At 57.9% G+C, this 103,309-nt stretch carries 93 protein-coding genes, 2 tRNA genes and 1 other RNA gene (1 of these 96 cut by a window edge); 27 read left to right on the plus strand and 69 right to left on the minus strand.

What is annotated here, in order from left to right:
• The 19 genes from acpS to H9646_RS09430 form a co-directional block, all read right to left on the minus strand.
• Positions 1-271, minus strand: partial view of a holo-ACP synthase gene (gene acpS, locus H9646_RS09340; protein WP_191723093.1) — the 5' portion only. 128 nt of this gene lie to the left of the window's left edge; only the first 271 of its 399 coding nucleotides appear in the window; it begins with the start codon at positions 269-271; its stop codon lies off the left edge, out of view.
• A 63-nt stretch (positions 272-334) separates the two neighbouring features.
• Positions 335-1,117, minus strand: coding sequence for a pyridoxine 5'-phosphate synthase (locus tag H9646_RS09345; protein ID WP_191723094.1), 783 nt, complete (start codon positions 1,115-1,117; stop codon positions 335-337).
• A complete protein-coding gene (gene recO / locus H9646_RS09350; protein ID WP_191723095.1) occupies positions 1,114-1,878 on the minus strand; it encodes a DNA repair protein RecO in 765 nt (254 codons plus the stop codon). Before recO ends, H9646_RS09345 begins: the two co-directional genes overlap by 4 nt.
• 169 nt (positions 1,879-2,047) lie before the next feature.
• The gene (gene era / locus H9646_RS09355; RefSeq protein WP_225214080.1) at positions 2,048-3,178 is read right to left on the minus strand and encodes a GTPase Era; all 1,131 of its coding nucleotides are present in this window, start codon (positions 3,176-3,178) and stop codon (positions 2,048-2,050) included.
• Positions 3,175-3,858, minus strand: a complete 684-nt coding sequence (rnc, locus tag H9646_RS09360; protein ID WP_191723096.1) for a ribonuclease III — start codon at positions 3,856-3,858, stop codon at positions 3,175-3,177. Before rnc ends, era begins: the two co-directional genes overlap by 4 nt.
• The gene (locus H9646_RS09365) at positions 3,859-4,215 is read right to left on the minus strand and encodes a DUF4845 domain-containing protein (RefSeq protein WP_191723097.1); all 357 of its coding nucleotides are present in this window, start codon (positions 4,213-4,215) and stop codon (positions 3,859-3,861) included. It lies immediately after the preceding gene.
• 64 nt (positions 4,216-4,279) lie between these two features.
• Positions 4,280-5,254: a signal peptidase I gene (gene lepB, locus H9646_RS09370; protein WP_191723098.1), complete on the minus strand. Its 975-nt coding sequence runs from the start codon at positions 5,252-5,254 to the stop codon at positions 4,280-4,282.
• Positions 5,255-5,267: 13 nt separating this feature from the next.
• Positions 5,268-7,076 (minus strand): translation elongation factor 4, encoded by a 1,809-nt coding sequence (gene lepA, locus H9646_RS09375; protein WP_191723099.1) that lies wholly within the window; start codon positions 7,074-7,076, stop codon positions 5,268-5,270.
• 413 nt (positions 7,077-7,489) lie between these two features.
• Complete coding sequence (locus tag H9646_RS09380) at positions 7,490-9,001, minus strand: DegQ family serine endoprotease (RefSeq protein WP_191723100.1); 1,512 nt, start codon at positions 8,999-9,001, stop codon at positions 7,490-7,492.
• Between the two features lie 256 nt (positions 9,002-9,257).
• Entirely contained in the window at positions 9,258-9,884 is a 627-nt protein-coding gene (locus H9646_RS09385) for a sigma-E factor negative regulatory protein (RefSeq protein ID WP_191723101.1), read from the minus strand.
• Positions 9,885-9,926: 42 nt separating this feature from the next.
• Positions 9,927-10,556, minus strand: coding sequence for an RNA polymerase sigma factor RpoE (gene rpoE / locus H9646_RS09390; protein WP_191723102.1), 630 nt, complete (start codon positions 10,554-10,556; stop codon positions 9,927-9,929).
• A 616-nt stretch (positions 10,557-11,172) separates the two neighbouring features.
• Positions 11,173-12,417: a beta-ketoacyl-ACP synthase II gene (fabF, locus tag H9646_RS09395; RefSeq protein ID WP_191723103.1), complete on the minus strand. Its 1,245-nt coding sequence runs from the start codon at positions 12,415-12,417 to the stop codon at positions 11,173-11,175.
• Between the two features lie 42 nt (positions 12,418-12,459).
• The gene (acpP, locus tag H9646_RS09400; RefSeq protein WP_019575021.1) at positions 12,460-12,699 is read right to left on the minus strand and encodes an acyl carrier protein; all 240 of its coding nucleotides are present in this window, start codon (positions 12,697-12,699) and stop codon (positions 12,460-12,462) included.
• A gap of 105 nt (positions 12,700-12,804) precedes the next feature.
• Positions 12,805-13,542: a 3-oxoacyl-ACP reductase FabG gene (gene fabG / locus H9646_RS09405; RefSeq protein ID WP_191723104.1), complete on the minus strand. Its 738-nt coding sequence runs from the start codon at positions 13,540-13,542 to the stop codon at positions 12,805-12,807.
• On the minus strand, positions 13,539-14,483 hold the full coding sequence (gene fabD / locus H9646_RS09410; RefSeq protein WP_191723105.1) for an ACP S-malonyltransferase: 945 nt from the start codon (positions 14,481-14,483) through the stop codon (positions 13,539-13,541). The genes fabG and fabD overlap by 4 nt, the downstream gene beginning before the upstream one ends.
• 59 nt (positions 14,484-14,542) lie before the next feature.
• Complete coding sequence (locus H9646_RS09415) at positions 14,543-15,520, minus strand: beta-ketoacyl-ACP synthase III (protein WP_191723106.1); 978 nt, start codon at positions 15,518-15,520, stop codon at positions 14,543-14,545.
• A 6-nt stretch (positions 15,521-15,526) separates the two neighbouring features.
• Entirely contained in the window at positions 15,527-16,579 is a 1,053-nt protein-coding gene (gene plsX, locus H9646_RS09420; RefSeq protein WP_191723107.1) for a phosphate acyltransferase PlsX, read from the minus strand.
• 112 nt (positions 16,580-16,691) lie between these two features.
• Complete coding sequence (gene rpmF / locus H9646_RS09425) at positions 16,692-16,874, minus strand: 50S ribosomal protein L32 (RefSeq protein WP_191723108.1); 183 nt, start codon at positions 16,872-16,874, stop codon at positions 16,692-16,694.
• A gap of 253 nt (positions 16,875-17,127) precedes the next feature.
• Positions 17,128-17,679: a YceD family protein gene (locus H9646_RS09430; protein WP_191723109.1), complete on the minus strand. Its 552-nt coding sequence runs from the start codon at positions 17,677-17,679 to the stop codon at positions 17,128-17,130.
• Between the two features lie 25 nt (positions 17,680-17,704).
• Between H9646_RS09430 and H9646_RS09435 the strand changes: the two genes are divergently transcribed.
• A complete protein-coding gene (locus H9646_RS09435; protein WP_191723110.1) occupies positions 17,705-18,304 on the plus strand; it encodes a Maf family nucleotide pyrophosphatase in 600 nt (199 codons plus the stop codon).
• A complete protein-coding gene (locus H9646_RS09440) occupies positions 18,301-19,074 on the plus strand; it encodes an SAM-dependent methyltransferase (RefSeq protein WP_191723111.1) in 774 nt (257 codons plus the stop codon). Before H9646_RS09435 ends, H9646_RS09440 begins: the two co-directional genes overlap by 4 nt.
• A gap of 126 nt (positions 19,075-19,200) precedes the next feature.
• On the opposite strand, the gene H9646_RS09445 is transcribed toward H9646_RS09440, so the two are convergent.
• The 3 genes from H9646_RS09445 to H9646_RS09455 form a co-directional block, all read right to left on the minus strand.
• Positions 19,201-20,241, minus strand: coding sequence for a S49 family peptidase (locus H9646_RS09445; protein ID WP_191723112.1), 1,041 nt, complete (start codon positions 20,239-20,241; stop codon positions 19,201-19,203).
• Between the two features lie 76 nt (positions 20,242-20,317).
• Positions 20,318-20,977: an HAD family hydrolase gene (locus H9646_RS09450; protein ID WP_191723113.1), complete on the minus strand. Its 660-nt coding sequence runs from the start codon at positions 20,975-20,977 to the stop codon at positions 20,318-20,320.
• Between the two features lie 35 nt (positions 20,978-21,012).
• Entirely contained in the window at positions 21,013-22,017 is a 1,005-nt protein-coding gene (locus H9646_RS09455; RefSeq protein WP_404813094.1) for an RluA family pseudouridine synthase, read from the minus strand.
• Between the two features lie 601 nt (positions 22,018-22,618).
• Here H9646_RS09455 and H9646_RS09460 point away from each other — a divergent pair.
• The 4 genes from H9646_RS09460 to queF all read left to right on the plus strand — a co-directional run bounded on the left by H9646_RS09460 (position 22,619) and on the right by queF (position 28,279).
• A complete protein-coding gene (locus H9646_RS09460; protein WP_191723115.1) occupies positions 22,619-25,597 on the plus strand; it encodes an Rne/Rng family ribonuclease in 2,979 nt (992 codons plus the stop codon).
• A 76-nt stretch (positions 25,598-25,673) separates the two neighbouring features.
• Positions 25,674-26,450, plus strand: a complete 777-nt coding sequence (gene yaaA, locus H9646_RS09465) for a peroxide stress protein YaaA (RefSeq protein ID WP_191723116.1) — start codon at positions 25,674-25,676, stop codon at positions 26,448-26,450.
• Between the two features lie 46 nt (positions 26,451-26,496).
• On the plus strand, positions 26,497-27,354 hold the full coding sequence (locus tag H9646_RS09470; protein ID WP_370551181.1) for a 2OG-Fe(II) oxygenase: 858 nt from the start codon (positions 26,497-26,499) through the stop codon (positions 27,352-27,354).
• Between the two features lie 76 nt (positions 27,355-27,430).
• Positions 27,431-28,279, plus strand: coding sequence for an NADPH-dependent 7-cyano-7-deazaguanine reductase QueF (queF, locus tag H9646_RS09475; protein WP_191723117.1), 849 nt, complete (start codon positions 27,431-27,433; stop codon positions 28,277-28,279).
• A gap of 40 nt (positions 28,280-28,319) precedes the next feature.
• On the opposite strand, the gene H9646_RS09480 is transcribed toward queF, so the two are convergent.
• From H9646_RS09480 to H9646_RS09510, 7 genes are all read right to left on the minus strand, one after another.
• Complete coding sequence (locus H9646_RS09480) at positions 28,320-29,228, minus strand: carbohydrate kinase family protein (RefSeq protein ID WP_191723118.1); 909 nt, start codon at positions 29,226-29,228, stop codon at positions 28,320-28,322.
• A 28-nt stretch (positions 29,229-29,256) separates the two neighbouring features.
• Complete coding sequence (locus H9646_RS09485; protein WP_191723271.1) at positions 29,257-30,435, minus strand: zinc-ribbon and DUF3426 domain-containing protein; 1,179 nt, start codon at positions 30,433-30,435, stop codon at positions 29,257-29,259.
• Between the two features lie 61 nt (positions 30,436-30,496).
• The gene (prmA, locus tag H9646_RS09490; RefSeq protein WP_191723119.1) at positions 30,497-31,384 is read right to left on the minus strand and encodes a 50S ribosomal protein L11 methyltransferase; all 888 of its coding nucleotides are present in this window, start codon (positions 31,382-31,384) and stop codon (positions 30,497-30,499) included.
• A gap of 85 nt (positions 31,385-31,469) precedes the next feature.
• Positions 31,470-32,828 carry an acetyl-CoA carboxylase biotin carboxylase subunit gene (accC, locus tag H9646_RS09495; protein WP_191723120.1) on the minus strand — a complete coding sequence of 453 codons (1,359 nt, stop codon included), beginning with the start codon at positions 32,826-32,828 and terminating at the stop codon, positions 31,470-31,472.
• Between the two features lie 85 nt (positions 32,829-32,913).
• Positions 32,914-33,369, minus strand: coding sequence for an acetyl-CoA carboxylase biotin carboxyl carrier protein (gene accB, locus H9646_RS09500; RefSeq protein ID WP_191723121.1), 456 nt, complete (start codon positions 33,367-33,369; stop codon positions 32,914-32,916).
• A 136-nt stretch (positions 33,370-33,505) separates the two neighbouring features.
• The gene (locus H9646_RS09505) at positions 33,506-34,060 is read right to left on the minus strand and encodes a TlpA family protein disulfide reductase (protein WP_191723122.1); all 555 of its coding nucleotides are present in this window, start codon (positions 34,058-34,060) and stop codon (positions 33,506-33,508) included.
• Positions 34,057-34,659: a hypothetical protein gene (locus H9646_RS09510; protein ID WP_191723123.1), complete on the minus strand. Its 603-nt coding sequence runs from the start codon at positions 34,657-34,659 to the stop codon at positions 34,057-34,059. Before H9646_RS09510 ends, H9646_RS09505 begins: the two co-directional genes overlap by 4 nt.
• Before the next feature lie 263 nt (positions 34,660-34,922).
• On the opposite strand from H9646_RS09510, the gene mpl reads away from it, so the two are divergent.
• Positions 34,923-36,326, plus strand: coding sequence for a UDP-N-acetylmuramate:L-alanyl-gamma-D-glutamyl-meso-diaminopimelate ligase (mpl, locus tag H9646_RS09515; protein WP_191723124.1), 1,404 nt, complete (start codon positions 34,923-34,925; stop codon positions 36,324-36,326).
• Between the two features lie 78 nt (positions 36,327-36,404).
• Here mpl and H9646_RS09520 read toward each other — a convergent pair whose 3' ends face one another.
• The 5 genes from H9646_RS09520 to rodA all read right to left on the minus strand — a co-directional run bounded on the left by H9646_RS09520 (position 36,405) and on the right by rodA (position 41,555).
• Positions 36,405-36,716, minus strand: coding sequence for a hypothetical protein (locus H9646_RS09520; protein ID WP_191723125.1), 312 nt, complete (start codon positions 36,714-36,716; stop codon positions 36,405-36,407).
• A gap of 219 nt (positions 36,717-36,935) precedes the next feature.
• Positions 36,936-38,087, minus strand: a complete 1,152-nt coding sequence (locus H9646_RS09525; RefSeq protein WP_191723126.1) for a 3-deoxy-7-phosphoheptulonate synthase — start codon at positions 38,085-38,087, stop codon at positions 36,936-36,938.
• 317 nt (positions 38,088-38,404) lie between these two features.
• Positions 38,405-39,865, minus strand: coding sequence for a metalloprotease TldD (gene tldD / locus H9646_RS09530; protein ID WP_191723127.1), 1,461 nt, complete (start codon positions 39,863-39,865; stop codon positions 38,405-38,407).
• A 61-nt stretch (positions 39,866-39,926) separates the two neighbouring features.
• Complete coding sequence (locus tag H9646_RS09535; protein ID WP_191723128.1) at positions 39,927-40,271, minus strand: YegP family protein; 345 nt, start codon at positions 40,269-40,271, stop codon at positions 39,927-39,929.
• 111 nt (positions 40,272-40,382) lie between these two features.
• Positions 40,383-41,555 (minus strand): rod shape-determining protein RodA, encoded by a 1,173-nt coding sequence (gene rodA, locus H9646_RS09540; protein WP_191723129.1) that lies wholly within the window; start codon positions 41,553-41,555, stop codon positions 40,383-40,385.
• Between the two features lie 83 nt (positions 41,556-41,638).
• Between rodA and H9646_RS09545 the strand changes: the two genes are divergently transcribed.
• The 6 genes from H9646_RS09545 (at position 41,639) to ruvC (ending at position 47,627) form a co-directional block, all read left to right on the plus strand.
• Positions 41,639-42,223: a YqiA/YcfP family alpha/beta fold hydrolase gene (locus tag H9646_RS09545; protein WP_191723130.1), complete on the plus strand. Its 585-nt coding sequence runs from the start codon at positions 41,639-41,641 to the stop codon at positions 42,221-42,223.
• 187 nt (positions 42,224-42,410) lie between these two features.
• Positions 42,411-44,486: an RNB domain-containing ribonuclease gene (locus tag H9646_RS09550; protein WP_191723131.1), complete on the plus strand. Its 2,076-nt coding sequence runs from the start codon at positions 42,411-42,413 to the stop codon at positions 44,484-44,486.
• Entirely contained in the window at positions 44,483-45,343 is an 861-nt protein-coding gene (locus H9646_RS09555) for an energy transducer TonB (protein WP_191723132.1), read from the plus strand. The genes H9646_RS09550 and H9646_RS09555 overlap by 4 nt, the downstream gene beginning before the upstream one ends.
• Positions 45,344-45,391: 48 nt before the next feature.
• A complete protein-coding gene (gene aroE, locus H9646_RS09560) occupies positions 45,392-46,258 on the plus strand; it encodes a shikimate dehydrogenase (RefSeq protein WP_191723133.1) in 867 nt (288 codons plus the stop codon).
• A complete protein-coding gene (gene mtgA / locus H9646_RS09565) occupies positions 46,255-46,974 on the plus strand; it encodes a monofunctional biosynthetic peptidoglycan transglycosylase (protein WP_191723134.1) in 720 nt (239 codons plus the stop codon). Before aroE ends, mtgA begins: the two co-directional genes overlap by 4 nt.
• A 95-nt stretch (positions 46,975-47,069) precedes the next feature.
• The gene (gene ruvC / locus H9646_RS09570) at positions 47,070-47,627 is read left to right on the plus strand and encodes a crossover junction endodeoxyribonuclease RuvC (RefSeq protein ID WP_191723135.1); all 558 of its coding nucleotides are present in this window, start codon (positions 47,070-47,072) and stop codon (positions 47,625-47,627) included.
• A 153-nt stretch (positions 47,628-47,780) separates the two neighbouring features.
• Here the strand turns inward: ruvC and H9646_RS18420 are convergent, their stop codons facing one another.
• From H9646_RS18420 to H9646_RS09710, 28 genes are all read right to left on the minus strand, one after another.
• On the minus strand, positions 47,781-48,221 hold the full coding sequence (locus tag H9646_RS18420) for an RcnB family protein (RefSeq protein ID WP_225214081.1): 441 nt from the start codon (positions 48,219-48,221) through the stop codon (positions 47,781-47,783).
• A 187-nt stretch (positions 48,222-48,408) separates the two neighbouring features.
• Complete coding sequence (locus H9646_RS09580) at positions 48,409-48,591, minus strand: hypothetical protein (RefSeq protein ID WP_191723136.1); 183 nt, start codon at positions 48,589-48,591, stop codon at positions 48,409-48,411.
• 34 nt (positions 48,592-48,625) lie between these two features.
• Complete coding sequence (gene lpxC, locus H9646_RS09585; RefSeq protein WP_191723137.1) at positions 48,626-49,549, minus strand: UDP-3-O-acyl-N-acetylglucosamine deacetylase; 924 nt, start codon at positions 49,547-49,549, stop codon at positions 48,626-48,628.
• Between the two features lie 166 nt (positions 49,550-49,715).
• Entirely contained in the window at positions 49,716-50,978 is a 1,263-nt protein-coding gene (gene ftsZ, locus H9646_RS09590; RefSeq protein ID WP_191723138.1) for a cell division protein FtsZ, read from the minus strand.
• Positions 50,979-51,093: 115 nt separating this feature from the next.
• Positions 51,094-52,323 carry a cell division protein FtsA gene (gene ftsA, locus H9646_RS09595; RefSeq protein ID WP_191723139.1) on the minus strand — a complete coding sequence of 410 codons (1,230 nt, stop codon included), beginning with the start codon at positions 52,321-52,323 and terminating at the stop codon, positions 51,094-51,096.
• Position 52,324: 1 nt separating this feature from the next.
• Positions 52,325-53,179: a cell division protein FtsQ/DivIB gene (locus H9646_RS09600; RefSeq protein ID WP_191723140.1), complete on the minus strand. Its 855-nt coding sequence runs from the start codon at positions 53,177-53,179 to the stop codon at positions 52,325-52,327.
• Complete coding sequence (locus tag H9646_RS09605) at positions 53,179-54,159, minus strand: D-alanine--D-alanine ligase (RefSeq protein ID WP_191723141.1); 981 nt, start codon at positions 54,157-54,159, stop codon at positions 53,179-53,181. The genes H9646_RS09600 and H9646_RS09605 overlap by 1 nt, the downstream gene beginning before the upstream one ends.
• Positions 54,159-55,589, minus strand: a complete 1,431-nt coding sequence (gene murC, locus H9646_RS09610) for a UDP-N-acetylmuramate--L-alanine ligase (protein WP_191723142.1) — start codon at positions 55,587-55,589, stop codon at positions 54,159-54,161. The genes H9646_RS09605 and murC overlap by 1 nt, the downstream gene beginning before the upstream one ends.
• Positions 55,586-56,650: an undecaprenyldiphospho-muramoylpentapeptide beta-N-acetylglucosaminyltransferase gene (murG, locus tag H9646_RS09615; RefSeq protein WP_191723143.1), complete on the minus strand. Its 1,065-nt coding sequence runs from the start codon at positions 56,648-56,650 to the stop codon at positions 55,586-55,588. The genes murC and murG overlap by 4 nt, the downstream gene beginning before the upstream one ends.
• Positions 56,647-57,915: a putative lipid II flippase FtsW gene (gene ftsW / locus H9646_RS09620; protein ID WP_191723144.1), complete on the minus strand. Its 1,269-nt coding sequence runs from the start codon at positions 57,913-57,915 to the stop codon at positions 56,647-56,649. Before ftsW ends, murG begins: the two co-directional genes overlap by 4 nt.
• Entirely contained in the window at positions 57,912-59,822 is a 1,911-nt protein-coding gene (murD, locus tag H9646_RS09625; RefSeq protein WP_225214082.1) for a UDP-N-acetylmuramoyl-L-alanine--D-glutamate ligase, read from the minus strand. The genes ftsW and murD overlap by 4 nt, the downstream gene beginning before the upstream one ends.
• Before the next feature lie 5 nt (positions 59,823-59,827).
• A complete protein-coding gene (gene mraY / locus H9646_RS09630) occupies positions 59,828-61,006 on the minus strand; it encodes a phospho-N-acetylmuramoyl-pentapeptide-transferase (RefSeq protein WP_191723145.1) in 1,179 nt (392 codons plus the stop codon).
• A complete protein-coding gene (locus H9646_RS09635) occupies positions 60,997-62,394 on the minus strand; it encodes a UDP-N-acetylmuramoyl-tripeptide--D-alanyl-D-alanine ligase (RefSeq protein ID WP_191723146.1) in 1,398 nt (465 codons plus the stop codon). Before H9646_RS09635 ends, mraY begins: the two co-directional genes overlap by 10 nt.
• Positions 62,394-63,893 carry a UDP-N-acetylmuramoyl-L-alanyl-D-glutamate--2,6-diaminopimelate ligase gene (locus H9646_RS09640; protein ID WP_191723147.1) on the minus strand — a complete coding sequence of 500 codons (1,500 nt, stop codon included), beginning with the start codon at positions 63,891-63,893 and terminating at the stop codon, positions 62,394-62,396. The genes H9646_RS09635 and H9646_RS09640 overlap by 1 nt, the downstream gene beginning before the upstream one ends.
• On the minus strand, positions 63,890-65,632 hold the full coding sequence (locus H9646_RS09645; RefSeq protein WP_191723148.1) for a peptidoglycan D,D-transpeptidase FtsI family protein: 1,743 nt from the start codon (positions 65,630-65,632) through the stop codon (positions 63,890-63,892). The genes H9646_RS09640 and H9646_RS09645 overlap by 4 nt, the downstream gene beginning before the upstream one ends.
• Positions 65,629-65,910 (minus strand): cell division protein FtsL, encoded by a 282-nt coding sequence (ftsL, locus tag H9646_RS09650; protein WP_191723149.1) that lies wholly within the window; start codon positions 65,908-65,910, stop codon positions 65,629-65,631. The genes H9646_RS09645 and ftsL overlap by 4 nt, the downstream gene beginning before the upstream one ends.
• Positions 65,911-65,947: 37 nt before the next feature.
• On the minus strand, positions 65,948-66,874 hold the full coding sequence (gene rsmH, locus H9646_RS09655) for a 16S rRNA (cytosine(1402)-N(4))-methyltransferase RsmH (protein ID WP_191723150.1): 927 nt from the start codon (positions 66,872-66,874) through the stop codon (positions 65,948-65,950).
• A 12-nt stretch (positions 66,875-66,886) separates the two neighbouring features.
• On the minus strand, positions 66,887-67,315 hold the full coding sequence (gene mraZ, locus H9646_RS09660) for a division/cell wall cluster transcriptional repressor MraZ (protein ID WP_191723274.1): 429 nt from the start codon (positions 67,313-67,315) through the stop codon (positions 66,887-66,889).
• A 320-nt stretch (positions 67,316-67,635) separates the two neighbouring features.
• Positions 67,636-68,955 carry an ATP-dependent protease ATPase subunit HslU gene (gene hslU, locus H9646_RS09665; protein WP_191723151.1) on the minus strand — a complete coding sequence of 440 codons (1,320 nt, stop codon included), beginning with the start codon at positions 68,953-68,955 and terminating at the stop codon, positions 67,636-67,638.
• 77 nt (positions 68,956-69,032) lie between these two features.
• The gene (gene hslV, locus H9646_RS09670) at positions 69,033-69,578 is read right to left on the minus strand and encodes an ATP-dependent protease subunit HslV (RefSeq protein ID WP_191723152.1); all 546 of its coding nucleotides are present in this window, start codon (positions 69,576-69,578) and stop codon (positions 69,033-69,035) included.
• A gap of 62 nt (positions 69,579-69,640) precedes the next feature.
• Positions 69,641-71,290: an STAS domain-containing protein gene (locus tag H9646_RS09675; RefSeq protein ID WP_191723153.1), complete on the minus strand. Its 1,650-nt coding sequence runs from the start codon at positions 71,288-71,290 to the stop codon at positions 69,641-69,643.
• A 39-nt stretch (positions 71,291-71,329) separates the two neighbouring features.
• Positions 71,330-72,043, minus strand: coding sequence for an RNA polymerase-binding protein DksA (gene dksA / locus H9646_RS09680; RefSeq protein WP_287918370.1), 714 nt, complete (start codon positions 72,041-72,043; stop codon positions 71,330-71,332).
• Between the two features lie 186 nt (positions 72,044-72,229).
• Positions 72,230-73,339, minus strand: coding sequence for a CobW family GTP-binding protein (locus H9646_RS09685; RefSeq protein ID WP_191723154.1), 1,110 nt, complete (start codon positions 73,337-73,339; stop codon positions 72,230-72,232).
• Between the two features lie 227 nt (positions 73,340-73,566).
• On the minus strand, positions 73,567-75,972 hold the full coding sequence (locus tag H9646_RS09690; protein ID WP_191723155.1) for an EAL domain-containing protein: 2,406 nt from the start codon (positions 75,970-75,972) through the stop codon (positions 73,567-73,569).
• Between the two features lie 172 nt (positions 75,973-76,144).
• Positions 76,145-77,086 carry a tyrosine recombinase XerC gene (locus H9646_RS09695; protein WP_191723156.1) on the minus strand — a complete coding sequence of 314 codons (942 nt, stop codon included), beginning with the start codon at positions 77,084-77,086 and terminating at the stop codon, positions 76,145-76,147.
• A 9-nt stretch (positions 77,087-77,095) separates the two neighbouring features.
• Positions 77,096-77,800: a DUF484 family protein gene (locus H9646_RS09700; protein WP_191723157.1), complete on the minus strand. Its 705-nt coding sequence runs from the start codon at positions 77,798-77,800 to the stop codon at positions 77,096-77,098.
• Entirely contained in the window at positions 77,797-78,675 is an 879-nt protein-coding gene (gene dapF / locus H9646_RS09705) for a diaminopimelate epimerase (RefSeq protein ID WP_191723158.1), read from the minus strand. Before dapF ends, H9646_RS09700 begins: the two co-directional genes overlap by 4 nt.
• A gap of 69 nt (positions 78,676-78,744) precedes the next feature.
• Positions 78,745-79,377: a 2-hydroxychromene-2-carboxylate isomerase gene (locus tag H9646_RS09710; protein WP_191723159.1), complete on the minus strand. Its 633-nt coding sequence runs from the start codon at positions 79,375-79,377 to the stop codon at positions 78,745-78,747.
• 21 nt (positions 79,378-79,398) lie between these two features.
• Between H9646_RS09710 and H9646_RS09715 the strand changes: the two genes are divergently transcribed.
• Positions 79,399-80,940: an NAD(P)-binding domain-containing protein gene (locus H9646_RS09715; protein ID WP_191723160.1), complete on the plus strand. Its 1,542-nt coding sequence runs from the start codon at positions 79,399-79,401 to the stop codon at positions 80,938-80,940.
• A 104-nt stretch (positions 80,941-81,044) separates the two neighbouring features.
• Here H9646_RS09715 and H9646_RS09720 read toward each other — a convergent pair whose 3' ends face one another.
• Complete coding sequence (locus H9646_RS09720) at positions 81,045-81,632, minus strand: BPSL1445 family SYLF domain-containing lipoprotein (RefSeq protein ID WP_191723161.1); 588 nt, start codon at positions 81,630-81,632, stop codon at positions 81,045-81,047.
• A gap of 264 nt (positions 81,633-81,896) precedes the next feature.
• Between H9646_RS09720 and H9646_RS09725 the strand changes: the two genes are divergently transcribed.
• Positions 81,897-82,286, plus strand: coding sequence for a DoxX family protein (locus H9646_RS09725; protein WP_191723162.1), 390 nt, complete (start codon positions 81,897-81,899; stop codon positions 82,284-82,286).
• Between the two features lie 66 nt (positions 82,287-82,352).
• Here the strand turns inward: H9646_RS09725 and H9646_RS09730 are convergent, their stop codons facing one another.
• Both H9646_RS09730 and H9646_RS09735 read right to left on the minus strand, forming a co-directional pair.
• Positions 82,353-83,117 (minus strand): S4 domain-containing protein, encoded by a 765-nt coding sequence (locus H9646_RS09730; protein WP_191723163.1) that lies wholly within the window; start codon positions 83,115-83,117, stop codon positions 82,353-82,355.
• Positions 83,104-84,783, minus strand: a complete 1,680-nt coding sequence (locus H9646_RS09735) for an MBL fold metallo-hydrolase (RefSeq protein WP_191723164.1) — start codon at positions 84,781-84,783, stop codon at positions 83,104-83,106. The genes H9646_RS09730 and H9646_RS09735 overlap by 14 nt, the downstream gene beginning before the upstream one ends.
• 156 nt (positions 84,784-84,939) lie before the next feature.
• Between H9646_RS09735 and H9646_RS09740 the strand changes: the two genes are divergently transcribed.
• Positions 84,940-85,935 carry a Bug family tripartite tricarboxylate transporter substrate binding protein gene (locus H9646_RS09740; protein ID WP_191723165.1) on the plus strand — a complete coding sequence of 332 codons (996 nt, stop codon included), beginning with the start codon at positions 84,940-84,942 and terminating at the stop codon, positions 85,933-85,935.
• A 96-nt stretch (positions 85,936-86,031) separates the two neighbouring features.
• Here H9646_RS09740 and rnpB read toward each other — a convergent pair.
• Both rnpB and H9646_RS09750 read right to left on the minus strand, forming a co-directional pair.
• Positions 86,032-86,368: RNase P RNA component class A (gene rnpB, locus H9646_RS09745), an RNA gene on the minus strand.
• A 34-nt stretch (positions 86,369-86,402) separates the two neighbouring features.
• Entirely contained in the window at positions 86,403-86,573 is a 171-nt protein-coding gene (locus H9646_RS09750; protein WP_191723166.1) for a hypothetical protein, read from the minus strand.
• 180 nt (positions 86,574-86,753) lie between these two features.
• On the opposite strand from H9646_RS09750, the gene cysK reads away from it, so the two are divergent.
• The 4 genes from cysK (at position 86,754) to H9646_RS09770 (ending at position 92,130) form a co-directional block, all read left to right on the plus strand.
• Positions 86,754-87,674, plus strand: coding sequence for a cysteine synthase A (gene cysK, locus H9646_RS09755; RefSeq protein WP_191723167.1), 921 nt, complete (start codon positions 86,754-86,756; stop codon positions 87,672-87,674).
• A 212-nt stretch (positions 87,675-87,886) separates the two neighbouring features.
• Positions 87,887-89,731, plus strand: coding sequence for an ABC transporter ATP-binding protein (locus tag H9646_RS09760; RefSeq protein WP_191723168.1), 1,845 nt, complete (start codon positions 87,887-87,889; stop codon positions 89,729-89,731).
• 159 nt (positions 89,732-89,890) lie between these two features.
• Complete coding sequence (locus H9646_RS09765) at positions 89,891-91,570, plus strand: methyl-accepting chemotaxis protein (protein WP_225214085.1); 1,680 nt, start codon at positions 89,891-89,893, stop codon at positions 91,568-91,570.
• 305 nt (positions 91,571-91,875) lie between these two features.
• Complete coding sequence (locus H9646_RS09770) at positions 91,876-92,130, plus strand: hypothetical protein (RefSeq protein ID WP_191723169.1); 255 nt, start codon at positions 91,876-91,878, stop codon at positions 92,128-92,130.
• A gap of 20 nt (positions 92,131-92,150) precedes the next feature.
• On the opposite strand, the gene H9646_RS09775 is transcribed toward H9646_RS09770, so the two are convergent.
• Entirely contained in the window at positions 92,151-93,113 is a 963-nt protein-coding gene (locus H9646_RS09775) for a tripartite tricarboxylate transporter substrate binding protein (RefSeq protein WP_191723170.1), read from the minus strand.
• Positions 93,114-93,484: 371 nt separating this feature from the next.
• On the opposite strand from H9646_RS09775, the gene sbcD reads away from it, so the two are divergent.
• Both sbcD and H9646_RS09785 read left to right on the plus strand, forming a co-directional pair.
• The gene (gene sbcD, locus H9646_RS09780) at positions 93,485-94,720 is read left to right on the plus strand and encodes an exonuclease subunit SbcD (protein ID WP_191723171.1); all 1,236 of its coding nucleotides are present in this window, start codon (positions 93,485-93,487) and stop codon (positions 94,718-94,720) included.
• Positions 94,717-98,166: an AAA family ATPase gene (locus H9646_RS09785; RefSeq protein WP_191723172.1), complete on the plus strand. Its 3,450-nt coding sequence runs from the start codon at positions 94,717-94,719 to the stop codon at positions 98,164-98,166. The genes sbcD and H9646_RS09785 overlap by 4 nt, the downstream gene beginning before the upstream one ends.
• Before the next feature lie 98 nt (positions 98,167-98,264).
• Here H9646_RS09785 and H9646_RS09790 read toward each other — a convergent pair whose 3' ends face one another.
• Complete coding sequence (locus H9646_RS09790; RefSeq protein WP_191723173.1) at positions 98,265-99,365, minus strand: J domain-containing protein; 1,101 nt, start codon at positions 99,363-99,365, stop codon at positions 98,265-98,267.
• A gap of 236 nt (positions 99,366-99,601) precedes the next feature.
• Between H9646_RS09790 and H9646_RS09795 the strand changes: the two genes are divergently transcribed.
• The 5 genes from H9646_RS09795 (at position 99,602) to H9646_RS09815 (ending at position 103,308) form a co-directional block, all read left to right on the plus strand.
• Complete coding sequence (locus H9646_RS09795; RefSeq protein WP_191723174.1) at positions 99,602-101,389, plus strand: NAD(P)/FAD-dependent oxidoreductase; 1,788 nt, start codon at positions 99,602-99,604, stop codon at positions 101,387-101,389.
• A 20-nt stretch (positions 101,390-101,409) separates the two neighbouring features.
• Positions 101,410-101,958, plus strand: coding sequence for a VUT family protein (locus H9646_RS09800; protein ID WP_191723175.1), 549 nt, complete (start codon positions 101,410-101,412; stop codon positions 101,956-101,958).
• 147 nt (positions 101,959-102,105) lie between these two features.
• Entirely contained in the window at positions 102,106-103,011 is a 906-nt protein-coding gene (locus tag H9646_RS09805; protein ID WP_191723176.1) for an NAD(P)-dependent oxidoreductase, read from the plus strand.
• A 99-nt stretch (positions 103,012-103,110) separates the two neighbouring features.
• A tRNA-Lys gene (locus tag H9646_RS09810) sits at positions 103,111-103,186 on the plus strand.
• Positions 103,187-103,232: 46 nt separating this feature from the next.
• Positions 103,233-103,308 (plus strand) — tRNA-Lys (locus tag H9646_RS09815).
• Position 103,309 lies beyond the last annotated feature (1 nt).

Genomic DNA, 103,309 nt, shown 5'->3' on the forward strand with positions numbered 1-103,309 from the left:
GCTGCCCACTGGGCAGATTGGCAATTTCGCAACTGCGCCACGTCATGGGCATTGTCATGCCCAAGCCAATCGCCTTGCTGAAGGCCTCTTTGGCAGAAAAACGGGTCGCCAAATACTTAACGCCCCGCTCAGGCCAGCGAGCACTGCGCAAGCGCCATATGGCCAGTTCGTTGGTGGTGAGCACTTTTTCAGCAAAGCGATCACCATGGCGCTCCAAGCTGGCGCGTATGCGGCGAACATCACAGATGTCGGTGCCAATACCGTAAATCATAATTACAAGCCGAATCAGGCTCTACCGCTCACACAGTAAGCGTTAGTAGCTCACCTTTTAAAATCAACCGCGTTGCGCCATGCCTTGATCAATGCACGCTTGGTAGGCTTTGACCGTAGCGGCATATCCGAGTTCCAAAGCGTCAGCAATCAACGCGTGACCAATAGAGACTTCAGCCACACCGGGCACCTGCGCAACAAAAGCAGCAAGGTTTTCGCGGTTCAAGTCATGCCCGGCATTCACCTGCAGCCCGGCATCCAAAGCCGCTTGCGCTGCCTGCGCATAGATGGACAGCTGGTGGGCTTGGTCTGCAGTGCCCCATGCGGCGGCAAAGGGTTCGGTGTACAGCTCAACACGGTCAGCGCCAATGTCTTTGGCTGCAGCCATTTGCGCAGGTATGGGGTCCATAAAAAGGCTGACACGCACGCCCAGTGCCTTGCATTCGGCAATCAGTGGCTGCAGACGCTGAGCATCTTGCGGAAAGCTCCAGCCATGGTCACTGGTGAACTGGTCTTCGCTGTCGGGCACAAACGTGGCCTGGTGAGGCTTCACATTGCGAATGAAGTCCATCAGGTTCTGCGTGGGATTGCCTTCAATATTGAACTCAGCCTGCGGCCACGCTTTCATCAGTTCGGCCAGCTCATACACGTCGGCACCACGAATGTGGCGCTCATCGGGACGGGGGTGAATGGTGATGCCCTGCGCACCCGCCTGCAGGCACAGCAGCGACGCACGCGTAACTGATGGGATCCCCAAGTGACGCGTATTGCGCACCAGGGCGACCTTATTGACATTCACGGACAGTGCCGTGCGCTGGTAGGCGTGGGAAGAAGTAGAAGCGGTCATAGCGTTTGCAAATCCATCATCAACTGTCGGGTTCGAAGCAGCGGGCTGCCGCAATGGTATTGCAGCAAATGGCGCAGCTGCGGCTTCAATGCCGATGCCACTGCAGCACAGGCACGCACAGCGGCTGGGTAAGCACCATCACTCTGATCCAGCGCATGCATCAGTTGCGTCCACTGAAGACCAGTAAGCGCAGCACGATCGACCTCCAGCGCTGGGCGAAGCCCCATCTCGGGCACCAGCACATAGCTGGCGTCAGGCTGCAAGGGCTGCAGAGTTAATGTTTCCTCATGAAGTGACGGCAGCAGGCCTAGCTCACGCAGCAAAATCAACTCAAACGCACGCAGCACAGGCTCAATCACTTCACCTTGCTGTGTGGCCAGCAGTTTGACTACGGCACCGTACACATCAAACAGGTAGGTATACGGATCATCTCTCGCCAGCAGGCGCATGAGCAATTCGTTGAGATACATGCCTGTGAGCAAGTTGTTGCCCATGGGCATGATGTGCCCGCCAGCCCACTCAGCGCCCTTGAGCACATGAATGTCTGCATTGCCATCGCCCGATAAGGTGTAAGTCACATTCAGGGGCTGCAGCGCCAGCAGCACCGGCCGAAAGTTGGACGTGTGCTTTTTTGCACCCTTGGCCACCAGCGCAACCCGCCCTCGGTGGCGTGTGAAGACTTCCAGAATCAGACTGGATTCGCTCCAGTTATATCGATGCAGGATGAAAGAGGGCTCTTCGCCCACACGCTTGGCGGCCATAGGTGCTTAAAAACGGGAAAAGGCCTCAGAGAGACCTTTTGAAAAATCACGAGGCTTGAAGTGTCGCATAGCAACTGCCAAGACGCAGCGCAAGATCACAGTCAGTGCCAGCGCCACGGCAAGACCTTGCAGCCGAGTACCGGTAATTCCAGCCGGCACGACTTCGCACTTACTCGTAGCCGAATGACTTGACGCGCGTTTCATCGTCGGCCCAACCCGACTTGACCTTGACCCACACCTCCAAGAACACCTTGGCATCAAATAACTTTTCCATCTCTTGCCGGGCTTCAGTGGAAATGCGCTTGAGGCGCTCGCCACCTTGGCCAATCACCATGGCCTTGTGACCATCGCGCTCCACAATGATGGTCGAGGACACACGCATGAAGCGCTTGTGCTGCTTGCTGGCTTCTTCCTCAAACTTATCGATCACCACTGTCGAGGTGTAGGGCAGTTCATCACCTGTAAAGCGGAACAGCTTTTCACGCACAATCTCTGCAGCCATAAAGTTTTCGCTGCGGTCAGTCAGTTCATCTTCTTTATAGAACCACGGCTGCTCAGGTAGGTACTTGGCGCAGATACCAAACAGACGCTGAATGTCGTCCCGTTTTTTGGCCGACATGGGCACAAATTCAGCAAACGGATGACGCTCTTGCATGCTTTTGAGCCACGGAGCAATCTCATGGCGGCGGCCCACCATGTCCAGCTTGTTGGCCACCAGCAGTGTCGGAATACCGGGCTTGAACAGGCTCAGCACCTTGGCATCGGCCAGCGTAAAGCTCCCAGCTTCCACCACAAACAAAATCAAATCCACATCGGTGATGGCACCCATCACCGTCTTGTTGAGCGACTTGTTCAGCGCCGTGGAGTGCTTGGTCTGGAAACCGGGCGTATCCACAAAAATGAACTGAGTCTCTTCCTTGGTACGAATGCCTGTAATGCGGTGGCGCGTGGTTTGCGACTTACGCGATGTAATGGAGATTTTTTGCCCCACCAGCGCATTCATCAGCGTGGACTTGCCCACGTTGGGCTTGCCGACAATGGCAATCAGGCCACAGCGCTGCTCCTCGGGTGCATAAATACGTACAGGAATGGCTGCTTCAGCGGCTTTTTCCGCTTCAATTTCCGCAGCACGAGCCACCAAAGAAGGGGTCGCACCCGGCTTGGCCGCTGCCAGCATGGCATCCAGCTCAGCCATGGATTGGCCTGCAGGCGTCACCTCTGGCAAAGTATTGGAATTCTTTAGGCCTTTAGCGCCCTTGGCGCCTGCGGTGCTAGCTACTTTTTTCGCAGCATCGTTCATGGGTGTTTCGCTTTCAAAATTTCGAGCATGGCCGCTGCTGCAGCCTGCTCACCTATGCGACGCGAGCCGCCTTGGCCTCGCGCGCCCAGGCGCAGTTCGGGTATTACGCACTCCACATCAAAGGTCTGTTTGTGTGCAGCACCAGTAATGTTGGCCACACTGTATTGCGGCACGTTCATGCGTCGGCCTTGCAGCCATTCTTGCAACGCAGTCTTGGGGTCTTTCTCTGCGGCGCGCATATGGGGATTGATGTCTACGCCTTCAAACAGGCGATGCACCAGCTTCTCTCCGGCAGCAAAGCCCGCGTCGAGGTACACAGCCCCCAAAATGGCTTCTACCGCATCCGCCAAAATAGAAGGGCGGTTCTTACCGCCTGATTTGGCCTCACCCTCCCCTAACCGCAGCAAATCTGACAATTGCAGCTTCACGGCGATTTGATGGAGTGTGCCTTCCTTGACCAAGTTGGAGCGCACGCGTGACAAATCACCTTCTGGTAACTCACGCAAGCGCTGGTACAACAAACTGGAAATGGCAAGGCTCAGCACTGAGTCACCCAGAAATTCCAGGCGCTCATTGTTATCTGCCGAAAAGCTGCGGTGCGTCAGCGCACGCTGCAACAAGGCAGGGTTTTGAAAATCATGCTGCAGCTGTTGCTGCAGATCTTGCAGGGTGATTGGCACCTATTTGGTCTGGTATGTAAAACGATAAACAAGGTAGGCAGGGCCTACCAACGGCAAAGAGCGCTCGTACTCAAACTCAACAACCACACGTTCATTGATTTTGGAAATTTCCAGATCTGCACCAGTGATGGTCTTGATGTCGTCAATTTGTGCGGCACGATCAAATATGGCGCGCACTTCTGGCATCGTATTGCCTTCATTGGCAGCTTTTTGTGCGGCTTTCTTTGCGGCCTGATATTCCAAAGCTATCGGCAGTGATTGTCCGCCAATCGCAAAGACCGCGATGGCCAGCAGAGCAATCAGTACAAATCCAATGAAGGACACGCCCTTTTGACGATGACGAGACGCAGAACGCATGATTTCCCTCTCTTCTTATAAAAAATGGCCGCTCAAAGCGGCCATCAGTTAAGGCGCAAAGCCCTTAGTTAAAACCGCCGATACGCTTGAGGTTACCGAAATTCATCCAAACGAAGAAGGCTTTTCCGACAATGTTTGCTTCGGGAACAAAGCCCCAGTAACGGGAATCCAGCGAGTTATCACGGTTATCGCCCATGGCGAAGTAATGCCCCTGTGGCACCTTGCACGTCACCCCTTCAACAGAGTATGTGCAGTTGTCACGGAAGGGAAACTCTGATGCACCCTGAACAAAAGCAGGCATTCCCTTGGTATTGAGCAGCTTGTGCGGCTTCTCGCCCAGCGTTTCTTCGAACTGCTCAAAGTAGCGCATCGCATCCGTATCAAAAAAGTCAGGCAACTGCTTAATTGGTACTTCTTGCCCATTGATAGTCAGGCGCTTGTTCAAATAGGCCACAGTATCACCGGGCACACCGACTACGCGCTTGATGTAATCCAACGTGGGCTGTGGCGGGTAGCGAAAGACCATCACATCACCACGCTGAGGGGCGTTGCCTTCAGTGACTTTCGTGTTGAGCACAGGCAAACGCACTCCATAAGTGAACTTGTTCACCAAGATCAGGTCACCCACCATCAGCGTCGGAATCATTGAACCCGATGGAATCTTGAACGGCTCAAACAGGAAAGAGCGCAGTACAAACACCACAAACAGCACCGGAAACAGGCCCGCCGTCCAGTCTAGCCACCATGGCTGACGCAGGATGCGGGTTTCGCCTTCCTTTGTATCTGCCATGTCATGTCGCAACCCCTGACGCTCCAGCTCAGCACGGCGTGTTGCAGCTTCGCTGTTTAAACGCTCCGCTTCCTTCTTGCGCTGCGGCCAGAAGTAAAAACGTTCCGCCAGCCAGTAGATGCCGGTGACAAAGGTGGCCAAAAACATCAGCAAGGCAAAGTTGCCTTCGATGACCCCGGTGTACCAAGCACCGATGTAACCCACAAATGCGGCCAAGATGGCCGCGGTGATCCATTGCATGGCTTGCATGGGCTCCCTCGTTTTAGTCTTCAACTTGCAAAATGGCCAGGAAGGCTTCTTGCGGCACCTCCACAGAACCAATTTGCTTCATGCGCTTCTTACCGGCCTTCTGCTTTTCCAACAGCTTGCGCTTGCGGCTCACGTCACCGCCGTAGCACTTGGCCAGCACGTTCTTGCGCATGGCTTTCACGGTCTCACGCGCAATGATGTTGCCACCAATGGCGGCCTGAATGGCTACATCAAACATCTGGCGACTGATGATTTCGCGCATCTTGGCCACCACCGCGCGACCACGGTATTGGGACTGACTGCGGTGGACGATGATGGACAGTGCATCCACCTTCTCACCATTGAGCAAAATATCTACCTTCACTACGTCTGAAGCGCGGTATTCCAGAAACTCATAATCCATCGAGGCATAACCGCGCGAGACCGATTTGAGCTTATCGAAGAAGTCGAGCACGATTTCACCCAGCGGCATCTCGTAGGTCAGCATCACCTGGCGACCGTGGTACTGCATGTTCATCTGCACGCCGCGCTTTTGGTTGGCCAGCGTCATCACAGGACCCACATATTCTTGCGGCATGTACAAGTGCACGGTCACGATGGGCTCGCGAATTTCCTCAATACGCCCGATGTCGGGCATTTTGGAAGGATTTTCCACATCAATGACTTCACCGTCACCCTGCACTACCTGGTAGACCACGCTGGGCGCGGTAGTGATCAGGTCTTGATCAAATTCACGCTCCAGGCGCTCTTGCACGATCTCCATGTGCAGCAGGCCCAAGAAGCCACAGCGAAAGCCAAAGCCCAGCGCCTGAGACACTTCGGGCTCATAACGCAAAGCAGCATCATTGAGCTGCAGCTTCTCCAGCGCATCGCGCAGCTGGTCGTATTCAGAAGCTTCCGTGGGGTACAAACCTGCAAAAACTTGGGGCTGTACTTCCTTAAAGCCAGGCAATGCCGTTTCGGCAGGGCCTAAATTGTTTGGAAGCTTTTTTTCCAAAGTGATGGTGTCACCCACCTTGGCAGCCTTGAGCTCCTTGATCCCCGCAATGATGTAGCCCACTTCACCCGCTTTAAGGCCCTCCCGCGGCGAGTTGGCAGGAGTGAACACACCGAGGTTGTTGGCTTCATAAGCCGCACCCGTTGCCATCATCTTGAAACGCTCGCCTTTTTTGAGCTGGCCGTCCACCACCCGCACCAGCATCACGACGCCGACATAAGGGTCAAACCAGCTGTCCACGATCATGGCCCGCAAGGGAGCATCGGGGTCCCCTTTCGGGGCAGGCACTTTGGCCACAATGGCTTCCAAAATGTCATCAATGCCCATGCCTGTTTTGGCCGAGCAAGGAATGGCATCGGTAGCATCGATTCCGATAACGTCTTCGATTTCTGCCTTTGCGTTGTCAGGATCTGCATTGGGCAGATCCATCTTGTTGAGCACCGCTGTGACCTCCACGCCCAAATCGAGTGCGGTGTAGCAATTGGCTACAGTCTGAGCTTCAACCCCCTGGGATGCATCAACCACCAGCAATGCGCCTTCACAGGCCGAAAGCGAGCGAGAAACCTCGTAAGAGAAGTCTACGTGGCCAGGGGTATCGATCAGATTCAGGTTGTAGACCTGCCCATCTTTTGCCCTGTAATGCAACGCGGCTGTTTGCGCCTTGATGGTGATGCCACGCTCTTTCTCGATGTCCATCGAGTCCAGCACTTGCGCCTCCATCTGGCGATCGGCCAAACCGCCACAGCGTTGGATCAGGCGATCGGCCAGCGTCGACTTGCCATGGTCAATATGCGCAATGATGGAAAAATTTCGAATGTGCTTCATCAACGATAAGCGTTTGTAATTGAAGGAAAAAGTGTGCTCAAGGCAAGAAAAAAGGGCGCGTCTACTGCGACGCGCCCCGAACCAACAATCTCTGGCAACTGCGATTGGTTGGATGCTCGATTGTAGGCAAAATCGCCCAAAAACCAAGCATCCATTTACTATGGCTCAGGCACTCGCCTAGACCGCCAAGCAACTTATCCACAAGTTAACCACAATCCGATTGAGGATTCACAGACACTACCTTCAGCACCCAGCAGCGCCGTATCTACAGCAAGTACTTGCTTGTACAAACCCGTGACCGCGCTCATCAAGCGGGCATTCTACCCAAGCCCCCAGACAAAGCCCTGCAATGCTGCAGTAGGTCATTCCTACACAAGGATTAGAGCCTTGCGCAGGAATTGTGTGCTGGCACTTTACTTGCCGTTAGGGCGAATAAGAATGTACTGCGTCCAGTCACCACGGCGTACCAGCAAGTTGACTGGCTTGCTCTTGTCAGCCTTGGCCAGAGCGGCTTCAAAGCCCTTGACATTGGTCACCTCGCTATTGGCCACCGCCAACACGACATCCCCTTCTCGCAACCCTGCACGTGCAGCAGCTTCCGTGGCCGACAAAACGCGTACACCACCTTTGATTGCCAGTGATTTCTTTTGTGCCTCAGTCAACTCGCCGACTACCAGGCCAAGCTGCTTGGCGGTTGCCGTCGCACCAGAGGCTGGTTTGCCATCTGCACGCGCCGTGGCAACCTCGTCCGGCTCCACTTCTGCGACCATGATGGACAGATCGCGTGTTTGACCACGACGGAACACCGTGATCGTGCTCTTGGTGCCAGGCTTGGTATTACCCACCTGACGAGGCAGGTCAGCCACCTTGTCGATGTCTTTTCCATCGTATTTCACGATGATGTCGCCCGGCTCGATCCCGGCCTTAGCAGCAGGTGAATCTGGCTCTACTGCAGAAACCAGGGCACCACGCACCTTGCCCAGACCAATCGACTCAGCTACTTCCTTGGTCACCTGGCCAATTTGCACGCCAATACGGCCACGTGTCACCTTACCAGTCTTGCGCAGTTGATCACTTACACGCACAGCCTCATCGATCGGGATGGCAAAAGAGATCCCCATAAATCCGCCGGAACGCGAGTAGATCTGGCTATTGATACCCACGACCTCCCCGCGCATATTCAGCAGCGGGCCCCCTGAATTTCCAGGGTTGATCGCCACGTCGGTCTGAATAAAAGGCAAATAGTCGCCTGTATCACGCTGCTTGGCTGAAACGATGCCGGCCGTCACTGAGTTCTCCAATCCAAAGGGAGAGCCGATAGCCATCACCCACTCACCCACCTTCAAGCGGCCTACATCTCCAATCTTGACTGCAGGCAGGCCCTTGGCATCAATCTTCACGACAGCCACGTCAGTGCGCTTGTCTGCGCCAATGATCTTGGCTTTGAATTCACGCTTGTCCGCCAGTGTGACGATCACGTCACTAGCCCCTTCAACCACGTGAGCGTTGGTCATGACATATCCGTCAGAGCTCAGGATAAAACCGGAACCAACACCGCTTGGACGCTCTTCACCCTCACCTTCTGGCTGGGGGCTTCCTTGGCGTGGAATATTAGGAACGGGCACACCAAAACGCCGGAAAAACTCCAGCATGTCCTCATCCATTCCACTCATCGATGGCTGGTTAGAAATTTTCTCTGTGGTACGGATATTGACCACTGCTGGACCCACCGCATCAACCAACTGGGTGAAGTCGGGCAAGCCCGTCACCAAGGGAGCACTAGGCACAGTGACAGATTGAGTTTGTGCATGCGCTGCAGGCAACACGTGCCGTGCAGCATCACTCCATCCTACGGCCGTTGCGCCTGCGGCAATGCCGAGCGCCAGAACCACGGTGTGAATGGGCTTAAATTGCATTGATGGCATTTCAACATCCTTTCCAAAATCACAGTCTGCGCACCGCGCAGTTACATATTCAGAAAAAGGAACCGTGATTTGGTTCCCTAATTTCTCATCAATGCCCATGTAAACACATGCATTCACGGGATGACGTATTGCCAAAAAAAAGAGCGCATTGCATGCGCTCCTTCTTTACTTCAAAGTGTTTTAACCATGATTGCATTGAAATGCAAGCGCTGATAGCTCACTTCTTTGACAGCCAATATCGCCAGACGATCAATGGCTACGGGCGAGCACCACCACTACTGCGAGCTTGAAAGCTGGCATTACGCAAAAAGTCTGCCGGCGTCTGCAACGATGCCCGGCTGAGGTATTGCTGATGAGAGTCCAGCAATGCATCCAAGCGTGGATCACGCAACACATCACCACTCTCCGTCGCTACCAGCACCGGCGAACTCACTGCACCCTGTACGCTGGCCATCTGCGCCCCTTGCCCACCGGCAGGATTTCCCATCAAATTCCACCCCAAAGCAGCCACAGCAGCGACCGAGGCAAAACTGGCCGCAACCTTCCAGCGAAAAACAGCGCCATTGGCGGCCGGATCGCGCAATGCCACTACAGGACCATTCGCTGACACCAATCCCGCCGTCACTTGCTTGATCTGCGCAGGCTCAAGCATCAACGCTGGCTCATTGCCCAGCTGCGCACGCAAGCCGCTGAGCAAATCATGCTGGCTATGGTGCGCCAAATCAGGTGATCGCAGCACATCTCCGACCAAATGGTAAAGCTCCCAACTGGCACAGCCTTCTGGGCCTTCGGCACACGCCAAGGCCTGCTCTAGCTCTTCGCCATGCAACTCACCATCCACCAAAGCAGACAGTAATTCCTTGTTCATCTGTTGTTTCATCATGGGTTCACCTACTCACTGGCGTTGTACCGATGCTCTTGCACATCACCACCGCTTACCGCCTTGCCGCTCTAGCAAAGGCTTCACGCGGGCCGAAATCGCTTCGCGTGCGCGAAAAATTCGTGAACGCACTGTGCCAATTGGACAATTCATGGCAGAGGCAATCTCCTCATAGCTCAAACCCTCAATTTCACGCAGCGTAACCGCTTGTCGCAAATCCTCAGGCAAAGCCTCCATGGCTGCATTCACCGCTGCAGCTATCTCTTGTGCAGCCAGCACTGTTTCAGGCGTTTCGTCAGTGATTGGTTCATGGCGGGGACGGAAAGTTTCATCCTCGTCGTCGGAAATATGTAACGCACTCTCAAACACCACCGGATCGCGTCGCATTTCCACCAAGGCCTTCTTAGCAGTGTTGACGGCAATGCGATACAGCCACGTGTAGAACTGTGCCTCGCCTCGAAATTGATGCAAAGCCCGATATGCACGCAAGAACGTCTCTTGCGCAATGTCCTGCACCAGATCCTGGTCACGCACCATCCGGCCAATCAGACGCTCTATACGGCGCTGGTACTTGATGACCAGTAATTCGTAAGCCCGCTGATCTCCAGCGACGGTACGCTCGACCAATTGCAGATCGCTGTCAGAAGAGGAAGAAGGCGCTGGGGCTGATGTCATGAAGGCGAAGGGAGCGGTGGCTCCAGACCACAGTGCATCTAAAGCTCAAAGCGCTTTAGATGAAGAACTGTTCTGTGGCGGATGAGCAGATGAATATACAGCACGCCGCAAGTCCATCCACGCATGGGGTGCCCAATTCCTTTGCAGTACAAAGTGCTGCGTACGTTTGCGCCCATCCACAAAGCCAACAATCAGCAACCGCTGCAGATCCAAAATCACCACTGGCACACCCTGCAAAGGCCTCGCCTGCCCGTTGATCTCCCACAGCCAGCCGCAACCGCTCCAATGCAGAGCACCTTGCGGCAAGCGGTGCTGGGCTTGCCAGCCCAGCACCGCACACAACAGCCAAAGCAAAGCTGCTGCACCCACGCGCAGCCATAACTCATGACCAACGCCAGCCCCTTGCCAGGTCCATAAAAGTAAAAGCAAGCCGCTGCCTACAACTACCGCTGCCCACAGAATCCGCAGTTGCCGGGAATGTCGCAGGGGGTAAAGTACTGCCGGACTATGTCGCTGTGACACATCCATCACCCAAAAAACAAAACCCGCTCACTGCATACACAGGAGCGGGTTGCGCAGCGTGAGAAGGAAGCGAACAGCCCTCTCGCTTCATGATCTAGATTCGCTTGAAAATCAGCGAGCCATTGGTTCCGCCAAAGCCAAAATTGTTCTTCAGCGCGATGTCGATCTTGGCATCACGTGCCACGTTGGCACAGTAATCCAAATCACAACCTGGGTCTTGATTGAGCAAGTTGATGGTGGGAGGGATCTTCTGATCATGAATAGCCATGACCGTAAAAATACTCTCAATTCCACCTGCACCACCCAGCAAGTGACCAGTCATGGACTTGGTTGAGCTCACTACCGTTTTATAGGCAGCGTCACCCAATGCAGCCTTGATGGCGTTGCTTTCGTTCTGGTCACCCAAAGGTGTCGATGTGCCGTGTGCATTCAGATAATTAATCTGATCTGCGTTCACGCCAGCATTGCGCATGGCATTCAACATGGCACGGCGTGGGCCATCCATATTGGGTGCAGTCATGTGCCCAGCATCAGCACTCATTCCGTAGCCTGCCAACTCTGCGTAAATCTTGGCGCCGCGTGCCTTGGCATGTTCGTACTCTTCAAGCACCATCACGCCTGCACCTTCGCCCAGTACAAAGCCATCGCGATCACGATCCCAAGGGCGCGATGCAGCCTTAGGGTCGTCATTGCGTGTCGACAATGCGCGCATGGCAGCAAAACCACCAACACCCAAAGGTGAAACGGTCGATTCAGTGCCTCCAGCAACGACGATGTCGGCGTCACCATATTCAATCATGCGCCCAGCTTCACCAATGCAGTGCAAGCCGGTAGTACAAGCAGTCACGACCGAAAGGTTCGGACCCTTGAAACCATGGCGCATGGAAACGTGACCAGCCACCATATTAATAATGGAAGCTGGTACGAAAAATGGAGTAATGCGGCGGGGGCCGCGATTGGACAGTTCGATCTGGGTGTTCTCGATCAGGGGCAAGCCCCCGATACCAGACCCGATCACGCAACCGATACGGGTAGCAAGATCATCAGACAAGGCCTCGCCCGAAGGCAGACCTGCGTCTTTGACCGCTTGTTCCGCAGCCGCAATGCCATAGTGAATGAAGGTGTCCATGGCGCGCGCATCTTTGGCGCTCATGTAATCCTCCACGTTGAATCCCTTGACTTCACCTGCAATCTGGCAGGAAAAATTCGAGGCATCAAACTTGGTGATGCGGTCAATACCGGACTGGCCGGCCAAAAGATTGGCCCAGGAATCAGCCACCGTGTTACCCACGGGGCTAATACATCCCAGGCCGGTCACGACAACGCGACGACGGCTCATGCGTTCAAACCTTATTCTTATCGCTCGGTGCGTAAAGACCTATTAGGCCTTGTGGTGGGTATTGGCGTAGTCGATGGCGTTTTGCACCGTCGTGATTTTTTCAGCATCTTCATCAGGGATTTCGATGCCGAATTCATCTTCCAGGGCCATTACCAGTTCGACCGTGTCCAGGGAGTCAGCGCCCAGGTCAGCCACGAAGGCCTTTTCGTTGGTTACTTGAGACTCTTCAACGCCGAGTTGTTCAGCAATGATTTTTTTGACACGTGCTTCGATATCGCTCATGGTTTCCCTCAGGGGGTTGTGAATGAACCCGCGATTCTAGCCGCTTCAGGGAATCCCCCTTCAATCGGCCTGCCGTCGCGAGGAAACGGCATTCATTTCTTCAAATTACATGTACATGCCGCCATTGACATGCAGCTCGTGACCGGTAATGTACCCAGCCCCTTCCGAGGCCAAGAAAGCCACGGCATTTGCAATGTCAGACGGCTGACCCAATTGGCCCAGCGGAATCTGCGCAGCCAAGGCTGCCTTCTGCTCCTCAGGCAGATCCGCTGTCATATCTGTAGCAATAAACCCAGGAGCCACGCAGTTTACAGTAATGCCTCGGCTGCCAAGTTCGCGCGCCAGCGCACGGCTCATGCCGGCAACGCCAGCCTTAGCCGCAGCATAGTTGGCTTGACCGGGGTTGCCCATGGCTCCGACCACACTGGTAACACTGATAATGCGCCCAAAACGCTGTTTCATCATGGGACGAATAGCCGCACGGCTGAGTCGGAAAACAGCCTGCAAATTCGTGTCAATCACCGCAGACCAGTCATCGTCCTTCATGCGCATTGCCAAGGTGTCACGGGTGATGCCCGCATTATTTACCAAGACATGCAGGCCACCTTCGGACTTCAAGATGCTGTCCATCAAGGCATCTACGCCCGCTGCGTCGTTCACATTCAGATTCACGCCACGCCCCCCCATAGCAGCCAATGCAGCGCTGATACGCTGTGCACCGGCATCTGTGGTGGCGGTACCAATCACGGTATAGCCGCGTTCTGCCAGGGTTTGGGCAATCGCGGCACCAATTCCGCGTGTCGCGCCAGTTACCAGCGCAATTTGTTTCTTTTGTTCGGTCATGCGAGCAATTCTTTCACTTCTACCAAGGTGACGGAGTCGTACATAGGAGCGCCAACCAAATCAGCATCAATACGCTTGGTCATTCCCGCCAGCACTTTGCCTGGGCCGCACTCTACCAAATGCGTAATGCCACGGGCCTTCATGGCCTGCACACACTCTACCCAGCGCACGGGGCCAAAGGCTTGACGATACAGCGCGTCACGAATAGCTGCAGCATCGGTTTGCACCGTCACATCAATATTGTTGATCACAGGGATCTGAGGCACGCCCAGCTGCAATGCATCCAGCGCGACCTTGAGCTTTTCAGCGGCAGGCTTCATCAGGCTGGAGTGGAAAGGCGCAGACACTGGCAGTGGCAACGCACGCTTGGCGCCAGCTTCTTTGACTGCAGAACTGGCCGCTTCCACGGCCAGCTTGGAGCCAGCAATGACCGTTTGGCCTGGATCATTAAAGTTCACCGCTTCAACCACTTCAGTGCCACCCAGTTGGGCCGTCACCACCGCGCAGACTTCCTTGACTTTGTCTGAGGACAGACCCAGTACAGCAGCCATGGCACCAACACCCACAGGCACGGCTTCTTGCATGGCAGCAGCGCGCAAGCGCACCAGAGGCGCCGCTTGGGCCAGCGTTAACACCCCGGCGGCTACCAAAGCGCTGTACTCCCCCAGCGAGTGACCAGCCACGGCATCAGGCATTGCCCCACCTTCAGCCAGCCACACACGCCACGCAGCCACCCCTGCCACCAGCATCACTGGCTGGGTGTTAGTGGTCAGTGCCAAATCTTCCTTGGGGCCGTTTTTGATCAGCGCACCAATGTCTTCGCCCAGGGCTTGAGAAGCTTCTTGCAGGGTTTGAACCACTGCTGGGTGATCACCCCAAGCATCCAACATACCGACAGACTGAGAGCCTTGTCCAGGGAAGACGAATGCGAATTTCTTCATATCACGGTCACTCGTTATTAAAAAAACTGGCTCTAGCGCTTATATAAAAACGCTAGCTGCTACATATTCAGAAGCACGGCACCCCAGGTGAAGCCACCGCCTACACCTTCAAGCATGACGGTGTCGCCCTTCTTGACTTGACCGTTGCGCACGCCATAGTCCAGAGCCAGAGGAATGGAGGCAGCCGAAGTATTGCCGTGCTGATCCACGGTCACAATTACTTTGTCCATCGACAGCTTCAACTTGCGAGCAGTACTTTGCATGATGCGAATGTTTGCCTGATGCGGGATCAGCCAATCAATATCCGCCTCGGTTTTACCTGCCTTGGCCAGAGCAGCATGCGCGGCCTTCTCAAGCACGCCCACCGCCAGCTTGAACACCGCCTGACCGTCCATGGTCAACAAAGGCGAACCCAAGACTTCACCGCCAGAGACATGTCCCGGCACGCACAAGATGCCGACATGACGGCCATCTGCATGCAAATCACACGCCAAAATTCCCGGCTCTTCCGAGGCTTCGAGCACTACAGCGCCAGCACCATCACCAAACAGGACACAGGTGGTGCGATCATTGAAATCCAGAATACGGCTAAATACCTCGGCACCCACCACCAGCGCGCGACTTGCCGCGCCCGAGCGAATCATTGAGTCCGCCACTGTCAGCGCATAGACAAAGCCACTGCACACTGCCTGCACATCAAAGGCAGGACAGCCATGGACACCCAATTTGTTTTGCAAAATGCAGGCCGTCGACGGAAAGACCATATCCGGCGTCGACGTTGCCACGATGATCAGATCGATATCTGCCGCGGTCACTCCCGCTGCCTCAATGGCTTTGCGCGAGGCTTCCAGCGCCAGGTCACTGCTGTTTGTGTGCGCATCCGCAAAGTGGCGGGCCTCAATGCCTGTGCGCTCCACAATCCATTCGTGGGAAGTTTCAACCCCACGCTCGGCCAGCTCTGCTGCCAGATCGTGGTTGGTCAATCGACGTTCAGGCAAATAGCTGCCTGTGCCTGTAATGCGTGCGTAGCGTGTCATGTAGTCTCAAGCCGCCGTGGCACCACCGGTGGAAGTACTGTCAGCAGCCACCAGCAAAGTGGCCGCCTGAGCAATTCGCCCCTGCACACGGTCTAGAAGGTTATTTCGGGCTGCATCATAAGCGCGGTTCAGGGCGTGCTCGTAACCAGTGGCATCTGCAGAGCCATGACTCTTGAACACCAAACCACGCAAACCCAGCAAGGCTGCACCGTTATAACGGCGATGATCCATACGACTCATTAGCGCTTTAAGCACTGGATAAGCCAAAATGGCTGCAAATTTAGTGAAGATGTTGCGTTTGAACTCGGTTTTCAATCCACCGACAATCATTGAAGCTACGCCCTCTGAGGCCTTGAGCGCCACGTTGCCCACGAAACCATCGCACACGACGATGTCAACGCGCCCCTTGAAAATATCATTGCCTTCAACATTGCCCACAAAGCGTATGGCATTCGAGTCACCGGCCTGGCGCAGCAACTCGCCCGTGCGCTTGATCACTTCGCTGCCTTTGATGGCTTCTTCGCCAATATTGAGCAAGCCCACCGAAGGTTCTGCGTTATGGGCATCCAGCGAAGTCACCAAGGCTGAACCCATCACCGCGAACTGCAGCAAATGTTCAGGCTGGCAATCTACATTGGCACCCAAATCCAGCACCGTGGTCGCGCCGCCTTGATCATTGGGCAATTGCGAGGCAATCGCCGGGCGATCAATACCATCCATGGTCTTCAACAAATAGCGCGAGACAGCCATCAAAGCGCCGGTATTACCCGCCGACACTGCCGCCTGCGCCTTGCCATCTTTAACCTGCTGAATAGCCACACGCATCGAAGAGTTTTTCTTGCGACGCAAAGCCACTTCCACAGGGTCGTCCATGGTGACCACTTCCAAAGCATGCACCACTTCAGCACGCTCATGCGTCTGCCAGTTCACAAAAGCCTCTGGCAGGCCTACCAGCAACAACCGGGCATCCGGGTGGGTAGAAAGAAATTGGCGACACGCAGGGAACGTGACACCGGGGCCATGGTCGCCCCCCATGCAATCAACTGCCAGTGTGATCATGAATGACTTACCGGTCCGCTGCAGACCAAAAAACTGGAAAAAGCAGCATTAAAAAAACAAAAGCCCGAGCTACAAGACTAGTAGCTACGGGCCTTAAGTCAGTTGAAGCTGATTAAGCTTCAGACTTGTTCTTCAGCACCTGGCGACCACGGTATACACCGTTGGGGCTGATGTGGTGACGCAGGTGAACTTCGCCAGAAGTGGCTTCCACAGCGATTCCGGGCACATTCAGTGCATTGTGCGAACGGTGCATACCGCGCTTGGAAGGAGATTTTTTGTTTTGCTGAACAGCCATGATGGCTCCTGAGTCTTAAAAGGGTTGGTAAAAACGCGATCAGCCCATTAAAGACACGAGGGGGTTTCGCGTGAAGCCCCCGATTATAACGCAAACTGTGAAAACAAAGAGAACCGCGCCCAACTCACTGGAATCAGCCCTGCTTGCTCAGAATGAGCGCCGTGTCTTTTCAAGGTGTGTGCAATACAGCTGCCCGTAGCACACACGCCTCAAGCCACCCAGAAGATGGCTTGCAACTAATCACTGATGGAAATCAATCTTGGCCTGCATTCTTGCGCAGCCCGGCCAACACTGCAAACGGATTGGGTTTTTCCGTACTGGCTTCTTCGAAATCATCGTCACTTGAGGCCATGGGCATGACCTCAGGACACTCATCGTGCATAGGCACCAAAGGCAGCTCCATCAGCAACTCGTCTTCAATCAGCGCACGCGCATTGAAGTCTTTGCTCATGGCCAACAAATCCTCTTCAGCCTCATCATCCATCGCTTCTGCTGCAGCCTCATCCTTCACAAAGCGGAAGGAACGGTCTACATACAACGCGATGTCTGCCATGTTCAAACAGCGCTGGCAGGTCATCGGCACATGACCTTCAGCTTGCACATGCAGCCAGTTGTGGCCTGCGCCACCGGTTTCAGGTACGTGCTCGCCTTGCGCAGACCAAACCACAGCCATACCTTCGGAAGGGGCTTGTGCTTCTTGCTGCAGACGCTCAAATGCAGATAACGGGTCTTGTCCCTCAATGAGTGCGCCTGCCTTAGCAAACGCGGCTACATCAAGGTGATCCAGAGAAAAATCCTTGCTCATGGCGGCAGTGTAAGAGAATCCCAGCATGCTTGAATCAGTCACTCCACAGCGCCCCTTGATTCTGGGGTCAACCTCCCGCTACCGCCGTGAATTGGTGGAACGTTTGAACCTGCCCTTCACCACCGCCGCCCCTGACGTGGATGAAACCCCCGCACCCGGCGAAGCCCCGGGAGATTTGGCCCTGCGTCTGGCGCTGGCCAAGGCCCACGCCGTAGCCGCACTGCACCCTGATGCCATCGTGATCGGCTCTGACCAAGTCTCAGACCTTAACGGCCAGCCCATGGGCAAGCCGCTGGTACACGAGCGGGCTGTTCAACAATTGCGATCGATGCGCGGACAGACAGTGATGTTCCACACCGCCGTGGCCGTGGTCTGCAAGGCCACAGGCTTTGAGCAGAGCGATATCGCCGTCATCAAAACCGTTTTCCGCGATCTGACGGACGATGAAATTGAACGTTATTTACGCGCTGAGCAGCCTTACGACTGTGCAGGCAGCGCCAAGAGCGAAGGCTTGGGCATCAGTTTGCTGGATGCCATCCACAGCGATGACCCTACTGCATTGATTGGCCTGCCCATGATTCGCACCTGCCGCATGGTGCGTGCCGCCGGGATTCAACTGCCATGAGCGCAAAAGGCAAACTATATTTAGTGCCCGCCCCACTGGACTTTGGCTGCGCCACCCAATCGCCCATCACCGATGTGCTGCCTGAACTGACGCTGCGCACCGCTGCACGCCTGCAGCACTGGGTGTGCGAGAACGCAAAGAGTACGCGCGCGTATCTCAAGCGTGTTGACGAGCACGTGCCACTGGCCGTACCCATTCAGCAGATGCAGCTGCAAGAGCTACCCCGTGAAGCCCATAAAAAAGGGGACCACGGCGGCAAAGGCGCTGCCGTATTTGATGCCAAGGCGCTACTGGCTGCGGCACTGGCAGGCCATGACATGGGCCTGGCGAGCGAAGCGGGTATGCCTGCGGTGGCCGACCCCGGCAGCTCCATCGTGCGTGCTGCGCACGATGCAGGTATTGCCGTCATCCCACTGGTTGGCCCGGTCTCACTGCTGATGACTTTGGCTGCCAGCGGCCTCAACGGCCAAAATTTTGCTTTTGTGGGCTACTTACCGCAAGACGCAGCGCAGCGCATACAGCGCATCAAAGAGCTCGAGCAACTGGCGCAGCGCCACAACCAGGCCCAGCTTTTTATTGAGACGCCCTACCGCAACGCTGCTCTGTGGCAGGCATTGCTGCACAGCCTGCAACCCGCAACGCGCATCGCCATGGCCAGCGGCTTGACGCTGGAGAACGCCAGCATTCAAAGCCGCAGCGCCAAAGACTGGAAGAAGCTGGGTACAGAACCCGACAACCGCACCCCCGTAGTGTTTGCCATCGGCCAATAAGCAAAAAATCACAAAAAAAGAGCGCCTTGCGCTTGATTCATCAGGAGTTCAGATACAAAAGTATCTGAAATTCAAGATGGATCAGCGCAAGACGCTCTTTTAATTGACAGCTGCTAGCGTCAATAATTAACGAATGGCAGGCAACATGCCGTGCATAGCATCTACCGCACCGCCACCAATGGCGGCGCCAAAACGCTTGGCAAAGCGCTCCGCCATGTTTTCGCTGCGCGTGTAATCAATCACCTCTTCGGCCTGCACCACATCGCGCGCCACGCTGTCCAAGGTACCAAATTTATCAGCCAAGCCCAACTCCACGGCTTGCTGCCCCGTCCAGAACAAGCCGCTGAAAGTGTCAGCATTCTCTTTTAAACGCTCACCACGGCCAGCGCGCACTACGTCAATGAACTGCTGGTGAATCTGGTTCAACATGGTCTGCGCGTGGGCACGCTGCCCCTCTTCCAGCGGACTGAACGGATCCAGCATGCCCTTGTTTGCGCCCGCAGTCAGCAGGCGGCGCTCCACACCCAGTTTTTCCATGGTGCCGGTAAAGCCAAACCCGTCCATGAGCACGCCAATGCTGCCAACGATGCTGGCCTTGTCGACAAAAATCTCGTCCGCAGCCGCGGCAATGTAGTACGCAGCAGAAGCACAGGTTTCTTCAACTACTGCGTAAATCGGTTTTTGATACTGGGCCTTCAAGCGCACGATTTCATCGTTGATCATGCCCGCCTGCACAGGGCTGCCCCCGGGCGAATTGATCAACAGCACCAAGGCGCGTGAACCTGGATCTTCCATGGCACTGCGCATGGCCGCAATCACAAACTCTGCACTGGCGTTGGCGTCCCCGGCAATCGCGCCTTTGATATCAACCACCGCAGTGTGCGGCCCGCTGGTGGCTGAACTGGCACTGTCGCGCCCCATCCACCACAAGCCAGCCACGATCAAGCTCACCCATACAAACCGCCAAAAAATGCGCCAGCGACGCGCCGAACGCTGCTCGTTCACTGTGGCGAACACCAGACGCTCCAGCACATCGCGCTCCCAGCCTGCAGCAGCGGGCTTGGCAGCATTGGGGGCTCCAGAAGCGGCACGCGCCCACAAGTCTTGGCCCGGCAGCGGCTCTGAGCCAGCGGCACCCTGATTGTCAGGAGTGGAATGGGGGTTCATAGAAGCTTTACTCTCTCAAAATCAAGCCAGTGCGCCAGTATGCCAGCGGGCCCAGCAATCAACGGTGACAAAACCATCAGGCGTTGGTGCGCAACCACTGGTGCAAATCCTCAACATCGCAAGCCACATGCAAAGGCGTACATGCAGCCAGCTCTGCACCAGCATGGGCGCCATAGGCGACGCCCACACTGGCACAACCGGCGTTTTGTGCCATTTGCAGATCGTGTGTGGTGTCACCAATCATCAGCAGCCGTTCAGGCTGCACACCCAGCTCAGCCATCAACTCTTGCAGCATCAAAGGATGCGGCTTGCCCGCCGTTTCGTCAGCCGTTCGCGAGCTGTCGAACATGCCTCGCAAATCGACGTGCTGCAGCGCTTCATTCAAGCCTCTGCGGCTTTTCCCCGTAGCCACCGCCAGCCAATGCCCGCGTTCACGCAAGCCCTCCAGCATGGGAAGCACCCCTTTGAACAAGGTAATCAACTCTTGCTGCTTGAGATAGTGATAGCGGTAACGGCTGGCCAAATCGTTGTATTTGTCTTTGGGAACATCAGGCGCCGCATGCGCCAAGGCTGGCAGCAGCGCCATGCCGATCACATACGAAGCTTGCTCGTCAGTAGGAACTGTCCCCCCAACATCGGCTACTGCCAGCTGAATGCTGCGAGCAATCGCTGCGGTGGAATCAAACAAAGTGCCATCCCAATCGAAGGCAATCAAGTCAAAGCGTCGCACAGTCACGTCAAAAGGCTTTCCAAGTAAAAGAGAGTGCAACTTCAGGCAACAAAGTCCGCCAGCTCCACAGGCAACGGCGAATGCAACTCAATGCGCTCCTGCGTGGCGGGATGGTTGAACTGCAAACGCCAGGCATGCAAGAACATGCGTTTCAAGCCCTGCTTAGGCAAGCGCTTGTTCAAATCAAAGTCACCGTACTTGTCATCGCCAGCGATTGCATGGCCCTGCGAAGACAAATGCACCCGGATCTGGTGCGTACGCCCGGTCTTGATAGTCACTTCCAGCAAGCTCATCGCAGGCAGACCCTGCATGGCACGCGGCGCAAAGTGCGACCGCACCTTGACCAAAGTCAGCGCGCGCATGGCATCAGGATCGTCCACCGTGGTGACGCGCACTCGGCGTTCGCCATCTGCCTGAAGATATTTGTGCAACGGTGTGTCAATGACCTTCTTGTTGACAGGCCACGCCCCGTTCACCAACGCCAAATAGGTCTTGCCCGTTTCACGCTCCCGAAACTGATCTTGCAGCTTGGTCAGCGCCGAACGCTTCTTGGCAACCAGCAAGATGCCAGAAGTTTCACGATCCAGCCGGTGCACCAGCTCTAAAAATTTGGCCTGAGGGCGGGCTTGGCGCAACTGCTCAATTACGCCAAAGCTCACCCCTGAGCCACCATGCACAGCCACGCCCGCAGGTTTATCCAGCGCAATCAGATGATCGTCTTCAAACAGGACAGGGAACTCACGGGCTGGAGCGGGACGTTCGGCTTTTTCTTGCACCTTGTCGGAAATACGGACAGGCGGCAGGCGCACCATATCCCCCATCTCCACCCGGGTATCGGCTTGGCAGCGCCCTTTGTTCACACGCACCTCACCACTGCGAATGATGCGGTAAACGTGTGTCTTGGGCACACCTTTGAGATGGCGCATCAAGAAGTTATCCAGGCGTTGTCCAGCGCTGTCTTCATCCACCTCGATTAACCGCACAGCCACAGCAGCGGAGTTCTGGGTAGGTTCTTGGGGCAGTTTGCCCTCTATAATGTGTTTCACCTGCGCTAATTTATGTGTAAGTGGTTGATTTGTTTGGATTTTAGTCCACCCAGCCATTTCCCCTACGCAGGCAGGTCGATGCCACAGATGCCGTGCCCAAGGAAAAACTGCCCGATTGTCGGTGCTAGCGGGGCGGAATTTGTCTGGTTGACGCATTGAAACACTGAACGGAATCTTCACGTGGATGGTGGTGTTTGGAGCCAGTTGCTCCATGCCATCCGCGCATTAGAAAAACAGCGAGCATGTGGGTACTTCTTTCTTGGTTGCTAGGTATGACGCAGAGGCCAAAGCCTCTGCTGCGTACGCCTGCGCCAAGCACCCACCCCGTAATTTCCGCTGACTCAGGCCGTCGCCATTCGGTGCCGGATCTGCCCACAGCGTCGCTCGCTCCCTGCCCCCTGCCCTTGCCCCCATTGCTGACTTAACGCAGCACGGACGCAATCAGGCCCAGGTCTCGGATTCCCTTTCTTTTTGTTTCAGCGCGACAACCCGGCATTAAAGGCTCCTACAGAGCCTGTCTTTGATCAAGAGTCAAAGGCGTGTCGGCTAGGCAGCGCTGTCGCTGCCAGCCGGTCGCCGCACAACGAAAAGGATACGCATCATGAAGCGGATGCTGATTAACGCGACACAGGCTGAAGAACGCCGTCTGGCGATTGTCGACGGCCAAAAACTGCTCGACTACGAAATCGAAATTGAAGGCCGCGAACAGCGCAAGGGCAACATTTACAAAGCCGTGGTGACACGCGTAGAGCCCTCTTTGGAAGCTTGTTTTGTGGACTACGGCGAAGACCGCCACGGTTTCCTGCCCTTCAAGGAAATCTCCAAGCAATACTTTGCCGAAGGCATTGCCCCCAGCCAGGCGCGCATCAATGATGTGATCAAGGAAGGCCAAGAGCTGCTGGTTCAGGTCGAAAAAGAAGAACGAGGCAACAAGGGCGCAGCCCTGACCACCTTCATCTCGCTGGCTGGCCGTTATGTGGTGCTGATGCCCAACAACCCCCGTGGTGGTGGCGTTTCGCGCCGCATTGAAGGTGAAGAGCGCGCAGAACTCAAAGAAGCCATGGACCAGCTGGACTACCCCAAGGGCATGTCCATCATTGCGCGCACCGCAGGCATTGGCCGCACAGCCCCTGAACTGCAATGGGACTTGAACTACCTGCTGCAACTGTGGACAGCCATTGACGGCGCTGCCAAGTCGGGCAAGGGTGCTTTCCTGATTTACCAAGAATCTAGCTTGGTGATTCGCGCTATCCGTGACTACTTCCACAATGACATCGGTGACATCCTGATCGACACCGACGACATTTACGAACAGGCCCAGCAGTTCATGGCCCACGTCATGCCGGAGCACGCCAACCGTGTGAAGCGCTACCGTGACGATGCACCGCTGTTCAGCCGCTTCCAGATCGAGCACCAGATCGAGTCGGCCTACGCACGCACCGTACAACTGCCTTCTGGCGGTGCCATCGTGATTGACCACACCGAAGCTTTGGTGTCTGTCGACGTGAACTCGGCCCGCGCCATCAAGGGCGGCGATATCGAAGAAACCGCTACCCGCACCAATTTGGAAGCCGCTGATGAAGTGGCACGCCAAATGCGTCTGCGTGACTTGGGTGGTCTGATCGTGATCGACTTCATCGACATGGAGGAATCCAAGAACCGTCGTGAAGTGGAAAACCGCCTGCGCGATGCACTGCGCCAAGACCGCGCCCGCGTGCAGTTTGGCACCATCAGCAAATTTGGTCTGATGGAGATGAGCCGCCAGCGCCTCAAGCCCGCTTTGAGCGAAGGCGCGCACATCAACTGCCCACGCTGCGGTGGCTCTGGCCATATCCGCGACACGGAGTCGTCGGCACTGCAAATTCTGCGCATCATTCAAGAAGAGTCCATGAAGGACAACACAGCCGCGGTGCACTGCCAAGTGCCAGTGGAAGTGGCCTCTTTTCTGCTCAATGAAAAGCGCACTGAAATCGCCAAGATTGAACTCAAGCAACGCGTCTCGGTGCTCATGGTTCCCAACAAGTCGCTGGAAACCCCGCACTACAAGCTTGAGCGCCTCAAGCACGACGATCCACGCCTGGAAAACCTGGATGCCAGCTACAAGCTGGCTGAAGAAGTGGAAGATGTGACCAAGGTCACACGCCGCTCGCAAGAACCCACCAACAAGCAAACACCTGTCATCAAGGGTGTGCTGCCTGATGTTCCGCCCGCACCTGAGGCACGCCCACAGCCCGCCCAGCGCCCAGCTGCCGTGGCCAAAGGCCGCAACAACAGCCAGCAGCAAGCTGCCGCACCCCGGATCGAAGTGCGAGAGCAAGGCTTCTTTGCATGGCTCAAGAGCCTGTTTGGCTTCGGCACACGCCCTGCAGCCATCGAACCTGTTGCACCTGCCAAGCCAGAAAGCGCCCGCGAAGGCCGCAGCGGTGAACGCGGTGGACGTAACGGCGAACGCAACGGTCGTGGCCGCAATGGCCGCCGTGACGAACGCAGCGAACGTGTTGAAGGCGGTGATCGCCCCAACCGCGAAACCAACGGCATCGAAAACCGTAACCGCCGTGGCGAGCGCAACGAACGCACAGAGCGCAATGAGCGTCCAAGTGAAAATGCGCGCCCGCAACGCGAGCCTCGCAATCGTGAGCGCCAGCCCCGCAACACTGAAGCTACAGAGCAGCGCAATCTGCAAACGGCCAATGCCCAAACCGGTGTGGAACAGGTGTCGCTGGTGCCGGAAACCGAGCGCGCTGAGCGTCAGCCGCGCCGTGAACGCGGTGAGCGTGGCGAGCGCCGTGAGCGCCAGCCGCGCAATGCTGAAATTCAAAATCCAGCAACCGCAGAACCCACTGCCCAATCGGTGCAAGAAGCTGTGAATGACATTCCAGCCTCGGATGCACAGAGCAATGCAGAGGACGCACCACGCAATGGCCGTCGCTCACGTGACCGCTATGGCCGTGACCGCCGCAATGGCCGCGATCGCAATGGCGCGCCACGTGATGACGAGCAAGCGATGGACACCAGTGCCTCTGAAGAACAAGGCACAGTCCAAGCTACCGTGGACAACGCTGTGGCCGCCACTCCTGCTGATGACACGACGCAAGAAGCACCACGTCGCAGCTACTTCAGTGCAGCAACTCCAGCGGCTGAAGCAGCCGCTGTAGCGAAAGTCGCACCTGTGACTGATGCTGCACCTGAGCCAAGCCAGCCCGTTGCCGTGGCCGCAGCACCTGTCGTTGCGCCAGCGCCAGTCGTCGTTGCCGCACCAGCCGTATCGGCCTCTGCCTCCCCAGCGGTTGCCCCCAAAGCGCCTGCAAGCACTGGCATGCCCCGCATTGCCAGCTACAGCCTGCCCATGGATGCGTTACAGCAGGTCGCGCACGATGCAGGCCTGGAGTGGGTGAACTCGGACGCTGACAAGATTGCAGCAGTACAAGCTGCGATTGCTGCTGAGCCCAAGCCTGTGCGCATTCCCCGCGAACGCCCCCCTGTGGTCGTTCTGGACGAAGGCCCATTGATCTTGGTTGAAACCCGCAAAGACCTCAGTGAGATGGTGCTGCCCTTTGAGCAGCCTGCCAATAACGCCTAAAGCGTAACCAAACAACCGGGGGCCTAGCGCCCCCGGTTGCATCTGTAGCCCTGTATTTCTATGACGGATCGAGCCCATGCTGTTTTTGCTCTCCCCCGCCAAATCGTTGGACTATGAGCGTCCGCTGCCCGCAGGCCTGAGCCACACCCTGCCACCGTTTATTCCACAATCCGCCGAGTTGATTGCCATCCTGCGCCAGCTGGCACCGCACGATGTGGCAGCGCTGATGACCATCAGCGACAAGTTGGCCCAACTGAACACCGCGCGTTACGCATCCTGGCGTACATCCTTCACAGCAGATAACGCACGCCAAGCCCTGTTTGCCTTCAATGGAGATGTATATGAAGGCCTGGACGCTTATTCCTTGCAGGCCCAGGACGTTGTCTGGGCACAGAGCCACCTGCTCATGCTCAGCGGCTTGTACGGTGCTTTGCGCCCGCTGGACTTGATGCAACCGTATCGTCTGGAAATGGGTACCCGCCTGGCCAATGCGCACGGCAGCAACCTGTATCAGTTCTGGGGCACGCGCATTGCCCAGTTGCTCAACGAGCGCCAGGCACAAGACACCCAGCCCGTGGTGGTCAATCTGGCCTCGCAGGAGTATTTCAAATCCGTCGACCTCAGACACCTGAAAGCCCGCGTGGTCGAATGTGTGTTTGAGGACTACAAGGCAGGCAAGTACAAAATCATCAGCTTTCACGCCAAGCGTGCACGGGGTTTGATGGCGCGTTACGCTATCCAAAACCGCCTGACACAGCCGCAACAGCTGATGACTTTTGAGGCTGACGGCTACGCCTATGCACCCGAAGCATCCAGCCTCAACCGTTTGACTTTCCGGCGCAACGCGGCGTAAAGCAGCGTTGGGTGGTACCTTTGCAACGTTGCGCTAGGAGATTGCCTTGTCACAGTCCTTGGAACAATTGTCTGCCCAGGTCCCCGGCAGCACGCCAGCATTGATGCAATGGCTGCAAACACAGCTGGCTGCAGGGCATGCACCCGCCACACTGCACAAAAGCTTGCTGAAAGCTGGCTGGGCACCTCACATTGCACAAGCGGCACTGGTGGCATGCACCCAGCCCACGCCCAACCCTGCGCGCATTGCACCCATGCCCGAACCCGACCTCAGCCAGCACAGCAACCAGATTGATGTGGGCGACCGCCAGGTACAAGTACTGCTTTCCATGCAGAAACCACGCTTGGTGCTGTTTGGCAATCTGCTCTCGGATACGGAATGTGAGCAGCTGATTGCCGATGCACGCCCTGCCATGGCACGCTCCAGAACCGTAGCCACGCAAGCCCATGGGGAAGAGATCAACCCCGACCGCACCAGCAGCGGCATGTTCTATACACGCGGGCAAACACCGGTGGTCGCACTGCTGGAAGCACGCATTGCCAAGCTGCTGCGATGGCCACTTGAAAACGGCGAGGGGTTGCAGGTACTCAGCTATCGCCCAGGTGCCGAGTACAAGCCGCACCACGACTACTTCAACCCCCAAGAGCCCAGTAGCGCAGCCATCTTGCAGCATGGTGGCCAACGCGTGGGCACACTTGTTATCTATCTGAGTGATGTGGCCGCTGGAGGCTGCACGTTTTTCCCTGAGTCTCAGCTGCGCATCCACCCTTGCAAGGGACACGCTGTGTTTTTCAGCTACCCCAGCCCTGAGATACACACCTTGACGCTGCACGGCGGCGACCCCGTGCTGCAGGGCGAAAAGTGGATTGCCACCAAGTGGCTGCGCGAAGCCCCATTTCTTTGAATTGAACTTACAAGCCAAATCAGCTTTTGACGCATATGCAGAAAACGCTGACAGCTATGAATATCTATAAATATTTATGAATACACCTGAACAATCTCAACTGGGCCAGCAATCTGCCTATGCAGACCATTACGACCCCAGCCTGCTCTTTCCGATTCCCCGCACCAGCAAGCGCGAAGAAATTGGCATCACCAGCCAATTGCCTTTTTTCGGTGCCGATTTGTGGACGGCGTTTGAGCTGTCATGGCTCAACCAGCGAGGCAAGCCCCAAGTTGCGCTGGCGCATTTCACCATCCCGTGCGAAACGCCCCACATCATTGAAAGCAAGTCGTTCAAGCTGTACCTCAACAGCTTTAACAACAGCCGCTTTGACAATCTGGAAGCGGTGCAAGAACGTCTGCGCGAAGACGTGAATGAAGCCCTGTGGCGTGGCGCACCTGCGCGCCAATCCTCCGCCGGAGTGCGCGTGATTGCGCAGGAAAGTTTTGAGCTACAAAAAGTGCAGGAACTCGATGGCCTGAATCTGGACCGCCTGGACATTGAATGCGATGACTACACACCGCGCCCCGACTTGCTCAAGGCTGACCACGACAACCCACCAGTGACAGAAATCTTGGTCAGCCACTTGCTCAAAAGCAATTGCCTGGTCACCGGCCAGCCTGACTGGGGCAGTGTGCAGATCAGCTATACGGGTGCCGCTATCGACCAGGAAAGCCTGCTGCGCTACATCGTGAGTTTCCGCAACCACAACGAATTCCATGAGCAATGCGTTGAGCGCATCTTCATGGACATCATGCGCCAGTGCACCCCCCTCAAGCTCAGTGTGTACGCGCGCTACACACGGCGAGGAGGCCTGGACATTAACCCGCTGCGCACCAGCCACCCGATGCCCATACCCGCCAATGTGCGCACCGCGCGGCAATAAAAAAGGAGCCTGATGGCTCCTTTTTTATGACTGACTTCCTTTAGCCTTCAAACGTTGCGGGATCAAAGTCCAGCACGTAATTTTGCGGGCCTTTGCTGGCTACCTTCAGCGCCCCCACACGGCTGCCCAGCGCTGCGCACTTGGTCAAAGGCCAGCCCTTTTCCAAACCAAAAAGGAATGCGCCACGCCATGCATCGCCGCAGCCAGTAGGATCGACCACGCTTAGCGCTTTGACCGACTTCACCAAAGTCGCCTGTCCTTGCTCCCAGACCTGGCATCCCTCGGCACCCAGTGTCACAACCAAGCCTTGCACCTTCATGGACAACGCGGCCAGGTCCAAGCCGGTGCGGTCACACAGCATTTTGGCTTCGTAGTCATTCACAGCAATCCACGTTGCCTGCTCCACGAAAGTCAGCAGCTCTTGGCCATTGAACATCGGCAGGCCCTGGCCTGGATCAAATACAAAAGGAATGCCTGCTGCCTTGAACTGCGCGCAATGCTCAATCATGGCGTCGCGGCCATCAGGGGAAACAATCCCCACAACAGCACCTTCGCTGCCATCAATCACATTCACATGCGCTTGAGTCATCGCACCAGGGTGAAACGCTGTGATCTGGTTGTTGTCGCTGTCCGTCATGATCATGGCCTGTGCGGTGTAGTTGTCACCCAACTGCTGCACATAACGTGTATCAATACCCATTGCCTTCATGCGACCGATATAGGAAGCGCCATCTTCTCCCACTGTCGCCATTGGCAGAGGGTTACCACCCAGCAACTTCAAGCTGTAGGCAATATTGCCTGCGCAGCCACCAAAATCGCGGCGCAGTGAGGGCACGAGGAACGACACATTCAGAATGTGCAGTTGCTCAGGCAAGATTTGGTCGGCAAATTTGCCTTCAAAACTCATGATGGTGTCAAAAGCCAAAGAGCCGCAGATCAGTGCTGCCATAGTCGAAATTCCGTTTTCTCAATAAAAATCAGGGATAAAAAGCCATCACCCGGTAGCCTGACACCTGCAGATGCAAACCCTGCGTCATGACTGGCAAACTGCCATTCCACTCACTGCGCGCAGCCAGCTCTGCCGGTGCCCCAATCTCTTCGGGGCTAAAGACCTTGCGCACCAGCACCTGATCCTGGGCATCGGTCAGCGTCAGCTCAACAGCAGGCGTGGCCACCAAAGTGGGGGCCTGATTTTGAATACTCAGCCCCAAACGATAGTGATAGGGCTGGGTATCTTGGTTAAAAGAAGAACCTGTCAGCACCACCGACGCAATGCTCTTGCGCGGGGCCAGTTCACAGCGCAAAGCCACGCACATATTCTCAAAAGCAGTGCGCCACTCAGGCTTCCAGGCCACCAAGGTGTTGCGCTCATGCATGGCAATTTGCAGCAGTAATGTGAGCGGTAAAAAAATCACCAGCATGCCCATCACAAAGCGCACTGCGGGCTGGCTCCACCATGCCTTGCGCTGCGCTTGTCTGACGAACGAAGGAATGGGGGCACCAGCGTCATCTTCTTCGTGAACATGCCCTTGCACCTCTTGCGAGGCATTCACCGCATCAAGGTCTGTATCGGCTGGCTGTTGAGGCTGTGCAAAAGGCTCTGTCAAAGGCTCTGCCAAAGGTGGCTCCCAGTCAGCCTCTGGCACCTCAGAGGCGCCTTTCAGACCGTGAGTTTCCGTGGGCTCTTCGCCTAACGAGGACTCTCGAGGCTCGATGACGCTGTGCATGCGCTGTGCGATCGAATCTGCACGCGCCTGCTGCTGCCCCGCTGCCAGTGCTGGCTGATCCAGCCACGTTTCATCCACCTCCTCAGGTGGCACCGGCAGCTCGTACCCCACCTGAGGCTCTGGCTCTGGCTCTGGCTCTGGCTCTGGCTCTGGCTCTGGCTCTGGCTCTGGCTCTGGCTCTGGCTCTGGCAAAGCTTCGCTGATTGGCGCGTGCTCCTGGCTAGAAACGTCAGGCACCTGAACGGCTTCCGCAGCACTTTGCTGTCCAGCCACTGGAGCAGCCACTGCCTGAACCTCTTGCAGGGACCGCGCAGCATCAAACACTTCCTGGCAACGGCCACAGCGCACCCACCCTTCGGAAATGCGCAATTGATCGGCCACCACTCGAAATTTGGTGCCGCAAGAAGGACAGCAGGTAATGAGGCTCATCGAGCGAAGATTGTAGGAGCAAGCCCTGCGCACTGTGCGCAGGCGTGTTGCACAAAGTGGATTAAGTACGTAATGCCGTCATCAAAATCCAGCCATCCTGGCTGTCAGCCACTTCCAGCTTCAGATAGGGGGCATAAGCCTCTTTCAGCTCATCGGCCTGCTGGGCCAAGATACCCGCCAGCACCAGATGGCCGCCTTCTTGCACATGCCCGCACAGCAGCGGTGCCAGCATTTTCAGTGGTGTCGCCAAAATGTTGGCCAGTACAGTCTGATACTGGCCTTGTGCCAGCTCGGGCAGACCGGCGTGCAGTTGTACCCCATTGGCCTGCGCATTCAGCTCGCACGATGTGACGGCATCTTCGTCAATATCCACGGCATCAATGTCCAGCGCACCAAACTTGGCTGCACCGATGGCCAAAATTCCCGAGCCACAGCCATAGTCAAGCGTGCGGCCCAAACTATTGGCCGGTTGCGTGGCAATCCAGCGCAGGCACATGCGCGTGGTGGGGTGGGTGCCCGTACCAAAGGCAAGGCCTGGATCGAGGCGGATACTGACCCTGGCCGCTTCAGGCATCTCATGCCAAGTGGGCACGATCCAAAACTCAGGCGTGATGTCCACGGGCTGAAATTGCGATTGCGTGAGCCGCACCCAGTCCTGTTGCTCAAGTGCATGAATACCCAGCACTTGGCACCCGTCAAAAAAGTCTTGCAACTGCAGCAAGGCTTGGGCTTGCTGGGCTGCGGCCTCATCCGGGAACAACGCCACAATGCGACTGCGGTTCCAGCCTTCTTTAGGCGCAGGCATACCGGGCTCACCAAACAAGGCTTGCTCCGCATCGGTTTGCGCGTCCATATCTTCGACCGATACGCTCAGCGCATCCAGGGCATCGAGCGCATCGCTCACATCTTCGACCCGCACTTCTGGGCACATCAGGCTGAGTTCATGCATGTGGCTATTCCTTCAAGCTTTTAAAAAACGAAATGCTGGCCCCCGTTTCCAAGGGCCAGCATGGCTGGTCGTCAATGACTAGAAATTAGCGCTTTTTGCGCTGCTCCAGCCAGTGTTCCAGGTAATGAATATTGGTGCCGCCTTCAGCAAACTTGGCATCCACCATCAAGTCTTGGTGCAAGGGCACATTCGTCTTGATACCTTCAACCACCACTTCAGACAAAGCCGTGCGCATACGTGCCATGGCTTGCTCGCGGGTGTCTCCATAGGTGATCAGCTTACCAATCATGGAGTCATAGTTGGGTGGCACAAAGTAGTTGTTGTACACATGGGAATCCACACGCACGCCTGGACCACCAGGCATGTGCCACATGCTCACACGGCCAGGCGAGGGCATAAAGCTGTAGGGATCTTCTGCGTTGATACGGCACTCAATGGCATGGCCGCGCATCTGGTTGTTGACTTCACGCTGGGTGAAAGGCAACTTCTCGCCAGCGGCAACCATGATTTGCGTGCGCACAATGTCCACGCCCGTGATCATTTCTGTCACAGGGTGCTCGACCTGTACACGGGTATTCATTTCAATGAAATAGAACTCACCGTTTTCGTACAAGAACTCGAACGTACCGGCACCGCGATAGTTGATTTTCTTGCATGCTGCCACACAGCGTTCGCCCACCTTCTCCACCAGACGGCGGGGAATGCCCGGTGCAGGAGCTTCTTCAATCACCTTCTGGTGGCGGCGCTGCATGGAGCAGTCGCGCTCGCCCAGATACACGGCGTTCTTGTGCTTATCGGCCAGCACTTGAATTTCGACGTGGCGCGGGTTCTGAAGAAATTTCTCCATGTAGACCGCAGGATTGCCGAAAGCAGCGCCAGCTTCAGCCTTGGTCATTTGCACAGCATTGACCAAAGCAGCTTCGGTGTGCACCACGCGCATGCCACGCCCACCACCACCGCCAGCGGCCTTGATGATGACGGGGTAGCCCACTGCCTTGGCAATGCGCTTGATTTGTGCTGGATCGTCAGGCAATTCACCGTCCGAGCCAGGCACGCAAGGCACGCCAGCCTTGATCATGGCTTGCTTGGCCGAAACCTTGTCACCCATGATGCGGATGGACTCGGCAGTTGGGCCAATAAACTGGAAACCGCTTTGTTCGACACGCTCTGCAAAGTCAGCGTTTTCAGACAAGAAGCCGTAACCCGGGTGGATCGCCTCAGCGTCTGTCACTTCTGCCGCCGAGATAATGGCTGGCATGTTCAGGTAGCTCAGGGGCGATGCCGCTGGACCGATACACACGGCCTCATCAGCCAATTTGACGTACTTGGCGTCACGGTCAGCCTCGGAGTAGACCATTACGGCCTTGATGCCCATCTCACGGCAAGCGCGCTGGATGCGCAGAGCAATTTCGCCCCGGTTGGCAACCAAAATTTTCTTAAACATGGAAGTCCTCGTTGTTCACCACCCCTTGCGGGGCGAATCGTTCAATCCGTCAAACCCGCGGCTATGGCGCAGGCTCAGGCAGATCTCACTCAATCACGAACAGCGGTTGTCCGTATTCCACGGCTTGGCCGTTGTCGGCCAGGATACGGGTTACGGTACCCGACTTGTCAGCCTCAATCTCATTCAAGATCTTCATGGCTTCGATAATGCAGATGGTGTCGCCTTCTTTGACCTGGTCACCCACTTCAACGAATGCCTTGGCGCCAGGGCTGGCAGCGCGGTAGAAGCTACCGACCATGGGGGATTTGACCTGGTGGCCTGTCACTGCGGCTGGTGCGGCAGCTTCAGCAACCGGAGCGGCAGCGGCAGGGGCGGCTTGCACGGGGGCAGCGGCTTGCATGGGAGCTGCAACAAATTGCTGCACTACGTTACCACCGCTTTTAACGATGCGGACTTTGCCCTCAGCCTCGGTGATTTCCAGCTCCGAGACATTCGATTCGGACACCAAGTCGATAAGGGTTTTGAGTTTACGCAGATCCATGGAAGCTCCAACGGCTAAAAACTAAATAAGGGCGCGAATTTAACCTAAATTCACCCTTCTGCGTGCTTCGCAGAATATTTTTCGCCATCGCCAGCACGGTTTTTTGATCCAAACACTGGCTTTTGTCTCCGTACAGTCAGGTCCATGCAGCCCACTGCTCCAGGTCTTGCTGCGAAAGTTCACCGATTTTACGCTGTTGCGCTTTTCCTTTCGCATCCAACAAGATGGTAAAGGGCAAACCACCGTTAATGTTGCCAAGGCTGCGTGTCAACGTCACGCCACCAGCACCGGCCAGCACCACCGGAAAATCCAGAGGCTGGCGCGCCAGCCATTTGTTGACTGCCGCTGCTTGATCGACGGCAATCCCCAGCACCTGGATGGCATGCGCACCACGCGCAGCCTGCTCTTGGGCAAAGCGGTTAATCATGGGCAGCTCTCGTACGCAGGGAGGGCACCAGGTGGCCCAGAAATTCACCAGCAGTGGTTTTCCGCGCAACGACGCCAAATTCAGTGGCGCGCCATCGGGCTGTGCCAGCTGCAAGCCCCAGAAAGCGGTAATGGCTTCTTCATTGCCAGTCGCGCCTTCCAGCTGACTCCAGCCCACCCAAGCACCGCCAGCCGCGGCTGCCAGAGCCACGCCACCGGCCATCCAGCGGCGGCGGTCTTTAGAAAATACCTGCCCCTCGCTCATACCTCATCCTCCGCCAACAACAGCTGCCGCAACGCATCGATATCCCCCCGTGGGCGACGACCCTGAGCATCAGGCTTGAGTGCGCCACGCAGATCGTCATAGTCATACACCATCAGATGCACGCCCACGTTTTCACCCAAGGGCTTGCACAGACTGCTGATGCTCAGTGCATCGACCATCTCGCCATTAAAGCCCGAGGTTTGTGTCACGTCGTACTGAACGTTGCGATTGATCAGCGCAATTTCGGCAGACTTGGAATCATCGCAAAACAGCTGGATATAAATATCAGACATGCGGGTGGCCGTGCCGCGCCAGACAGCGCCGGTCAGGTGGGGGCGAAACTCTTGCACGCGCTCCATCCACACCAGCGCCAGCTCGCGCAAAGCGTGCAGCTCTTGCGGCTGGGTGTCAGCGCAAAAAATTTCAATGTATTCGCGCACAGCTTCTTCCAGCGCATCGTTGTCAGGCAGCTGCGTACGTGCTGGTAAACCCAATTGCTTGACCGCACGACGCTTGGCAGCCGCCCACTCCAAACCCTCTTCCACCACCATCCGGGCTGCGGTCTGGGCAATTTCCTGAGTTGCAGAAGATGAATACATACTTTGCTCTGTTCCTGAATCGCTCAAGCTGCCATTATGAGAACACCGCAGCCAGCGGCAGCGGCAGCAACACGTGCAGCGCACAGGTTTATTTATAACAAGAGCTGCTTGCGCTTATGCAGCAACACTCTCCAATAGATATCACTTCGAAATCCTTATAAACGCTACGTAATAAGCTCCTGTTTTTCATGAGCAGCAGTTTTGCAAATGCTTGCGTGCTGCAATACACGCCAAGCACAGGTGCCACCTTAGAATGCCCTTCCATGCATATTCATATCTTGGGCATTTGTGGCACCTTCATGGGCGGCGTGGCCGCCCTGGCACGCGAGGCAGGCCATACCGTAACTGGCTGCGACGCAGGTGTTTACCCCCCCATGAGCGATCAACTGCGCGCACTGGGCATTGAACTAATTGAGGGCTTTGGCACAGAGCAACTCAGCCTCCAGCCTGACATGTACGTGGTGGGCAATGTGGTCAGTCGCCAGCACCTGGAAGACGGTACACCCAAATTCCCGTTGATGGAAGCCATTCTTGACCAAGGCCTGCCCTACACCAGCGGCCCGCAATGGCTGAGCGAACACGTGCTCCAAGGCCGCCACGTTCTGGCTGTGGCCGGCACCCATGGCAAAACGACCACCACGTCCATGCTGGCTTGGATCCTGGAATGCACCGGCTTGACGCCCGGCTTTTTGGTCGGCGGTGTGCCACTGGACTTTGGCGTATCAGCACGACTGGGCCAGCAAGCCACAGGCCAAGAGCGCCCCTTGTTTGTGATTGAAGCCGACGAATACGACACAGCTTTCTTCGACAAGCGAAGCAAGTTCGTGCACTACCGCCCCCGCACAGCGGTGTTGAACAACCTGGAGTTCGATCACGCCGACATCTTTGCCGATCTTGCAGCGATTGAGCGTCAATTTCATCATTTGATTCGCACAGTGCCCGCATCGGGCCGCGTGGTGTTCAATGGCATCGAACAAGCGCTTGTGCGCGTACTGCACCAAGGCTGCTGGAGCGAACAGCGCAGTTTTGGCGCAGCAGTCAGTGATTTCACGGCAGAAGGCGTGCACCACGCATTCGATGTTATGCAGCAAGGCAAAAAAGTGGGCCGCGTGGAATGGGCGCTGAGTGGAGAGCACAACCAGCTCAACGCCCTGGCAGCCATTGCTGCTGCCGAACACGTAGGCGTCAGCCCCGCTGTGGCTGCTGAAGCTCTGGGCCGTTTTCACAACGTCAAACGCCGCATGGAACTGTGCGGCTCCGTCGCTGGCATTGCCGTCTATGACGATTTTGCCCACCATCCCACAGCCATTCGCACAACGCTGGACGGGCTGCGCCAGCGCGTGGGCCAGCAGCAGCGCATCCTTGCAGTGTTCGAGCCACGCAGCAACACCATGAAGCTGGGCACCATGAAGGCACAGCTTCCGTGGTCGCTCAAAGAGGCCGACCTGGCGTTTTGCCACACTGCCGGCCTGGACTGGAATGCGGCCCAGGCGCTGACCGACCTGGGCGAGGCTGCCTTTACCTCTGACAACGTGGACACCGTGGTGGCACAGGTCATGGAGCATGTTCGCCCCGGCGATCAGATCGTCTGCATGAGCAATGGCGGCTTTGCGGGCATCCACGGCAAACTGCTGGCAGCGCTGCAATACAAATTTGCGACGGCCTGACTGGGCCGTACCTCCAACAAAAAAACCGACTGCATGCAGTCGGTTTTTTGCGTAGCGCCTGAAGCGCTCTGTTCATGTTCAATAAGTCATTGTCATCGTACCGACATCGACCTTGATTACAGGGCGGCCCAGCACTGCATGGGCCGCACGTGCGTAGGCATGAAACCACGCTTCATCAGTCAGACGACGAGCCCCCGCTTCGCGTGCGACCACCAGCACCTTGTCGGCCAGCAGCACCTTGCCGCTGGGACGCAGAGGCTCACAATCCAATGCGGTGAACTGATCGTCCAGCCAGCGCCGTGCTTCCTCATTACCCATGGGTGGCAGGCGGCTGAGATCCGCCCGAAATTGCTGCTCAGCACTCAACTGCACAATGACTTCACTGATCATGTGGGACCTTTCTGCAAAGCGCGCGCTTTGATCAAAATATTGCTACAGCTTACCTACAGGCGCATGCGAAGTTAAGAGGCTATGTACCTGAAGCGCTACAAAAACTCTTAAAAAAGAAGAGCTGCCTGCGCAATACCAACAAGCGTTTGGGGCAAAAGTCACCACAAAGACAATCATTGTGCGAAGCGCGGTGCAAAAGCAGCGCTACGCACAGTGATTTCAGGCTACCAGCGCTTCTTGCTCAGCAGACTGATGACTGCGGCGCGTCTGTACTGCAGTGGACAGCTGCTCCAAGACATCCAGCGTGTCATTCCATCCAATGCAGGCATCGGTAATGCTCTGGCCATAGTTCAGACCGCTGGCTTGGTCCTTGCCGGGAGTGAATTTTTGTGCACCCGCCACCAGATGGCTCTCCAGCATCACACCAAAGATGCGCTTGGAGCCGGCTGCCATTTGTGCAGCAATATCGGCTGCCACGTCTTTTTGGCGCTCGTGCTGCTTCAGGCTGTTGGCATGGCTGCAGTCCACCATCAAGCTGGCAGGCAAGCCTGCTTTTTCCAAATCAGCGCAAGCCGCGGCGACGCTGCCTGCATCGTAGTTAGGCGTTTTCCCGCCACGCAAAATAACGTGGCAATCAGGATTGCCTGCGGTATGCACAATGGCAACCTGGCCATTTTTGTGCACTGACAGAAAGTGGTGACCATTGCTGGAAGACTGGATGGCATCGGTGGCAATGCGGATGTTGCCGTCTGTGCCGTTCTTGAAGCCAATCGGTGCCGAAATACCCGAAGCCAGCTCGCGGTGAATCTGACTCTCGGTGGTACGCGCGCCAATGGCACCCCAGCTGATCAGATCGCCAATGTACTGGGGGGAGATCACATCCAGAAACTCGCTGGCCGCAGGCACGCCCAGACGGTTGATGTCAATCAGCAACTGGCGGGCAATGCGCAGACCCTCGTCAATGCGGTAGCTGCCATCCAGATAGGGGTCGTTGATCAAGCCCTTCCAGCCCACCGTGGTGCGGGGCTTTTCGAAGTACACGCGCATCACCACTTCCAGCGTATCTTTGTACTGCTCACGCACATCAGCCAGACGGCGGGCGTAATCCAGCGCGGCAGCAGGATCATGAATGGAACACGGCCCCACGATAACCAGCAGCCGGTCATCGTCTCGCCCGTGCATGATGTTGCGAATAGCGTGGCGTGTGTCTGCCACCAGGGATTCCACAGATGTACCTTGGATGGGGAAGAAGCGGATGAGATGCTCAGGAGGGGGCAGCACGGTAATGTCCTTGATACGTTCGTCGTCGGTTTGGCCTGTTTTCTCTACCGAGCTGCGATACCAAGCTTCGCCATAAGTCTGTGCGTTCATGTCAGCCTCTTCGTCCTAAGAAATCGTGGGTATAAAAAAACCGCCGGGCTTTTCAGCTTCGGCGGTTTTTTTGGGAGGGGTGTTCGTTTGTGCGAGCGCTTGCCTCTCATCCGCCAGGGATTGAGAACCAAAAGTAAAAATAGAAAGCGCTACGTACTTGCATAGCGGATGACTTTAACACCGCGCATCATGCACTGCAACACGCCGCAACCGCAACTTTCAAGAAATCTCCAAAAAACAAAACAAAAAAGGCTGATTCACACAAATGAACCAGCCTTTTAAAATTTTCACGCAGGAAAACTGCTTGACTTGAAAAATTAAGCAGTACCACCAACGGTAAGGCCATCAATGCGCATAGTGGGCTGACCGACGCCAACCGGCACGCTCTGGCCTTCCTTGCCGCAAGTACCTACGCCGCTATCGAGGCGCATGTCATTGCCAATCAGACTGACCTTTTTCATGCACTCTGGCCCATTGCCCACGAGGGTTGCGCCCTTGACGGGGTATTGGATCTTGCCGTTTTCCACCCAGTACGCCTGGCTGGCCGAAAACACAAACTTGCCACTGGTGATGTCTACCTGGCCACCGCCGAAGTTGGTGGCGTACAAGCCCTTTTTGATGGAGGCAATGATTTCCTGCGGATCTTTGTCACCACCCAGCATGTAAGTGTTGGTCATGCGAGGCATGGGCAAGCTGGCGTAGCTTTCGCGGCGGCCATTGCCTGTTGGCTGTACACCCATCAAACGCGCATTGAGCGAGTCTTGTATATAGCCTTTCAAGATGCCGTCTTCAATCAGCACGTTGGCCTGTGTGGGGCAGCCTTCGTCGTCCACGTTCAGTGAGCCACGGCGATCTGGCAAGGTGCCATCATCCAAAATAGTGACGCCCTTGGCCGCTACGCGCTCGCCAATGCGACCACTGAATGCACTGGAACCCTTGCGGTTGAAGTCGCCCTCCAGGCCATGACCCACCGCTTCATGCAGCAGCACGCCAGGCCAGCCGGGGCCAAGCACCACGACCATTTCGCCAGCAGGTGCCGGGCGCGAATCCAGATTGATCAGCGCCTGCTCCACAGCTTCATTCACGTACTCGGCAATTTGTGCATCGCTAAAGTAAGCCAGCCCAAAACGGCCACCGCCACCAGACGAGCCCACTTCACGGCGATCACCTTGCTCAGCGATTACCGTGACAGATAAGCGCACCAGGGGGCGAACGTCTGCAGCCAGCGTGCCATCGGCACGCGCCACCATGACCACGTCGTACTCGCTGGCCAAGCCGGCCATCACTTGCACTACACGGGGGTCTTTGGCACGGGCCAGTGTTTCCACCTTGCCCAGCAGCTCCACCTTGGCGGTGCTGTCCATCGTGGCAATGGGATCGATACCGGGGTACAGCGTGCGTGAAGGCGCAATCGTGGTTTTAGGAATGCGCACTTTGCGCTGCTGACTGCTGCCAGAGATGGCGCGTACTGTGCGCGCAGCATCCAGCAGCGAAGCCTCGGAAATATCGTCGGAATACGCGAATGCGGTTTTTTCACCGCTGACGGCGCGCACACCAACCCCCTGGTCAATAGAGAAGGAGCCTGTTTTTACAATGCCTTCTTCCAGACTCCAGCCCTCAGCACGGGTGTACTGAAAGTAAAGGTCAGCATCATCCACCTGGTTGGCGCGGATTTCCGCCAGCGCACGCGACAGGTGGGATTCATCCAAGCCAAAAGGCTCAAGCAACAGTTGCCGGGCAGTGGCCAGGCGCTCGATGGTGGGTTCGCGAGAGATCATGGCAGCAATTGTAGGCAGGCTGCCATGTCCCCGTCACGAGATGGCTTGAGCGGCAGAGGCGTTACGCCGTCGCTGCGCTTTGATCGTCCAGCACGGCATCGGCCGCATTCTTCATGACAGAAGCGATACCGTTGTCGCGTGCAGCAACCGCGGTGTACATCTCGCTTTGGCCAATGACCTGTCCATTGGTGGCCTTGAGGGTGAAGTAGGGGGAGCCATCTTTGGCGTTGAGCTTGTCAAAGCGTGCTTCAACCACACCATTTTTTCGCACCGATTCAATGCCATTGAGGGCACTGGCTTTGGTTTCATACATTTCGCTGGCCAAAATGGCTTGGCCATTGGTGGCTTGGAGATTGAAAAAGAATTTACCGTTCTTGGATTTCTTCAACACGTACTTGGCTGCCATGGCAAGGACCCTTCAATAAAGATAAGAGCAAGCCACCATGGTTTGCTCCGCCCTCGTTTGTACGCCAACTCGGTCACTTCACACCAGCGCGCCAACCCGCCTGCTGCAACATTACAAGGTGTGTTTAGGCTCTGAAATGGACAGACGCTGTGAACGGGCCACTGACATGAGCACCCCCAGCGCCAGGCCCAGCGTCACCATGGCCGTGCCGCCATAGCTGAGAAACGGCAAAGGAACCCCCACCACCGGCAAGATGCCGCTGACCATGCCCATATTCACAAAGGCGTAGGTAAAGAAAATCATGGCCACTGCCGTGGCCATCAGGCGGCCAAACAAGGTCTGCGACTTCGCTGCAATGGCCAGCCCTCGCCACACGAGCAGCAAAAATCCCAGAATGAGCAACAGATTGCCCGCCAGGCCGAACTCTTCGGAGAAGGCTGCAAAAATAAAATCAGTGGTGCGCTCTGGAATAAATTCCAGGTGGGTTTGCGTGCCGGCCATAAAGCCTTTCCCCCAGAGCCCTCCAGAGCCAATGGCGATCATGCCTTGAATGATGTGAAAACCTCGCCCCAGCGGATCGCGCATGGGGTCCAGCAAGGTGCAGACACGGGTGCGCTGGTAGTCATGCAAGAAATACCAGCTCATGCCGTCCTGGCACAGCCAGGGTTCGTTCCAAATCAACCAGCCAATGGCCACCACACCCAGCAATACGGGCGGCACCACCAGCTTCCAGGGCAAGCCTGCAAAGAAAATCACCGACAGGCCTGCCGCCATCACCAGCAGCGACGTTCCCAGATCAGGCTGTTTCATGATCAGCGCCACAGGCACGATCAGCAAAGCAAACGCAATCACAAAATCCACCGCCCGCAGCGCGCTCTCTCTGCGGTGAAACCACCACGCCAGCATCAAAGGCGCAGCAATTTTCAAAATTTCTGAGGGCTGAATCACCACACCGATGTTGACCCAGCGCTGCGCGCCCTTGCGTGTAATGCCAAACAGCAGCACAGCAATCAGCAAGGCCACGCCCAATGCATACAGCGGCACAGCAATGGCCATCAGTTTTTGCGGCGGAATTTGGGCCACCACAAACAAAATTCCCACAGCCAGCAACATATTGCGCCCATGGTCTACAAACCGTGTGCCATGGTCGTATCCTGCGGAATACATAGCCATCAGCCCTATGCTTGCCAGCCAGCCGATCAGCAGCAGCAAAATAGGATCAAAGCCGCGAAACATCGGCAAGATACGTTGAAGAATGTTGGGTTTGTCAAATTCGGCGGGCATAGCGTGCAATTATCTGCTGAGCGCTCTGCCTGCTGTTATCACTGATGCACCTGCACCCAGGATTTGTGAGGAACCTCCGGAATATGCCCACCACCCATTTGCTGTATTTGCACGGTTTTCGCTCATCGCCGCAGTCCAACAAGGCGCGCACCATGGCGCACTACGTGCAGGGCCAGCACCCCAGCGTGACCTGGTATTGCCCTCAGCTGCCCCCCTCACCCAAAGCCGCGATGGACATGGTGATGGCCCACGTGCAGGACTGGCCCAGCGCGCAGATGGCCGTGATTGGCTCTTCGCTGGGGGGCTACTACGCCACCTGGGTGGCGCATCAAAAGCACTGCAAATCAGTGCTGCTCAACCCCGCGGTGTATCCAGACCATTCGCTGGAACACCACATTGGCCAGCAAACCAGCTGGCACAACCCGCAAGAAGCCTTCTTCTTCAAGCCCGAATACATTCAGCAGCTGCGCGACCTGGCGCTGCACGATCTGGCTGCCCCGGCACCACAACTGGGCATTTTTGCCAAGGGTGACGAGGTCCTGGACTGGCGCCAGATGGTGGCGCGCTATCCCGAGGCTGAACAAGTCATTTTGGAAGGCGGCGACCACGCCATCAGCGACTTTGACAGTCACATCTCGCGCATTCTGGATTTTCTGGATTTGGCCTGACATCAAAACAGAATCAAAAACCAGAGCTGCCTGCGCTTTGTACAAGGCGTTTTCAGATAGTTTTCTATCTAAAAACTAGCACTAACAAGCGCTGACAGCTTCTTTTTTAAAAGCACATACTGCCCAAGTGCCGCGTAGGATGCAAACACCCTCTGGGGGAAATCCACGGCGTGGGACAATCGACTCTATGCACGCATTGTTTGAAGATGCCGGTAAATTTTTGGCCGGCCGTATCCTGTCCGAGGCCGATGCCTCCTCCCAAATTGAGCTTGGTTCCGGCAAACGGGTCAAGGTCAAGGCCGCCAACATTCTGCTCAAGTTTGAAAAGCCCGAACCCGCAGCTCTGATGGAGCAAGCCGAAAGCGTGGCAGCCACGATTGAGCTGGACCTGGCCTGGGAGTTTGCGCCCGACGAAGAATTTGGCTTTGCCGACATTGCACGCGACTATTTCTCGGACAGTGCCCCGCTGACACAGCAAGCCGGCATGCTGTTTGCGCTCTACGGCGCGCCGCATTACTTTCGCCGTGCAGGCAAGGGCCGCTTCAAGAAAGCGCCTGCTGAAATCCTGCAGCAAGCGCTGGTGGCCATTGAAAAGAAGAAACAGCTGCAGGCGCAGATTGAAAGCTGGGCGCAAGAGCTGGTGGCAGGCACAACGCCCCAGGCCATTCGCGATGAGCTGTACAAAATTCTGTTCAAGCCCGACAAAAACGCGCCCGAATACAAGGCCGTGGTCGAGGCCAGCCGCAGCGCGCACAAAGCACCACTGGAGCTGCTGCAAGCCGCTGGTGCCATTGATTCGGCCTACCAGTTCCACTGGAAGCGCTTCCTGTTCGAGAACTTCCCCAAGGGCACGCGCTTCCCCGACGTGACTGCACCGCAGCCTCCGTCCGATTTGCCGCTGGCCGATGTGCAGGCCTACTCCATCGACGACTCCATGACCACGGAAATCGACGATGCACTGTCTGTACAAGGCCTGGGCAGTGGCACTGTCACGCTGGGCATTCACATTGCAGCGCCTGGTCTGGCCATTCAGCCCGGCTCTGACCTGGACAAGCTGGGCCGTGCTCGCCTGTCTACGGTCTACATGCCTGGCTACAAAATCACCATGCTGCCCGATGAAGTGGTGCAGATCTACACGCTGGACGAAGGCCGTGCCAATCCCGCCGTTTCGCTGTATGTGACCTACGACGAAGCCACGCTGGAAGTCAAAGACAAAGTCACCAAGCTCGAGCGCGTGCCCGTGGCGGTCAATTTCCGCCACGACAAGCTGGATCACATCGTCACCGAAGAATGGCTGGCCAACCCACAGCTGCAGGTACAAGACACTCCCGCCAATCTGCTGGAACGCCGCCAGGAGCTGATGTTCCTGCACCGTCTGGCCAAGCACCTCAAGGCGGGCCGCGAACAGGTGCGCGGCAAGCCCGAGAACTTCTCGCGCCCTGACTACACGTTCCGCCTGGAAGGCAATGACGGCGCAGAACCCCAGGGCAACGAGATTGTCAGCATCACCACGCGCAAGCGCGGTGCACCGCTGGACCTGATCGTGGCCGAGGCGGCGATTGTGGCCAACAGCACCTGGGGCAGCTGGATGGCTGAGATGGGCGTGCCCGGCATCTACCGCAGCCAGGCCAGCATGGCCCCCGGCGTCAAGGTGCGCATGTCGACCAAGGCGTTGCCCCATGCCGGTATCGGCGTCAAGAGCTACTCATGGGCCACCTCGCCCCTACGCCGTTATGTGGACTTGGTCAACCAGTGGCAAATCATTGCCTGCGCACGCCATGGCGCAACCGCAGCGCTGGCGGCTCCCTTCAAGCCCAAGGATGCCGAGTTGTTCGGCATCATCAGCAGCTTTGACGGTGCCTACAGTGCCTACAACGGTTACCAGGCCGGGATGGAACGTTTCTGGACGCTGAAGTATCTGGAGCAAAACGCCATCACCGAGATCGACGGCGCCGTCATCAAGGACAACGGCCCCAACGGGGTGCTGGTGCGCGCCGATACGCTGCCTCTGGTCATCAGCGTGGCCGGTGCCCAGGCACTGCCACGTGGAGCGCGTGTGCGTGTGAAATTGGGCGAGATTGACGAAATCACGCTCGATATTCACGGCACAGTGACCGAGAGGCTGGACGATCCCAACGATGACAGCGATGATGCGCCACTTGACGATGCCGCCGAGGACGATGATGCCGAAGCCGGCCCCATCGCCATTGCGGTGGATGTCAATGAAACCGACAGCCCCAGCGCCGATACCCCTGCACCGTGAAACTGCCCGCCGCGTTCCGCTCCATGTCCACGCTCACCCTCACTTTGGGGGTGTCGATAGCTATTCATGCCGTATTGCTGACCGTGCGCTTTGTCGCACCTGAGCAGTTCAACCGCGTTTTCCAAGACACCCCCTTGGAAGTGATTTTGGTGAATGCGCATACGCAGGAGCGACCGGAAAAAGCCCAGGCCATTGCCCAGGCGGCTTTGGCTGGCGGCGGGGATGCCGCACAGGGCCGGGCCACCAGCCCGATGCCTTATTCCGCGCTGACCGCCATTGGCGATGATTTTGAGGAGCGCCAAAAAAAGCTGGACAGCCTGCAGGAGCAGCAGGCCGTCATGCTCACGCAGGTGCGCAAGCAGCTGTCCAGCATGCCCCAGTTTGACCCGCGCGAGGCAGCCAACAAACAAGACCGCGAGCAGCAAGATGAAAAGCGCAAGCAGCTCATCAAGCTGCTGGCTGAGATTGAAAAGCGCATCAACGAAGAAAACGCGCGCCCCAAGAAACGCTACATCAGCCCGGCCACGCGCGAAGAGGTGTATGCCGTGTATTACGACGGTCTGCGCCGCAAGGTGGAAGACAAGGGCACCGAAAATTTCCCCGAGCATGCGGGTAAAAAACTGTATGGCGAGCTGGTCATGGTGCTGACCGTGAACCACGATGGCCGAGTGGTGGAAACCGAAATTGTGCAAGGCTCTGGCAACCGCCAGCTGGATACCCGTGCGCAGGCCATCGCCCGCGCAGCAGGACCGTTTGGCCACTTTGGCCCCGCCATGCGCGCCCGCGCCGATCAGATTGCCGTGGTTTCCCGCTTTAATTTCACCCGTGAGCAGACGCTGGAAACCAACGTCCGCTAAATCAGCCGCATTTTCTGCATTGCTGCGGCGCTTTTGCAGCCCTACCCTATGCCGTCTTCTATCCCCAGCACCGATTTGTACTGCGTCTTTGGCAACCCCGTGGCACACAGCCGATCGCCGTGGATCCATGCGCGCTTTGCACAGCTGACCCAGCAGCCCATCGTGTATGCGCGCCGTCTGGTGCCACTTAGTGGCTTTACCCAAGACCTGCAATGCCTGATCGATCAGGGCGGCAGAGGCTGCAACATCACGGTACCTTTCAAGCTCGATGCCGCGCAGGCCGCTCACAGCCGCAGCCCGCGCGTAGAGCTGGCTGGCGCAGCCAACACTCTGGTCATTGATGCGCAAGGCCGCATTCATGCGGACAACACCGATGGGCTGGGTCTGGTGGCCGACATCACCCGCAACGCTGGCGTAGCCATCACTGGCAAAGACATCTTGCTGATTGGCGCTGGTGGTGCCGCTGCCGGTGTGCTGGGGCCGCTGCTGGAGCAAAACCCGCGCAGCATCACCGTATGCAACCGCACGTTCAGCAAAGCCCAGGCTTTGGTCGATCAGCATGCTGATTTGGCCAAGACACAAAAAGTCGCGCTGCTTGCCCAGGAGCAGCAAGCGCTGCAAGGCGATTTCGACATCATCATCAACGCCACCGCTGCCAGCCTGCAAGGCGCAGGCATTCCTGTACCCGCCAGCGTATTGCGTGCAGGCAGTCTGGCCTACGACATGATGTACGGCCCCGCAGCCGCCGCTTTCCTGCAATGGGCACAGGCCCATGGCGCCGTAGGCCGCGACGGTCTGGGCATGCTGGTTGAACAAGCGGCGGAGTCTTTTGCACTGTGGCGTGGCGTACGCCCGCCCTCCAGCCAGGTATTGCAAGAACTGCGCGAAGTACTCGCGCAAGAAGCCCAGGCATGAAAGCCTTTGGCCGCTGGCTGGCCATTGTTCTGTGTGCCTTGCTGGCGCTGCAGGCGTTCTTTGTCGCGCGCATTGCCCTGGCCGTCTGGTGGGACCCCCAATCCACCACTTTTCAGCGCTCAGAGATGTGGCGCATCTGGCACCAGTCGGCCCAGCATCGCCCCTGGCAGCAGCAATGGGTGGACTACGCCCAGATCTCCCCCCATCTCAAGCGCGCCGTGCTCACGTCTGAAGACGATGGTTTCATGGACCACGACGGTGTGCAGTGGGATGCCATTGAGCGCGCCTGGGAGCGCAACCAAAAAGCGCTGGAACGCGCACAAACCCGGCCCAATGCCAAACCCGTGGTGATCTATGGCGGCTCCACCATCACACAGCAACTGGCAAAAAACCTGCTGCTCTCTGGTGAACGCAGCTTTTTGCGCAAAGGCCAGGAGCTGCTGCTGGCGCACACGCTGGAGCTGTTCTTGAGCAAGCAGCGTATTTTGGAGATTTACCTGAACAACGTCGAATGGGGCCAAGGCATTTTTGGTGCAGAAGCGGCGGCACGCTTTTACTTTCGCAAAAGTGCGGCGCAACTGACGGCACCCGAAGCAGCCCGTCTGGCTGTCATGCTGCCGCGCCCACGCTATTACGAGCAAAACCCCAATTCACGCTACCTGCATGCGCGCACCAGCACCATCTTGCGCCGCATGGGTGGCACGGCGTTGCCGTGATGGCACGCGTATCATGCAGGCACGTTGCACCTGCTTGCACCAGCGAACATCGCCTTCAAGACTTCAACCCCAAGCGCTGACAGCTCACTTTATTCATGCGAATTCTTGGCATTGACCCCGGCCTGCAAACCACAGGCTTTGGCGTAATTGAACGCGATGGCCAGCACCTGCGCTACGTGGCCAGCGGCACCATCCGCACCACACGCACCGAAGGGGTGGAGCTGGGCAATCTGCCTGCACGTCTGAAGATTTTGTTCGAAGGCATCAATGAAGTCGTAGAGCGCTATCAGCCCGAAACGGCTGTCATTGAAATCGTGTTTGTCAACGTGAACCCGCAATCCACGCTGCTGCTCGGCCAAGCCCGCGGCGCAGCGCTGACGGCCCTGGTCACCAACAATTTGCCCGTGGCCGAATACACGGCGCTGCAAATGAAAAAGGCCATCACCGGCCATGGCCGTGCAGCCAAGTCGCAAATTCAAGAAATGGTCAAACGCATGCTGCAGCTGCCCGGTCTGCCTGGCACCGACGCGGCAGATGCCCTGGGCCTGGCCATTACGCACGCCCACGCGGGTGCCATGCTGCACAAGCTGGGCCAGGAATCCACCCTGAACCGCAAGCAGCACGCCATGCTCAAGGGCGGCCGGGCCTATTAAGCAGCCCTGCGCCACCAAGAAAAAACGACCCGCGCGGGTCGTTTTTTGTGAAGAAATATCTATAAATAATAGCTACCTTCGCTTGTGCACCATACATTTCAGGTACAAATGCACCTGAAAACGTTTATACACCTGCGTTAACAGCTCTTATTTTTAACGTACGCCATTGATAAGCAACTGGGCAATCACACCCGAAGCAATGGCCACCAGCATGTAATCACCGCCATAGCGCACCCAGTGGTATCCACGTGGTGGCTGGTGCAGGCGGTGTCTGCGCCAATCGTTAACCACATAGCGTGAGCCACGATAGTGGGGCGGAATGCGCGAACCCTGCACCCAGTTGTACTGCGGCCCAGCACCCCGGTAGTAATGCGCCACCGGCGGTGGAGGCGGGCGGTGCCCATGGTGCATACGCGGGCCGGGGCGATGCCCGTGCTGCCAACCCGGGTGCTGCCCGTGCTTAGGTCCTTGAGCATGCGGTGGTGGCCCATGGTGGCGTGGCCCGCCGTATGGCTGAGCGTGTGCCAGCGTGCTGGTAGCCAAAGTCAAAAATGCTGCGACAGCGACGGCAAAAGTCAAACGATGGAGTTGCATGACGCGCCCTTTCTTCGAAAAAGACTGCAGCCACAAGGGCTGTTACAGGCTCCATCATGCGAGTGAAAACAAGAAGACGATGCTGCCAAAACGCGGCTTTACCGAACTTTGCGCAGCCCTGAGCAGGCTTTGCAAGCGCTTTACAGATGCAAAAACCTGCACCGCTGCGGCTTTTGGATCAGCGTCCCTACACCACCATGAAACGAGACAGGCCCAGCACGGCAAAAAATGCCAATCCAGCAATCACCGCCCATTTCAAAATGACGAGGCCCCAGCGGCGGTAATACACCCTGCCTGTGCCCAGATAAAAGACAAAGCACAGCGCAGAACTGATCAACAAAGCAAAAAGCAGCCAGCGAAAAATCAACATGGCTGCTTTATACCGTGATTCAACGGGTGAATCACTACCAGGCCAGCGTTGTCTGCGTAAAACCTGCAGGTGCCTTGCGCTCACTGTCGAAAGTGACAAATTCCCAATTGGCACCATCGGCCAGCACAGCCCTGATCAACTGGTTGTTCATGCCATGGCCTGAGCGAAAAGCGCTGTAAGCACCCAAGATGGGGTGGCCAATCACGTACAGGTCCCCGATGGCATCCAGAATTTTGTGTTTGACAAACTCATCGTCATATCGCAAACCGTCACTGTTCAGGACCTTGTAGTCATCCATCACGATGGCGTTGTCCAGACCACCCCCCAAGGCCAGTCCGTTGGTGCGAAGCATCTCTACATCGCGCGTAAAGCCAAAGGTACGGGCACGCGCGATATCGCGCATGTAGCTGCCTTCGCCCATATCGAACTCAAACGACTGCCCGGTGGAATCCACCGCAGGGTGCGAGAAATCGATCTCAAACTTGAGTTTGAAGCCGTGGTAAGGATCAAAGCGCGCCCATTTCAGGTTGGCACCTTCACCTTCCCGCACTTCGACGGGCTGCTTGATGCGGATGAACTTTTTAGCGGCATTTTGAAGCTCGATGCCCGCGCTTTGCAGCAGAAAAACGAACGATGAGGAGGAACCATCCAAAATTGGAACTTCCTCAGCCGTGATATCGATGTACAGGTTGTCAATGCCAAGGCCGCACAGAGCCGACATCAGATGCTCAATGGTGTGCACCTTGGTGCTGCCTACGCCAATGGTCGAGGCCATGCGGGTATCCACCACAGCCTGGGCCGTGATCGGAATATCCACCGGCTCGGGCAAGTCGACCCGACGGAACACAATGCCCGTGTCAGGCTGCGCCGGGCGCAGCGTCATCTCGACGCGCTGGCCGCTGTGCAGGCCCATACCGACGGCACGGGTAATAGTCTTGATCGTACGTTGCTGAAGCATGTTGCAATTTTACTGGGCGAGGGGCTTTGGGTGCCCTTTTAAGGATATGGATTTATCTATAACGCCCATTGATGTACTTTGTTGACTTCATCGAGACCGCCACCGCAGCAGACATAAAAAAACCGAGCCAAACTGGCTCGGTTTTTTGTGACAGAACGCAGTCGCCTTAGTCAGCTTGCTTGCGCAGAAACGCTGGAATTTCCAGGTCATCCATACCACCCGAAGACAGCGCATCCACACGCGCAGCTGCCTGAGTACGGTTGGTGCGCCACACGCTGGGCACGCTCACGTCGCCGTAGCCTCCGCCCATGCCACCGCTGGCAGCGCCCACCGAAGGTGCGGCACCACTTGCGTTACCCATAGCGACACCGCCCATGGCTGCCGTGGTCGCCCCTGCATATGCAAAGTTACCATCGGTACCTGTGCGCAAGCCGCCTTGCACCACCGACATGGCCTGGCGACGCGCCAAAGGACGCGACAGGCCTGTGGCCACCACGGTCACGCGGATGTCATCGCCCAGCGAGTCGTCATACGCAGCGCCGTAAATCACATGGGCCTCTTGCGAAGCATAGGCATTGATGGTGGACATGGCCAAACGAGATTCGGCCAGCTTCAGGCTGCCCTTGGCTGCGGTCACCAGCACCAGTACGCCCTTGGCACCCGACAAATCGATACCTTCCAGCAATGGGCAGGCCACCGCTTGCTCGGCAGCAATGCGTGCACGGTCAGGGCCTGAAGCACGGGCCGTACCCATCATGGCCTTGCCTGGCTCGCCCATCACGGTGCGCACGTCTTCAAAGTCGACGTTCACGTGGCCGTATTCGTTGATGATTTCAGCAATACCGCCCACGGCGTTCTTGAGCACATCGTTGGCCTGCGCGAAAGCTTCTTCCTGGGTGATGTCATCGCCCAGCACTTCCAGCAGCTTTTCGTTGAGCACCACGATCAGTGAGTCGACGTTGGCTTCCAGCTCGGTCAAGCCACCATCTGCATTGGTCATGCGACGGCCACCTTCCCATTCGAAAGGCTTGGTCACGACACCCACAGTCAGAATGCCCATTTCCTTGGCCACACGTGCAATCACAGGTGCAGCACCCGTACCTGTGCCGCCGCCCATGCCGGCAGTAATGAACAGCATGTGCGCGCCTTCAATGGCTGCACGAATGTCATCCACAGCCGCTTCTGCTGCTTCACGGCCCTTGTCAGGCTTGCTTCCTGCGCCCAGGCCGCTCAAGCCCAACTGAATGGTGCGATGTGCATTGCTGCGAATCAATGCTTGAGCGTCTGTGTTGGCGCTGACGAATTCAACGCCCTGCACATTGCTCGCAATCATGTGTTCAACGGCGTTGCTGCCGCCGCCGCCAACACCGATCACCTTGATCTGTGTGCCCTGATTGAATGTTTCGGCTTCGATCATTTCGATGGTCATGATGGTGCTCCTGGAGATTTTTTAAATAGGTTCGCTTGTGCCGTATTGGTGGCTTCTCTTCGGTGTCGAAAATCAGTGGGGGGACCCGTGATGCGCATGCGTCGAGAGTTCATGGTTAGAAGTTTCCCACAATGAAGTCTTTAAATCGACCAAAAGCCGTCTTCACAGACCCACTCTTTTGTGCCACCTTGAAACCGCGCAATCTTCCTTGTCGCGCTTCTTCCAACAAACCCATGACCGTGGCAGAGCGAGGCTGGGCCACCATATCGGCCAGTGCACTCGCATATTTCGGCACGCCCCGGCGTACAGGCTTGAGGAAAATGTCCTCACCCAACTCGACCATCCCTGGCATCACTGCACTGCCACCGGTCAGCACGATGCCCGAAGAGAGCACCTCTTCGTAGCCCGACTCACGGATGACTTGCTGTACCAACGAGAAAATTTCTTCGACACGCGGCTCAATCACACCTGCCAGCGCCTGCTTGCTGATCATGCGCGGCGCACGGTCACCCAGACCAGGCACTTCCACCTGACTGTCTGGGTCTGCCAGCATTTGCTTGGCGTAGCCGCTTTCCACCTTGATGTCTTCGGCATCCTTGGTCGGCGTGCGCAGTGCCATTGCAATATCACTGGTGATCAAATCACCGGCAATGGGAATGACGGCTGTATGGCGGATTGCACCGCCGGTGAAAATTGCCACATCGGTCGTGCCCGCGCCAATATCCACCAAAGCAACGCCCAGATCGCGTTCGTCATCGGTCAACACGGCTTGGCTGGCTGCCAAGGGATTGAGCAGCAGCTGCTCCACCTCCAGGCCACAGCGGCGCACACATTTGATGATGTTTTCCGCAGCGCTTTGCGCGCCCGTGACGATGTGCACCTTCGCTTCCAAGCGGATGCCGCTCATTCCCACGGGCTCTTTGACATCTTGGCCGTCAATCACAAACTCTTGCGGCTCAACCAGCAGCAAGCGCTGGTCCGAGGAAATGCTCACCGCCTTGGCGGTCTCAATCACACGCGCCACATCCGTGGGCGTGACTTCCTTGTCCTTGATGGCCACCATGCCACTTTGGTTCAAGCCGCGAATGTGGCTTCCGGTGATGCCGGTATACACGCGCTGAATCTTGCAATCGGCCATCAGCTCGGCTTCTTTGAGCGCCTGCTGAATGCTTTGCACAGTCGCCTCAATGTTCACCACCACACCACGCTTTAAGCCATTGCTTGGTGCAACGCCAAGACCTGCCAGCTTGAGCTCGCCGCTGGGCATGACTTCGGCGACCACGGCCATGACCTTGGCGGTGCCAATGTCCAAACCGACGACGACGTCTTTGTACTCTCTTGCCATATCAGTGCCTGCCCTCAGTAGGTCGTGTTTTTTTACTGTCCTGTTGCTGCCGCGCTGCGAGGCGCTTGGCCATCTCCAGCGCTTTCTCGCGCGACACCGTGGTCACGCCGCGCAGTCTCAAGGCATAGCCGTCTGGATAGCGCAAATCGGCATACTCCAAAGCATCGGCCGTCCGTTGGTACTGCTGTGCAATTTGCGGCAGTGTGCGTACAAAACGTTGAATACGCTGCAGCACTTCCTGCTCTTTTCCACCACCGAGCTCAATGCTGGCACCGTTTTCCAGCTGCACCAGCCAGCTGCCACGGTCTCGCAGTACCAGCGCATCAATCGGAGTGCTCATGTCTTCAAAGGCTGGCTCCAGGGCGTAGTACATGCGCAATACATCCACTGCCGAGCCCTCAGGACCAGAAAGACGAGGCAAGCCTTCACGCTCCACCTCGCCTACATTTGCCTCAAAGACTTCACCCATGGTGTTCACCATGGCGGTGCCTGTATCCGGGCCCCAATATGCCTGCGCCTCATGCTCACGCAAAATCACTCGCAGACCATTGGGGTACTCACGGCGCACCTCCGCCTCTCTCACCCAGGGCACTTGTTCGAAGGCCTTGCGCGCATCTTTCAAATCCACAGTGAAAAAATTGCCTGTGAGGTGCGGAGCCACATTCGCGCGCAGCGTGACGGCATTGTTATGGACCAGTTCACCCTCCACCACAATGCGCGCAATCGAGAAAGCGGGGTGGCGCAAAGCCCACCAGCTCACCACCGCCAGCAACAAGACAGCCACACCCGCGAACATGGCCGTTGCGGTCACATTCATGAGTTTGACGTCAAATGGTGCTGACATGGAGTAGCTCATCAGATTGCCGGCTCCTGCGGTGAAGTGTTATCCAGCGCAGCTGCTGCCAGGATCGTCAGGCACAGCTGCTCGTAGCTCATCGCCTGCGCACGCGCAGCCATCGGTACCAGCGAGTGGCTGGTCATGCCCGGAGATGTATTGATTTCCAGCAAGAAGGGCTGGCGATCGCTCTTGCGGATCATCACGTCGGCACGGCCCCAGCCACGGCAGCCCAAGGTGCGAAACGCTTTTTCCACAATCTGCTGAATGCACACTTCTTCATCTGCAGGCAGACCACTGGGGCAGTGGTACTGCGTGGTGTCAGTGAAGTACTTGTTCTGGTAATCGTAGTTGCCGCCGGGTGCCTCAATACGGATCACGGGCAAGGCCGCAGCACCGGAGCCAGAGCCCAAGACAGCGCACGTGGTCTCATCGCCGGCAATAAATTGCTCGCACAGCACTTCTTCGTCGTACTGGGCTGCCAAGGCATAGGCTTGAGCGCACTGACCGGCATCCGTCACCTTGGTCAGGCCCATGCTGGAGCCATCACGTGCGGGCTTGACGATCATGGGTGCGCCCAAGGCGGCAAACGCCTGACTGGTTTCTTGTGCGCTACCGACCATGCGCCAATCGGGCGTAGGCAAGCCTTCAAAACGCCAGATGCGCTTGGTCATGACCTTGTCCATGGCAATGCTCGACGCCATCACCCCAGAGCCGGTGTAAGGAATACCCAGCAACTCCAAAGCGCCCTGCACCGTACCGTCTTCACCGAAACGACCATGCAAAGCGATAAAGCAGCGGTCAAAACCCTGCTTTTTCAATGCATCAAGACTTTGCTGCGCAGGGTCAAATGCATGTGCATCTACACCTTGAGAGCGCAAGGCATCCAGAACACCCTGGCCTGACATGAGGGAGACCTCACGTTCGGACGAGCGCCCGCCCATCAGTACGGCAACCTTGCCCAGGGCGTGCACATCTATATTTTTCATATTCATGCTCATCACGCAGACCCTTTCTGCGCTTGTAGCTCTTTTTTCTCTAGCATTTCAACCAGTTGCGACGGCACAGCGCCGATCGATCCCGCCCCCATACAAAGCACCACATCACCTGACTGCGCATTGTCCGCAATTACTTGCGGTAAATCACCAATTTTCTCAATAAAAATTGGTTCAACTCGGCCTGCCACACGCACAGCACGCGCCAGTGCACGGCCATCTGCAGCAACCACTGGTGTTTCTCCTGCGGCATACACTTCGTTGAGCAAGACAACATCCGCGTCGCCCAAAACCTTTACAAAGTCTTCAAAGCAATCGCGTGTACGGGTGTAGCGGTGGGGTTGAAAAGCCAGCACTAGGCGATGCCCCGGGAAAGCGCCCCGTGCAGCAGCCAAAGTGGCTGCCATCTCTACAGGGTGGTGGCCATAGTCATCAATCACGGTGAAAGTGCCGCCTTGCTTGCATGGCAAATTGCCGTAGCTCTGAAAGCGCCGCCCCACACCCTTGAAACCTTCCAGGGCACGCAGCAAGGCGTCGTCGGCAATTTCCAGCTCCATGGCGATTGCGACAGCAGCCAGCGCATTCAGGACGTTGTGCTCGCCCGCCAAACTCAGGCGGACATCCAGCTCAGGATAGGTGTGGCCGTTTTGTCGCAGCACCTTAAAGCACATTTGCCCATGCTCAGCGCGCACGTCAACAGCACGCACCTGCACATCCTCAGCAAAGCCATAGGTGGTCACTGGACGGGCCAGCGTCGGCAAGATATCGCGCACAGCCGGGCTTTCGGCGCACACGATGGCACGGCCATAGAAAGGCATGCGGTGCAGGAAATCGACGAATGCCTGCTTGAGCCTGCCGAAATCGTGACCGTAAGTCTCCATGTGGTCAGCATCAATGTTCGTGATCACCGCCATCACTGGCAGCAAATTCAGGAACGACGCATCGGACTCGTCGGCTTCCACCACGATGTAGTCGCCTTGCCCCAGCTTGGCATTGGCACCCGCACTATTGAGCTTGCCGCCAATCACAAACGTGGGGTCCAGCCCGGCCTCAGCCAGCACACTGGTCACCAGGCTGGTTGTCGTGGTCTTGCCGTGTGCACCGGCAATGGCAATGCCTTGCTTGAAGCGCATCAGCTCCGCCAGCATCAAAGCACGGGGGACAACGGGAATTTTGCGTGCGCGCGCTTGCAGCACTTCGGGGTTGTCTGCCTGCACTGCCGTCGAAGTCACCACCACATCCGCCGCTTGCACATGCGCTGCGTCGTGGCCCACAAAGGTGTGGATGCCCAGCGCCTGCAAACGCTGCAAGGTGGCACTCTGCGCTAAATCTGAGCCGGAGACGGCATAGCCGAGGTTGTGTAAAACCTCAGCAATACCACTCATCCCGGAGCCGCCCAGGCCCACAAAGTGGATGTTTTGAATGGCGTGTTTCATGCGGCGAGCTCCTCGCACGCGGCAACCACTTCACGGGTTGCATAAATCTTCTGCATCGTTTTCGCTTTAAGAGCAACGTTCAAGAGCGTTGAACGCTGCATATTCTGTAGCATTTTTGCTAGTTTTTGTGCATTCAATGCATCTTGTTGCATTAACCACCCACCACCAGCGTCCACGATGAAGCGGGCATTGGCGGTCTGGTGGTCATCCACCGCATGGGGAAACGGCACATAAATGGCCGCCGCACCAATGGCTGCAATCTCCGTGACGGTGCTGGCCCCCGCACGGCAGATCACCAAATCTGCCTCTGCAAAGGCTTGCGCGGTATCTTCAATGAACGGCGTCAGCTCTGCCTGCACACCGGCTGCGGCATAGTTGGCACGCAGCGCTTCAATTTGTTTGGCCCCGCTTTGGTGAACGACTTCAGGACGCTCTTCGGCTGGCAACAAGGCCAGAGCCTGAGGCACGATGTCATTCAATGCCTTGGCACCCAAACTGCCGCCCACTACCAATACTTTGAGCGGACCGGTGCGTCCTTCAAAACGCACCGCTGGGTCAGCCTGCTGCAAAAATGCGGGGCGCAAGGGATTGCCCACCCACTGGGCTTTGGCCAGCGCATGGGGAAATGCTTCAAACACACGGTCAGCCACGCTGGCCAGCACCTTGTTGGCAGTTCCGGCCACAGAGTTTTGCTCGTGCAAGACCAGTTTCTTGCCTGCCAGCACGCCCATCATTGCACCCGGAAAAGTGATGTACCCACCAAAACCGACCAGCACATCAGGCTGAACCCGGCGCACCACAGCCAGTGCCTGCCAAAAGGCTCGCAGCAATCGCAATGGCAGCAATGCCAAAGTCTTCAGCCCCTTGCCACGGACACCGGAGAACTCAATCGTTTCCAGTTCAAAACCCTGCACGGGCACCAAGCGCGACTCCATGCTGCCCGGGGCGCCCAGCCAGTGCACGCGCCAACCTTGCTCACGCAATGCTTGTGCCACGGCCAAGCCCGGGAAGATGTGCCCCCCCGTGCCGCCCGCCATGATCAAAGCAACTTTTTCTTTCATGACTTTCTCATCCTCGGACTGAGGAGCTTGTTCTCGTAATCAATTCGCAAAACCACCGCAATCGCGATCAAATTCATCAAGATTGCTGATCCCCCAAAACTCATCAGCGGCAAGGTCAGCCCCTTGGTAGGCAAAGCCCCCAGGTTCACACCCATGTTGATAAAAGCCTGGAAACCAAACCACAGCGCCACGCCTTGTGCAACCAGGCCTGAGAACACACGGTCCAGCGCGATGGCTTCGCGGCCAATCTCGGTGATACGTCGGGCGATCCAGACAAACGCAATGATCAAGATGAGGATGCCGACAAAGCCGAACTCCTCACCAATGACAGACAGCAGGAAGTCGGTATGCGCCTCTGGCAGCCAGTGCAGTTTTTCCACACTGCGCCCCAGACCCACGCCAAACAGCTCTCCGCGGCCGATGGCAATCAAGGCATGCGAGAGCTGGTAGCCCTTGCCCAGGGCGTGGTCGACAGAAAATGGATCCAGATAGGCAAAGATGCGCTCACGCCGCCATGGTGAAAACGCGATCATCATCACGAAGGCCCCCACCACCAGCGCAGCCATCAGGAAGAACATGCGCGCATTCACCCCGCCCAGAAACAAGATGCCCATGGATATCACGACGATCACCATGAAAGCGCCCATATCAGGCTCGGCCAGCAGCAACACCCCGACAAAGAACACGGCAGCAGCCATGGGCAGCACGGCTCGGAAAAAGCGCTCTTTCACGTCCATGCGCCGCACCATGTAGTCCGCCGCATACACCAGCACAGCAAACTTGGCCAGCTCTGACGGTTGAAAATTCATGATGCCCAGTGGCAACCAGCGCCGGGCACCATTGACCACCAGACCCACGCCGGGCACCAGCACCATCACCAGCAAGAACAGCGCCAGCAAAAACATGGGGATAGCCAGGCGCTCCCAGGTTTTCATCGACACCTGAAACGCCAGCAGTGCAGCCACAAAGCCCACGCCCAGCGCCATCGCATGGCGCAGCAAAAAGTGATAGGGCTCAATTTTGCCGAAACGCGGGTTGTCCGGCATCGCAATCGATGCGGAATACACCATCACCAGCCCCCAGGCCAGCAAGGCAATCACGACCCAGATCAAAGCCTGGTCCAGACCCAAGGCCGTGGCCGGCAAAGCACGGGTATTGCGATATTCCGTGCCCCCAACACGCACAGGCAAGACGTCGACCGGCTTGTCCGCAGCACCGCGGAACCAGCCTTGCAGACGATCGCGTACATGGGTCAGCGTATTCATCCGCCGTAGCCCTCCAGCACCTGGCCGGCTTCGTCGGCCAGTTCTTGTACCGCAGCCACAAAGGCCTGTGCGCGGTGGGCATAGTCACGGTACATGTCCATGCTGGCGCAGGCAGGTGACATGAGCACCGCATCGCCTGCCTTGGCATGGGCCGCCGCCGATTGCACGGCCTGGTCCATGTCGATGGCGTCCAGCAGCGGCACGCCTGTCTCTTGCAGCGCTTGCTTGATCAAAGGCGCATCACGGCCAATCAAGACCACGGCACGCACATAGCGCGAGACCGGAGAGGCCAAAGGCCCAAAGTCCTGGCCCTTACCCAGACCACCCAAAATCAAAACAATGCGGCGATCGGCCCCCAGCCCCGTCAGAGCGGCGACCGTGGCACCCACATTGGTGCCCTTGCTGTCGTCAAAATACTCCACGCCATGCACCATGCCAATGGGCTCAACGCGGTGGGGCTCACCCCGGTATTCACGCAAACCGTAAAGCATGGGTGCCAACGATGCCCCAGCCGCTTGCGCCAGCGCCAGTGCTGCCAAGGCATTGGTTGCGTTGTGGCGGCCACGAATGCGCAGCGCATCGGCGGGAAGTAGCCGCTGCATGACCAATTCTTCTTGCGGATCGCGTGCGCGGCGGCCGGCGTTGTCCACATCCATGGCGCGCACCAGCCAGGCCATGCCTGCCACCATCTCGATGCCAAAGTCACCAGGATTGCGCGGCATGTCAGCCCCGAACGTCAGGTGGGCACGCAGTTGAGGCTTTTGCAGCTTGACCTTGACGGGCGGCGGCAGCATGTCCATGACGACAGGGTCTTCGCGGTTGAGCACCATCAACCCGCTTTGGCCAAAAATGCGTGCCTTGGCTGCTGCGTAGCCAGCCAGACTGCCGTGCCAGTCCAAATGGTCCTGCGTGATGTTGAGCACCACAGCTGCGGTGGGCTCGAAACCTTGCACGCCATCGAGCTGAAAGCTGGACAGCTCCAGCACCCAGACCTGGGGCAAATGCTCCGCATCAATGCGGGCACTCAAGGTATCGAGCAACGTAGGGCCAATGTTGCCCGCCACGGCGGCGTGCATGCCGGCGTGCTCCAGCAGCTTGCCTGTGAGCGAAGTGACCGTGGTCTTGCCATTGGTACCCGTAATGGCCAGCACTTTGGGCTGGTAGCCGTGCGCTGTGTTCAGCCCTTGCAAGGCTGCGGCAAACAAATCCAGCTCACCGCCCACTGGCAGCCCAATGGCGCGCGCCGCATCGACGACGGGGGCGATGGTGTCGGGCGTCAGGCCGGGAGAGCGATAGACCGAGGTCAGATTCTGGCCATCGACCAAAGCGCGGCTGAGCGGACCGCCGACAAACCGCGCCTCAGGCAATTGAGTGCGCAGCAGCTCCAGCTGGGGCGGTGCTTCGCGTGTATCGGCCACCGTCACCTGTGCGCCCGCACGTGTGCACCAGCGCGCCATGGAAATGCCCGATGCGCCCAGACCCAAAATCAAGACATGCTGACCTTGCAGGTGCTGCGCCTGGCCCAGCGGCCACTGCGCAGGCACGGGGGGGCAATCTACAGCGGGCACATCGTCTACAGGCTGCGCCGTCGTGACTTCGGCATCGCCTGCATCAGACATGCTGGGGTCCGTAAAAATTTGCGCCACAAAGGCGGCTGCATCTTTGGCGGCAGTCAGTGAAGCCACATCCGGCACAGGCTCTGCCCACGCAGGCGTCACCCCCACCTCAACTTCAGGAGCTATCAGCGCTTGTCCATCTTGCGTTTCAGATACATTTATATCTAAAACCTTTGACTCATCTACGCTGATAGCTCCTAAATTTTCATTGACAACCACGGCCTCTGCCACTGCATCGGTGGTGGTCGATGTGGTGTGTGGCATATCCTGTGGATAGTCTTGGGCGTGCATGGTGCTTACCTCAGCTTCAGCGTTGTGAGGCCAATCAGGCACAGCAGCATGGTGATGATCCAGAAACGAATCACGACCTGCGTCTCTTTCCAGCCGCTCTTTTCAAAGTGGTGGTGCAGCGGTGCCATCTTGAGCAAGCGGCGGCCTTCGCCGTAGCGCTTTTTGGTGTACTTGAACCACACCACCTGCAGCATCACCGAGACGGCTTCGGCCACAAAAATGCCGCCCATGATGGCCAGCACAATCTCCTGGCGCACGATCACGGCAATGGTGCCCAGCGCAGCGCCCAGGGCCAGCGCGCCCACGTCACCCATGAATATCTGGGCCGGATGTGCGTTGAACCACAGGAAAGCCAGACCTGCGCCCGCCATGGCACCGCAAAAGATCATCAGCTCGCCCGTGCCGGGAATGCTGGGAAAGTGCAGGTATTTGGCGTAATTGGCGTTGCCTGTCACGTAAGCAAAAATGCCCAGTGCAGTGCCCACCATGATCACGGGCATGATGGCCAGACCATCCAGACCATCGGTCAGGTTGACCGCATTGCTGGCACCGACAATGACCAGATAGGTCAAGATCACAAAGCCCAGCACACCCAGTGGGTAGCTGATCTCCTTGAAGAAAGGCACTTGCAGCCCAGCCTGTGGCGGCAAATCCATCGAAAAGCCCGACTGCACCCACGTGACGAGCAGTTCAAACGAGCGGCTGTTGGAGTTTTCAGACACGCTGAAAACCAGGGCGATGGCTGCAATCAAGCCAATCACCGATTGCCAGAAATACTTCTCGCGCGAGCGCATGCCTTCCGGGTCTTTGTTGACCACCTTGCGCCAGTCATCCACCCAGCCAATCGCACCAAAGCCCAGCGTCACGATCAGCACAATCCAGACAAAGCGGTTGCTCAGGTCAAACCACAGCAAGGTCGAAACGGAGATGGCAAACAAAATCAGCACGCCCCCCATGGTGGGTGTGCCGCTTTTAACCAAATGGGTCTGCATGGCGTAGCTGCGCACGGGCTGCCCCATCTTCAGCGCGGTCAGCATGCGAATGGCTTTGGGGCCTACCCATAAACCAATGCCCAAAGCGGTCACCGCAGCCATGACCGCACGGAACGTGATGTACTGCACCACGCGCAAAAAACTGAAATCAGGCGACAAAGTCTGCAGCCACTCGGCCAAGATCAGCAGCATGTTGCGCCCTCCTTGCAAGCGCTTTCCAGCGCTTGCACCACTTGTTCCATCTTCATACTTCTCGAACCCTTGACCAGCACGCTGCCGGTCTGCCCCATACGGGCCTGCACCGCAGCAATCAGCGCGGCCATATCTTCAAAATGCGCAGCTCCATCACCAAATGCTGCAACTGCTTGCTTCATTTGAGGACCTAACGCGAGGAAACTTTCAATCCCAGCTTGCTGGGCACATGCGCCGGCTTCTGCATGAAAAGCAGGTCCCTGGTCACCCACCTCACCCATATCACCGAGCACCAGCAAACGCGGAGCGGGTAGCTCGGCCAGCACGGCAATGGCTGCCTGAACCGAGTCTGGATTGGCGTTATAGGTGTCGTCCACCACATCCACACGGCGGCCGGCACACACCACCGATGTCGAGCGAGAACGCCCCTTGACCGGCAAGAAAGCACTCAGCCCTTGGGCAATAGCAGCCAAAGGCACACCTGCTGCCAAGGCACAGGCCGTGGCCGCCAAGGCATTGCGCACGTTATGACGGCCTGCAATATGCAGCGCGCAGTCAAAGTTGCCTTGCGGTGTTTGCACCTGCACCTGCCATGCGCTGTGGGCCCAGTTGGCAGACAGCGCCGTAACATCCGCCGCGGCACCTCCAAAGGTCACCACCTTGCACGAGCCAGCCAGCTCACGCCACAAGGGCGTGAACGCATCATCAGCCGGCAATACCGCCGTGCCATCGGCTGGCAGATGCGCAAAGACGCTGGCGTTCTCTTCGGCCACGGCCTGCACGGTGTGCATGAACTCCTGGTGCTCACGCTGGGCGTTGTTCACCAGCGCCACGGTTGGTTGTGCCACACGTGCCAGCTCAGTGATTTCGCCGGGATGGTTCATGCCCAGCTCCACCACCCCAAGGCGGTGCGCTGCAGTCATGCGAAACAGAGTCAAAGGCACGCCAATGGCATTGTTGAAATTGCCTTGCGTGGCCAATGCGGCATCGCCCGCCTGTGCGGACAAAATGCTGGCGATCATCTGGGTCACCGTGGTCTTGCCATTGCTGCCAGTCACTGCAATCAAGGGCAGCTGAAACTGGCTGCGCCAGCCTGCAGCCAAGGCACCCAGTGCTACCGTGGTATCTGGCACTTCAATACCCTCAAGGCCCAGAGCCTCTAGGCCGCCATGCGCAATCACCGCTGTCGCAGCGCCTTGCGCCTTCACCTGAGGCAAGAAGTCATGGGCATCCATGCGTTCGCCCTTGAGCGCCACAAACAAATCACCAGCCTGAAGCGTTCGGCTGTCGGTATGCACACGCAGCAAAGGCGTTGTGGCACACCCCACCAGCCGCGCTTGCGGTTGGAAGGTGCGAATCCACACCAGCGCCTGTTGCAAAGTCATCATCACTTGTTCTGTCCTTCTCGCTGGGCCAAAGCCGCACGGGCTTTTTCCATGTCCGAAAACGGGTGTTTCACACCCATGATTTCCTGGTAATCCTCGTGGCCCTTGCCCGCCAGCAGCACTACGTCGCGGGCATCCGCCTTTGCAATCGCCTGCGCGATCGCCTGGCTGCGATCCACCTGCACATGCACGCCCTGCAGCTGCATGCCAGCAGTAATCTGGCCAACGATAGATTCGGGTTGCTCGCCACGCGGGTTGTCACTGGTGACCCACACCACACCTGCCTGACGCTGGGCCGCCTGCCCCATCAATGGCCGCTTGGTGGCATCGCGATTGCCACCACAACCAAACACGCAGTGCAGCTTGCCGCCACGCACTTGGGCCACCGGCTGCAAACCTTTGAGGGCTTGCTCCAAGGCGTCTGGCGTGTGGGCATAGTCCACCACCACCAGAGGCTGGTTTTGCAGCGCAATTTGCTGCATCCGCCCGGGCACAGGCTCTAGATCGCCGCAGATAGCCACCGCATCAGCCAGCGCAATACCCAGCGTACGCAACGTGGCCAGCACACCCAGCATATTGCTGACGTTGTACTGGCCGATCAGGCCGGTCTCCATCACATACGTTTGTGTGCCTTCTTGCACGTCAAACGCCAGACCACGCAAACCGTGGCGCACATTCAAGGCCCGCAGGCGGGCAGCGCCGTCGACTGCCACCGTCCAGACATCCAACTGGCCAGCAGCCTGCAGCTGCAGCGCTAAAGTCTGGCCGTAGCCATCATCGACATTGATCACCGCAGCCTTCAGCCCTGGCCACGCAAACAGCTTGGCCTTGGCCTGCCAGTAGGCATCCATGCTGCCGTGGTAGTCCAGGTGATCTTGGGTGAAGTTGGTAAAAATAGCGGTGTGAACGTCGACCCCGTCCAAGCGATGCTCTTCAATGCCAATCGAAGACGCTTCCATGGCACAAGCCGCCAGGCCTTGCTGTACATAGCTGGCCAGCGCATATTGCAGGCGCACTGGGTCAGGGGTGGTCATTCCTGTCACCACCAGATCGGGCGGCACACCGATGCCCAGCGTGCCCACCATGGCACACCCGTGGCGCACCCCGCTTTGGTACTGCGCCAAAGCATGGGCCAGCCACCATGCTGTCGTTGTCTTGCCGTTGGTGCCTGTCACTGCCAGCACTTGCAGTGCCTTGGAAGGCAGGCCATACCACTGCGCAGCAATTTCAGCCGTTGCCGCCTTCAGACCTTGGTAGCTAGCCACCGGGCCATCCAGCTCAAAGGCATGGATGCCTTCATGCTCGACCAGGCAGGCAACAGCGCCGCGCTCAATCGCAGATGCCACGTGTTGCCGGCCATCCGTCACGCCGCCAGGCCAGGCAATAAAACCATCGCCTGGCTGCACTTGCCGGCTGTCTGTTTGCAGCTGACCGGTCACTCGGGCACGCAACCAGGCCACAGCCTGCTGCACGTCATTCAAAAATGCGGGCGCTCGGCTCATAGCGACTCCTCCACAGGATTCGCAACGATTTGAGGCTGCACCGCCATGTCAGGAGCCACACCCAAGAGGCGCAGACTTTGCTGCACAACCGTACTGAAGACGGGCGCCGCCACCGTACCGCCGTAGTAGGTGCCATTGCTGGGCTCATCGACCATCACAGCCACAATCACACGGGGGTTTTCAATAGGTGCCATGCCCGTGAACCAGGCCCGGTACTTGCCTGCAGCATAGTTTTTACCCACTTGTTTGCGGGCAGTACCCGATTTTCCACCCACGGAATACCCCACAGTCTGGGCACGCTGACCGGTGCCGCCTGGGCCTGTGGCCAGTGCCAGCATCTTGCGCACCTGCTCTGCGGTACGTTCAGAGAACACAGGTACGCCCACCGGAGGCCTGTCCAGCTTCAGCATGGTGGCCGGAATCACTTTTCCACCATTCGAGAACACCGTGTATGAGCGTGTCATCTGCAGCAAGCTGGCAGACAGGCCGTAGCCATAGGACATGGTGGCCTGCTCAACAGGACGCCAGGTTTTATAGGCGCGCAAACGTCCACTTGCAGCCCCGGGGAATGCAATTTGCGGTTTTTGTCCAAAGCCGACGGCAGAGAATGTCTCCCACATTTCTTTTGCCGTTAACTGCTGCGAAATCTTGGTGGTTCCCACATTGCTGGACTTTTGAATCACACCTTCCACCGTCAGCAATCCATAATTTTTAGTGTCTGAAATGGTGGAACCCGTAACGTTGATGCGCCCGGGAGAAGTATCAATCTGCGTAGTTGGGCGAACCTTGCCACTTTCCAAAGCAATCCCGACGGTGATGGGTTTGATGGTGGAGCCTGGCTCAAACACATCCGTAATGGCGCGATTGCGCAGTTGCTCGCCCGTTAACCGCTTGCGGTTTGACGGGTTAAAGCTGGGGTAGTTGGCCAGCGCCAGCAACTCGCCCGTTTTGGCATCCATCACCACCACAGTGCCTCCCAGGGCCTTGTGCGCAATCACCTGATCCTTGAGCTTTTGATAGGCGAAAAACTGAATTTTGCTGTCAATAGACAATTGAATATCTCGGCCGTCAATGGGCGGAATTTCTTCTCCTACCCCCTCAACGACACGCCCCATCCGGTCCTTGATGACCCGGCGTGAGCCAATCTTTCCAGCCAGATCTTTTTCAAAGGCCAGCTCCATGCCTTCTTGGCCTTTGTCCTCGACATTGGTGAAGCCCACAATGTGCGCCGCAGCCTCGCCTTCAGGGTATTGGCGCTTGTATTCACGGGATTGATAAACCCCCTTGATACCCATCGCCTTGATTTTCTGCCCCACTTCCCAATCCAGCTGACGCTTGACCCAGACAAAGCTTTTGTCTTCCTCCAGCTTTTTCTTGAGCTGGTCCAAAGGCATATCCATCAACTTGGCCAGTTGCGGCAGCTTGGCCAGATCCTCTGGCGTATTCTTTTCAACGTCCTCAGGGATCGCCCAAATACTGGCTGCAGGCACGCTGGAAGCCAGAATCAAACCATTGCGATCGAGAATTCGGCCCCGGTTGGCCGAAAGCTCCAGCGTGCGTGCAAAACGCACTTCCCCCTGCCTCAAGAAGAAGTCGTTATCAATCACCTGCACCCAGGCAGCACGGCCTGCCAGACCCGTGAATGCAAACACGACGCAGGCCATGACAAACTTGCTGCGCCAGGCTGGCGTTTTGCTCGCAAGCAAGGGGCTGGAGGTGTAATTCACGCTGCGCCTCACTGTGCGCCTCCTGCTTGCTGCGAATCACGCACATAGTGCGTTATCGCCGGTGATGCGCCTTGCAGACCTTGCGCAACCGCCAGTGCCTCAATGCGGGCAGGAGTTGACTGCGCCCGCAGCTCTACCTGCAGACGCTGGTACTCTGTTTCCAGATTGCGGGACTCATTGGTGGCGCGGTGCAGCTCGGTGAACAGGCGGCGCGATTCGTACTGGGTTTGCACCAGATACAACGCACTGAGCATGACGGCGACCAGCAGCAAGAAGTTCAGGCGAAGCATGGCCCTCTCCTTGCGTGATGCAGCCGTGAGGGGGCTGTCATGCAGGCACCTCTGTACGCTGCGCCACACGCATTACGGCGCTGCGTGAACGGGGATTGCCTTCAACCTCTGCTTTACTGGGCTTGATACGCTCCAGCGCTTTCAAGCGCATGGGCTTGGGTACCGCAAATGGAGTGCGGCGGTCGAACACCTCTTTGGAGTGTTCCGCAATAAATTGCTTGACGATGCGGTCTTCCAGCGAATGAAAGCTGATGACCACCAACCGCCCGCCAGGCTTGAGTACGCGCAAGCTGGCAAGCAGCGCCTCTTCCAGCTCCACCAGCTCAGCATTGATAAAAATACGCAGCGCTTGAAAGGTGCGTGTGGCGGGGTTCTGGCCGTCACGCGTCTTCACCACCTTAGCCACCAGATCGGCCAAGTCGGTCGTGGTTTGCAAAGGGCCATGGGCCTCACGGTGCGCAACGATCGCTTTGGCAACCGGGTATGCAAGGCGCTCTTCACCGTAGTCACGAATGACATCGGTAATTTGCTGCACCTCTGCTTCGGCCAGCCATTGGGCCACGCTTTGGCCACGCGTAGTGTCCATGCGCATGTCCAGCGGACCTTCGAAACGAAAGCTGAAGCCACGGTCTGCCTGGTCAATCTGCGGCGAGCTCACACCCAAGTCCATCAAGATACCGTCGGCACTGGCTTCTGGCAGCTCGCCGATATTGCGAAAACCTTCATGGCGGATAGAAAAACGGGCGTCTTCAATACGCCCGGCTTCTGCAATTGCCAATGGGTCTTTATCGAAGGCTATAAGCCGCCCCTGCGGGCTGAGCCGGGACAAAATCAAACGCGAGTGGCCGCCACGGCCAAAGGTGCCATCCACATAGCAGCCACTGGTCGCAGACGGCGAATCCCCCAGCAAGGCGTCCACGGCCTCGTTGAGTAAAACAGTTATGTGTTGGAGGGGCTGGTTCAACGCTCGCCCTTTTCAGAAAGCAAAATCTTGGAATACATCGGGCATGGGCGCCTGCATTGCCTGCGCCTCATGGGCTTCATAAGTGGCTTTGTCCCAAAGCTCAAAGTGATTGCCCATACCGAGCAGGATCACCTCTTTGTCCAAAGCAACAGCTTGACGCAACTCAGGGGCAACCAGTACACGACCAGTTCCATCCATATCGACGTCCATGGCGTTGCCAAGAAAAATGCGTTTCCACCATTGCGCAGACATGGGCAATTGACCGATTCGGTCACGGAACAGCAGCCATTCAGAGCGTGGGAACAACATGAGACACCCGTGTGGGTGCTTGGTGATAGTGACCTGACCTTGTGCTTGCGAAATCAGGGCGTCGCGATGCCGGGTCGGTATAGATAACCGCCCCTTTCCATCGAGATTCAGCGCTGAAGCCCCTTGAAACACGATCATTCACCCCGTTTGTTTGGCCCTTGAGCACCCTTTTCCGGGAGCTTGAGGCAATTTTCACCACTTAATTGCACTTTTTTGCACTGTAGCAGCAAATTCAAGGATCGCCACTAGCAGCCCCACGTCCGCAGGCAATGAAATCAATGACTTAGAAAGAATTAATGCATTAAAAAATCACAAAAAACACTTTGAAATCATTCACTTAACCGCTCATCGGGCGCGCGCATGCGTCCTACGTTCCATTTACGATCTTTATCAAAACAAATCCCCCTTGGCGGTGAAGCACCGCCAAGGGGGATGAAGTGGCTGATTTTGAGTTACAGAATGTATCTTGATAAATCTTCGTCCTGGCTGAGTAACTGCAAGCGCTCATCCACGTAGGTAGCATCAATCGTCACTGTTTGACCGGCCAGTTTGACCGCATCAAAGCTGATCTCATCCAGCAAGCGCTCCATCACGGTTGACAGACGACGCGCACCAATATTTTCCGTACGCTCATTCACCGTAAACGCAGTGTGTGCCAGACGTGTAATGCCGTCTGGGGTGAATTCCAGCTTCACGCCTTCCGTCTCCAGCAATGCCTGATACTGCTTGACCAGCGACGCGTGGGTTTGCACCAAGATCGCCTCAAAGTCCTCCACCGAAAGTGACTGCAGCTCCACACGGATCGGGAAGCGGCCCTGCAACTCCGGGATCAAATCGCTGGGCTTGGCCAGGTGGAATGCACCCGAGGCAATGAACAAGATATGGTCAGTTTTGACCATGCCGTACTTGGTGGACACGGTCGTGCCCTCCACCAAGGGCAGCAAGTCACGCTGCACACCTTGGCGCGACACGTCAGAGCCACTGGCCTCCTGGCGGGTGGCCACCTTATCAATTTCATCGATAAAGACAATGCCGTTTTGCTCGAGATTGCTCAGCGCGCGGGTTTTGGTCTCTTCCTCGTTAACAAGCTTGGCGGCCTCTTCATCCACCAATTGCTTGAGTGCATCTTTGATTTTGAGCTTGCGGGTCTTGCGCCGCTCTTGCCCCATCTGGCTGAACATGCCGCGCAATTGCTCAGCCATCTCTTCCATGCCCTGGGGCCCCATGATTTCCAACTGAGGCTTGGCGTCCAGCAGCTCAATTTCAATCTCTTTATCGTCCAGTTGGCCTTCCCGCAACTTCTTGCGGAAAATCTGGCGTGCATTACTGCCTTCTGTTGCCACATCACCTGTGCGCGCTGGGGGCAGCAGTACATCCAAAATACGCTCTTCTGCTGCGTCTTCAGCCCGCATGCGCAGCTTTTTCACCTCGCTCTCGCGCGCTTGCTTGACCGCGATTTCTGCCAAGTCGCGGATGATGGAATCCACATCCTTGCCGACGTAGCCCACTTCAGTGAACTTGGTGGCTTCCACCTTGATGAAAGGCGCATCCGCCAGCCGCGCCAAGCGACGCGCAATCTCGGTCTTGCCGACACCTGTAGGGCCGATCATCAGGATGTTCTTGGGCGTTATTTCCTGGCGCAGTCCATCAGCCACCTGCTGGCGACGCCAGCGATTGCGCAGCGCAATCGCTACCGCACGCTTGGCGCCGGCCTGGCCCACGATGTGGTTGTCCAACTCAGAAACGATTTCCTGGGGGGTCATGGAAGACATATTCAAATATCAATCAAATCAGCGTCTAGCACATACGCAAAAAAGGGCTAGCAGCTATAAATTCTTAGAACGCAGACTTACAAAGTCTCAATGGTGTGGTTCATGTTCGTGTAGATGCACAGCTCGCCAGCGATCTCCAGCGACTTCTTAACGATCTGCTCAGCAGTCAAGTCGGTGTTGTTGAGCAGCGCCTTGGCTGCCGAGTGGGCATAGGCACCGCCAGAGCCAATGGCAACAATCCCCTGCTCGGGTTCGAGCACATCACCATTGCCCGTAATGATGAGCGAAGCGGTGTGATCAGACACTGCCAGCATGGCTTCCAGCTTGCGCAGCACGCGGTCGGTGCGCCATTCCTTGGTCAGCTCAATCGCTGCGCGAGTCAGGTGGCCCTGGTGCTTTTCCAGCTTGGCTTCAAAACGCTCGAACAGCGTGAATGCATCAGCAGTGGCGCCAGCAAAACCTGCCAGCACTTTGCCGTGGTAGAGCTTGCGCACCTTGCGTGCGGTGCCCTTGACCACAATGTGACCCAAGGTCACCTGTCCGTCGCCGCCAATAGCGACCTGAATGCCTTCGGGCGTCTCGCGACGCACGCTGATGATGGTTGTGCCGTGATACTGTTCCATAGCCTCAGCAGATGGGGTCTGCGCCTGTGAATGCAAGCGCACATTCTGCATTTTTTACCCCATCAAGCGAATGTTGCCTGCAGCGTCGCGTGCTCGTGAATGCCGATCACGTGAAAGAACGTTGCCACCAATTGGTGCAACTGCGTAAATCGCAAGGCGTAACCTTGATTTTGCATATCAGCAGCCCAGTTCAAGATGCTGCCGGCCGCTACAAAATCCAGACGAATCAGGTTGCCACAAGCGATGTCCAGCACTTGCCCGCGCTTAGCCTGCGCCGCCAGTGCATTCAACCAGTCTTGAGGGTCACCCTCGATCACGCCAGCCAGACCTTTGCTTCTATCTGGCAGCAACGCTGGCTGCGCAGCGGCACCTTGCTGCTGCAGCATGGAATGCGCTGAAGCCTCTTGCAGCACGGAGATATCGGCCTCCCCCTCTTCCTGCACAAGGCAATAGGAAGCTGGCTCCATCCAGGGCGGTGGAGATACCTCATAGGTGACACAATAGTCAAGCGCAACCTGTTCGTAGGCATCCATGCGATGCATCAAACGCAGCACCGCCAAGCGCAGCAGCCACCATGGCGCTGAGTTTGAATGGTCCTGGGCAAGGGTGTGCTGCTCCAGCACTTGCAGCAACCTGCACGCATCAGAGAACACGAACTGTCCGCGCCCATTGGCCCATTCATCCAGCAACCGGGTCAGCGCTGGCAAAGCCGCTTCATCGATGGATGCCAGGCGCGTCCAAGACATGCTCCAAGGCTGTGGAGCTTGTGCTTGCGCTGTGCGCAAGGCTGTGACAGCTCCAACGGTCAACATGGCAGGACTTCGCCATTGGAACTGGCGTTTCTGCACAGCCTGGCGTGAAGTGCAGTGCAAAGCAGGCTCACCAATGCGATCTGGAATGGATGCCCACAGGGGTGCAGAGCGGCCAAAATGCTCTGCATAGTCAATCGCCAGAGGCTCGAATGCGTCTTCATCGCCAATGGCGCGGCACAGATCCAGCACCGCATGCCAGATCACAGCGACTTTCTCTTCATCCACAGGCTGGGCACCGAGAGACTGCAGCAGTTGCTCCAGCAAACGCGTGCGGGCACCTTCCACATCCCCGTGGGCAAACAAAATCGCCGCCTCCTCCAAGTCCGGATGCGGTTTAAACGTGCGCATAGCTGCCACCACAGAGGCAGAAGCAACCGGCGGCGGTGCTGAACTTTTTGGTACAGGCTGCTTTGCAGGCTGCACAGCCGCTACAGATGGCTGCACTACGCTGTCTTCGCCCAATATGGGAAGGTCACTCAGTTGCCTGGAATTGAGCTTGTGATGGGTCAGAGGTTTGCCAACTTTGGCTGCCAGATGGGCTGGCGATCGCCACCACTGACCCGACATTTGCGCTTCGATGGCATCAATCTTTTGCAGCGTTGAGGTGCTGCGGGTCTCCTGGCCGAGCAAAGAAGACAGCGCATCTTCTGGGTGTGCCTGGGCGGCCACCGTATGGACATCTGTCTCATGCCGCTGACGCAGCAGACGCAGTTGTGCAAATTCTTTCTGGCGAATGGCTTCGTTGCGGCGCTTGCGCACCATCGCCTCTTGCAATACCTCACGGGCACTCAGACTGTCTGGGTCTGCAGTGCCTGCTGCACCGGTGGTGGCTGCGCTGCCACGCACCAAGTGCATCACCTTGTTCAAAAAACTGCCTGATTTTCCGCTGTCTGGCTGCATGTGCTGTATTTAAAGCCGTGCGTGAAGCACGGCCCTCCCTCAATCTCCGAACATTTTCTGTTTGAGCTCGCGGCGTTGCTGCGCTTCCAGCGACAAAGTGGCTGTGGGGCGTGCCAGCAAACGAGGGACACCGATTGGCTCTCCCGTCTCATCGCAGTAACCATAGTCACCTGCGTCGATTCGAGCAATCGATTGTTCGATTTTCTTGAGCAATTTGCGCTCACGGTCGCGTGTACGCAACTCCAGCGCGTGCTCTTCTTCAATCGTGGCACGGTCTGCAGGGTCTGGCACGACCACGGTGTCTTCGCGCAGGTTTTCTGCAGTTTCACCCGCGTTTTGGTGCATGTCTTGCTTGAGCTTGACCAGCTTGGCGCGGAAATACGCCAGCTGCACATCGTTCATGTATTCGTCGTCAGACATGGCCACGATTTCAGCGTCGGTCAGCTCTTCCAAAGGCTTGGTCTTCCAATTGTTGGCAAGCTTGGGATCACGTTTGGTCACGAAGGAAGTAGGCGCAGAAGTAGTCGTTGGCATAGTTGTGTTGGAAACGGCCTTGGTAGCTGCAGCAGGGGCTACAGGGGCCTTGGTGGGTTCATGGGTTACTGCACGGGGCTTGCTGCCCGCAGTGGTTTTGGCAGCAGCAGTGCTGGGCTTGGCCGCAGTTTTCTTGGCTGCTGGCTTGCCTTTCTGCTCGACGGTGGTGGCAGCCACTTTGGCTGTGGCTTTTTTCTTGCTCGTTTCGACTGCTGTCACTTCCTGTCTCCTCACAGTACTAGCACGGCCCAATCGGTTCACCCTCACGGCATGAAACTACCGGGTTCTTGTCAGGGGCGCGATTGTATCTATCAGATGCGACCTAGCCCCTAAAGTTGTACATAACGCACAAACTTACCCGGTTAAACCCGTATCAATGCGAAACATTGACCAGGTTCAACCTATTCAAACCAGGCACTGGTCCAGCCCCTGGCGCAGGATGTCTTGCGGCAGGTCAATGCCGATGAATACCATCTTGCTCTGGCGCTTTTCATCGCCCGCCCATTCTGGACCCAGATCGCTGCCCATCAACTGGTGCACGCCCTGAAAAATCACCTTGCGGTTGGTGCCATGCATGTTAAGCACACCTTTATAGCGCAGCATCTTAGGGCCATAAATATTGACGATGGCACCCAGAAAGTCTTCCAGCTTGGCAGGGTCAAAAGCTTTGTCAGCACGGTAGACGAAGCTCTTGACGTCATCGTCATGGTGGTGATGGTGTGCATGGGTGCAGTGCTCGCCATGCGCATGCTCGTGCCCACCACAGTCAGGACCATGCTCGTGGTGCTCATGCTCATGTGCATGGTCGTGATCGCAGTGACCGTGGTCATGGTCACACGCGCTGTGGTCGTGGTCGTCTTCCTTGAGGAAATCAGGATCGATGTCCAGCTTGGCATTCAGATTGAAGCCACGCAGGTCAAATACCTCGTTCAGAGGCACATCACCAAAATGCACAGCCTTGATGGGGGCACGTGGGTTCATGTGCTTGAGGCGGTGGATCAGCGCGTCCTTGTCAGCCTCTGTCACCAAATCGGTTTTGGACAGGAAGATCTGGTCTGCAAAACCCACCTGCCGACGCGCTTCCTGGCGGTCATCCAGCTGTTTGTTGGCATGCTTGGCGTCCACCAGCGTCAAGATCGAGTCGATGAGATAGGTCTCGGCAATCTCGTCGTCCATGAAGAAGGTTTGCGCCACGGGGCCGGGGTCGGCCAGACCGGTGGTTTCGATCACGATGCGGTCAAACTCCACCAAGCCCTTGCGGCGTTTGGCGGCCAGCATTTGTAGGGCTTCACGCAGGTCCTCGCGAATGGTGCAGCAAATGCAGCCATTGCTCATCTGCAGAATTTGCTCCGTCGATTCAGTGCGCAGAATGTCGGTATCGATGTTTTCTTCACCAAACTCGTTCTCGATCACGGCAATCTTCATGCCGTGCGACTCGCTGAGCACACGCTTGAGCAGCGTGGTCTTGCCCGCACCTAAAAAGCCGGTGAGGATGCTGACGGGGATGAGTGCCATAGAAATACAACCTTGTCGCAATGCGCAGGCTGCGGTGAACACAGCCTGCTTAACAGTCAAACATTGGCGCCCAGCAGCCAGTGGCTGCACGCCAGAGGCGGCAAGTGTAGCCATGCCATGAAGCACCTGACCGCACCAGGGCTAGACACGTTGAATATGCCACATATGTTTTTTGTCTTCAGCACTTATGCACAAAGCGCTGACAGCTATCAATATTCATGGCTTTACTATGCAGCTACACGGTTTTCCAGCAAGCTGGCCATGGAAGCCAGATTCAGGTCTCCCACCAAAACGCCTGCAAACCGCCTGGCAGCGCCATAAATGGGGACAGCAATCGTCAGGCAAAAATCTTCCGTCGCACTGGACAGGTAAATCGGAGAGACGAAAGGCTGGCCGCTGTCGCGCACATGGGCAAAGTACGACTGCCCACTGCGGTTGGCTCCGGCACCACCGGCACGAATCCGCCCGTACATGGCGGGGTTGATCCAGTTGGCATAGGTTTGCACGCCCTCGGCATCCAGCTCGAACAGCACCTCAAAGAAAGGATAGGCTTTGAATACATGGTCCAGCGCCCGGACATCACGCCCCCTTGGCGCTTGCAGCAGGCGCTGCAAGATGTCCAGCACATGCTCCTCCCAGCCCGCCATGCTGGGGTTGCAGCCCTCGGGCTGAATCACACGCGCAGCGCTCACCGCTTCAACCACAATGACATTGCCGCCCGCCGTTTTACCCACCTTTTTGAGCTTGGCCGCACGCGCCGAGGCTTCCACACTGTCTTGCGGCATGCCTGTGCTGCCGTTGACGCACGAGACCGACATGCTGGCCACCGGGTGCGTCTCTCCGTCTTCGGTCACAAAGTAGCCGCGCTGCAGGTCTTCCGTGTCGTACAGGTGGCGCGCCAGGGTGTAAAACTGCGCCATGGCGCGTTGCAGCTGCGGGATCAGCAAGGGGTCTGGCTGGTCAAAAAGCACGATGAAATCGTCACCGCCAATGTGCCCCAGCATGCACTCCGTGCTCATGGCGAACACGTGGCGCAAAATTTCTGCCAGCGTGCGGATCATGGCGTCACCGCGCACAAAACCATAGCGATCGTTGAAGGCCTTGAAATGGTCCAGGTCGATATAGACCAGCTCCAGACAGCCATGTTTGCGCGCAATGCGCATCTCAATGGCTTGCCGCAGCGTAGGGCCGGTGGACAACTGTGACAGCGGATGCAAGCTGGCGCCGTGCTCTTGCCGCGCCAGCAGGTGCGAGACCAGCATCATCGGCTCCAGCGTGCCGATGTAGCAGCCTTGCTCATCCACCACCGCCCACGGCGTGGCCTCTACCCGCTCCAGATACAGGCTGCGCGACAGCGCCGTCAGCCCTATGTTGAATGGCAGTGTGCGGTGCAACGGCTGCGCGCCCTGCGCCACCGTGCGAACATTGCGTGCCAGCGCCTTGCCCCGGTGCAGCACACCTACGGGGCGGTCTCCATCAGTCAGTACGCACCAGGGCAGCTCAGGCGCTTCGCGAAAAGCCTGACGTACCAGGGTCAGTGGAGCCTGTATGTCGAAAGCAGGCGGAGACTCGATCACATCGGTGATGCAAAAGCGGTCCACGCGCTGCATCTTGATTGTTTTTTCGCTGGGGGGCACCCCCAGCTTGCCCGTTAACGGTGCATACGAGGGTTTGGCCAGCAGGAAACCCTGCACCAAATTGATGCCCAGTGCACGGCAAAACGTCACGTCTTCCTGCCGCTCCAGACCTTCTGCAATGACTGTGGCACCCAGCCTCTCGGCCATGGAGACCAGTGCCTCCAGCAACACCGAGCGCACTCTGCTGCCACGTGCCTCATGCACCAGCCCGCGGTCAACCTTGATGAAGTCCGAGCGCACCATGGCCAGCACAGACAGACAGTTAAAACCCGCCCCCATGTCGTCCAGCGCAATGCGCAGGCCTTGGGAGCGCAACTCATCACAGCGCTGCGCCAGCCCACCCGGGTCGACTTTCTCGCTTTCAACCACTTCAATCACCACTTCATGGTGATCCACGCCATAGTCACTGAGCCATTGGAAAAACTGCGACGGCCATTCTGGCTGCATGAGCGTAGAGGGCAGAACGTTCAGAAACAGTGTTACGCAGGGCTCGAAGTCGCTCACCTTGCGCTGCAGCGCCTTTTGCTGCAACGCCATATCCAGCGCATCCACCCGCCCAAGATGGCGCGCCAAGGTGAAGGTTTCGTAGCCCGTGAGCAGCTGCCCTTCAGGGGTGCGCAAACGGCACAGAGCCTCATGGGCATAAATGCGCCCGCCATCTGACAGATCAATGATGGGCTGAAAGTGCACTTCCACGTACTTTTCCATGCCACTGTGCAGCCATGGATAGCGCAAACGCGTCAGCAGCACCATGAAGGGGACTGCCGTATCCAGCAGCATGGCCGCAGACTGCTGGGCCGCCACATCGACCACGGCCACCAGCGTCAGTGCCAGCACCTGTGCGTCTGTATCTTGGGCCAGCTGATGCATAAGCGGCAGCACATCATCTTTATGACCCAGCTTGAACACCCAGACATTGCGCCCCATGCGCATGCCGTGCAGGCGCTTCCAACTGACTGGAATGTGGTGACCTTCGAATTTGAGGAGTAGCTCCATGGCACCTGGCTTGCGCTGATTGACTTGTATGCATCCGTAACAAGCAATAAATGCACCATCTGCACTCGTCAAAAAAAGTAGCTATCAGCGCTTAATACATAGTGACTTCAGCATTAAAAGTATCTGAAAAGCTTATGGAATATGCGCTAGATGCTCTTATTTAAAAATCAAGCTAACCTGATTTTTTTCGCGCTCGCGGGTGTGCCAGGTCATATGCCTGCGCCAGATGCTGAAAATCCAGCCGTGTATAGATCTGGGTGGTGGCAATGTTGGCGTGCCCCAGCAACTCCTGCACGGCGCGTAAATCACCGCTGGACTGCAGCACGTGGCTGGCAAACGAATGGCGCAGTACATGCGGGTGCACGGCGGCAGGCAAGCCCGCTTGCTGACTGCGCTGGCGCAGGCGCAGCCAAATCGTCTGCGCTGTAATGCGCGCACCGCGCGTACCCACAAACAACGCAGGTTCTGCCCAATGCGCAGAAAAGCGAGTGCCACGCACTTCAATCCAGCGCTGCAGCGCCTGTTTGGCTGCGCTGCCTACAGGCACACTACGGCGTTTACCGCCTTTGCCTGTCACATGCACCAGCCCCGCCTGCAAATCCAGCCAGCCCAGGCCTGAGCCCGCCTGCACATCCAGCTGTGCCAGCTCGCTGACCCGCAGGCCACTGCTGTAGAGCAGCTCTGTCATGGCTGCATCGCGGGCTTCGTCCCAGGGGTCGGCATCAGGGTTCACAAAGGCGGCCAGTTGCACGGCCTCATCCACCCCCAGCGCTTTGGGCAGCGGTTTGGCTGTTTTGGGGGCACGAATACCCTCCACCGGATTGCGCTCTACCCAGCCCTGCCAGGCCGCCCAGCGAAAAAAACCACGCCAGCACGACAGCCACAAGGCAATGCTGCGCCCGTGCCTGCCCTGGGCATGCAAGGCAGCCACAAAGCGACGGATATGCGGGGGCTGCAGGGCCAGTACTTCATGGCCCGCTTGTGCGGCCATGGCCTGCAATTGCTGCAGACCTTCGGTGTAAATAGCTACCGTTCGCACGGCCAGCCTGCGCTCGCTGGCCACATGCTGCACATAAGCTTGCAGCGGTGGCGCTAACGCAGCGGTGTCTGGCATGCGTGCAGATTAGTTGCCCGAAGGCAGCACACGCAAGCGCCCCAGCGCTGCGCTGGCTTGCTCGGCAATGCGAGAGAGAAACTCGGTGCCCATGGTGGCGTCAAAACGCAGCGGATCGGGAGAGCCCAGCACCAGCAGCCCGAAAGCGGCGCTCTGGCTGTCGTTCTGGCCATCGCGCAGCGTCAGCAGCGCCATGGATTGCACTTCTTCGGGATTGGGCAGCCACGCTGTGGGCTCAAAGCCCAGATTGGGGCCACAAAACGGCATGGTCAACGATGTAGCAAAGGCCTTGGCATCTTCACTGACCCCCATGGTGAACAGCGAACCCATATAGGGGCCGGCCACATCCCACACACGAATACCTACCTGAGGAACATCAAACTCCGTCTGAATGCCCGTAGCAATGGCACGTGGCAGCTGACGCACGTCCTGCACCGCAGACAGGCCACAGTTCCAGCGGTGAATCTTGTGCGCAATCGCAGAGTTCTCACTGCTGTTGCGCACCATCTCCATGATGCGCTGCTCCAGACCCTTGATCTTGTCACGCAGCATTTCTGCCTGGCGCTCTTGCAGGCTCACTGCGCGCTGGCCATGGCCACTGCTCAACTGCACGCTGGACAGCATTTCAGCGTGGCGCTCAAAAAATTCCGGGTGTTGCAGCAAGTACTCGGCAATGCTGGAGTCATTCATGGCGTGTGTTTCTATGCTGTTCATAGTTCTTCAGGAATGTGAATTTGGCCTTCAAAGACCGTGGTCGCTGGCCCCGTCATCATGACGGCGTCTTGGGCGCCACCGGCCCATTCAATGGTCAGCAGGCCCCCGCGAGTATGCACGTCAACGCGGTGATCCAGCACCCCCAGAAGGATACCGGCAACCACCGCCGCACAGGCCCCGGTTCCGCAGGCCAGTGTTTCCCCCGCACCGCGCTCATACACGCGCAGCTTGATGGCCTGGCGCGACAGCACCTGCATAAAGCCTGCGTTGACGCGCTGCGTAAAACGCACATGGTTTTCAATCAGAGGCCCCACAACGGCCACCGGCGCGGCTTCTACATCAGCGACAAGCTGCACCGCATGCGGATTGCCCATGGACACGGCAACCACTTCAACCTGTGGCTGTAGTGCAGGCGCCTGCAACTCCAAAGGCCATGTCAAGGCCTGCGCCTTGCGCTGCTCTGGCAGGCCCGATGCATCAAACGGTACACGGGCAGGCTCCAGCACAGGCGCTCCCATGTTGACCGTGACACGCCCATCGTCAGTGAGCCTTGGAGCAATCACACCGGCTTGTGTCTGCACGCGAATTTCGGTTTTGGCCGTCAAGCCCTTGTCATGCACAAAACGTGCAAAACAACGCGCTCCATTGCCGCACTGCTCCACTTCGCCGCCGTCGGCGTTGTGGATCACATATTCAAAGTCCACCCCGTCGGTGGGCGCAGGGCGCACCGTCAGAATCTGATCGGCACCCACGCCAAAGTGGCGATCCGCCAGAAAACGGTAGTGCGCGGGCGTCAGACCCAGACGGCCCTGGGTTTCATCCAGCACGACAAAGTCGTTGCCAGCGCCTTGCATTTTGGTGAATCGAATTTGCATAGCAGTGCAGTTGTGGAAAAGTTGAAAGCTTAGAACTTTTTAATGAAAGCCCACTGCTTTAGTAAAAACCTACGGCTTTGCAGCGCGCAGCTTGTCCAGCGCACGCTCGACAAACATCAAACGGTCCTGCCCCCAGAAACGCTCGCCGTTGAGCACGAAGATAGGCGCGCCAAAAATGCCTTTTTCTACAGCTTCTTCGGTGTAGGCCTTGTATGCAGCCTGCACAGGGGCAGATTCTTCCAGCGCCTGCAATGCAGCGCCGTCATAGCCCGCTTCGTTGGCAATGGCGATGCGTACATCGGCATCCGAGGTTTTGCGCTCTTGCGCCCACAGGGCACGCAGCAGGGCATGCGACAGGGGCAATGCATCCAGACCTTGGAGCTGGGCCGCAATCACCATCCATCCGGGCTTCTTGTTCCAGTTCACATCGTCGGCAACGCCCTGAGGGTAGTGCGCAGGCTGCAAATTCATGGGCATGCCCAGATAGTCACGCCAGCGCGCCAGCTCCAGCGCATGGTAAGTCTTGCGAGGCTCAGGGCGGGTCTTCAGGGGAACGCCACCGGTTTGAGGCACCACCAGCTGGAAGTCATAAGGTTTGAGCACCAGCTTGACGTTGTGGCGACGCACGATGTCTTGCAGCTGGGGCCCCGCGAAATAAGCCCAGGGGGAAGAAAGGCTATAGAAACAGTCAAGTTGGGTCATAGATGGATTATCTTCGCGGCTGTGAGCTACGAAACCAATTCCCCAATCGTTGACCGGGCGCTGGCGCCAGTCCCCCTGCAAACCATCAGCAGTTCGCGCAACCATGACGCCTTGACTGCACTGAGCCAGCAAGCGCGGCGTGACCTGCAGCGGCTGAACTACCCTGCCCCCAATTGGGTCATCGCCCCCCACGCTGACAATGTGCTGGATGTCCTCATCGTCGGGGCTGGCATGTGCGGCCAGACCGCTGCGTTTGCCTTGCAGCGCGAGGGTTTGCGCAATATTCGCATCATTGATGCCGCTGCACGCGGCGGTGAAGGACCATGGGCAACCTATGCCCGCATGCTGACGCTGCGCAGCCCCAAGCAACTCACCGGTCCCGATCTGGGCGTGCCCAGCTTGACCTTCCGGGCCTGGTATGAAGCCCAGCACGGCAGTGGCGACATCTCTAATTTCGATGCCAGCGTGCCCGGTTGGGCAGCGCTGCACAAGATTGGCCGAGTAGACTGGCGCGACTACCTGCTGTGGGTGCGCGATACGGCAGACATTCCCGTGGAGAACCTCACCCGGCTGGACAGCCTGACCGACGAAGACAGCGGAGCGGTTGCCCGGATCACAGGCCCGCACGGCAGCGAGACCGTACGCGCCCGCAAAGTCATTCTGGCGCTGGGGCGCGATGGCAGCGGTGCACCGCGCTGGCCCAGCTTCCCCAGCCTGTCCATGCAAGACCCGCTGGCCAAGGGCCGCGTCTTTCACACCATGGATGAGATGGACTTCACAGCCATGCAGGGCAAAACCATTGCGGTGCTGGGTGCTGGTGCCTCTGCTTTTGACAATGCGGCTTGCGCACTGGAAGCAGGCGCCACTGTGCAGCAATTTGCACGCCGCAAGCTGATGCCGCAAATCAACAAGAGCAAGGCAGCATCATTTCCTGGATTCCTGCGCGGCTATTCGCAGCTGGACGACCAGCGCAAATGGCGTTTTTATACGTATATTTTTGACGAGCAGGTGCCACCGCCATGGGAAACCGTGCGCCGCTGTGATGCGTTTTCTACGTTCAGTCTGCAACTGGGTTGCGGCTGGAAAGATGTGCAGCCCATGCAAGACAGTGTGCGTGTCACCCTGTCTGATGGCAGCATCAAGCATTTTGATGCCGTCATTTTTGGCACCGGCTTTGATGTCGACATGCTCAACCGCCCAGAGCTGGAGCGCTACAGCGCCTACATCGACACCTGGGCACACCACGTTTCGCCCCAGCAGGCGGCCTCCAGCATCGAAGCCGCGCGTTTTCCATACCTGGCGCCCAGTTTTGCACTGCAAAGCGTGGACGGCACACACGCTGAGGCCATGGGTCGCATTCACCTGTTTAACTGGGGCGCCACCATGACGCATGCTGCCGTGGGCAGCGACATTCCTGGCCTGGGCATTGGCTCAACCCGCCTGGCCCACGCCATCTCGGCAGACCTGTTCGTCCAGGATGCGGATCTGCACTGGCAGCACCTGCAGGAGTTCGACGAATCAGAACTGCTGGAGACACGCTGGCACCAGGCTGGTGAAGCTTGAATGAAAAATAGCCAGCTGCGCCTTGTTCACTGGCGTTGAAAGCCCATTGCACATAAAAAAGACCAGCAAGCGCTGGTCTTTTTTTTGAGGCAGGGAAGTACCAATTACATCTTGATCTTGGAGATCTTTGCGCCTTGCACTGAAACGCCGGCTTCCAGGCCAGTGTTCGTCAGCACATAGCTGCTGATGGGTGCGTTGGCCGTGGCCGTATCAACACTGCCATTGGCTCCGGCCTTGCCCACCGCCACCGTGGCATCGGCGCCCACCGACCAGCCATCGCTGTTGACAAACTTGTTGTAGGCATCCTGCGTATTAAAGACATAAATGACGGCCTTGGACTGGCCACCGGCTTGCCAGCCCACCGAAGCTGCCGTGGTGCTGTAGTAACCGCGGCTGGTGCCGTTGGAGCGCAGTACACACTTGCCATGCTCAGCGCCGATCACAAAGCTGCCCCCGATCACAGCCGGGCATACCAGCACACCCTTGGACTTTGCTACCAGTTCGCGGGTGCCGGGCATGGCGCTGTACAAGCGAGTCAAAGCAGCCGTAGCTTGAGATTCCAGCTCAGCACGACTGTCTGGTGCCGAGCCCTTGCCTTGTGTATTACCCGTCGTGGTACAGCCAACCATGGCCACAGAGGCCACAACAGCGGCAGCCAGAACGGAAGAGCGCAGAGAGAAAGACTTTTGCATAGTTGGAATCCTCTTTGAATGAACCTGAAAGGGCACACTCCGTACGCGCCATCGGGCAGCCTTTGGAATGTGGCTGAAACCATCCTAGGGGGCAAATCACCACCAAGGTGCACTGTTCAGGCATGTCTCAATGCAAGCCTACAAAGGCCGCGCGCCTTGTCTGCCATATCTGCAGGATTTCTACGCACAAGCAATGGTTTACGATGGTGTTTGCCCTGTTTTACCCGCTACCATCGCGGGCAGTCACCACTTAAGCTTGACCCTATGAGCGTTTGGAAAAACTTTCACCATCCCCGAGCCGCCATGGTGCTGCTGCGCGTCACTCTGGCCATATTGGTTCTGTTTCACGGCTGGGCCAAGATCACGAATGGCATTGGCGGCATTGAAGCCATGGTCGTCAAGGCCGGACTGCCCGCCTTTGTGGCCTATGGCGTGTTCATTGGCGAAGTGATCGCCCCCCTGTTCCTGCTGGTGGGCCTGTTTGTTGTTCCCGCAGCACTGGTGATTGCCATCAACATGGTGGTGGCTCTGGTGCTGGTGCACGGCAGCCACTTTTTGCAGATCAGCAAATCTGGCGGATGGGCACTCGAGCTGCAGGCTTTTTTCCTGATTACGGCCATTGTGGTGGCCATGGGCCACAGCCGCAGCAAGTAGGCCCCGTACAAAGACAACAAAAAAGGCGCGAAATTCGCGCCTTTTTTGTTGCCTGAGCGACAGCGTTTAAAAGCGCTCCCAGGGCATGGCATAGCGCCACTGGGCTTCTTCCAGTTTGGCCATGGAGATACGGCCCACGCGCAAGCGCTTGAGACCTATCAACTGCAGCCCTACGCCACGGCACATGGCGTCAATCTCTTCCGGAAAGATACCCTTGAGGGCAAAACGCAGGCGATTGTCACTTTGCCAGCTGACCTTGATACGTGGCAGACGCTTGCCTTCAATGGATGTGCCCTCACACAAGCGCTCCAGTCCGTCCTCATCCATGGTGCCTTGGACATGGGCAATGCATTCTTGCTCTATGTACAGCGCCTCTTCAGTCAGCTTGCGCACCATGCGGCGATCTTGGGTAAAGATCGTCAATCCACTGGCCGGCACGGGAATAGGCGTCAGGCATTCCAGATTCTGAAAATGCTTTTGCAACATGCGAATGGGGGCAGGCGTATCGCCTTGATTCCAGTTCGAAGGCAGCAGCAGCTCCAGCGCATTTTTGGCCCCTCGCCCTCCAGCATGCACGGTATAGCCCGCTGGCTTGTGCAAGAAGATGGTGACAGGGGGTACGGCTTGTGCCTTGGCGCCTTGCTGGACCGTCACTTCCTGCTCGGGTCGCACGCGCGCACCCAGCGTTTCGACGGTGACGCCGTCCACTTTGACGGTGCCGTGTTCAATGTACAGCTCGGCCTCGGCGCGCGAGCATTGCAGTTGCTCTGCCAGTCGCTTGGACAGGCGGACGCTGTTGTCGTTGTTCTTGGGTTGTTCAGTCTGAGACATGGTGCAAGCCTAAAGCACGAATGCGTTCCACGTGCGCGATCAGGCTTCTTTCCGCCAGCTTCCACAGGGCTTGTGGCGTATCGGCGTAGGCCAGCGCCACCCAGTCTTGCGTGGTGCCCGCAGGTTTTTGCTGCATGGCGGCAAGCACCCTGGCCTCACGCGCCAAACGGTGGGCCTTGAGCCTGGCAATCACACCAGGGGCATCGCCCAGCGCATAGCCATGCGCAGGCAGCACGAACTCGACACCTTCTGTTGTGCACAGATGGGCCAGCTTGTCCAGGCTGGCAAGGTAGTCATGCATGTTGCCGTCTGGCACATCAATGATGGTTGTGCTTCCATTGAGGATGTGGTCGCCACTGAACAGCAACGCATCTTCCTGCAGCAGCAGGCACAGATGGTTGGCGGCATGACCGGGCGTATGCACGGCACGCAAGGTGTGCGTCTGGCCTTGCATGCTGCGGGCCTCTGGCACTTGGGGTGACAGCGTTAGCTGCTGGCCATCTTCAAGCACTGCATCAGGCACAAAATGGCTGTTGGCCCGGGCTGTCGGAGCAGAAGGCAGGCCGTAGATCAACGGTTTGACCTGGCCTTGCTGCACGCAATGCGCCTGCAGCAAGAATGCACCGGGCGAATGATCGGCATGCGAATGCGTGCAGACGATGGCACGCACATCCCGCCCAGCAGCCTCCCACAGACGGGCCACGTGCGCTGCATCGGCGGGGCCGGGATCGATAGCGATATAGCCTGTGCTGGCCTCACCTACCAGATAGCTGTTGGTGCCTGGGCCCGTCATCACATTGGCGTTGGGAGCAGTGAGCCGCAACAGGTTCTTGCGCAATGGCACGGCACATTCGCTTTGCCACGCCAGTTCATGCAGGATCTGTCCATCAGGACACACCATGGCCAATTCGCCATAAGCGCCATCGTGCTCCATGCACCGAAACTCTTTGCCCAACATACGCCCGGCGCGTGGTGCACTGATCCACAGCGGCCCCTGCGCCACCGCATCCAGCACCGACTGCGCAGTAGGAAAGCCTGACAGCCGCTCCAGCGTACGCAGTGTCGGAAAAATCATCGGCATCTGGCCCGCTTCATAACGCGCCAAGGCTTCTTGGGGGTTGACCCAGACAGGTTCAAATTGCTCTGACTCATCGGCCACCGGTGTTTGCCCCTGAGGCATTTGCGCCACAAAAAACGGGACGGCGAAGCGCTTGGGCAAATTGCGGTCAGCCGTCCAATGCGCCAGTTGCCAAACACTGCGTACATCCAGCTGCAGCCCTCTGCCCGCCAGTTGGGGCCACAAAGGGGCACACCGGTCTATGGCGTCCACATCTGCCTGGGTGGCAGCCCGGCCATCGGCATGCACAGCCAGCAGCACGCCCATTTCTTCCATTGTCTCGCGTACTGCGGCAATGGCCTCGGTCAACCCATCTGCAGGTGCGCCTGCCCGGTGCGCCACCTGTGCATGGGCCTGCGCGTCTTGCGCCTCTATGCCGCCCCCAGGGAACACATAGGCACCCGGGACAAAACTGGCCTTTTCAGAGCGGCGCGTCATCAGCACCTCCCAGCCACCTTCCGCGCGGTCTCGCAGCAGCAGCAAGGTAGAGGCATGTAACGGTGTGACAGGCACACGCTGGGGATGGAGCAATTGTTCAGGACGCAGCATGGTGCGCATTATTCCGCGCTCTTGGGCAACAGCTTGTCACCAAGCTTAATCACGCCTCATACCCAACCTGCATAAGCAAGCATATAGACATACATAAATCTTATGAAGATGCATTCACAATGCAGGTACTTGACACACATCAGAGACACCACCGCCATGTCACCCATCGCTCACCGCATCCTGCTTTGCACCGCTGCTGCTTTTGCATTGACCGCTGCACCTGCCGCTTTCGCCCAAGGCGACTGGCCCACCCAGCCCATCACGGTGATGATGACTTTCAACGCGGGCTCTGGTGTGGATGTTGTGGCCCGCCTGATTCAAGAGCCGGTCTCAAAAATTCTGGGCCAGCCCGTGATCATTGATTACAAGCCCGGTGCCGCAGGCAATATCGCCAGCGAATACGTCTCGCGTGCCAAGCCCGATGGCTACACCCTGGTGTTTGGCACGGCCGCCACGCATGGCACCAACGCAGCGCTGTACCCCAAGCTGCCCTTTGATGTTGAAACCGACTTCGTGCCCGTCACCCCGGTGGTCACCGTCTCTAACGTCCTGACCATCAATCCTGAGGTCATCAAGGTCAACAACCTCAAAGAGTTTGTCGCCGAGATCAAGGCCAACCCCGGCAAATACAACTTTGCCTCGACCGGCAACGGCACTGGCACACACATGGCGTTTGCCGAGCTGAACTGGCGCCTGGGCCTGGACATGGTGCATGTGCCCTACAAGGGCGGCCCCGATGCGATCACCGCCGTGTTGCGTGGCGAGACCTGCTGCATCATGAATCAGGTGCAGACCGTGCTGCCACATGTCAAATCCGGCAAGCTCAAGCTGCTGGCTGGCAGCACCGCCGAGCGCATTGCTGCGGTACCTGATGTACCCCCAGTGGCTGACAGCGGCTTGCCGGGAACCAAGGGTTTTGACAGTGCCATCTGGTTTGGCATCTTTGCCCCCAAGGGCACACCCGCCCCCATCGTGGCCAAGTTCAATGCAGCGGTACAGCAAGCGCTACAGCAGCCACAAATTCGCGAACGCCTAGAAAGTACCGGCAACAGCCTGCGCCTGGAAAGCCCGGAACAATTCAAGAAGACTGTGCATGAAAACCGCAAGAATCAGGCAGAAATTGTCAAGGCCGCGCATATCGTGATTCAGTAACGAAGGATTGAATTGCGCATAAAAAAACCGCGCTACGGATCGCTCCGTACGCGGTTTTTTTATGGCCTGCTCATGGTGAGCCAGCCGCAATCAAAAGTGTGAAGTCCGCCGATAAGCCGGATTCTGTGCACATGGTTGCCCATGCGTGACTGCCATTACTCTGGACTGGGAGTCGCCCCACCAGCTCGATGCTACCTACCCGCACACTCCGGGGGCCCCGTCAACGTGTGCCTACTTGGTATTGCTGCGCGTAGAGATTGCCCGTTTCACCCCCGGTGGTTTACCTTGCGGTACGCCCCCGAGACTCGTCTCTGTTGCTCTGATCCTCACCTCACGGTGGACAGCTGTTAGCTGCTACGCTGCCCTATGCAGTCCGGACGTTCCTCCAGTGCCGTGTTTCCACGATTGCACCAGCGACAGTCTGGCGAACTTCACGGGCGCAATTATCGCTCAGGAACCCACATCTTTCAGGAGCCTGCGGAAAGCACCCGAACGTCATAGACGATCACACACATCACCGCCAGCACGCCCAACATCATGCAGCCCCCGCCCCAGCGGGTGTCGCGGTAGGAAAAACCAACCAGCAACGAGACGCAGGCGATGGACATGGCGATCATGTTGAAGTAAAGCAGAGACATGTGTGATTCCTATAAACAATGCAATCAGAAGTATCTGCGCAGTATGCGCATTTGCATTTTGCGCAGCGCATGTCCTAATCAAACAGTGCACTTATCTGCTTTGGACATATCGATATCGCTGCGGGTATGAACAAGTACGCCAGAATGTGTTTTTTAAGCTTTACCCCTCAAGGAGATGCTATGAAATTCGACAACATCTTGCAGACCATTGGCAACACCCCCGTTGTACGCATGAACCGTGTGTTTGGCAGCAGCGCAAACGTGTGGATCAAGTCGGAGCGCAGCAACCCCGGAGGGTCGATCAAAGACCGCATCGCCCTGTCGATGGTGGAAGCCGCCGAAAAATCTGGCGCTCTGGTTCCCGGGGGAACCATCATTGAGCCCACCAGTGGCAATACCGGCGTAGGTCTGGCTTTGGTGGCCGCTGTCAAAGGCTACAAGCTGATCTTGGTCATGCCTGAGAGCATGAGCATTGAACGCCGTCGACTGATGCTGGCCTACGGTGCCAGTTTTGATCTGACGCCCAAAGAAAAAGGCATGAAAGGCGCCATCGCCCGTGCTGAAGAGCTGGCCGCACAGACACCCGGCGCATGGATTCCACAGCAGTTTGAAAACCCCGCCAACGTTGAGGTGCACGAGCGCACAACGGCACAGGAAATTCTGGCTGACTTTCCCGAAGGCATTGATGCACTGATTACCGGTGTGGGCACAGGTGGCCACCTGTCTGGTGTGGCCAGAGTGCTCAAAGCCAAATTTCCCCAGCTGAAAGTCTTTGCCGTTGAGCCTGCGGCATCGCCTGTCATTTCGGGCGGCGCTCCTGCGCCCCACCCCATTCAGGGGATTGGCGCTGGTTTTGTGCCCAAGAATCTGGACACCAGCTTGCTAGACGGTGTCATCCTGGTTGAAGCAGAACCCGCGCGCGAATACGCCCGCCGTGCTGCAGCCGAAGAAGGCCTGCTGGTGGGCATTTCATCGGGAGCCACTTTGGCTGCCATTGCCCAGAAACTGCCCGAGCTGCCAGCGGGCGCCAAGGTACTGGGCTTTGCCTACGACACGGGTGAGCGTTATTTGTCGGTCGAAGGGTTTTTACCCAACGCGTAAATACTGCCACCCCCATCAAAAAAGCCGCGGCACAAAGCCAGCGGCTTTTTTTATAGCTGCTAGCGCTTACAGACAAACACTTTCAAATAGTTTTATATCTGAAAACAAGCACACATAAGCGTTAGCAGCTCTTATTTTAGAAAAGCATTCTCCTTATCCTGTCGAGGGCATGGCTGTCACCTACCATCGGCAGCACAAGGAGTAACACCATCTTGTTTGGCTTTTTCGAAAAACGCATCCCTCCCTATCCCACCGCAGAGCCTACTCTGCCCCCCACGGGCTTCGTCGCCTTTCTGTGGGCGTGCACGCGCGGCATGCGCGGCTGGATTTTGCTGCTCACGCTGACCAGCGCCGCGCTGTCCGTGTACGAAGCTTTCTTGTTCGGCGTCATGAGCCACGTGGTCAACTGGCTGTCGACCACGCCGGCAGCAGGTTTCTGGGAGCTGCAGCGCGGCAGCCTGCTGGGAATTGCCGCCATCTTGCTGTGCAGCATTGGCCTGCTGGCACTGCACACCATGGTCATGCACCAGGTGCTGGCCATCAACTTTCCGATGCGCATGCGCTGGGTGTTTCACCGGCTGATGCTGGGGCAGAGCATGTCGTTCTACGCGGACGAGTTCGCAGGCCGCATCACCACCAAAATCATGCAGACGGCACTGGCCGTGCGCGAGGTGGTATTCATCGTCGTTGACGTGCTGGTCGGCGTGGGCGTGTACTTCATCAGCATCTTGCTGCTGGCGGGCAGCTTTGATGTGCGCCTGCTGCTGCCGTTCGGGCTGTGGCTGCTCAGCTATGCGGCAGCCTGCTGGTTCTTTGTGCCCCGCCTTGGAAAGATTGGCAAGGCACAGGCCGATGCACGCTCGCTGATGACGGGCCGCGTGACCGATGCCTACACCAACATTGCTACGGTCAAGCTGTTTGCCCATACCCGCCGCGAGGCCGAGTACGCGCGCAACGCCATGGACGATTTCAAGCGCACCGGCTATGCACAGATGCGTCTGGTCAGCCTGTTTGAGCTGACCAACCACGCCATGATCACGCTGCTGATTTTGAGCAGCAGTGGCTTGTCACTGTGGCTGTGGATGCAGGGTCAGGCCGGGGCCGGTGTGGTGGCTGCCGTCATTGCCATGGCGCTGCGCATTGCAGGCTATTCGCACTGGGTGATGTGGCAGATGACGGGGCTGTTTGAAAACGTGGGCACCATCCAAGATGGCATTACAACGCTGACCAAGCCACGCACCATAACCGACATTCCGGGCGCCCAGCCTCTGCACGTGACACAAGGTGCGATTGCCTTTGAAAACGTCAGCTTTGGCTACAAGGATGGTGGCAAGAAAGTGATTGACGGGCTGAACCTGCAGATTCGCCCCGGTGAGCGCATTGGCCTGATTGGCCGCTCGGGCGCTGGCAAATCAACGCTGGTCAACCTGCTGCTGCGCTTTCACGAGGCCCAAAGCGGGCGCATCACCATCGATGGGCAAGACATCACACAGGTCACGCAAGACAGCCTGCGCGGCGCCATTGGCATGGTCACGCAAGACACGTCGCTGCTGCACCGCTCCATGCGCGAAAACATTCTGTATGGCCGCCCGGATGCGAGCGAAGAGCAGATGCGCGCTGCGGCTCAGCGGGCACAGGCGGCCGAGTTCATTGACACGCTCAGTGACCGCCATGGCCGCAGCGGCTATGACGCACAGGTGGGCGAGCGCGGGGTCAAACTCTCCGGTGGCCAGCGCCAGCGCGTAGCCATTGCGCGGGTGATGCTCAAAGACGCGCCCATCTTGCTGCTCGATGAAGCCACCAGCGCGCTGGACAGCGAGGTCGAATCAGCCATTCAGCAAAGTCTGGACAGCTTGATGGAAGGCAAAACCGTGATTGCCATCGCCCACCGACTGTCCACCATAGCCGTCATGGACCGCCTGATCGTCATGGACAAGGGCCACATTGTGGAAGAAGGCACGCACCAGCAATTGCTGCAGCTGGGCGGCATCTACGCCAAGCTGTGGGCGCACCAAAGTGGGGGGTTCCTCAGTGAGCCAGAGGAAGGCCAACTTTGAGTCATGCGCAAGAATTGATCCAACACAAACAGTGCGTAACTGACTGCTGGATTACAAGATAAACGGTTCGTCATTTAGACCGGGTCTACCTAGCATGTGAAGCCATTTTGTGCGGGCCTATCGTCCGCCCAATCAAGGATTCACACCAAGGCAAGCACCATGCACCCCACCATCGAACGCACTTCGGCCAAAAAACCCAGCGTTCCTGCAGCCCATGCTGGGACCAAGACCACCAGGCAGACACCGCCCCCCAAGCCGGTGTTTGAACCTGCGCTTCGCACCGTTGCCCCCCCTGCCATGGCCGCACTGCGTGACGAAGAATTTGTGGTGCCAGACAGCGAGCTGCTCATGTCCACCACGGACCGCACAGGCCGCATTACGCATTGCAACGCTGCCTTTACCCACGTCAGTGGCTTCAGCATGGATGAGTTGATGGGCCAGCCCCACAGCATCGTGCGCCACCCCGACATGCCTGCAGAAGCATTCAAGGACCTGTGGGCCACCATTGGCCACGGACGCGCATGGTCTGGTGTGGTAAAAAACCGCCGCAAGGATGGCCGCTACTACTGGGTGCGCGCCTATGTCACGCCCATCATTGAGGGCGGCAAGCCGGTGGGCTACATGTCGGTGCGCGTCAAGCCCTCAGAGGGCGAAGTGCGTGCCGCCAGCGCCCTCTATGCAAGCTTCAAAAACGGCGCACAGGGCAATATCTACCTGCATGCAGGACGTGTCCGTAAAAATGGCTGGCTCAACCAGCTGGGCAAGCTGCAACGCGCCAGTTTTACCCAGCGCCTGCTGGCATTGCTGGCGCCCATGTTGCTGGTGGCCATGCTGTTCCCGCTGATGGGCTGGAACGCCGGGTGGCAGCTGGGCTTGCAGGCGGGTCTGCTGGCTGCACTGACGGCGCTGACGCTCTACCGCCAGCACATCCGTGTGACCCAGCCGTTTCATGCCGTTACCTTTCTGGCACGCGATATTGCAGGCTGCAAGCTGGACGGGCCTTTGCCTGAATATCTGGGCCGCCACCCCATGGCGTTTTTGCTGGAACGGCTCAAGCAGGTGCACATCAACCTGCGCGCCGTGGTGGGCGATGCCCGCCATGAGATTGAAGGCTTCACGATGCTCTCGGGCAACCTCACGCAAGGTGCCACCAACCTGGCCCAGCGCACAGACCGCCAGGCTCAGGATCTGCAAGAAACCGCCGCCGCCATGGAAGAGCTGTCGGCCACCGTTGCCAACGCCCAGCAGGCCACGGAAGAAGTCAAGGTACACAGCGAGCAAAGCGCCAGCCTGGCCGTACAAGGCGGCAAAGCCATGGATGAGGTGGGCACGCTGGTGCAAGACATGCACAAGTCTTCGCAGCAGATGGGGCAAATCATCTCCACCATCGAAAGCATTGCCTTCCAGACCAACATCCTGGCCCTGAACGCGGCGGTTGAAGCTGCCCGTGCGGGCGAGCAGGGCCGTGGCTTTGCCGTGGTCGCCAGCGAGGTGCGGGCTCTGGCCAAGCACAGTGCGCAGGCGGCGGGAGAGATTCGCCATCTGATTGCCGAATCCAGCGAGCAAATGAACCAGAGCGCGCGCCATATGCAGCACGCGGGGCACACGATCACCCAGGCCGTGTCTTCAGTGACACAAGTGAGCGATTTGATCAGCAGCGTGGTGACTGCCACACGTGAGCAGACGCTGGGCATCTCGCAAGTCAATGATGCGCTGAACGATCTGGATGCCGTCACTCAGGACAACGCGCGCCTGGCCGAAGAATCTGCCCACTGCGCACAAGACATGAACACCAATGCCGGCATCCTGCGCCGCACTCTGGACGTGTTCCGCATGTAGTGCATGCCACCTGATCTCACACCATCTCAAGCCCCTTCAGGGGATTTGTTCTTTATAGCTACTGGCGCTTGCCAGATGGTCACTTCAAATACATTGAATGCTTAAAGCAATAGTGCATCAGCGCTAGCAGCTCTTGTTTTTGAATTCTGTTGCACGACCACGACGCAAACAGTCTCCCATCGCTGTGGTGCATCAAACAGTGTGCAGGCTGCAGTACACGCGGCCACAGACCTTGATGTGCATCGCTGGACAGGCGTGGCTGATGTTTTCTATGGTGCTGGCATTCACACCATTGGGCACACACCATGAATGCAACCCCTACCCTGCCGGAATACCTGCAAATTTTTGGCGAAGAAGGCCCGGTCACTGTAGAAGTGCACGGCCCTTGCGGCCCGCTGCCCCTGCCTGCGCGCCGCATCTGCGCCGAAGACATCGTCTGGCTGGTCAGCCTGGATGGGCAGTTGCTGCGCCAGGAGATGTGCTTTGACGGGCAGGTGATGCAGCTGCTGCGCTGCGAGCTGAACCCCACGCTGCAGTGCATCCATCTGTACGTGAAGTAACCTGCCCGTCTGCCTGGCCTTTACTCCAGGCCAATGCCCTGAACAATGTCCTTTTCCTGCGCAAACGCCTGCTTGGCGAAGGCAGCATAGGCTTTGTGGTCGCGGTAATCGGTGCGGATGCCATAGTTGGCAATCACCTGCCGAAACGCAGGATCATCCATCGCAGCCTTGATGGCGGCATCCAGCTTCTGCACCACTTCCTGCGGCATGCCTTTAGGTCCTGCAATGCCCAGCGGAGACGGCACATCAAAGCCATAGCCGGCCTCCAGGAAGGTCGGCACCTCTGCAAAAGCTGCCGGGCGTTTGTCGGCTGCCGTTGCCAAAGCGCGCACCTTGCCTGACTGCACCATGGGCAAGATGCTGTTGGCAAAAATTGCCGACTTGATGTGGTTGCCCGACAAGGCGTTGATGGCATCGGCATCGCCCTTGAACGGCGCGTGGTTCAGGGTAATGCCCGTTTTCTTCTCCAGCAGCGCCATGGCCACATGGTTGGCAGTGAATTTGCCCGGTGTGCCGTAATCCATCTCGCCCGGGTGCTTCTTGGCCCACGCCACATAGTCCTGCAGGGTTTGGATCGGTGAATTGGCCGGCACCGTGAGGATGAAGTCATACGTCATGAACGAGGCGATGTAAGTGAGATCGCGCACCGGGTCATACGAGACTTTCTGGATATAGGGCTGGCGAAAAATGCCCACGGGTGCCAGCGTCAGGCGGTAACCATCGGCCTTGGCCGTCAGCATGTCCACCACGCCCATGGCCCCGGCAGCGCCCGCTTTGTTCTCCACCACCACGGTCTGCCCCAGTGTCTTGCCCATGCCCAACCCCAGAGCCCGCGCAATCACATCCGTTACCCCGCCCGGCCCATACGGCACGATCAGCGTGATCGGCTTATTGGGAAAACTGTCACCCTGCGCATGCGCAGAACCGATGGCCATACCCATTGCCGTGGCCAGTGCGCTCAGGGCCAGAATTCGTCGCTGCATGCTTGCCTCCTTGTGATTTGCCGTAGAACATGGTTTGAATCTAAAAGGCATTGCGCAGTCCGCTGTGCGGGTCTGCCCTGAAGCGTTACAAACTAGGACAAACCACATCGTGCGCTGCAGCAGGCCGCGGGCAATGGCGTGCAAGCCGCGCCCACAGCGGCTTTGCGTGCAGGCACCCAGCCCAGCAGCGATGGTGCAGCGCCGTCTTGGCCGTCCCACGCGCGACTGTGCATGGCACATGCCGGGCGGCAATTGCATGCATCAGCGCCACCCACACCGCCCCAGCCAGTTGCACCCAAGCACCAGCACCCGGGCCAAAGGGTTGATAGCATCGCTGCTTGCTCCTTTACACCGCCGTCTGAACACCTTCCATGCGCATCCTCCATACGTCTGACTGGCACCTTGGCCAAAGCTTCATGAACCACAGCCGCGAACGTGAGCACACGGTGCTAATCGACTGGCTGCTGGATCAGGTCGATGCCCAGTCAGTGGATGCCGTGCTGATTGCCGGTGATATTTTTGACACCGGCACCCCCCCCAGCTACGCCCGCGCGCTGTACTACCGCTTGATTGCGCAACTGCACCAGCGCAAGGTGGCCCTGCTGCTGCTGGGCGGCAACCATGACTCAGTCAGTGTGCTGACCGAAAGCTCCCCGCTGATGCACCACCTCAACACCACGGTGATTGCTGCCACAGGCGATGCCGCGCAGCACGTGGTCACACTGCCCCGGCGCGGCAGCGCCACGCCCGGCTGCATCGTCTGCGCTCTGCCCTTCATCCGCCCGCGCGATGTACAGCAAAGCCAGGCGGGCCAGAGCGCGCAAGACAAGCAGCGCAGCCTGCAAACTGCCATTCAAGAGACCTATGCACAGGTGTTTGCCGCCGCCCAAGCCCAGCAGGCTGCCCATGAAAACGCACACGGCCTGCGCCTGCCCATCATTGCCACCGGCCACCTCACCACCGTTGGTGCCAGCAGCAATGAATCAGTGCGTGAAATTTATGTGGGCGCTCTGGAGGCCTTTCCCACCAACGCATTCCCCCCGGCTGACTACATTGCGCTGGGCCACATCCACAAACCGCAGAAAGTGGGTGGGCTGGAGCACATCCGCTACAGCGGCTCGCCGATTGCGCTGGGCTTTGATGAAGCCCGTCAAAACAAAGAGGTGCTGCTGGTGGATGTGAACGCCAGCGGCCTGCAAGCGGTCACGCCCCTGCCCGCACCGCTGTGCCAGGTGCTGGCCAGCGTCAGCGGCAACCTCACCAGCCTGCCTGCAGCTTTGTCAGCGCTGTCTGCGCAAGGCACACCAGAGCACCCTGTATGGCTGGAAGTGACCGTACAAGAAGATGATTATTTGCCCGACCTGGCCCCCCGCATCGAGGCCATGGTGCAAGGTTTGCCCCTGCAAGTGCTTCGCGTCAAGCGCCAGCGCAGCACGGCCATGCCCCAGTTGTTTGCTGATACGGGGGAATCACTCGACGAGCTCTCGCCCACAGAAGTCTTTGCGCGCCGACTGGCGCAAGAGACGCTGGAGCCTGCGCTGAGCCAAGCCTTGACGACGCGTTACGCACAGGTGCTGCGCCAGCTGCAAGCCGGAGATGCAGCATGAAAATTCTGAGCCTGCGCCTGAAAAACCTGAACGCACTCAAAGGTGAGTGGACGATCGATTTTCGCAAGCCACCATTTGCCGACAACGGTCTGTTTGCCATCACTGGCCCTACGGGCGCGGGCAAGTCCACGCTGCTCGATGCCATCTGCCTGGCGCTCTACCACGAGACACCGCGCCTGGGCGGCCTGAGCACCACCAGCAACGACTTGATGACCCGCCACACCAGCGACTGCCTGGCAGAGGTGGAGTTTGAGGTGCAAGGCACCACCTACCGTGCGTTCTGGAGTCAGCGCCGCGCGCACGACAAAATCGATGGTGCCCTGCAAGCCCCCAAGGTCGAGCTGGCGCAAATTCATGCAGACACCGGTGAGGGAGTCATTGTCACCACCCACCTCAAGGAAAAAACCAAACGCATCGCCGACATCTCGGGGCTGGACTTTGGCCGCTTTACCAAATCCATGCTGCTGGCCCAAGGTGGTTTTGCGGCATTCCTGAACGCCAATGCCAACGACCGCGCCGAGCTGCTGGAAGAGCTGACCGGCACCGAGATTTACGGCCAGATTTCACAAACCGTGTTCGAGCATGCACGTGCCGCACGACAAGCGCTGGAGACACAGCACGCGCAGGCCCAAGGCATGCAGCTGCTCGACGAGAGCACGCGCACCGCCCTGCAGGCACAGGCCAGCGCGTTGCAAGCCACGCTGAATGATTTGCAGGCGCAGCAGACACAGCTGCAGGCCGTGCAACGCTGGCAGGCACAAACTGCACTGACCGCGCACGAAGTCACCCAGGCCCAGAGTGCCCAGAGCAGTGCCCAGCAAGCCTTGCAAGACGCTGCAACGCACTTGCAGCGCCTGCAGGCCCATGGCCCTGCGCAGGCAATTGCCCCCCTGCACGGGCTGTGGCAACGCGCCCACAACCAGCATGCAGCACAGCTGCAGCAACTGCAGCACCTGCAAGCCCAGGCGCTGCAGACACAAAGCATGCAATGGCTGCAGCACCAGCAGCTGCAGCAACTGTCCGCACAGTCCCACCACACTGCAAAGCAGCAGCTGCAGGCCGCCTTGGCACAGCAAGATGACTTGAACACATGGCTGCACACCCATGCCAGTCACGCCCATTTGGGTGAAAGCCTCAGCGGCTGGCGTGAGCAGCTGCAACAGCACCAGCAACTGCAGCAGCAATGCCAGCAAGCCGGCAAGCTGCTCACCCAGCTGCAAGAAAGTGCCCGGCAGCTACAGCAACAAACCGCCGCACAAACCCAGCACGTCAGCCAGACTACGCAGCACACAGAACACGCCCTGCAGGCACAGCAAGCTGCGCAGCATGCCCAGCACCAGCGGCTGTCCGCCCACAGCGCTGGGCTGCCCGGACTGCGCCACCACTGGCAAGCTGCACAGCGCCAGTGGCAACACTGGCAGCAACTGCAAAGCCACGCAGCCTTGCGTTCGCCACTGGCGCAGCAGCTGCAAGACAACGCACGGGCGCTCAGCAGCATTGCCAGCCTTGTCCAGCAGCAGCTGAGCCAGCGTGAAGACCTGCGCAGCCGCTACAAGGCGCTCAAAGACAGGGTGCAGGACAAGCAAACTTTGCTGCTGCAAGAGCAGCGCATTCAAAGCCTGCAAGCGCACCGCCTGGCCCTGCAACCCGGCCAGGCCTGCCCGCTGTGTGGCGCACACGAGCACCCCGCCATCACCGCCTACGCGGCGCTGGACATCTCAGCCACCCAAACGGCCCTGCAGGAGGCACTGGCCGAGCGCGATGCCCTGCAGCAGCAAGGCGAGCAGCTCAATACGGCACTGGCCACCAGCCAAACGCAGCACGAGACGCTGCAAACACAGCGCGAGAGCCTCACCACCCAGATTGCCCAGTGGCAAACCCACTGGGAGGCCTTGCGTGCGCAATCTGCAACGCTGGTGGAGGACAGCGCCTGGCAGCAGCCCGAACAGTTGCACCTGGGTGGCCAGCAGGCCCAAGCGCAGATTGCAGCGCTGGAACAAACGCTGGCTGAGGCAGAAACCGGCGAACGCCAGTTGCAAACCTGCAAAGAGGCCTACCAGGCAGCGCTGCAAACCCAGCAACAGGCAAGCTTTGCTCTGGCTGGCACCCAGCAGGCGCTACAAGACAATGCCGGGCAGCAGCAACGCACCAGCGTCACACTGCACGACCTGCAGCAGCAAGCCAGCAACCTGCACACCAGCTTGAACAACGCCGTGCAGGCTGTGGGCTATGACTTGCCAGCCACAGCAGCAGCTACCGACTGGCTCACCGCGCGCCAGCAAGAATGGCAAACATGGCAACAGCAGCAGCGCACACTGCAAGCACTGGTGCAGCAACTGCAAGGGCTGCACCAGCATTGCCAGCAAGCGGCGCAAGATGCCGCGCATTGGCTGCAACGCAGCCAAGCCCTGCCCGCCCTGCCTGCTGACGCCCCCAGCGCCACGGGCGCTCTGCCCGCCAGCTTGGCCGAGGCAGTGGCGCAACTGGCGCAAACCGAGCAAGCACTGACATCCATACAGGGGCAGATCACCCAGGCCAAAACCAGCTTGCAGCAGTTGCAACTGGCCTGCGAACAGGCCCAGACCGTGTGGCTGCAAACCCTGCAAGCCAGCCCGTTTACCGATGCAGCCGCATACGCCGCGGCCTTGCTGCCTGAAGAGGAGCGCAGCCGCCTGCAAACGCTGAGCGAGCAGCTGCACGCCACCGCGCAGCGCACGGCCACCGTATGCACGGACGCCAGCCAGCGGCTGGCCACACTGCAGGCGCAAGCACTGAGCGAAGCCACCCCCGAGGCCGTGAACGCACACATCGCGGCACTGGAAACCGAACGCACCCAGCAGGCCGAGCAACTGGGTGCCCACCGCGCCCGACTGGCTGACGATGCGCAGCGACGTGCCGGACAGCAAACGCTGCTGGCCCAGATTGCCGAGCAGGAAAAAGACAGCGAGCTCTGGCAGCGCCTGAGCGGGCTGATCGGCTCCAAGGAAGGCGATAAATTCCGCAAGTTCGCTCAAGGGCTGACGCTGGACCATCTGCTGCATCTGGCCAATCAGCATTTGGCGCGCTTGCACGGCCGCTATCTGCTACAGCGCAAATCCACGGGCGAGCTGGAGCTGGACATTGTGGACAGCTGGCAGGGCGATGCCGCCCGCGACACGCGCACATTGTCAGGGGGCGAGTCGTTCCTGGTCAGTCTGTCGCTGGCTCTGGCTCTGTCGGACCTGGTCAGCCATAAAACGTCGATCGACTCGCTGTTTCTGGACGAAGGTTTTGGCACGCTCGATGGCGACACCCTGGAGACGGCACTGGCCGCGCTGGACAGCCTGAACGCCAGCGGCAAGATGATTGGCATCATCAGCCACGTCGAGGCACTCAAAGAGCGCATTCCCGTGCAAATTCGTGTCGATAAAGCCGGCGGCGTGGGGCATTCCAAGCTGTCCTTTTAAGCACCACCCAGCAGGCTCTGGCGCACACACAGCCTTGCTCGCAATCTCAGCAAGATAAAAGGAAAAGCAGGTGCTGTTCCGCGCCAGCCTTGCCTTCCTTAATCTGCGTGCCGACGTGCCAGTGTGCGCTCGTGCTTGAGCCACTGCTTGAGGGCGTCTGGCTCCTCGTCCAGCGCCTTGAGCAGCTGCTGCAGGTAATCGATGCCGCCTTGCAGTTGCTGCAAGCGCTCGCGCACCTGGGACATCAGCTTTGCGGGCTGTAAACGGGTGGTGGCATCCAGACCAAACTCACGGGCAAATGCCTGCATGCGTGCTTGCGCGTCGCGCTGCAGATCACTCCATTGCTCTTGCAGCATGCGGTTGTACGGTGCCAGGCGTGCATCGCTGAGCTGTGCCAGCCGTGCCGGGTCCATCTGCTCGGCTTCCCACTGCAGCTCCAGCAATTCCATCAAACGCCCTGCTTCATACGCAATGTTCACGCGCTGCATCAAGGCCGTTTTGCGCTCGCGCTCTTGCGGGTCTTGTTCGCGGTCAGGGTGCAAGCGGCTGGCCAAACGCCGGTACACCTCGCGCAGTGACTGCGTGGCCAGCTCTGCGGCTGTCGGCCCTTTGGCCTTCTGGGCTTGCTGGGCCTTGCGCTGCTGGCGCTTGGCCTGATGCTGGCCACGGGCGCGCTCAGCCTGCGCTGCACCAGCCTGGGCCTGGGCTTCCAGAAACTGCGCCACCGCTTCCATGTCTTCCCAGTCAATGTCCTGACCGGCTGACTCTGGCGCAACCGCCTGCGCAGCAGCACCGGTTGCATCGCCCGCGTCGTCGTCATCTTCTTGTTCAGGCGTATACCGCCGCACCAGCTCTTGCATGGCCGCCTGCTGGGCGGGGGTGTCACTCAAGTCCGCCACTTGCTGGGCAGACTCCAGAAGGCAGGTCTCCAGCAACTGGCGCTCTAATTTGGAGAGTTTGCGACCCGCTTGCTGATCCAGGTACTGCGCCAGATCTGCTTGCAAATCAAGATAACGGGTGCGCAGCGGCGCGCCATCGCGCGCAAAGCGCGTGCGGCAGGCTTGCACGGCCTCGTCCCAGGCTTGCAGCCAGGCAAGCTGCTGTGCAATGCGCTGCACCCAGGTGTTAAAAAGCTGCTGCTCGGCACTGAGCGGCACTTGCGAAGCGGCTGCATCAATACGCAACAAAGAAGAAGCCACAACGGGCACGAAAGAAGGTGCATTCACCCCCGCATTGTGCGCCAGGGCCCACACCCCGTGGTGAGCGGGGGCGTTAATAATTAACGATCAAATCCGTCTTTATCGCTTACGCTGATTACATCTGTCGCTCACTTTTCAAAACCGTGAAGCCCGCCCAAGCACCCCAGTCAGCCCAAGCGCTGATGGCCGCTTCACGCTAGGATGGCCGGCTTCTTCTTGCTTGATCACTACAAGCCATGATTCGCCTCGCAGAACTCAAACTCCCCCTCTCGGCACTGGAATACCACCCCGAGAACCACACCGAATTTCTTCCTGAAGCCCAGTTGCGCACCCTGGCGGCTGAACGCCTTGGCATTGCGCCTGCGGCTATTGCCCAGCTGAACGTGTTCAAGCGCAGCTTTGATGCGCGCCAAAAGGCCGAGTTGCTGGCCGTGTACATCGTGGATATTGGCCTGGCAGATGCCAACCAGGAAGCGGCCTTGCTGGCGCAGTTTGCAGAGCACTCGCATGTCAACCCCACGCCCGATATGTCGTGGACAGCCGTTGGCCAGGCACCGGCAGACTTGCAGCACCGCCCTGTGGTTGTGGGGTTTGGCCCCTGCGGCATGTTTGCAGCACTGGTGCTGGCGCAAATGGGTTTCAGGCCCATCGTGCTGGAGCGCGGAAAAACCGTGCGCGAGCGCACCAAAGACACCTGGCGTCTGTGGCGCAAGCGCGAGCTGACGCCCGAATCCAACGTGCAGTTTGGCGAAGGCGGGGCAGGTACGTTTTCAGACGGCAAGCTTTACAGCCAGATCAAAGACCCTCGCCACCTGGGCCGCAAAGTGCTGCAAGAGTTTGTGACCTATGGTGCCCCCGAAGAAATTCTGTACGCAGCCCACCCGCACATCGGCACCTTCAAGCTGGTCAAGCTGGTCGAGGGCATTCGCGCAGAAATTACCCGTCTGGGCGGCGAAATTCGCTTTGAGCAGCGCGTCACTGACATCACCGTGGCGGGCGAAGGCGATGCGCGCCACGTTACCGCGCTGCAGGTTCTGAACCAGGCCAGCGGTGAAAACTACGCGCTGCAGACCGACCAGGTGGTCATGGCGCTGGGCCACAGTGCGCGCGACACCTTCACCATGTTCTATGAGCGTGGCGTCTACATGGAGGCCAAGCCCTTCTCCGTGGGCTTTCGCATTGAGCACCCGCAAAGCGTGATCGACCAGGCGCGCTGGGGCAAGCACGCCGGCCACCCGTTGCTGGGTGCCGCCGACTACAAGCTGGTGCACCACGCCAAGAATGGCCGTGCGGTGTACAGCTTTTGCATGTGTCCCGGCGGCACCGTGGTGGCAGCCACCAGCGAGCCCGAACGCGTGGTGACCAACGGCATGAGCCAGTACTCGCGCGCCGAGCGCAATGCCAATGCCGGCATGGTCTGCGCCATTGAACCCAGCGACTACCCGCAGGATGTGAAGTCGTTTGCCTGGGCTTTTGAGGGCAAGACCTATGGCGTAGAAAACCTGCCCGCAGGCCAGTACCACCCACTGTCTGGCGTGGTGCTGCAGCGCCAGCTGGAATCCAAGGCCTATTTGCTGGGCGGGCGCAACTACAACGCCCCGGGTCAGCTGGTGGGTGACTTTATTGCCGGCACAGACTCCAGCGCCGTGGGCGATGTTCCGCCCTCCTACAAACCCGGCATTACCTGGGGCAGTCTGCACCATGCCCTGCCAGCCTATGCCATTGAAGCCATGCGTGAAGCCTTGCCGGTATTTGGCAAAAAACTGCGCGGCTACGACATGCACGAAGCGGTGCTGACGGGGGTAGAAACGCGCACCTCCTCGCCCGTCAAAATCACACGGGGTGCCGACTTTCAAAGCGTGAACACACGCGGCCTCTACCCCGCTGGTGAAGGTGCCAGCTACGCAGGAGGCATTTTGTCTGCAGGTGTCGATGGCATCAAAGTGGGTGAAGCCGTTGCCTGCGCAGTGCTGGGTCTGCCAGTGCCCTCATCGGGAGCACGCAATTCAGGCGGCATGGCCTAATCCGGATCTTCAGGTTCACCATGCGCTATCCATCTCCTACCCCATCCCAGCTGTCCGTGGCCGTACTGGCCATGGGCATGGTCGTGCTGTCATCCAACATCCTGGTGCAATACGCCATCAACGACTGGCTGACGTGGGGCGCCATCACTTATCCATTCGCTTTTTTGGTAACCGAGCTGGTCAACCGTGCCTTCGGCCCCGCACAGGCCCGCCGCGTGGCATGGGTAGGCTTTGCCGTGGCTGTAGCTGCATCAGCCATGCTGGCGCCTGTACGCATTGCTGCGGCATCCGGTTTGGCATTCTTGCTTTCGCAAATGCTCGACATTTCTGTGTTTGACCGCCTGCGTCAAAGCCGCTGGTGGCGTGCACCGCTCATCGCCACCATGCTCGCTGCTGTACTGGACACCTGCGTATTTTGGGGTGTCGGTTTTGCAGGCGAGGACCTGCCTTGGGTCACCTGGGCGCTCGGCGATCTGGGGGTCAAGCTGGTCATGGCCGTCTGTCTGCTTTTGCCTTTCCGTTTGCTGATTGGCAAACACGCAACCACCAATGCAGTTCCCCGCACCTGAGTCACAACTGCCGTGACTTTTTGATCACATGCTTGCAAGCCATCTGCAAGCATGTGTGAAAAAAATTCTTCATCATCCCTACTTGGGTATTGCCGGGCCCGTGCATGCGCACCGTGCCACTGACTAACAAATGATCGGAGACCAGCGTTGACCCCCACCACACCAAACCCTCGCTTGCGCATTGCAGTGCTGGGCTGCGGCCTGATGGGCCTGCCAATGGCACGTCGCCTGCTGGCCGCCGGCCATGAAGTACACGCATGGAACCGCACCCGCGCCAAAGCCGATGTCTTGTCCGCTGACGGGGCTTATGTGCACGACACACCGCGCCAAGCCTGTATCAAGGCGGATTACATCGTCAGCATGCTGGAGAACGGCAGCGTCGTCGGCGAAGTGCTGTTTGGCATGGGCCAAGATGGCGCCATCCATGGCATGTGCCAAGGCACGCTGGTGGTGGACATGGCCTCCATCCAGCCCCGGGAGGCACGCGACCACGCAGCACGGCTGTCGGAACGCGGCATGCGCCATCTGGATGCACCCGTCTCTGGCGGCACCGTTGGCGCAGAAGCTGGCACCTTGGCCATCATGGTCGGCGGCAAGGCCGAAGACTATGAAGCGGCACAGCCCCTGCTCGCACCTTTAGGCCGCGCCACACACGTGGGGCCGCATGGCGCAGGCCAGCTGACCAAACTGGCCAACCAGATGATTGTGGGCATCAGCATTGGTGCGGTGGCAGAAGCTTTGCTGCTGTGCGCCAAAGGTGGAGCAGACCCGGCCAAGGTGCGCGAAGCCATTACTGGCGGTTTTGCAGACAGCCGCATCTTGCAGTTGCACGGCCAGCGCATGGTGGAGCGCGACTTTGCCGCACGCGGAAAAATGACCGTTCAACTCAAGGATATGCGCAATGCCCTGGCCACCGCTGCTGAGGTTGGCTTTGATGCCCCCATCACCCAGCTGTTCGAGCAACTGTACGCCGATGGGGTCAAGCACGGCCTGGGTGAGCTGGACCACAGCGGCCTGTTTGTCGAGCTGGCCAGCCGCAACGCCATGCAATAAATTTGCAATTCCCACCAGGGAAAAAGCACGTACTTTCCCGTAGCAATAAAAAAATTGATGCATAATAGCGGTCTTGCTTGATTGCCAGGCAAGAAAAGTGGGCTCTTAGCTCAGCTGGTAGAGCAGCGGACTCTTAATCCGTTGGTCGAGTGTTCGAATCACTCAGGGCCCACCAAACATTCTTTTCATTGCCATCGCGCAATCATCTTCTGGTTACAGAAGGGCTCTTAGCTCAGCTGGTAGAGCAGCGGACTCTTAATCCGTTGGTCGAGTGTTCGAATCACTCAGGGCCCACCAA

Origin of the sequence: Comamonas avium (assembly GCF_014836675.1) — a bacterium.
GTDB classification, from domain to species: domain Bacteria; phylum Pseudomonadota; class Gammaproteobacteria; order Burkholderiales; family Burkholderiaceae_C; genus Comamonas; species Comamonas avium.

Excerpts from the sequence above, each read along its gene's own strand:
- H9646_RS09345 (WP_191723094.1), bottom strand. The coding sequence starts at position 1,117 with ATGACCGCTTCTACTTCTTCCCACGCCTACCAGCGCACGGCACTGTCC.
- recO (WP_191723095.1), bottom strand. The coding sequence starts at position 1,878 with ATGGCCGCCAAGCGTGTGGGCGAAGAGCCCTCTTTCATCCTGCATCGA.
- era (WP_225214080.1), bottom strand. The coding sequence starts at position 3,178 with ATGAACGATGCTGCGAAAAAAGTAGCTAGCACCGCAGGCGCCAAGGGC.
- H9646_RS09365 (WP_191723097.1), bottom strand. The coding sequence starts at position 4,215 with ATGCGTTCTGCGTCTCGTCATCGTCAAAAGGGCGTGTCCTTCATTGGA.
- lepB (WP_191723098.1), bottom strand. The coding sequence starts at position 5,254 with ATGCAAGCCATGCAATGGATCACCGCGGCCATCTTGGCCGCATTTGTG.
- lepA (WP_191723099.1), bottom strand. The coding sequence starts at position 7,076 with ATGAAGCACATTCGAAATTTTTCCATCATTGCGCATATTGACCATGGC.
- H9646_RS09380 (WP_191723100.1), bottom strand. The coding sequence starts at position 9,001 with ATGCCATCAATGCAATTTAAGCCCATTCACACCGTGGTTCTGGCGCTC.
- H9646_RS09385 (WP_191723101.1), bottom strand. The coding sequence starts at position 9,884 with ATGATGAAACAACAGATGAACAAGGAATTACTGTCTGCTTTGGTGGAT.
- rpoE (WP_191723102.1), bottom strand. The coding sequence starts at position 10,556 with ATGACATCAGCCCCAGCGCCTTCTTCCTCTTCTGACAGCGATCTGCAA.
- fabF (WP_191723103.1), bottom strand. The coding sequence starts at position 12,417 with ATGAGCCGTCGTCGCGTTGTCGTGACCGGCCTGGGATGTATTAGCCCC.
- acpP (WP_019575021.1), bottom strand. The coding sequence starts at position 12,699 with ATGAGCGATATCGAAGCACGTGTCAAAAAAATCATTGCTGAACAACTC.
- fabG (WP_191723104.1), bottom strand. The coding sequence starts at position 13,542 with ATGACCGAACAAAAGAAACAAATTGCGCTGGTAACTGGCGCGACACGC.
- fabD (WP_191723105.1), bottom strand. The coding sequence starts at position 14,483 with ATGAAGAAATTCGCATTCGTCTTCCCTGGACAAGGCTCTCAGTCTGTC.
- H9646_RS09415 (WP_191723106.1), bottom strand. The coding sequence starts at position 15,520 with ATGACACGCTACGCACGCATTACAGGCACAGGCAGCTATTTGCCTGAA.
- plsX (WP_191723107.1), bottom strand. The coding sequence starts at position 16,579 with ATGATCACACTGGCAGTTGATTGCATGGGGGGCGACCATGGCCCCGGT.
- rpmF (WP_191723108.1), bottom strand. The coding sequence starts at position 16,874 with ATGGCTGTTCAGCAAAACAAAAAATCTCCTTCCAAGCGCGGTATGCAC.
- H9646_RS09430 (WP_191723109.1), bottom strand. The coding sequence starts at position 17,679 with ATGAGCAAGGATTTTTCTCTGGATCACCTTGATGTAGCCGCGTTTGCT.
- H9646_RS09435 (WP_191723110.1), top strand. The coding sequence starts at position 17,705 with ATGCTTGAATCAGTCACTCCACAGCGCCCCTTGATTCTGGGGTCAACC.
- H9646_RS09440 (WP_191723111.1), top strand. The coding sequence starts at position 18,301 with ATGAGCGCAAAAGGCAAACTATATTTAGTGCCCGCCCCACTGGACTTT.
- H9646_RS09445 (WP_191723112.1), bottom strand. The coding sequence starts at position 20,241 with ATGAACCCCCATTCCACTCCTGACAATCAGGGTGCCGCTGGCTCAGAG.
- H9646_RS09460 (WP_191723115.1), top strand. The coding sequence starts at position 22,619 with ATGAAGCGGATGCTGATTAACGCGACACAGGCTGAAGAACGCCGTCTG.
- yaaA (WP_191723116.1), top strand. The coding sequence starts at position 25,674 with ATGCTGTTTTTGCTCTCCCCCGCCAAATCGTTGGACTATGAGCGTCCG.
- queF (WP_191723117.1), top strand. The coding sequence starts at position 27,431 with ATGAATACACCTGAACAATCTCAACTGGGCCAGCAATCTGCCTATGCA.
- H9646_RS09480 (WP_191723118.1), bottom strand. The coding sequence starts at position 29,228 with ATGGCAGCACTGATCTGCGGCTCTTTGGCTTTTGACACCATCATGAGT.
- H9646_RS09485 (WP_191723271.1), bottom strand. The coding sequence starts at position 30,435 with ATGAGCCTCATTACCTGCTGTCCTTCTTGCGGCACCAAATTTCGAGTG.
- prmA (WP_191723119.1), bottom strand. The coding sequence starts at position 31,384 with ATGCATGAACTCAGCCTGATGTGCCCAGAAGTGCGGGTCGAAGATGTG.
- accC (WP_191723120.1), bottom strand. The coding sequence starts at position 32,828 with ATGTTTAAGAAAATTTTGGTTGCCAACCGGGGCGAAATTGCTCTGCGC.
- accB (WP_191723121.1), bottom strand. The coding sequence starts at position 33,369 with ATGGATCTGCGTAAACTCAAAACCCTTATCGACTTGGTGTCCGAATCG.
- H9646_RS09505 (WP_191723122.1), bottom strand. The coding sequence starts at position 34,060 with ATGAGCGAGGGGCAGGTATTTTCTAAAGACCGCCGCCGCTGGATGGCC.
- H9646_RS09510 (WP_191723123.1), bottom strand. The coding sequence starts at position 34,659 with ATGTATTCATCTTCTGCAACTCAGGAAATTGCCCAGACCGCAGCCCGG.
- mpl (WP_191723124.1), top strand. The coding sequence starts at position 34,923 with ATGCATATTCATATCTTGGGCATTTGTGGCACCTTCATGGGCGGCGTG.
- H9646_RS09520 (WP_191723125.1), bottom strand. The coding sequence starts at position 36,716 with ATGATCAGTGAAGTCATTGTGCAGTTGAGTGCTGAGCAGCAATTTCGG.
- H9646_RS09525 (WP_191723126.1), bottom strand. The coding sequence starts at position 38,087 with ATGAACGCACAGACTTATGGCGAAGCTTGGTATCGCAGCTCGGTAGAG.
- tldD (WP_191723127.1), bottom strand. The coding sequence starts at position 39,865 with ATGATCTCTCGCGAACCCACCATCGAGCGCCTGGCCACTGCCCGGCAA.
- H9646_RS09535 (WP_191723128.1), bottom strand. The coding sequence starts at position 40,271 with ATGGCAGCCAAGTACGTGTTGAAGAAATCCAAGAACGGTAAATTCTTT.
- rodA (WP_191723129.1), bottom strand. The coding sequence starts at position 41,555 with ATGCCCGCCGAATTTGACAAACCCAACATTCTTCAACGTATCTTGCCG.
- H9646_RS09545 (WP_191723130.1), top strand. The coding sequence starts at position 41,639 with ATGCCCACCACCCATTTGCTGTATTTGCACGGTTTTCGCTCATCGCCG.
- H9646_RS09550 (WP_191723131.1), top strand. The coding sequence starts at position 42,411 with ATGCACGCATTGTTTGAAGATGCCGGTAAATTTTTGGCCGGCCGTATC.
- aroE (WP_191723133.1), top strand. The coding sequence starts at position 45,392 with ATGCCGTCTTCTATCCCCAGCACCGATTTGTACTGCGTCTTTGGCAAC.
- mtgA (WP_191723134.1), top strand. The coding sequence starts at position 46,255 with ATGAAAGCCTTTGGCCGCTGGCTGGCCATTGTTCTGTGTGCCTTGCTG.
- ruvC (WP_191723135.1), top strand. The coding sequence starts at position 47,070 with ATGCGAATTCTTGGCATTGACCCCGGCCTGCAAACCACAGGCTTTGGC.
- H9646_RS18420 (WP_225214081.1), bottom strand. The coding sequence starts at position 48,221 with ATGCAACTCCATCGTTTGACTTTTGCCGTCGCTGTCGCAGCATTTTTG.
- H9646_RS09580 (WP_191723136.1), bottom strand. The coding sequence starts at position 48,591 with ATGTTGATTTTTCGCTGGCTGCTTTTTGCTTTGTTGATCAGTTCTGCG.
- lpxC (WP_191723137.1), bottom strand. The coding sequence starts at position 49,549 with ATGCTTCAGCAACGTACGATCAAGACTATTACCCGTGCCGTCGGTATG.
- ftsZ (WP_191723138.1), bottom strand. The coding sequence starts at position 50,978 with ATGACCATCGAAATGATCGAAGCCGAAACATTCAATCAGGGCACACAG.
- ftsA (WP_191723139.1), bottom strand. The coding sequence starts at position 52,323 with ATGGCAAGAGAGTACAAAGACGTCGTCGTCGGTTTGGACATTGGCACC.
- H9646_RS09600 (WP_191723140.1), bottom strand. The coding sequence starts at position 53,179 with ATGAGCTACTCCATGTCAGCACCATTTGACGTCAAACTCATGAATGTG.
- H9646_RS09605 (WP_191723141.1), bottom strand. The coding sequence starts at position 54,159 with ATGAGCATGAATATGAAAAATATAGATGTGCACGCCCTGGGCAAGGTT.
- murC (WP_191723142.1), bottom strand. The coding sequence starts at position 55,589 with ATGAAACACGCCATTCAAAACATCCACTTTGTGGGCCTGGGCGGCTCC.
- murG (WP_191723143.1), bottom strand. The coding sequence starts at position 56,650 with ATGAAAGAAAAAGTTGCTTTGATCATGGCGGGCGGCACGGGGGGGCAC.
- ftsW (WP_191723144.1), bottom strand. The coding sequence starts at position 57,915 with ATGAATACGCTGACCCATGTACGCGATCGTCTGCAAGGCTGGTTCCGC.
- murD (WP_225214082.1), bottom strand. The coding sequence starts at position 59,822 with ATGCACGCCCAAGACTATCCACAGGATATGCCACACACCACATCGACC.
- mraY (WP_191723145.1), bottom strand. The coding sequence starts at position 61,006 with ATGCTGCTGATCTTGGCCGAGTGGCTGCAGACTTTGTCGCCTGATTTC.
- H9646_RS09635 (WP_191723146.1), bottom strand. The coding sequence starts at position 62,394 with ATGATGACTTTGCAACAGGCGCTGGTGTGGATTCGCACCTTCCAACCG.
- H9646_RS09640 (WP_191723147.1), bottom strand. The coding sequence starts at position 63,893 with ATGAGCCGAGCGCCCGCATTTTTGAATGACGTGCAGCAGGCTGTGGCC.
- ftsL (WP_191723149.1), bottom strand. The coding sequence starts at position 65,910 with ATGCTTCGCCTGAACTTCTTGCTGCTGGTCGCCGTCATGCTCAGTGCG.
- hslU (WP_191723151.1), bottom strand. The coding sequence starts at position 68,955 with ATGTCTTCCATGACCCCCCAGGAAATCGTTTCTGAGTTGGACAACCAC.
- hslV (WP_191723152.1), bottom strand. The coding sequence starts at position 69,578 with ATGGAACAGTATCACGGCACAACCATCATCAGCGTGCGTCGCGAGACG.
- H9646_RS09675 (WP_191723153.1), bottom strand. The coding sequence starts at position 71,290 with ATGCAGCCAGACAGCGGAAAATCAGGCAGTTTTTTGAACAAGGTGATG.
- H9646_RS09685 (WP_191723154.1), bottom strand. The coding sequence starts at position 73,339 with ATGGCACTCATCCCCGTCAGCATCCTCACCGGCTTTTTAGGTGCGGGC.
- H9646_RS09690 (WP_191723155.1), bottom strand. The coding sequence starts at position 75,972 with ATGGAGCTACTCCTCAAATTCGAAGGTCACCACATTCCAGTCAGTTGG.
- H9646_RS09695 (WP_191723156.1), bottom strand. The coding sequence starts at position 77,086 with ATGCCAGACACCGCTGCGTTAGCGCCACCGCTGCAAGCTTATGTGCAG.
- H9646_RS09700 (WP_191723157.1), bottom strand. The coding sequence starts at position 77,800 with ATGAACAGCATAGAAACACACGCCATGAATGACTCCAGCATTGCCGAG.
- dapF (WP_191723158.1), bottom strand. The coding sequence starts at position 78,675 with ATGCAAATTCGATTCACCAAAATGCAAGGCGCTGGCAACGACTTTGTC.
- H9646_RS09710 (WP_191723159.1), bottom strand. The coding sequence starts at position 79,377 with ATGACCCAACTTGACTGTTTCTATAGCCTTTCTTCCCCCTGGGCTTAT.
- H9646_RS09720 (WP_191723161.1), bottom strand. The coding sequence starts at position 81,632 with ATGCAAAAGTCTTTCTCTCTGCGCTCTTCCGTTCTGGCTGCCGCTGTT.
- H9646_RS09725 (WP_191723162.1), top strand. The coding sequence starts at position 81,897 with ATGAGCGTTTGGAAAAACTTTCACCATCCCCGAGCCGCCATGGTGCTG.
- H9646_RS09730 (WP_191723163.1), bottom strand. The coding sequence starts at position 83,117 with ATGTCTCAGACTGAACAACCCAAGAACAACGACAACAGCGTCCGCCTG.
- H9646_RS09735 (WP_191723164.1), bottom strand. The coding sequence starts at position 84,783 with ATGCTGCGTCCTGAACAATTGCTCCATCCCCAGCGTGTGCCTGTCACA.
- H9646_RS09740 (WP_191723165.1), top strand. The coding sequence starts at position 84,940 with ATGTCACCCATCGCTCACCGCATCCTGCTTTGCACCGCTGCTGCTTTT.
- H9646_RS09750 (WP_191723166.1), bottom strand. The coding sequence starts at position 86,573 with ATGTCTCTGCTTTACTTCAACATGATCGCCATGTCCATCGCCTGCGTC.
- cysK (WP_191723167.1), top strand. The coding sequence starts at position 86,754 with ATGAAATTCGACAACATCTTGCAGACCATTGGCAACACCCCCGTTGTA.
- H9646_RS09765 (WP_225214085.1), top strand. The coding sequence starts at position 89,891 with ATGCACCCCACCATCGAACGCACTTCGGCCAAAAAACCCAGCGTTCCT.
- H9646_RS09770 (WP_191723169.1), top strand. The coding sequence starts at position 91,876 with ATGAATGCAACCCCTACCCTGCCGGAATACCTGCAAATTTTTGGCGAA.
- H9646_RS09775 (WP_191723170.1), bottom strand. The coding sequence starts at position 93,113 with ATGCAGCGACGAATTCTGGCCCTGAGCGCACTGGCCACGGCAATGGGT.
- sbcD (WP_191723171.1), top strand. The coding sequence starts at position 93,485 with ATGCGCATCCTCCATACGTCTGACTGGCACCTTGGCCAAAGCTTCATG.
- H9646_RS09785 (WP_191723172.1), top strand. The coding sequence starts at position 94,717 with ATGAAAATTCTGAGCCTGCGCCTGAAAAACCTGAACGCACTCAAAGGT.
- H9646_RS09795 (WP_191723174.1), top strand. The coding sequence starts at position 99,602 with ATGATTCGCCTCGCAGAACTCAAACTCCCCCTCTCGGCACTGGAATAC.
- H9646_RS09800 (WP_191723175.1), top strand. The coding sequence starts at position 101,410 with ATGCGCTATCCATCTCCTACCCCATCCCAGCTGTCCGTGGCCGTACTG.